Annotated in this window: 105 protein-coding genes, 3 tRNA genes and 2 pseudogenes (1 of these 110 running past the window's edge); 49 read left to right on the top strand and 61 right to left on the bottom strand. The window is 71.6% G+C overall.

Features of this window, described 5'->3' with window-relative positions:
* From ACFHW1_RS21015 to ACFHW1_RS21050, 8 genes and pseudogenes are all read right to left on the bottom strand, one after another.
* Positions 1–543: pseudogene (locus tag ACFHW1_RS21015) on the bottom strand (hypothetical protein); the annotation flags it as partial.
* Positions 544–826: 283 nt separating this feature from the next.
* Entirely contained in the window at positions 827–2,239 is a 1,413-nt protein-coding gene (locus ACFHW1_RS21020; protein WP_416615954.1) for an MFS transporter, read from the bottom strand.
* On the bottom strand, positions 2,236–3,396 hold the full coding sequence (locus ACFHW1_RS21025; RefSeq protein ID WP_282229991.1) for an AMP-binding protein: 1,161 nt from the start codon (positions 3,394–3,396) through the stop codon (positions 2,236–2,238). The genes ACFHW1_RS21020 and ACFHW1_RS21025 overlap by 4 nt, the downstream gene beginning before the upstream one ends.
* Positions 3,393–4,418 carry an ATP-grasp domain-containing protein gene (locus tag ACFHW1_RS21030; protein WP_416615955.1) on the bottom strand — a complete coding sequence of 342 codons (1,026 nt, stop codon included), beginning with the start codon at positions 4,416–4,418 and terminating at the stop codon, positions 3,393–3,395. Before ACFHW1_RS21030 ends, ACFHW1_RS21025 begins: the two co-directional genes overlap by 4 nt.
* Positions 4,419–4,491: 73 nt before the next feature.
* Positions 4,492–5,316: an alpha/beta fold hydrolase gene (locus ACFHW1_RS21035; protein ID WP_416615956.1), complete on the bottom strand. Its 825-nt coding sequence runs from the start codon at positions 5,314–5,316 to the stop codon at positions 4,492–4,494.
* Complete coding sequence (locus tag ACFHW1_RS21040) at positions 5,313–6,803, bottom strand: class I adenylate-forming enzyme family protein (protein WP_416615957.1); 1,491 nt, start codon at positions 6,801–6,803, stop codon at positions 5,313–5,315. The genes ACFHW1_RS21035 and ACFHW1_RS21040 overlap by 4 nt, the downstream gene beginning before the upstream one ends.
* On the bottom strand, positions 6,800–7,468 hold the full coding sequence (locus tag ACFHW1_RS21045) for a class I SAM-dependent methyltransferase (protein ID WP_416615958.1): 669 nt from the start codon (positions 7,466–7,468) through the stop codon (positions 6,800–6,802). The genes ACFHW1_RS21040 and ACFHW1_RS21045 overlap by 4 nt, the downstream gene beginning before the upstream one ends.
* A gap of 267 nt (positions 7,469–7,735) precedes the next feature.
* Positions 7,736–8,836 (bottom strand): TRM11 family SAM-dependent methyltransferase, encoded by a 1,101-nt coding sequence (locus ACFHW1_RS21050; protein ID WP_416590813.1) that lies wholly within the window; start codon positions 8,834–8,836, stop codon positions 7,736–7,738.
* Between the two features lie 79 nt (positions 8,837–8,915).
* Between ACFHW1_RS21050 and ACFHW1_RS21055 the strand changes: the two genes are divergently transcribed.
* Both ACFHW1_RS21055 and ACFHW1_RS21060 read left to right on the top strand, forming a co-directional pair.
* Positions 8,916–9,164: a DUF5522 domain-containing protein gene (locus ACFHW1_RS21055; protein ID WP_416615959.1), complete on the top strand. Its 249-nt coding sequence runs from the start codon at positions 8,916–8,918 to the stop codon at positions 9,162–9,164.
* Between the two features lie 124 nt (positions 9,165–9,288).
* Positions 9,289–9,900, top strand: a complete 612-nt coding sequence (locus tag ACFHW1_RS21060; protein ID WP_416555749.1) for a hypothetical protein — start codon at positions 9,289–9,291, stop codon at positions 9,898–9,900.
* A gap of 76 nt (positions 9,901–9,976) precedes the next feature.
* Here the strand turns inward: ACFHW1_RS21060 and ACFHW1_RS21065 are convergent, their stop codons facing one another.
* Positions 9,977–10,702 (bottom strand): metal-dependent transcriptional regulator, encoded by a 726-nt coding sequence (locus ACFHW1_RS21065; protein WP_416555748.1) that lies wholly within the window; start codon positions 10,700–10,702, stop codon positions 9,977–9,979.
* 107 nt (positions 10,703–10,809) lie between these two features.
* Here ACFHW1_RS21065 and ACFHW1_RS21070 point away from each other — a divergent pair, with 107 nt between their 5' ends.
* The 3 genes from ACFHW1_RS21070 to ACFHW1_RS21080 are packed head-to-tail and all read left to right on the top strand — an operon-like array spanning position 10,810 to position 15,507.
* Positions 10,810–11,664 (top strand): sulfurtransferase, encoded by an 855-nt coding sequence (locus ACFHW1_RS21070; RefSeq protein WP_416555747.1) that lies wholly within the window; start codon positions 10,810–10,812, stop codon positions 11,662–11,664.
* Between the two features lie 55 nt (positions 11,665–11,719).
* A complete protein-coding gene (locus ACFHW1_RS21075; protein WP_416615960.1) occupies positions 11,720–12,958 on the top strand; it encodes an acetoin utilization protein AcuC in 1,239 nt (412 codons plus the stop codon).
* Positions 12,959–12,960: 2 nt separating this feature from the next.
* A complete protein-coding gene (locus tag ACFHW1_RS21080) occupies positions 12,961–15,507 on the top strand; it encodes a GNAT family N-acetyltransferase (RefSeq protein ID WP_416555745.1) in 2,547 nt (848 codons plus the stop codon).
* A gap of 107 nt (positions 15,508–15,614) precedes the next feature.
* Here ACFHW1_RS21080 and sigB read toward each other — a convergent pair whose 3' ends face one another.
* The 3 genes from sigB to ACFHW1_RS21095 form a co-directional block, all read right to left on the bottom strand.
* Entirely contained in the window at positions 15,615–16,592 is a 978-nt protein-coding gene (gene sigB / locus ACFHW1_RS21085) for an RNA polymerase sigma factor SigB (RefSeq protein ID WP_416568411.1), read from the bottom strand.
* 195 nt (positions 16,593–16,787) lie between these two features.
* Positions 16,788–17,234, bottom strand: a complete 447-nt coding sequence (dtd, locus tag ACFHW1_RS21090) for a D-aminoacyl-tRNA deacylase (RefSeq protein WP_416555744.1) — start codon at positions 17,232–17,234, stop codon at positions 16,788–16,790.
* Positions 17,235–17,288: 54 nt separating this feature from the next.
* On the bottom strand, positions 17,289–18,773 hold the full coding sequence (locus tag ACFHW1_RS21095) for a methyltransferase (RefSeq protein ID WP_416555770.1): 1,485 nt from the start codon (positions 18,771–18,773) through the stop codon (positions 17,289–17,291).
* Positions 18,774–18,884: 111 nt separating this feature from the next.
* On the opposite strand from ACFHW1_RS21095, the gene ACFHW1_RS21100 reads away from it, so the two are divergent.
* On the top strand, positions 18,885–19,460 hold the full coding sequence (locus ACFHW1_RS21100) for an HhH-GPD-type base excision DNA repair protein (RefSeq protein ID WP_416615961.1): 576 nt from the start codon (positions 18,885–18,887) through the stop codon (positions 19,458–19,460).
* 156 nt (positions 19,461–19,616) lie between these two features.
* Positions 19,617–19,979, top strand: coding sequence for a DUF3099 domain-containing protein (locus ACFHW1_RS21105; RefSeq protein ID WP_416555742.1), 363 nt, complete (start codon positions 19,617–19,619; stop codon positions 19,977–19,979).
* On the opposite strand, the gene ACFHW1_RS21110 is transcribed toward ACFHW1_RS21105, so the two are convergent.
* Together ACFHW1_RS21110 and ACFHW1_RS21115 are read right to left on the bottom strand one after the other, a co-directional pair.
* Positions 19,947–20,909, bottom strand: a complete 963-nt coding sequence (locus tag ACFHW1_RS21110) for a carbohydrate kinase family protein (protein ID WP_416568399.1) — start codon at positions 20,907–20,909, stop codon at positions 19,947–19,949. The two genes, ACFHW1_RS21105 and ACFHW1_RS21110, sit on opposite strands and share 33 nt — an antisense overlap.
* Positions 20,906–21,907 carry a pseudouridine-5'-phosphate glycosidase gene (locus tag ACFHW1_RS21115; protein WP_416555740.1) on the bottom strand — a complete coding sequence of 334 codons (1,002 nt, stop codon included), beginning with the start codon at positions 21,905–21,907 and terminating at the stop codon, positions 20,906–20,908. Before ACFHW1_RS21115 ends, ACFHW1_RS21110 begins: the two co-directional genes overlap by 4 nt.
* 90 nt (positions 21,908–21,997) lie before the next feature.
* On the opposite strand from ACFHW1_RS21115, the gene ACFHW1_RS21120 reads away from it, so the two are divergent.
* Complete coding sequence (locus ACFHW1_RS21120) at positions 21,998–22,222, top strand: DUF3039 domain-containing protein (RefSeq protein ID WP_416555739.1); 225 nt, start codon at positions 21,998–22,000, stop codon at positions 22,220–22,222.
* Positions 22,223–22,384: 162 nt separating this feature from the next.
* Positions 22,385–24,097: a DEAD/DEAH box helicase gene (locus tag ACFHW1_RS21125; RefSeq protein ID WP_416555769.1), complete on the top strand. Its 1,713-nt coding sequence runs from the start codon at positions 22,385–22,387 to the stop codon at positions 24,095–24,097.
* Between the two features lie 16 nt (positions 24,098–24,113).
* Here the strand turns inward: ACFHW1_RS21125 and ACFHW1_RS21130 are convergent, their stop codons facing one another.
* The 3 genes from ACFHW1_RS21130 to ACFHW1_RS21140 all read right to left on the bottom strand — a co-directional run bounded on the left by ACFHW1_RS21130 (position 24,114) and on the right by ACFHW1_RS21140 (position 26,660).
* Positions 24,114–24,320 (bottom strand): hypothetical protein, encoded by a 207-nt coding sequence (locus ACFHW1_RS21130; protein ID WP_416555738.1) that lies wholly within the window; start codon positions 24,318–24,320, stop codon positions 24,114–24,116.
* A 178-nt stretch (positions 24,321–24,498) separates the two neighbouring features.
* Entirely contained in the window at positions 24,499–24,729 is a 231-nt protein-coding gene (locus ACFHW1_RS21135; RefSeq protein WP_123604458.1) for a DUF7455 domain-containing protein, read from the bottom strand.
* A gap of 242 nt (positions 24,730–24,971) precedes the next feature.
* Entirely contained in the window at positions 24,972–26,660 is a 1,689-nt protein-coding gene (locus ACFHW1_RS21140; protein ID WP_416568398.1) for an RNA polymerase sigma factor, read from the bottom strand.
* Positions 26,661–27,020: 360 nt separating this feature from the next.
* On the opposite strand from ACFHW1_RS21140, the gene ACFHW1_RS21145 reads away from it, so the two are divergent.
* Positions 27,021–27,833, top strand: a complete 813-nt coding sequence (locus tag ACFHW1_RS21145) for an inositol monophosphatase family protein (RefSeq protein ID WP_416555768.1) — start codon at positions 27,021–27,023, stop codon at positions 27,831–27,833.
* Between the two features lie 11 nt (positions 27,834–27,844).
* Here the strand turns inward: ACFHW1_RS21145 and ACFHW1_RS21150 are convergent, their stop codons facing one another.
* Positions 27,845–28,363 (bottom strand): LytR C-terminal domain-containing protein, encoded by a 519-nt coding sequence (locus tag ACFHW1_RS21150; protein ID WP_416555767.1) that lies wholly within the window; start codon positions 28,361–28,363, stop codon positions 27,845–27,847.
* A 435-nt stretch (positions 28,364–28,798) separates the two neighbouring features.
* Here ACFHW1_RS21150 and ACFHW1_RS21155 point away from each other — a divergent pair, with 435 nt between their 5' ends.
* Positions 28,799–29,095, top strand: coding sequence for a DUF4193 domain-containing protein (locus ACFHW1_RS21155; protein ID WP_123600728.1), 297 nt, complete (start codon positions 28,799–28,801; stop codon positions 29,093–29,095).
* A 95-nt stretch (positions 29,096–29,190) separates the two neighbouring features.
* Positions 29,191–30,015, top strand: a complete 825-nt coding sequence (locus ACFHW1_RS21160; protein ID WP_416590810.1) for a hypothetical protein — start codon at positions 29,191–29,193, stop codon at positions 30,013–30,015.
* 10 nt (positions 30,016–30,025) lie between these two features.
* On the opposite strand, the gene ACFHW1_RS21165 is transcribed toward ACFHW1_RS21160, so the two are convergent.
* Positions 30,026–30,583: a DUF3093 domain-containing protein gene (locus tag ACFHW1_RS21165; protein WP_416555735.1), complete on the bottom strand. Its 558-nt coding sequence runs from the start codon at positions 30,581–30,583 to the stop codon at positions 30,026–30,028.
* A 96-nt stretch (positions 30,584–30,679) separates the two neighbouring features.
* On the opposite strand from ACFHW1_RS21165, the gene dut reads away from it, so the two are divergent.
* From dut to ACFHW1_RS21185, 4 genes are all read left to right on the top strand, one after another.
* The gene (dut, locus tag ACFHW1_RS21170) at positions 30,680–31,177 is read left to right on the top strand and encodes a dUTP diphosphatase (protein ID WP_278168153.1); all 498 of its coding nucleotides are present in this window, start codon (positions 30,680–30,682) and stop codon (positions 31,175–31,177) included.
* Positions 31,178–31,208: 31 nt separating this feature from the next.
* Positions 31,209–31,847 carry a DUF3710 domain-containing protein gene (locus ACFHW1_RS21175; protein ID WP_416555734.1) on the top strand — a complete coding sequence of 213 codons (639 nt, stop codon included), beginning with the start codon at positions 31,209–31,211 and terminating at the stop codon, positions 31,845–31,847.
* A 163-nt stretch (positions 31,848–32,010) separates the two neighbouring features.
* Positions 32,011–32,391 carry an OB-fold nucleic acid binding domain-containing protein gene (locus ACFHW1_RS21180; RefSeq protein ID WP_278168155.1) on the top strand — a complete coding sequence of 127 codons (381 nt, stop codon included), beginning with the start codon at positions 32,011–32,013 and terminating at the stop codon, positions 32,389–32,391.
* A gap of 49 nt (positions 32,392–32,440) precedes the next feature.
* Entirely contained in the window at positions 32,441–33,121 is a 681-nt protein-coding gene (locus ACFHW1_RS21185) for a DUF3159 domain-containing protein (protein WP_416568396.1), read from the top strand.
* 29 nt (positions 33,122–33,150) lie between these two features.
* Here the strand turns inward: ACFHW1_RS21185 and ACFHW1_RS21190 are convergent, their stop codons facing one another.
* The gene (locus ACFHW1_RS21190; RefSeq protein ID WP_416555732.1) at positions 33,151–33,885 is read right to left on the bottom strand and encodes a potassium channel family protein; all 735 of its coding nucleotides are present in this window, start codon (positions 33,883–33,885) and stop codon (positions 33,151–33,153) included.
* A complete protein-coding gene (locus ACFHW1_RS21195; RefSeq protein ID WP_278168158.1) occupies positions 33,885–34,550 on the bottom strand; it encodes a potassium channel family protein in 666 nt (221 codons plus the stop codon). Before ACFHW1_RS21195 ends, ACFHW1_RS21190 begins: the two co-directional genes overlap by 1 nt.
* A 175-nt stretch (positions 34,551–34,725) precedes the next feature.
* Here ACFHW1_RS21195 and ACFHW1_RS21200 point away from each other — a divergent pair, with 175 nt between their 5' ends.
* The 3 genes from ACFHW1_RS21200 to dxs all read left to right on the top strand — a co-directional run bounded on the left by ACFHW1_RS21200 (position 34,726) and on the right by dxs (position 40,364).
* Positions 34,726–36,852 carry an APC family permease gene (locus ACFHW1_RS21200; protein ID WP_416555731.1) on the top strand — a complete coding sequence of 709 codons (2,127 nt, stop codon included), beginning with the start codon at positions 34,726–34,728 and terminating at the stop codon, positions 36,850–36,852.
* Positions 36,853–36,856: 4 nt separating this feature from the next.
* A complete protein-coding gene (locus ACFHW1_RS21205) occupies positions 36,857–38,182 on the top strand; it encodes a class I SAM-dependent RNA methyltransferase (protein WP_416555730.1) in 1,326 nt (441 codons plus the stop codon).
* Positions 38,183–38,372: 190 nt separating this feature from the next.
* Positions 38,373–40,364 carry a 1-deoxy-D-xylulose-5-phosphate synthase gene (dxs, locus tag ACFHW1_RS21210; RefSeq protein WP_416615962.1) on the top strand — a complete coding sequence of 664 codons (1,992 nt, stop codon included), beginning with the start codon at positions 38,373–38,375 and terminating at the stop codon, positions 40,362–40,364.
* Between the two features lie 125 nt (positions 40,365–40,489).
* Here the strand turns inward: dxs and ACFHW1_RS21215 are convergent, their stop codons facing one another.
* The gene (locus ACFHW1_RS21215; protein ID WP_416555772.1) at positions 40,490–40,939 is read right to left on the bottom strand and encodes a hypothetical protein; all 450 of its coding nucleotides are present in this window, start codon (positions 40,937–40,939) and stop codon (positions 40,490–40,492) included.
* Between ACFHW1_RS21215 and ACFHW1_RS21220 the strand changes: the two genes are divergently transcribed.
* The 4 genes from ACFHW1_RS21220 to ACFHW1_RS21235 all read left to right on the top strand — a co-directional run bounded on the left by ACFHW1_RS21220 (position 40,890) and on the right by ACFHW1_RS21235 (position 43,833).
* Positions 40,890–41,054 (top strand): substrate-binding domain-containing protein, encoded by a 165-nt coding sequence (locus tag ACFHW1_RS21220; protein WP_416615997.1) that lies wholly within the window; start codon positions 40,890–40,892, stop codon positions 41,052–41,054. The genes ACFHW1_RS21215 and ACFHW1_RS21220 overlap by 50 nt on opposite strands.
* A gap of 135 nt (positions 41,055–41,189) precedes the next feature.
* The gene (locus ACFHW1_RS21225) at positions 41,190–41,876 is read left to right on the top strand and encodes a response regulator transcription factor (RefSeq protein WP_416555728.1); all 687 of its coding nucleotides are present in this window, start codon (positions 41,190–41,192) and stop codon (positions 41,874–41,876) included.
* 68 nt (positions 41,877–41,944) lie between these two features.
* Entirely contained in the window at positions 41,945–43,120 is a 1,176-nt protein-coding gene (locus ACFHW1_RS21230; RefSeq protein ID WP_416555765.1) for a sensor histidine kinase, read from the top strand.
* A gap of 410 nt (positions 43,121–43,530) precedes the next feature.
* Positions 43,531–43,833, top strand: a complete 303-nt coding sequence (locus ACFHW1_RS21235; RefSeq protein WP_416555727.1) for a DUF6342 family protein — start codon at positions 43,531–43,533, stop codon at positions 43,831–43,833.
* A gap of 95 nt (positions 43,834–43,928) precedes the next feature.
* On the opposite strand, the gene ACFHW1_RS21240 is transcribed toward ACFHW1_RS21235, so the two are convergent.
* Entirely contained in the window at positions 43,929–45,995 is a 2,067-nt protein-coding gene (locus ACFHW1_RS21240) for a 3-hydroxyacyl-CoA dehydrogenase NAD-binding domain-containing protein (protein WP_416615964.1), read from the bottom strand.
* Positions 45,995–47,206, bottom strand: coding sequence for a thiolase family protein (locus ACFHW1_RS21245; RefSeq protein ID WP_416568395.1), 1,212 nt, complete (start codon positions 47,204–47,206; stop codon positions 45,995–45,997). The genes ACFHW1_RS21240 and ACFHW1_RS21245 overlap by 1 nt, the downstream gene beginning before the upstream one ends.
* A gap of 263 nt (positions 47,207–47,469) precedes the next feature.
* On the opposite strand from ACFHW1_RS21245, the gene galE reads away from it, so the two are divergent.
* Positions 47,470–48,471, top strand: coding sequence for a UDP-glucose 4-epimerase GalE (gene galE, locus ACFHW1_RS21250; protein WP_416555724.1), 1,002 nt, complete (start codon positions 47,470–47,472; stop codon positions 48,469–48,471).
* Between the two features lie 66 nt (positions 48,472–48,537).
* Here the strand turns inward: galE and ACFHW1_RS21255 are convergent, their stop codons facing one another.
* Positions 48,538–49,860: an HRDC domain-containing protein gene (locus tag ACFHW1_RS21255; RefSeq protein ID WP_416555723.1), complete on the bottom strand. Its 1,323-nt coding sequence runs from the start codon at positions 49,858–49,860 to the stop codon at positions 48,538–48,540.
* A gap of 229 nt (positions 49,861–50,089) precedes the next feature.
* Between ACFHW1_RS21255 and ACFHW1_RS21260 the strand changes: the two genes are divergently transcribed.
* Positions 50,090–51,121 (top strand): S1C family serine protease, encoded by a 1,032-nt coding sequence (locus ACFHW1_RS21260; RefSeq protein ID WP_416615965.1) that lies wholly within the window; start codon positions 50,090–50,092, stop codon positions 51,119–51,121.
* A 5-nt stretch (positions 51,122–51,126) separates the two neighbouring features.
* Here ACFHW1_RS21260 and ACFHW1_RS21265 read toward each other — a convergent pair whose 3' ends face one another.
* Positions 51,127–51,702: a DUF3000 domain-containing protein gene (locus tag ACFHW1_RS21265; protein WP_416555721.1), complete on the bottom strand. Its 576-nt coding sequence runs from the start codon at positions 51,700–51,702 to the stop codon at positions 51,127–51,129.
* Positions 51,703–51,872: 170 nt separating this feature from the next.
* Between ACFHW1_RS21265 and hemE the strand changes: the two genes are divergently transcribed.
* The 4 genes from hemE to ACFHW1_RS21285 all read left to right on the top strand — a co-directional run bounded on the left by hemE (position 51,873) and on the right by ACFHW1_RS21285 (position 55,673).
* Positions 51,873–52,979 (top strand): uroporphyrinogen decarboxylase, encoded by a 1,107-nt coding sequence (gene hemE, locus ACFHW1_RS21270; protein WP_416555720.1) that lies wholly within the window; start codon positions 51,873–51,875, stop codon positions 52,977–52,979.
* A 63-nt stretch (positions 52,980–53,042) separates the two neighbouring features.
* Positions 53,043–54,473, top strand: coding sequence for a protoporphyrinogen oxidase (gene hemG / locus ACFHW1_RS21275; RefSeq protein ID WP_416555719.1), 1,431 nt, complete (start codon positions 53,043–53,045; stop codon positions 54,471–54,473).
* A complete protein-coding gene (hemQ, locus tag ACFHW1_RS21280; RefSeq protein ID WP_416555718.1) occupies positions 54,470–55,177 on the top strand; it encodes a hydrogen peroxide-dependent heme synthase in 708 nt (235 codons plus the stop codon). The genes hemG and hemQ overlap by 4 nt, the downstream gene beginning before the upstream one ends.
* Before the next feature lie 115 nt (positions 55,178–55,292).
* On the top strand, positions 55,293–55,673 hold the full coding sequence (locus tag ACFHW1_RS21285) for a hypothetical protein (protein ID WP_416555717.1): 381 nt from the start codon (positions 55,293–55,295) through the stop codon (positions 55,671–55,673).
* Positions 55,674–55,778: 105 nt separating this feature from the next.
* On the opposite strand, the gene ACFHW1_RS21290 is transcribed toward ACFHW1_RS21285, so the two are convergent.
* The 3 genes from ACFHW1_RS21290 to msrB form a co-directional block, all read right to left on the bottom strand.
* Positions 55,779–56,288 (bottom strand): GNAT family N-acetyltransferase, encoded by a 510-nt coding sequence (locus ACFHW1_RS21290; protein ID WP_416615968.1) that lies wholly within the window; start codon positions 56,286–56,288, stop codon positions 55,779–55,781.
* Positions 56,289–56,308: 20 nt separating this feature from the next.
* A complete protein-coding gene (locus ACFHW1_RS21295; protein ID WP_278168181.1) occupies positions 56,309–56,569 on the bottom strand; it encodes a Prokaryotic metallothionein in 261 nt (86 codons plus the stop codon).
* Positions 56,570–56,691: 122 nt separating this feature from the next.
* Positions 56,692–57,114 (bottom strand): peptide-methionine (R)-S-oxide reductase MsrB, encoded by a 423-nt coding sequence (gene msrB, locus ACFHW1_RS21300; RefSeq protein ID WP_416555715.1) that lies wholly within the window; start codon positions 57,112–57,114, stop codon positions 56,692–56,694.
* A 69-nt stretch (positions 57,115–57,183) separates the two neighbouring features.
* On the opposite strand from msrB, the gene ligD reads away from it, so the two are divergent.
* Positions 57,184–58,221: a non-homologous end-joining DNA ligase gene (ligD, locus tag ACFHW1_RS21305; protein ID WP_416555714.1), complete on the top strand. Its 1,038-nt coding sequence runs from the start codon at positions 57,184–57,186 to the stop codon at positions 58,219–58,221.
* Positions 58,222–58,258: 37 nt separating this feature from the next.
* Here the strand turns inward: ligD and ACFHW1_RS21310 are convergent, their stop codons facing one another.
* From ACFHW1_RS21310 to ACFHW1_RS21320, 3 genes are all read right to left on the bottom strand, one after another.
* Positions 58,259–59,815, bottom strand: a complete 1,557-nt coding sequence (locus ACFHW1_RS21310) for an alpha/beta hydrolase (RefSeq protein ID WP_416615970.1) — start codon at positions 59,813–59,815, stop codon at positions 58,259–58,261.
* Positions 59,812–60,864, bottom strand: coding sequence for an ATP-dependent DNA ligase (locus ACFHW1_RS21315; RefSeq protein ID WP_416590822.1), 1,053 nt, complete (start codon positions 60,862–60,864; stop codon positions 59,812–59,814). Before ACFHW1_RS21315 ends, ACFHW1_RS21310 begins: the two co-directional genes overlap by 4 nt.
* 88 nt (positions 60,865–60,952) lie before the next feature.
* Complete coding sequence (locus tag ACFHW1_RS21320; protein WP_416555712.1) at positions 60,953–61,945, bottom strand: class I SAM-dependent methyltransferase; 993 nt, start codon at positions 61,943–61,945, stop codon at positions 60,953–60,955.
* 142 nt (positions 61,946–62,087) lie between these two features.
* On the opposite strand from ACFHW1_RS21320, the gene ACFHW1_RS21325 reads away from it, so the two are divergent.
* Positions 62,088–62,618 (top strand): DUF1990 family protein, encoded by a 531-nt coding sequence (locus ACFHW1_RS21325; RefSeq protein WP_416555711.1) that lies wholly within the window; start codon positions 62,088–62,090, stop codon positions 62,616–62,618.
* 29 nt (positions 62,619–62,647) lie between these two features.
* Here ACFHW1_RS21325 and ACFHW1_RS21330 read toward each other — a convergent pair whose 3' ends face one another.
* The 11 genes from ACFHW1_RS21330 to ACFHW1_RS21380 all read right to left on the bottom strand — a co-directional run bounded on the left by ACFHW1_RS21330 (position 62,648) and on the right by ACFHW1_RS21380 (position 75,890).
* Complete coding sequence (locus ACFHW1_RS21330) at positions 62,648–63,586, bottom strand: DNA-3-methyladenine glycosylase family protein (RefSeq protein WP_416555710.1); 939 nt, start codon at positions 63,584–63,586, stop codon at positions 62,648–62,650.
* Between the two features lie 128 nt (positions 63,587–63,714).
* Positions 63,715–64,518: a hypothetical protein gene (locus ACFHW1_RS21335; protein WP_416555763.1), complete on the bottom strand. Its 804-nt coding sequence runs from the start codon at positions 64,516–64,518 to the stop codon at positions 63,715–63,717.
* A gap of 374 nt (positions 64,519–64,892) precedes the next feature.
* Positions 64,893–65,588 carry a hypothetical protein gene (locus ACFHW1_RS21340; RefSeq protein WP_416555709.1) on the bottom strand — a complete coding sequence of 232 codons (696 nt, stop codon included), beginning with the start codon at positions 65,586–65,588 and terminating at the stop codon, positions 64,893–64,895.
* Between the two features lie 346 nt (positions 65,589–65,934).
* Positions 65,935–66,804 (bottom strand): anti-sigma factor family protein, encoded by an 870-nt coding sequence (locus ACFHW1_RS21345; protein ID WP_416555708.1) that lies wholly within the window; start codon positions 66,802–66,804, stop codon positions 65,935–65,937.
* A complete protein-coding gene (locus tag ACFHW1_RS21350; RefSeq protein WP_282230040.1) occupies positions 66,801–67,496 on the bottom strand; it encodes a sigma-70 family RNA polymerase sigma factor in 696 nt (231 codons plus the stop codon). Before ACFHW1_RS21350 ends, ACFHW1_RS21345 begins: the two co-directional genes overlap by 4 nt.
* A 78-nt stretch (positions 67,497–67,574) precedes the next feature.
* Positions 67,575–68,432 (bottom strand): spermidine synthase, encoded by an 858-nt coding sequence (locus ACFHW1_RS21355; protein ID WP_416555707.1) that lies wholly within the window; start codon positions 68,430–68,432, stop codon positions 67,575–67,577.
* 16 nt (positions 68,433–68,448) lie between these two features.
* The gene (locus ACFHW1_RS21360) at positions 68,449–69,471 is read right to left on the bottom strand and encodes a hypothetical protein (RefSeq protein ID WP_416555706.1); all 1,023 of its coding nucleotides are present in this window, start codon (positions 69,469–69,471) and stop codon (positions 68,449–68,451) included.
* Positions 69,468–71,957: an AAA family ATPase gene (locus ACFHW1_RS21365; RefSeq protein ID WP_416555705.1), complete on the bottom strand. Its 2,490-nt coding sequence runs from the start codon at positions 71,955–71,957 to the stop codon at positions 69,468–69,470. The genes ACFHW1_RS21360 and ACFHW1_RS21365 overlap by 4 nt, the downstream gene beginning before the upstream one ends.
* Positions 71,954–73,111, bottom strand: coding sequence for an exonuclease SbcCD subunit D (locus ACFHW1_RS21370; RefSeq protein WP_416555704.1), 1,158 nt, complete (start codon positions 73,109–73,111; stop codon positions 71,954–71,956). Before ACFHW1_RS21370 ends, ACFHW1_RS21365 begins: the two co-directional genes overlap by 4 nt.
* 45 nt (positions 73,112–73,156) lie before the next feature.
* Positions 73,157–74,902: an ATP-binding protein gene (locus tag ACFHW1_RS21375; RefSeq protein WP_416555703.1), complete on the bottom strand. Its 1,746-nt coding sequence runs from the start codon at positions 74,900–74,902 to the stop codon at positions 73,157–73,159.
* A gap of 172 nt (positions 74,903–75,074) precedes the next feature.
* On the bottom strand, positions 75,075–75,890 hold the full coding sequence (locus ACFHW1_RS21380) for a pyrimidine reductase family protein (RefSeq protein ID WP_416555762.1): 816 nt from the start codon (positions 75,888–75,890) through the stop codon (positions 75,075–75,077).
* A gap of 148 nt (positions 75,891–76,038) precedes the next feature.
* Between ACFHW1_RS21380 and ACFHW1_RS21385 the strand changes: the two genes are divergently transcribed.
* The 11 genes from ACFHW1_RS21385 (at position 76,039) to ACFHW1_RS21435 (ending at position 89,144) form a co-directional block, all read left to right on the top strand.
* The gene (locus tag ACFHW1_RS21385; RefSeq protein WP_416555702.1) at positions 76,039–76,584 is read left to right on the top strand and encodes a plasmid pRiA4b ORF-3 family protein; all 546 of its coding nucleotides are present in this window, start codon (positions 76,039–76,041) and stop codon (positions 76,582–76,584) included.
* 302 nt (positions 76,585–76,886) lie between these two features.
* On the top strand, positions 76,887–78,188 hold the full coding sequence (locus tag ACFHW1_RS21390; protein ID WP_416555701.1) for an ABC transporter substrate-binding protein: 1,302 nt from the start codon (positions 76,887–76,889) through the stop codon (positions 78,186–78,188).
* 140 nt (positions 78,189–78,328) lie between these two features.
* Positions 78,329–79,315, top strand: a complete 987-nt coding sequence (locus ACFHW1_RS21395; RefSeq protein WP_416555700.1) for a carbohydrate ABC transporter permease — start codon at positions 78,329–78,331, stop codon at positions 79,313–79,315.
* A 6-nt stretch (positions 79,316–79,321) separates the two neighbouring features.
* The gene (locus tag ACFHW1_RS21400) at positions 79,322–80,221 is read left to right on the top strand and encodes a carbohydrate ABC transporter permease (RefSeq protein ID WP_416615971.1); all 900 of its coding nucleotides are present in this window, start codon (positions 79,322–79,324) and stop codon (positions 80,219–80,221) included.
* Entirely contained in the window at positions 80,218–81,639 is a 1,422-nt protein-coding gene (locus ACFHW1_RS21405) for a GH1 family beta-glucosidase (RefSeq protein ID WP_416615972.1), read from the top strand. Before ACFHW1_RS21400 ends, ACFHW1_RS21405 begins: the two co-directional genes overlap by 4 nt.
* Before the next feature lie 86 nt (positions 81,640–81,725).
* Positions 81,726–82,772, top strand: a complete 1,047-nt coding sequence (locus ACFHW1_RS21410; protein WP_416555698.1) for a LacI family DNA-binding transcriptional regulator — start codon at positions 81,726–81,728, stop codon at positions 82,770–82,772.
* Between the two features lie 177 nt (positions 82,773–82,949).
* Positions 82,950–83,804, top strand: coding sequence for an amino acid-binding protein (locus ACFHW1_RS21415; RefSeq protein ID WP_416555697.1), 855 nt, complete (start codon positions 82,950–82,952; stop codon positions 83,802–83,804).
* Positions 83,805–83,939: 135 nt separating this feature from the next.
* Positions 83,940–85,007 (top strand): GNAT family N-acetyltransferase, encoded by a 1,068-nt coding sequence (locus ACFHW1_RS21420; RefSeq protein ID WP_416555695.1) that lies wholly within the window; start codon positions 83,940–83,942, stop codon positions 85,005–85,007.
* 499 nt (positions 85,008–85,506) lie between these two features.
* On the top strand, positions 85,507–87,861 hold the full coding sequence (locus ACFHW1_RS21425) for a glycoside hydrolase family 9 protein (RefSeq protein ID WP_416615998.1): 2,355 nt from the start codon (positions 85,507–85,509) through the stop codon (positions 87,859–87,861).
* A gap of 115 nt (positions 87,862–87,976) precedes the next feature.
* Positions 87,977–88,489 (top strand): low temperature requirement protein A, encoded by a 513-nt coding sequence (locus ACFHW1_RS21430; protein WP_416555693.1) that lies wholly within the window; start codon positions 87,977–87,979, stop codon positions 88,487–88,489.
* Positions 88,490–88,508: 19 nt separating this feature from the next.
* Complete coding sequence (locus tag ACFHW1_RS21435) at positions 88,509–89,144, top strand: class I SAM-dependent methyltransferase family protein (protein WP_416555691.1); 636 nt, start codon at positions 88,509–88,511, stop codon at positions 89,142–89,144.
* A 420-nt stretch (positions 89,145–89,564) separates the two neighbouring features.
* Here ACFHW1_RS21435 and ACFHW1_RS21440 read toward each other — a convergent pair.
* Positions 89,565–89,624: pseudogene (locus ACFHW1_RS21440) on the bottom strand (hypothetical protein); the annotation flags it as partial.
* 239 nt (positions 89,625–89,863) lie between these two features.
* Positions 89,864–91,051, bottom strand: coding sequence for a S8 family peptidase (locus tag ACFHW1_RS21445; protein ID WP_416568391.1), 1,188 nt, complete (start codon positions 91,049–91,051; stop codon positions 89,864–89,866).
* A gap of 249 nt (positions 91,052–91,300) precedes the next feature.
* Between ACFHW1_RS21445 and ACFHW1_RS21450 the strand changes: the two genes are divergently transcribed.
* Entirely contained in the window at positions 91,301–95,491 is a 4,191-nt protein-coding gene (locus tag ACFHW1_RS21450) for an NACHT and WD repeat domain-containing protein (RefSeq protein ID WP_416615974.1), read from the top strand.
* A gap of 55 nt (positions 95,492–95,546) precedes the next feature.
* Here ACFHW1_RS21450 and ACFHW1_RS21455 read toward each other — a convergent pair whose 3' ends face one another.
* Entirely contained in the window at positions 95,547–95,759 is a 213-nt protein-coding gene (locus tag ACFHW1_RS21455; protein ID WP_416555760.1) for a hypothetical protein, read from the bottom strand.
* Complete coding sequence (gene bioB / locus ACFHW1_RS21460; RefSeq protein ID WP_416555685.1) at positions 95,746–96,741, bottom strand: biotin synthase BioB; 996 nt, start codon at positions 96,739–96,741, stop codon at positions 95,746–95,748. The genes ACFHW1_RS21455 and bioB overlap by 14 nt, the downstream gene beginning before the upstream one ends.
* 41 nt (positions 96,742–96,782) lie before the next feature.
* On the opposite strand from bioB, the gene ACFHW1_RS21465 reads away from it, so the two are divergent.
* Positions 96,783–97,922, top strand: a complete 1,140-nt coding sequence (locus ACFHW1_RS21465; protein WP_416555683.1) for an 8-amino-7-oxononanoate synthase — start codon at positions 96,783–96,785, stop codon at positions 97,920–97,922.
* Positions 97,923–97,939: 17 nt separating this feature from the next.
* Complete coding sequence (gene bioD / locus ACFHW1_RS21470; RefSeq protein WP_416615999.1) at positions 97,940–98,644, top strand: dethiobiotin synthase; 705 nt, start codon at positions 97,940–97,942, stop codon at positions 98,642–98,644.
* A gap of 50 nt (positions 98,645–98,694) precedes the next feature.
* Here bioD and ACFHW1_RS21475 read toward each other — a convergent pair whose 3' ends face one another.
* A complete protein-coding gene (locus ACFHW1_RS21475) occupies positions 98,695–99,873 on the bottom strand; it encodes a cytochrome P450 (protein ID WP_416555681.1) in 1,179 nt (392 codons plus the stop codon).
* A 4-nt stretch (positions 99,874–99,877) separates the two neighbouring features.
* Complete coding sequence (locus ACFHW1_RS21480; RefSeq protein ID WP_416555679.1) at positions 99,878–100,570, bottom strand: class I SAM-dependent methyltransferase; 693 nt, start codon at positions 100,568–100,570, stop codon at positions 99,878–99,880.
* Positions 100,571–100,668: 98 nt separating this feature from the next.
* Between ACFHW1_RS21480 and ACFHW1_RS21485 the strand changes: the two genes are divergently transcribed.
* Positions 100,669–101,703 (top strand): hypothetical protein, encoded by a 1,035-nt coding sequence (locus ACFHW1_RS21485; protein WP_416615976.1) that lies wholly within the window; start codon positions 100,669–100,671, stop codon positions 101,701–101,703.
* On the opposite strand, the gene ACFHW1_RS21490 is transcribed toward ACFHW1_RS21485, so the two are convergent.
* The 6 genes from ACFHW1_RS21490 to ACFHW1_RS21515 form a co-directional block, all read right to left on the bottom strand.
* Positions 101,626–103,107 carry a rhamnulokinase gene (locus tag ACFHW1_RS21490; protein ID WP_416615978.1) on the bottom strand — a complete coding sequence of 494 codons (1,482 nt, stop codon included), beginning with the start codon at positions 103,105–103,107 and terminating at the stop codon, positions 101,626–101,628. The two genes, ACFHW1_RS21485 and ACFHW1_RS21490, sit on opposite strands and share 78 nt — an antisense overlap.
* Positions 103,104–105,203: a bifunctional aldolase/short-chain dehydrogenase gene (locus ACFHW1_RS21495; RefSeq protein WP_416615979.1), complete on the bottom strand. Its 2,100-nt coding sequence runs from the start codon at positions 105,201–105,203 to the stop codon at positions 103,104–103,106. Before ACFHW1_RS21495 ends, ACFHW1_RS21490 begins: the two co-directional genes overlap by 4 nt.
* Before the next feature lies 1 nt (position 105,204).
* A complete protein-coding gene (rhaI, locus tag ACFHW1_RS21500; RefSeq protein ID WP_416568387.1) occupies positions 105,205–106,365 on the bottom strand; it encodes an L-rhamnose isomerase in 1,161 nt (386 codons plus the stop codon).
* Positions 106,362–106,835 (bottom strand): L-rhamnose mutarotase, encoded by a 474-nt coding sequence (locus ACFHW1_RS21505; RefSeq protein ID WP_416568386.1) that lies wholly within the window; start codon positions 106,833–106,835, stop codon positions 106,362–106,364. The genes rhaI and ACFHW1_RS21505 overlap by 4 nt, the downstream gene beginning before the upstream one ends.
* A gap of 49 nt (positions 106,836–106,884) precedes the next feature.
* On the bottom strand, positions 106,885–107,928 hold the full coding sequence (locus ACFHW1_RS21510; RefSeq protein WP_416568385.1) for a LacI family DNA-binding transcriptional regulator: 1,044 nt from the start codon (positions 107,926–107,928) through the stop codon (positions 106,885–106,887).
* Positions 107,929–108,130: 202 nt separating this feature from the next.
* Positions 108,131–108,733, bottom strand: a complete 603-nt coding sequence (locus ACFHW1_RS21515) for a TetR/AcrR family transcriptional regulator (RefSeq protein WP_278168229.1) — start codon at positions 108,731–108,733, stop codon at positions 108,131–108,133.
* Between the two features lie 255 nt (positions 108,734–108,988).
* Between ACFHW1_RS21515 and ACFHW1_RS21520 the strand changes: the two genes are divergently transcribed.
* From ACFHW1_RS21520 to ACFHW1_RS21530, 3 genes are all read left to right on the top strand, one after another.
* A tRNA-Gly gene (locus ACFHW1_RS21520) sits at positions 108,989–109,061 on the top strand.
* A 35-nt stretch (positions 109,062–109,096) separates the two neighbouring features.
* Positions 109,097–109,167: transfer RNA gene (locus ACFHW1_RS21525), tRNA-Cys, on the top strand.
* A gap of 11 nt (positions 109,168–109,178) precedes the next feature.
* Positions 109,179–109,253 (top strand) — tRNA-Val (locus ACFHW1_RS21530).
* Positions 109,254–109,295: 42 nt separating this feature from the next.
* Here ACFHW1_RS21530 and ACFHW1_RS21535 read toward each other — a convergent pair.
* The 6 genes from ACFHW1_RS21535 to ACFHW1_RS21560 all read right to left on the bottom strand — a co-directional run.
* The gene (locus ACFHW1_RS21535) at positions 109,296–110,483 is read right to left on the bottom strand and encodes a site-specific integrase (protein ID WP_416615981.1); all 1,188 of its coding nucleotides are present in this window, start codon (positions 110,481–110,483) and stop codon (positions 109,296–109,298) included.
* Positions 110,483–110,677 carry a helix-turn-helix domain-containing protein gene (locus tag ACFHW1_RS21540; protein WP_416615983.1) on the bottom strand — a complete coding sequence of 65 codons (195 nt, stop codon included), beginning with the start codon at positions 110,675–110,677 and terminating at the stop codon, positions 110,483–110,485. Before ACFHW1_RS21540 ends, ACFHW1_RS21535 begins: the two co-directional genes overlap by 1 nt.
* Positions 110,678–110,960: 283 nt before the next feature.
* A complete protein-coding gene (locus ACFHW1_RS21545) occupies positions 110,961–112,919 on the bottom strand; it encodes a DUF3987 domain-containing protein (protein WP_416615984.1) in 1,959 nt (652 codons plus the stop codon).
* A gap of 34 nt (positions 112,920–112,953) precedes the next feature.
* Positions 112,954–113,274: a hypothetical protein gene (locus tag ACFHW1_RS21550; RefSeq protein ID WP_416615985.1), complete on the bottom strand. Its 321-nt coding sequence runs from the start codon at positions 113,272–113,274 to the stop codon at positions 112,954–112,956.
* On the bottom strand, positions 113,271–113,525 hold the full coding sequence (locus ACFHW1_RS21555; RefSeq protein WP_416615986.1) for a hypothetical protein: 255 nt from the start codon (positions 113,523–113,525) through the stop codon (positions 113,271–113,273). Before ACFHW1_RS21555 ends, ACFHW1_RS21550 begins: the two co-directional genes overlap by 4 nt.
* Before the next feature lie 142 nt (positions 113,526–113,667).
* Positions 113,668–114,770 carry the 3' portion of a cell division protein FtsK gene (locus tag ACFHW1_RS21560; RefSeq protein ID WP_416615987.1) on the bottom strand. 1,024 nt of this gene lie beyond the right edge of the window, so only the last 1,103 of its 2,127 coding nucleotides appear in the window; the start codon falls outside the window, past its right edge; it ends in the stop codon at positions 113,668–113,670.

Consider the following 114,770-nt stretch of genomic DNA (forward strand, 5'->3'; position numbering starts at 1 on the left):
TTCGGTCGCAGACGATTCCCGTCGCAACGCGCCTGCGCCTCGACCGCACGGTAATCCCACGCCCATCGTCCACCGGTAACGCCGACGGCTGGCTAGGCCCATCGGGTCGGCGTGGGTGGCGCCGAAGAACGGCTCGGCGGCGGGGGAGCGCCAGTCGAGCAGCAGTTGGCGGCCGGCGTCGTCGGTCAGCCCCTGCCGTCCGACGTACACCGGGTCTGAACGGTCGTCGGTGCCGCCACCGGCGTCGGGGACCATCCGGCCGAGGCACAGGTCGAGGCCGAACCGGCGCAGCGCCCCCAGCCGTACGGTGAGCCGGCGGACCTCCTGGTCGCGGTCCACCGCCCGCCGGCCCCCGCCGGCCGGTGCCTTACGGGCCGCGTCTAGCCGCTCCGAAAGGTCGGTGGCCAGTTGGTCGAGGCGGTGCGCGACGGCCGAGAAATGCCGCTCGTCGTCGGCGATCAGTTTCGGGTCGGCCTTGGCGTGCAGCCGGTCGGGGAGATCGAAAGCGCTGGTGGTCAGCGGGCGCACCTCGATCAGCTCCATTCTCGGGTCGGCGGAAGAAACGCAGCGTCCAGCGGCCGGTAAATGCCGGAGAACTGGCGTAGGAACGCGATTGTGCGCGACGACCCGGGTCTTGCCGCAAGACCCCCTGTGCGCTATATGTTTATAGTGGCGGGAGACGAGGGCACCGGTCACTGTCCTGCCGCCGAGGGAACCCACATGGTTGTCCCAGGGCCGATGTGACGACAGTGACGGTTCCCTCGAGCTGATCCCGTCGCTGGCCGGCAGCGACGGTCGAACGGTTCATGGTCGGGGACGACCGCCGTCACGGTTTCGATGTCGTCCTGGTCAGGTTCGGGCCGGCGACCAGGCAGGAGATACCGCCCAGCACGGCCACCCCGGCCAGCAGCAGCATCGCCGCGCGGGCCGCCCCGACGGTGACGACCTCGCCGATCTGACTGTGCAGCAGGGTGCCGACGGCTGCGGCACCCAGCATCGAACCGATCTGCAACGAGGTGATCAGCACCCCGGACGCGGCGCCGGCCTGCTGCTGTTCGACGTCGGACAACGCGACCACCGCCAGCGGGGTGAACAGGAACGCGTTGCCGACACCGATGACGCACATCGGGGCGACGAACGCCGTCCACGTCGCACCGTCGCGCATCTCGATCGCCGCCCACGCCATGCCGGCGACAGTGGCCGCCGCCCCGACCAGCAGCAGGTAGCGGCCCTGGACCCGGTCGGCGAGTTTGCCGGCCACCGGGTCGAGCAGGGTGGAGAACAGTGACGCCGGCACGATCATCAGCCCGGCGGCCCACGCGTCGAGGCCGAGCACCTGCTGGAAGTACAGCGACAGCACCAGCACCAGGCCGATGACGGTGCCGGAGGTGGTCAGCGAGAAGCCGTTCATCAGCGGGAAGTTGCGCCGCCGGAACAGCGCGAACGGCACCAGCGGCTCCCGGTCCTGGCGGCGGCGCTGCTGGGCGAGGAAGGCCACCACGAACAGCCCGGACACGCCGAGCGTCGTCCAGATGCCGGCGTTCCAGCCGTACCGTTCGCCCTGGCTGATGCCGAACGCCAGGCAGAACAACGCCGCCGAGGCCAGCACCACCCCGGGCACGTCGAGCCGGCGGCGGACGCGTTGCGCGACCTCGGGCAGCACGAGCCGGCCGACCACGAGCATCAGCAACCCGAGCGGCAGATTCAGCCAGAAGATCCACCGCCAGTCGAGGGTGCTGACCAGCACCCCGCCGGCGGCCGGTCCGCTGATCGCGGCGATCCCGCCGACCGCCCCCCGGATGCCGAACGCCGTGCCCCGGCGGTCCGGGGGAAACGCCTCCATCAGCAGGGCGAGGGTCTGCGGGGTGAGTAGCGCCGCGCCGAGGCCCTGCACCGCACGGGCAGCGATCAGCTGGCCGGGCTCCTGGGCCAGGCCCGCCGCGACACTGGCGACGGTGAAGACGGCGACCCCGAGCAGGAAGATCCGCCGCCGACCGTAGAGGTCACCGAGCCGGCCGGCGGTGATCAGGGCCATCGCCAGCAGGAAGATGTAGGCGCTCAGCGACCACACCACCTGGTCGGCCGACGCGTCGAGATCGGCCATGATGCTCGGCACCGCGACGGCGAGCACCGCCACGTCGAGCTGGGTGAGGAAGTACGCCAACGACAGGACGGCCAGCACCGCCCACGGGTTGCCGCGCAGTCTGGCCAGCAGCTTTGGCTCGCTCACGGTCGTCATCCGGTCGGCTCCAGCCAGATCATCGGGGGGATCTTGTTGGTGCGGTCCACCCGGCGCAGCCGCGGCACCTGCTCGACAGCGACCGCTGTGGGATGGTGCCGGGCGACGACGCCCAGATCGTAGAACTGGTGCAGCAGCCGGGTGCGTACCGCCGCCGGGTCGGCGTCTCCGGTGTAGTGCACGGTCACCGCGCTGACCGAGTGGCGCTCGCCGACGGCCCGCCGCAGCAGCAGCTGTGCGTCGCGTACCCCTGGTGCGGCGCGGACGATGTCCAGCACCGTACCGATGCCGACCAGCGCGCCGTGCAGCTTGATGGCGTCGTCGGCGCGGCCCAGCACCCGCAGCGCGTCCGGCCGGCCGCAGCCGCAGGCCGCCGCCGCGACCCGGTCGCCGAGCCGGTACCGCACGGTCGGCACCGTCCAGCCGCCACCCACTCTGGACAGCAGGGCGCCGGCGTCGTCGAGCTCGAGCACCTGGTCGGGCATCAGGTGCAGCACCGAGGGGTCGCAGGCCGGGGTGTTCGTGGCGATGACGTACGTTTCGACCGAGCCGTAGTTGCCCCATAGCTGGACCTGCGGGAACGCCTTCCGCACGATGGTCGCCTTCTCCTCGGTCCACGGCTCGGCCATCCAGATGATTTTTGCGATCGGGGTGGCCGCGCCCGCGTCGAGTACGCCCCGGGCCAGGTCGGCCAGGGCCGTCGGGGTGCCGGCGACCGCGTTGACGCCGAGCCGACGCAGGGTCGGCAGCCAGCCGTCGACCTCCTCGGGGGTGATCGGACCGAACGGTGCCACGTCGGCGCCGCACCGTCCGGCCAGCTCCTGCATGTAGTAGTGCGACGCCCACAGCCGGCCGGGGGTGAACAGGTTGAGCAGGAGGTCACCGCCGACCAGCGGTCGCCACTGCTGCAGCAGCCGGTCGATGGCCTGGTGGTACGCCACGTAGGTGAGCTTGGGCTGCCCGGTGGTGCCGCCGCTGGACAGCAGTAGCGCACCGGTCCGCCGGGTCACCGCGTGCGAGACGGCGAAGATCTCGTCCGGTCCGGTGACCGGTAGGTCGGCGAGTCCGGCGGCGGTGTCCGGCACGGCCGGGGCACCGGCGGCGGCGTTACGTCGGGCCTGGTCGCGCAGCGCGTCCCAGGGCACCGCGCCGATCATCCCGGCCGCCGACGCGGCTGGTCGTCACCAGCGGCGTGCCACCGGGCGAATCCGGCCAGGTACGCCTCGAACCGGGCCCGCACGATCGCCCGGGCGGCGGCGTCCTGCTCGGGAATGCCGTTGAACGCGACCGCGCCGTCGAGTTCGATCTCCGACACCCAGTGCCGCTCGCCGTCGAAGAGGAAGTCCAGAGTGAAGTACGGCGTGGGTAGCCGTCCGGCGACGTAGGCGACGGTGCCGGCGAGCTCCGGCGGCAGAGCCGAGTAGCCGCGTTCGTGCCGGCCGCCGCTGGCCTTGGTGACTGCCAGGCAGTAGCCGTCCTTGTAGCCGTACAGCACGGTGTGTGCCTGCCCGTCGACGACATACACCCGCTGTTCGCGTACCACCTTGAGGTAGGGCTGGGCGACCAACGCGGTGTCCGAGCCACCGGCGAGTCCGATAAGACCTTTCAGGTCGTTCATGTTGTGTACCACCGAGATGCCCAGGCCCATGCCCCAGTAGGCGGGTTTGACGATCAACGGGAACGGCAGCGCGGCGAGCGCGGCGTCGCTGCGGCCGACCATCGCCTCTCGACCACTGCCCACCCGGATCGTCGGCAGCAGCGGGATCGGACTGCCGGCCAGGTGCACCACGCTGGCCAGCTTGTCCTCGCCGATGTAGGACAGTGCTGGTGGGATCGGCAGGTAGAAGCCGAGCCGTTCCAGGATGGTGAACAGGAACACCTGGTTGCACACGTCCTGGGTCTGGTGCGGCAGGGAGTAAAGCGAGGTGACGAAGATGGTGTTGGCCGGGGTGACCGGCTCACCGTTGAGCCAGACTCTGGGCTGGCCCGGGTCGGTCGCGTCGACCGCGACCTCCTCGGGCTTGTTCACCGTGAACTCCAGGCCCAGGTCGGCGGCGATTTCCTGGTACGGCCCCCAGACCGCGTCCTGCTCGGCCTGCCGTAGCCAGGCGGTGCCCCGGTCGGGGTAGATCCAGCTGAGGCGCCGCGCCGTACTGGGCGCGGCCGTGCGATCGGTCAATGCCCTCTCCCTTGCGGTGTGGTGCGGGTCCTCGGCCGGTGGGTCCGCGTCGGCTGGGTCCCGGGCGGATGGCTCAGGTGGCCACCGGGTGGTCGACGAAGGTCGACACGAGTTCCGCGAACCGGTCAGGTTCCTCGACGAACGGCAGATGGCCGCTGCCGGTGAACACCTCCAGCCGGGACGCCGGTATCGCCGAGCGCAGCCACCCGCCGACGTCGCCGGGGTAGACCTGGCTGTGCGCTCCGTGGACGAGCAGCGTCGGTACGCTGATCCGGCGCAGCCGGTCACGCCAGTCCACGGTGAGTGCCTCGGCGAGCAGCGCCCGTACGGCGTCCGGGCCGCACCGGCGGGTCTCGTCGATGAGGCCGGCCAGCGTCGTCGGGTCGGGGTCGGTGCCGGCGGCGAACGAGCCGCGGACCAGCCCGGCTGCGAAGGCGGGGTAGTCGTCGGTCACGCTGGCCAGGACGGCGTCGGCCCCGGCGGCGTCGAGGTTGCCGAAGGCGGCGTACGGCCAGTCATGGTCGCGCAGCAGCCGTGGGGTCTGCTCGACCGACACCAGGGCCCGGATCCGGGCAGCCCCGAACTGCTCCAGGTAGCCGTAGGCCACGGTCGCGCCGAGCGACCAGCCCAGCAGGGTGACCTCGGTCAGGTCAAGCTCTTCGATGGTGGTGTGCAGGTCCTCGGCGGCGCGGGTGAGGCTGGCCGGCCGGTCGGCTGTGGCGTTGTCGCCGTGTCCGGGCAGTTCGACGACCACCACCCGGTGCCGGGTGGCGAGCCGGGCCACCGCGGCGGAGAAGAACTCGGCGGTGGCGGCCAGCCCGGGCACAATGACCAGGGCCGGTCCGTGACCGCGCGTGACCAGGGCCGGTCCGTGACCGCGGTCCAGGTGCCGGGTCATCGGCTGCCCCCGGCCAACCCGAGTCGCGTGCGGAGCAACGGTTTGTCGATCTTGCCGACCGGGGTACGGGGCATCGCGGCGACGAGGTGCACTGAACCGGTCAGCCCGTACCGGGCGAGCAGTTCCTCGACGGCCTTGACGGCCTCGTCGTCGGAGTGCCCGTCTGCCGGGGCGACGGCCACGGCGACCGCGTCGCGGTAGTCGCCGGGGTGCACGGCCAGACTGACGGCCTGTGCCACTGCCTCGGCCGCGCCGAGTTCGGTGTCGAGCACTGGCGCCGGCAGCGGCCCGGCGGGGGTGGCCAGCGTCTCGGACACCCGGCCCAGGATCCGGTAGCCGCCCTGTGGGTTGCGTTCGGCAACGTCCCCGGTCCAGAACTCGGGCCGGCGGAAGGTACGGGCGTTGGCTTGCGGTGCGTCGACGTACCCCTCGCTGGTGCAGTCCGAGTAGAGGACCAGTTCCCCGACGTCGGGGTGGCCGGGCACGAAGGCTTCCAGCCGGGTGCCGACGCCACGGACCGGGACCATGGCGGTGTCGGTCTGCGGTACGTCGTCCATGTTGCCCAGCGCCAGGCCGAACTCGGTCGAGCCGTAGATCTGCCGGATGTGTACGCCGAGCACGTCGGCGGCGTCCCGGACGATCGTCGGGCTGAGATAGGCACCACCGCACAGCGGGCGGCGCAGCGCCGGCAGCGGGAACCGGCCCTGGCGCCGGGCGGCGGCGACCAGGTCGGCGTAGTGCTGCGGCAGGGCGCTGGTCACGGTCGCCTGGTGGGCGGCTAGTTGGGTCAGCAGCGTGCCGGTCGGCGCGTGCGGGTCGGCGAGCACCAGTTGCGCGCCGGACAGCAGTGCCGCGAACACGTGCAGGTCGGTGGCGTGTGCCACGTCGAGGGTGTGACGGCAGAAGAAGACGTCGTCGGGACGGATCCCGGTGTCGGCCAGCCAGCGGCGCCGTTCGGCGACGAAGCGGTCCTGCCGCCAGGCCATCATCTTCGGGAAGCCGGTCGAACCGGAGGTCCACAGTAGCCGAAAGATGGCGGTGGCCGCCGAGGCGGTGGAGTCCGCGGTGGGCTGCGTGGTGGGCTCTGGCCGGGGCGTCGCGGCGGTCAGCGTGTCGAGGTCGACAGTGGCCGGGCCGTCGGCGGGGATCCGGCGGTGCCCGTCGGTGACCAGCAGGGCGGGGCGTGCCCGGTCGAGAGCGGTCCGCACCCCGGCGTCGTCGAAGTTCGCCATCAGCGGTACGTAGCGGGCACCGAGCCGGGCCACCGCCAGGATCAGGCAGACGTACCCGATGCTGTTGCGCAGCACCACGGCGACGGTGTCGCCAGCCGCGACGCCGTGCGCGGGGAGGCCGGCGGCGACCCGGTCGGTCGTCTCGACGAGTTCGCGGTACGTCACAAACGCACCGCCGGTGGTGCGTACCGCCACGGCCTCGGGTCGACGGCTGGCCACCTCGCGGACGGCCTGGTAGAGCCCGGCAGCGGTCACGACGCCAGCCACCCGGCGTAGGTGGCGAATCGCCAGTCCTTGGTCAGACAGTCCACGGTGTCGAAGCCGGCGGCGCGGAGCCAGCCGAGTTGAGTTTCGACGTCGATGCAGATGTCGTGCTTCATCCGTTCGCGGCCGGCCGCCCATTCGTCGGCAGGCGTTCCGGCGGCGTGTACGTGGTCTTCGTGCTGCCGGTCGTACATCTGCTCCAGTCGCGGTGTGGGCGCGAGGACCTGCTCGACGTTGACGAAGATCCCACCCGGCCGCAAAATGCCGGGTAGGCGACCGAACAGCGTTTGTTTTTCGTGATGCTCGAGGTGGTGGATAGCTAGGCCGGAAACAACTGCGTCGTATGGTCCTGTCGGCAGCGGATCCATCAGTCCCTGAACGGAAAAACTGACTTGATGAGCACTGTTGAACCGTTGTTTTGCCTGTGCGAGCATCCGCTCGGAATGGTCTACGAGAGTGATCGTTGCTTCGGGGATGCGGGCGATCAGCGCTGCGCTGAGCAGCCCGGTCCCTGCGCCCAGATCCAGGATCCGTGCGTGGCCCGGCACCGACATCTGTACCGCGCTGGACGCGCTGTCGTACAACAGGTCGAACGACGGGATGAGTTGACGCCGCAGTGCATCGTAGGTAGTGGGATTCCACAGCTCGAAGGTCACGATAATCCCCCCGTGGGTCACCGGTCGACGTTTTTGTGGCACTGGCATCGGATGCTGGATATACGGTGTTCTGCTGAGCCGACACATTGTCGGATGGTGATTCCTGTGGTGCGCGTATCTGCTTGCCGGCATGCGCTATTCAGAAAGTATCAAGGAGTGGCGGAGCAATGAAGAGATCGGTCAATATCAAAGTGTGATGCTGGTCACATTGTCGATCGTGTTGTCCGTTTTTGACGAACTGTCGATCGTGTCAGTAATCTGCGTTTGTCAGGCTCTTTGGGCCACGATCAGGTCCCGGACGATCGCCTGGTCGACCCGATGGGCGAAGCCGCCGTACCCCGGACCGTCGGCCACTTCCAGGCCCGCCTTGACCAGCAGCGCGGCCAGATCGTCGCGGGCGGCGACCAGGGTGTTCCAGGAGATACCGAGCGCCCCGCCGGGGCGCAGCAGGGCCACCCACTCCGGCAACGCCTCAGCCAGCAGACCCAACGGATCGCGGGTCAACCGGCCCGCTTGACCGCGGGTGCCGTGCTGCACCCCGTACGGCGCGTCGGTGACGATCGCGTCGAAGCTGCCGGCCCGGAACACCTGCCGGCTGCGGCGGGTGTCCGCGTGCACCATCGTCAGGTCGACGATTCGCCCGGCCCGGTGGTCGTCCTTGCTGGCCGCCAGGGTGACCGCCAGCCGTCGGCCCAGTACGGCCCGGTTGCGCCGCACCGGGGTGATCTCGGCCGAGTGCTTGAGCCGCTTGTGCTTCAACCAGGTACGGATGAAGTTGGCGTACACCTCGAAGTCCTTGCCGTCGATCTCCACCCCGGCGGCGTGCCAGCCGTACATCATCGCCTGGTTGAGCGTGGTGCCCCGGCCGCACATCGGATCGAGGACCCGCAGCGGCGGCGAGTCCGGGCCGAGCGGCCCGGCCGCCGCTCCGACGGTAACGGCGGTCCCGCTGGTCCCGCCGGTCCCAGCGGCACCGGCCCGGTCGGTCGTGGCCAGCGCGGTCACGTTCAACAGCAGTCTGGTGAACTGCTCATTGGTCTTGCCGGCGTACTTCGGGATGGTGATCAGGTCGCTGTCGAAGCGGTCCCGGCCGGTCACCTCCAGTGGCCGCAGCAGGTCGCCGTCGCGGGCGAAGAACGCGTACCGGGCGGACAGGTTGGCCAGCACGGACAGGTCCCGGTCGGTCAGATCGACACCGGTGAAGGTGACGTACGGCAGCCCGCCGATCGTGGTGATCGTGATGTCGGCGAGCCGGCCGTCGAGAGCTCTGTCGCCGAAGACGGTCAGCTCAGCGGCGGCCAGCCCGACCGCCGACTCGGCGTACACCCGGTTCGCCGACGGGTGGATCAGCAGGGCGTACGCGGTCATCGGCGGTCCATTCGGTCAGGCGGGTGCGGGTGGGACCCACGAGTGTTACCACACCGGCGGCCTGCGTAAGGTCACCGGCATGGCACGGCAGCGGGGGCGGCGTCTGCCGCTGGCGGACCGCCCGCTCACTGAACCGCATTTGGCGCGGCTGCCGGCCGACAACCCGCACCGGGCGGCGGTGCTGGCCGCACACGCGGCAGCGCTCGACGCCGGCGAGGCCGGTTACCTGGATCCGGGCACCGGGCTGTTCGTGCTGACCGCGGCGTTCCTGGCCCACCGGGGCACCTGCTGTGGCCAGGGTTGCCGGCACTGCCCGTATTTGGGGTGATTCCGGGGAATTCCTACGCGGCGCGGTCGGTGCGGGTGGCGGGCTTTCGCGGCGGCGGCGGAACCCGTACGGTGTGCGACGAACAATCCGCCTTTTTCGGCCGGCCTGACCGTGGGAGGTCACTGTGGGCGTTCGGTTGCGCCTGTCCGGCGCCGGGCTGATCCTGCTGCTGTTCGCCGCCGGCTGCTCCGACCGGGCGGTGGCCACCGAGAACCCTGCCCCGGACGATCCGGCCCAGGCCAGTCCGTCGCCGAGCCCGGTCGAGCCGTACCCGGAGGTGCCCCGTCCGCCGGCTGCCGAGTCCGGCGGGGCATGCCGGGTGTTCGACTTCGACGTGGTCGAGCAGACCGTCGGGTTCCGGTTCGAGGTGGCGGCGGCCAACAAGCACGACAAGACGCAGTCGTGCGTGCTGCGGCCGGCCGAGGAGCCACTGCCGGACCTGATGGTCTCCATCTCGGACACCAGGGCGAGCGCGTCGGTCTTCGCCGACGACGTCGCCCCGGTCGGTGCCAAGGAGATCAAGGATCTCGGCAAGGCCGCCTACTGGATCCCGGTCAAGCCGGACCCCGACACTGGGTACGGGGCGGCGCTGGAGGTCAACTGGATCACCGGGGACCCGAAACTGATCAGCCTGCGCTGGACGTTCGCCCCCGGTGACGACGAACTGTCCGCCGTGGAGCTGGCGCCAAAGATGGTCGAGCTGGCCCGGGTGGTGCACGACAACCGCAAGAAGTGACCGGCCGGCCGTGCCGGGGCACCGCCGGCCGGGTCGCGCCCAGGGCGGTCGCGCCGACCGGCGGAGCGCCGGTTGCTCAGGCGGCCGCGCCGGCCAGCGACCGACCGTGGTCGGCGGCCGCGACGAACACCCGGGACGCGACCTCGCGCGGCAGGTGGATCTTGTCGCCGGACCGGTCGATGGTCACCCCGTCGCGTTCCTGCGCGACGGTGACCGTCGCCCCTGGGTCCACCCCGGCGGCGTGCAACTGGCGGAGCACGTCGGCGTTGGTCTGCACGCTCTCGCAGATCCGGCGGACCACGACCGTGCCGGTCAGGCCGGGGAACGCCAGATTGCGCTCGGTGTCCGGGCCGATGTCCGGATTGGTCAGCTTTGTCGGTCCGTCACCCAGCGCGTCCAGGCCGGGGATCGGGTTGCCGTACGGCGACCGGGTCGGCCGGTTGAGCAGGTCGTAGACCTTCTTCTCGACCGCGTCGCTCATCACGTGCTCCCAACGGCAGGCCTCCTCGTGGGCCTCCTCGTAGGGCATGCCGATGACGTTGACCAGCAGCAGCTCGGCGAGCCGGTGCTTACGCATCACCGAGACCGCTTGGGCCCGGCCCAGCTCGGTGAGTCGTAAGTTTCGGTCGTCCTCGATGGTGAGCAGCCCGTCGCGCTCCATCCGGGCGACCGTCTGGCTGACGGTGGGGCCGCTCTGGTGCAGCCGCTCGGCGATCCTGGCACGCAGCGGCGGCACCGACTCTTCCTCGAGCTCAAGTATGGTGCGCAAATACATCTCTGTGGTATCGACAAGATCATTCACGGTCAGCTGCCCTCCAGTGTTCAATCCTACCTTGCAGCACCGATAACCAGCCGGAACGGATGATCGGCAAGGGACAGGAGTAGCCCCGCATGGTGTTGACTGGGATGGTGTTCGATACCGCAGACCCTACCGTCGCCGTCACCGAACTCGCCGCCGCGCTGGCCGGTGGGCGACCGCCGACCCTGCTGGACGTGCGCTGGCGGCTCGTCGGCCCGCCGGGCCGCGACGACTACGTCGCCGCCCACCTGCCCGGCGCGGTCTTCGTCGACCTGGACGCCGACCTGTGCGGCCCACCGGGCGCCGGTGGCCGGCACCCGCTGCCCGACCCGGCACCGCTGCAGCGGACGTTGCGCCGAGCCGGGGTGCGCGCCGGGTGGCCGGTCGTCGTCTACGACGGTGGCGACGGTCTCGCCGCCGCCCGCGCCTGGTGGACGCTGCGCTGGGCCGGGCACCGGCCGACCTGGATGCTTGATGGCGGCTACCCCGCCTGGCTGGCGGCCGGCCGACCGGTCACCGCCGACGTGCCGGCACCGCCGCCCGGCGACGTGACCGTACGCCCGGGAGGTATGCCGGTGCTCGACGCCGCCGCCGCCGGCCGGCTACCCCGGCAGGGTGGGCTGCTGATCGACGTCCGCGTAGACGCCCGGTACCGGGGCGAGCATGAGCCGGTCGACCCGGTGGCCGGGCACATCCCCGGCGCGGTCAACCTGCCGACCACGCTGCACCTCGACGATGCCGGGCTGCTGCGCGACGCCGGGACGCTGCGGGACCGGTTCACCGGTGCCGGGCTGCGCCCGCAGGACCCGGTCGCGGCGTACTGCGGGTCGGGGGTGACCGCCGCGCACACGGTGCTCGCCCTGCACCGCGTTGGCCGCACCGATGCGGCGCTGTATCCCGGATCGTGGAGCGAGTGGATCACCGACCCGGCCCGACCGGTCGCCACCGGCGCGGACCCCGGCTGACCCGGTCTGCTGCCGGCCGGGCACGGGGTCGGCAGGTGCGTGCGACGATGGCCAGATGTCGGACGGGACGAGTCAGCTGCCGGACGGGACGAACCAGACACGGGCGGCGGGCGGTACCGACGCGACGCTGGTGGTCTGGGACGAACGCCTGCTGGCGTACGACCTCGGTGACCATCCGCTGGACCCGGTACGGGTCGAGCTGACGATCGCGTTGGCCCGCGAGTACGGCCTGCTGGACCGCCCCGGGGTGCGGCTGGGCGCCCCGGAGCCGGCCGACGACGTGGCGCTCACCCGGGTGCACCGGGCTGACTACCTCGACGCCGTCCGGGTCGCGCACGACGACCCGTTCTTCTCCGGGTACGGCCTCGGCACCCCCGACAATCCGACGTTTGCCGGGATGCACGACGCCAGCGCGCTGGTCGCCGGTGCCACGATGGCTGCCGCCGAGGCGGTCTGGCGCGGCGACGTACGGCGGGCGGTCAATGTCTCGGGCGGGCTGCACCACGCGATGCCCGGCCGGGCCGCCGGGTTCTGCGTCTACAACGACCCGGCAGTGGCGATCGCCCGGCTGCTGGACCTCGGCGCCGAACGCATCGCGTACGTTGATATCGACGTGCATCACGGCGACGGGGTGCAGGAGATCTTCTACGACGACCCGCGGGTGCTCACCGTCAGCCTGCACGAAACGCCGCTGGCGCTGTTCCCCGGCACCGGATTCCCCGACGAGGTGGGCGGCCCCGGCGCGCAGGGCAGTGCGGTGAACGTCGCGCTGCCGTCCGGCACCGCCGACCGGGGCTGGCTGCGCGCGTTCCACGCCGTGGTGCCGTCGCTGCTGCGGGCCTTCCGGCCGCAGCTGCTCGTCACCCAGTGCGGGGCGGACGCGCACCGGCTCGACCCGCTGGCCGACCTGGGGCTCAGCGTCGACGGTCAGCGGGCCGCGTACCTGGCGCTGCGGGCCCTCGCCGATGAGCACTGCGGCGGCCGCTGGGTCGCCACCGGTGGCGGCGGGTACGCGCTGGTCGAGGTGGTGCCCCGGGCCTGGACCCATCTGCTGGCGATCGCCACCGGCGCGCCGATCGACCTGGCCACGCTGACCCCACCCCGGTGGCGGGAGCTGGCCGCCGCCCGCTGCCCCGGCCGACAGGTCCCGCTGCGGATGACCGACGAGGCCGACCTGAACTTCCAGCCGTGGCAGCCGGCCGGTGACCCGGACCCGATCGACCGGGCGATCATGGCGACCCGCCGGGCCGTCTTCCCCCTGCACGGACTCGATCCGCACGACCCCCGGGACTGACCATGGACCGATCGGCTGACGTGCTGCTGCGCGACGGCACCACCGTCCACCTGCGGCAAATCCGCCCGGACGACGCCGACGCGATCGTCGCGATGCACGCCCGGTTCTCCGACCGCACCCGCTACCTGCGGTACTTCTCCCCGTACCCGCGGATCCCCGACCGCGACCTGGCGCGCTTCGTCAACGTCGACCACCACGACCGGGAGGCGTTCGTGGTGGTCTCCGGTGACCGGATCTTCGCGGTCGGCCGCTACGACCGGATGGGTCCGGGCTCAGCCGAAGCCGAGGTCGCCTTCGTCGTCGAGGACACCCACCAGGGCCGGGGCGTCGGTTCGGTGCTGTTGGAGCATCTCGCCGCCGCCGCCCGATCCGAGGGCGTCACCTCGTTCGTCGCCGAGGTGCTGCCGGTCAACGCGCCGATGCTGCGGGTCTTCGCCGACGCCGGCTTCCAGGTCCGCCGCCGGTACGCCGACGGCGTGGTCCACCTGAGCTTTCCGATCGCCCCGACGGAGGCGTCCCTGCAGGTGCAGTGGAGCCGGGAACACAGCGCCGAGGCCCGGTCGATCGCCCGGCTGCTGACCCCGCGGGGAGTCGCCGTCTACGGCGCCAGCGCCACCGGCCAGGGGGTCGGCGCGGCCGTCCTCGGCCATCTGCGCGACGGCGGGTTCACCGGGGACGTGGTCCCGGTACATCCGGCGGTGGACCGCATCGGCGGGCTGCCCGCTCACCGTCGGGCGGCCGACGCCGGCAACCCGGTCGACCTGGCGGTCGTCGCGGTGGCGCCGGACGCGGTGCCGGCCGTGGTCGCCGACGCCGCCGCCGCCGGCGCCCACGGCGTCGTGGTCATCTCGGCCGGCTTCGCCGAGTCCGGCCCGGCCGGCGCCGCCGCCCAGCGGGAACTGATCCGTACGGCGCACGTGGCCGGGCTGCGGGTGGTCGGACCGAACTGTCTCGGCGTGGCCAACACCGACCCTCGGATCCGGCTCAACGCGACGCTGGCGCCGCAGCTTCCGCCGGCCGGCCGGGTCGGCTTTTTCAGCCAGTCCGGTGCGCTCGGCGTGGCGTTGCTCGCCGAGGCGGACCGGCGTGGGCTCGGGTTGTCGACGTTCGTGTCGGCCGGCAACCGGGCCGACGTCTCCGGCAACGACCTGCTGCAGTACTGGCAGGACGACCCCGGCACCGACGTGATCCTGCTGTACCTGGAGACGTTCGGCAATCCCCGCAAGTTTGCCCGGCTGACCCGCCGGATCGGGCGCACCAAGCCGGTGGTGGCGTTGGCCCCCGGCGCCGGCCCGGTGGCACCCGTCGAGCTGGGCCCGGACGCCGCCGCGGTGACCCGGCTGTTCGCCCGGTCTGGGGTGATCCGGGTCGACACGGTCGCGGAGATGTTCGACGTCGGTACCCTGCTGGCCAATCAGCCGCTGCCGGTGGGCCGGCGGGTGGCCGTGGTCGGCAACTCGTCGGCGTTGACCATGCTGGCTGCGGCGGCCTGCCGGGCGCAGCGGCTCACCGTGGCGGCCGACTACCCACGTACCGTTGCGCCCGAAGCCGGCGCGCACGAGTTCGCCGACGCGCTCGCCGACGCTGCCGTCGATGCCGCCGTGGACGCCCTGGTGGTGGTGTTCGCGCCGCCGTTGCCCAACCAGTTGGCGGACGAGGACGCCGACTTCACCTCGGCGTTGGCCAGCGTCGCACTCGCCGGTGACAAGCCGACGGTCGCGACGCTGCTGGTCGGCCAGCCGCCGGCCGGAGTGCCGACCTACCCGTCGGTGGAGGAGTCGGTCCGGGCGCTGGCCCGGGTCGCCGACTACGCCGACTGGCTGCGCGAGCCGCCCGGTACGGTGCCGGACCTGGCCGGGATCGACCCGGCTGTGGCCGGTGCCGCGCTGACCGTCGACCCGGCCGACCCGGTCGGGCTGCTCGCCGGGTACGGCATCGAGGTGGTCGACTCGATCCCGGCCGCCTCGGTCGACCAGGCGGTGGCCGCCGCGCTGCGGCTGGGCCTGCCGGTCGTGCTCAAGGCCGCCGCGGACGGACTGCGACACCGGTTGGACCTCGGCGCGGTACGGCTCGATCTGGCCAACGTGGACGCGGTGGAACGGGCGTACCGTGACGTCGCGGCCCAGTTCGGCGCGCAGGTGCTGATCCAACGGATGGTGCCACCCGGCGTTGCCTGCGTGGTCGAGTCGACCACCGACCCCACCTTCGGCCCGGTGGTCGGTTTCGGGCTGGGCGGCGTAGCGACCGATCTGCTGGGTGACCGGGCCTGGCGGGCCGCGCCGCTGACCGACCGGGACGCGGCCGGGCTGGTCGACGAACCTCGGGCGGCACCGCTGCTGTCCGGCTATCGGGGAGCCGGCCCAGTGGACCGGGCCGCCCTGGTCGATCTGCTGCTACGGGTGGGGCGGCTCGCCGACGAACAGCCGCAGGTTCACCGGTTACGGCTCAACCCGGTGCTGGCCCGGCCGGACGGGCTGGCGGTGCTGCACGCCAGCGTCGTGGCCGGTCCGCCGGACGCCCGCCCGGACACCGGCCCGCGCCGGCTGTGACCGCACCAGACGGCCGCGCCGGCGGTGACCGTCTTGACGTCGCGCGGCCGGTCGGAGCCCCTGCTCCGACCGGCCGCCGCCCCCGATGCGCCGGCTGTCCCCCCCGGTCAGCCGGCGTACGTCTCCAGCCGCTGCGCCCGCGACGGATGCCGCAACTTGAGCAGCGTGACCTTCTCGATCTGTCGGATCCGCTCCCGGGACAGGCCGAACTCCCGGCCCACCTCGTCGAGGGTGCGCTGCCGGCCGTCGTCCAGCCCGAACCGCAGCCGGATCACCGCCTGCTCCCGCTGGGACAAGGTGGACAGGACGATCTCCACCTCGTTGCGCAGCTTGCCCTCGGACGCGGATTCCCCGCCCTGCTCGCGCGGGTCGACGGCGGCGACGAAGTCGCCGAGGGCGCTCTCGCCGTCCTCGCCGACGGTCTGGTCCAGGCTGACCGGCTCCCGGTCGTAGGAGATGAGCTCGATCACCTGGAATTCGGGCACCGACATGGCGGCGGCGATGTCGCCGATCGTCGGCTCCCGCCCCAGCGTCGCCGACAGGTCACGGCGAGCCCGTACCATCCGGTTGACCTGCTCGACCATGTGTACCGGGATCCGGATGGTGCGGGCCTGGTCGGCCATGGCACGGGTGATGGCCTGGCGGATCCACCAGGTGGCGTAGGTGGAGAACTTGTAGCCCTTGGCGTAGTCGAACTTCTCGACGGCCCGGATCAGGCCGAGGTTGCCCTCCTGGATCAGGTCGAGGAAGGCCATCCCCCGACCGGTGTACCGCTTCGCGATGCTGACCACCAGCCGCAGGTTCGCCTCCAGCAGGTGGTCCTTGGCGGCGCGGCCCTCGGCGGCGACGACGTCCAGGTCGGCGCGCAACTGCGCGGACAGCCGGTCGGGCCCGGCGAGCTTCTCCTCGGCGAACAGCCCGGCCTCGATCCGCTTGGCCAGCAGCACCTCCTGTACGGCGGTGAGCAGCTTGGTGCGTCCGATCCCGTTCAGGTATGCGCGGACCAGATCGGCCGAAGCGCCGCGGTCGTCGGTGGCGTCAAGGTCGTGCTGACCGTCGGTGGTGACCTGGACGGTGGTGTCGATGTCGTCTTCGATGGTACGCGTGACCACTCTCAGTCGCCTCCCCGCGTCGACAAGTGGTGAGCCAGCAGCGGAGTGCCGCTGGTGACAACCAGCTTGCCGGGTAGGGCGTGAAGTCACGGTTAGCCGGGGGCCAGGTGGCATGAATTCGGGACCTGACCGTTGCTGCACACCGCTTGGCGGTTGCTGACAGTGACGTCACAGTTCCAGAAGGATGGTCTGCGGTCCGATGTTGACGCTCTCCACCTGCATGTGCGCCCGGAACCGTCCGGTGCGTACCGTCGCGCCGCGCGCGGCCAGCGCCTCGACCACCGCCGTGACCAGCGGCTCGGCCAGCTCCGCCGGGGCGGCGGCGGACCAGCTCGGCCGTCGTCCCCGGCGCGCGTCGCCGTACAAGGTGAACTGGCTGACCACCAGGACCGGCGCGGCCAGCTGCGCGGCAGAGCGCTCGGCGGAGCCTTCGCCGGCCGGGTCCGGCGGGAAGATCCGCAGCTCGTAGACCTTGCGGGCCATCTCGGCGGCGGTCGAGCCCGTGTCGGTGTGGGTCACCCCGAGCAGCACCAGCAGGCCGGGGCCGATCGCCGCGACCACCTCGCCGTCGACCGTCACCGAGGCCCGACCGACCGTCTGTACCACCGCCCGCATACCGGCCAGCCTGCCAGACCGGTCAGCCGGTCAGCCGGTCACACCCGCCGCCGGTTACTCCGGCAGCAGGATGCCGCGTTCGACCAGCCGGGCCAGGACCGGCACGGCGGCGTCGGCGAGCTCCTGCTCGGGTACGTCGTGCGCGAGCGCCAGCAGCGACAACTGCTCGCGCATCGGCAACCGGCCGTCGCACCCGCCGACCACCGCCAGCACCAGCGGATCGATCTCCTCGGTCCAGCGCAGCCCACCGGTCAACGTGACGGTCTGCCGGTCGACCGCCCAGCCATCGTCGCCGATGCCGGCCTCCTGCTGCAGCCGCAGCCCGTCGGCGGCCCGGTAGCGGGCGTCGAGCAGACCGGAGGCATCACGGGCGCGCAGCCAGTCCTGCCGGGTGAACCACTCGTCGACCCGGTCGCCCAGCGGCGGTGCCACCTGCTGGCGCAGCTCCTCGACCCGGACCACCGGGTCGGCGTGTCCGCTGCGGCGCAGGGTGACCAGGCCGAAGCCGACTGCCTCGACCTTCTGCGCGTCGAACCAGTCGAGCCAGGCGGCCGCCCGGTGCGCGTCCGGGCCCTCGCTGGCGTCGGCCAGCCAGAGATTGACGTAGGAGACCGGGTCGGCCACCTCCCGCTGGATCACCCAGCCGTCCAGCCCGGTACCGGCCAACCAGCCCGCGACCCGTTCGGTCCAGTCCTCCCCGGCGACGTGCATCCAGTTCGCCAGGTAGTGCATCGTGCCGCCGTCGGTGAGCAGGTCCGGGGCGGCGGCCGCGAGCTCGGCACAGATTCCGTCGCCGATCCGGCCCGAGTCGCGGTAGGTGTGGGTGGCGGTGCCCGGCCCGACCACGAACGGCGGGTTGCTGACCACGAGGTCGAACCGGCGACCGGCGACCGGCGCGGTCAGGTCACCGTGCAGCAGCTCCCACCGTTGGCCGTTGAGCGCGGCGGTGGTGGCGGCGAACCGCAGCGCCCGGGCCGACAGGTCGGTCGCGGTGACGCGGTCGGCGTGGCCAGCCAGGTGCAGCGCCTGTACGCCGCAGCCGGTGCCGAGATCCAGCGCCGCGCCGACCGACCGCCGGTGCACCGCACCGGCCAGGGTGGTCGACGAGCCCCCGACGCCGAGGACGTGATCGGCGGCGAGTGGCTGGCCCGCCCGCAGGTGCGACGGCACGTCCGAAATCACCCACCAGGCGTCGCCGTACGGCTCCAGGTCGACGCCCTGCCGCAGTCCGGGTCCGTCCGGTGACTGCTCCACCAGCCCGGCGGCGAGCGCGTCGGCCAGCGGCAGCGGCGCCAGTGCGGCGGCGACCGTGTCGGCCGGCTCGGTCTGGGCGCAGACGAACAGGCGGATCAGGGTGGCGAGCGGATCACCGTCGGCGGTGCGCCGCAGCGCTTCCCGGTGGTCGTTGCGGGCCACTGCGGAGGTGGCCTGCGGCCCCAACCGCTCGGCGATCCCGGTCGAGGTGAACCGGGCCGCGGTCAGCGCGGTCCGCAACTGGTCGATCCCGGCCGCGTCGAGCAGCGCGGGGTAATTGGTCATGTCGTCGGTCACGTTGCCATCCTGCCCGGTCACCTGACTAATCCTGGCCCATCCTGCCCGGCGGGGCGGGTCGTCGCCGGGCGATCTGCTCCGATCCGGCAGGATACGCGGATGAGCCTTTCGCTGCCCATCGAAGCGGACGCCAACGAATTGCTGCGGCGCAGCCCACTGGCGCTGGTCGTCGCGATGGTCCTGGATCAGCAGGTGCCGCTGGAGCGCGCCTTCTCCGCGCCGTACGACCTGGGTCTGCGGCTGGGGCACCAGCCGGACGCCCGCGACATCGCCGAGTACGACCCCGAGGAGCTGATCGCGGTCTTCGCCCAGCGCCCGGCGCTGCACCGGTTCCCGAAGGCGATGGCTGCCCGGGTGCAGCAGGTCTGCCGGATCGTCGTCGACCGGTATGACAACGACCCGGCCCGAATCTGGACCGAGGCTCCGGACGGGGCGACCGCACTGGCCCGGATCAGCGGGCTGCCCGGCTTCGGCAAGCAGAAGGCGCAGATTTTCCTGGCGCTGCTGGGCAAGCGGTACGGCGTTCAGCCGACAGGCTGGCGGGAGGCGGCCGGCGAGTTCGGTCGGGACGGGGTGCACGTCTCGGTGGCCGACATCGTCGACGAGGACTCCCTGGTCCGGGTACGGGAGCACAAGCAGCAGATGAAGGCGGCTGCGAAGGCGGCCAAGGGCTGAGCGGCCAAGGGCTGATCAGCCGCGCCCCGCCGGTCACGTTCGCCGGCCGGTATGCGGGCCATCCACTTGCCGGTAATCGGTCACGTCTGCGGCCGGGCGTTGGGCGACGTACGCCGGCAGGTGCGACGATGGCAGCAGGCGACACGAGGAGGCACGGTGCGACGGACTGCTGGGCAACCGACCGTGATCACCGACGCCGAACCTAGCCCGGGAGACCAACTGCGCGGCCGGCAACGTCGGTATGTGCTGATGATGTCGATCCGGGGCATCTGTCTGATCGTCGGCGCGGTCCTGGTGACCAGCGAGGCGCCGTTGCTCTGGCTGTGGCTGCCGATCTGCGCGGTCGGGATGATCCTGGTGCCGTGGCTGGCCGTGCTGCTCGCCAACGACCGGCCGCCGAAGGACCGGCACCGGATGCGCAACCAGTGGCTTCAGCACACTCCACGGGGCGGCCCACCGCAGGTCGGCGCGGTGCCGACCACACCGTCACCGGTCCGCGTCATCGACGTCGAACCCTGACCCGCCGCGGCGAACCGGCCGGGCACCGATCACCCCGACCGCTGTCGCGCCCGCCCGTCCGGCGGCGGCCAGTGCGGTCACCGGATCATCGCCGGCGAGCCAGGCGGCGAGTAGCCCTGCGGCGAAGGCGTCACCGGCACCGGTGGGGTCGACCACCGGCACGGTCGTCGCCGCCGCCGACACCACCGTTGCCGGTTCGTGCCAGACGGCTCCGCCGGAGCCCCGCTTGACCACGAGCCGCCGGACCGGCGCCGGGGTCGGCAGTCCGTCGGCCAGCCCCAGCGCCGTGGCCTCGTCGAGGTTGGCCAGCAGCAGGTCAGTCCCGCGTACCCAGTCGAGGAACCTCGCCGGTCCGGCGTCCAGCAACGGAGCCGCCGACGCCGCGTCGACGCTGGTCGACATGCCGTGCGACCGGGCGGCGACCAGCGCGTGCCGGCCGGCCTCCCGGCTGTGCGGGTGCAGCAGCGGGTAGCCGGACAGGTGCAGGTGTGTCGCGTCGGGAAACAGCGCCACGGCATCGTCGACGTCACCGGCTCGCAGCGACAGGTTGGCACCTCGGTCGGCGACCATCGACCGCTGCTCACCGTGGGCCAGCACGATCACCGTGCCGGTCGCTGTGCCCGGGCAGCGCCGTACCGCCAGGTCGACCCCGGCCTCGGCCAGCTCGGCCAGCCGGATGTCTCCGAGGTCGTCGTCGCCCGCCGCCGCCACCAACGTCACTGGTACGCCCTGCGAGGCCAGCCAGGCTGCGGTGTTGGCGGCCTGGCCACCGCCGGTGAACCGGATCCCGCCCGCCGTGTCCGTGCCGGCCGCCAGCGGTGTGGTGAGCACAGCCACCACGTCGGTGACCAGGTCGCCGACGACCAGGACCCGGCCCGGGCTCGGCCGACCAGTGGCCGGGCCGACGTCGGTCAGCCTGCGGCCGGTCACCCCGCCGTGCCGGTCGGCTCTGCGGCGCCGACGAACTCCGCCGCGTGGGCGGCCTCCGCCACCGCCGCCGCCACGGCAATCCGCCCGGCGAGGTCGGCGTTGCGCAGGATGATCCGGATGTTCACCGCCAGGCTGGCACCGGCGGTAGCCGAGTGGAAGTGCGCCAGCAGGAACGGGGTGACCTCCTTGCCGGTGACGCCCGCCTCGGCCATCCGGGCCAGCCCGGTGGCCAGCGTGGTGTCGTGCAGACCCGGATCCAGTTGCTCCTGCTGCGGCAGCGGATTCGCCACCACCAGCGCGCCCCCGCCGAAGCCGTGTCGACGCCGGGCCCGGATCACCTCGGCGACGTGTTCCGGCGAGTCGAGCGACCAGTGCAGGTCGTGGCCGCTGTCGGTGACGAAGAAGCCGGGGAACCGCCGGCTGCGGTAGCCGGCGACGGCCACGCCGAGGGTTTCCAGCCGCTCCAGGGTGGCCGCCACGTCCAGGATCGATTTCACCCCGGCGCAGACCACGGTGATCGGCGTACCGGCCAGGGTGACCAGGTCAGCCGACTCGTCGAAGGTCTGCGCCGCCTCCCGGTGCACCCCGCCGAGCCCGCCGGTGGCGAACACGCCGATCCCGGCCGCCGCCGCGACCACACTGGTGGCGGCGACCGTCGTCGCCCCGTCCACGCCGCTCGCCGCGGCCAGCGCCAGGTCCCGGGCGGAGAGCTTGGCGACGGTGTCGGAGCCGGCCAGCCGGGTGAGCTCGGCGTCGTCCAGCCCGACCACCAGCCGCCCGCCGAGCATGCCGATGGTCGCCGGCACCGCGCCGGTTGCCCGTACTGCGGCCTCGATCTCGCGGGCGACCCGCAGATTGTCGGGTCGCGGCAGGCCGTGTGCGATGATGGTGCTTTCCAGGGCGACGATGGCCCGTCCGTCCCGGCGGGCGTCGGCCACCTCGGCGCCGTACTGGATGTCGTAGTGCAACGGCCCGATACGGCCTGCGGTTTCTGCCATGATCACCACGGTACGGGGCGGGGGTCGCGCCGGACGTTGGACCCGTACGCCACAAACTGCCAAACTCTCAGCCTGGAGGTGGGAGACGACGTGACTACCGAGGTTCTTGAGCGTCCCGAGGTCAAGGATGCCGACGCCGACAACGGCCCGGAGATGTTCCACTACGTCCGCAAGGACAAGATCGCCGAGAGCGCCGTCATGGGCACCTTCGTGATCGCACTGTGCGGCGAACGCTTCCCGGTGACCCGTACGCCGAGACCCGGATCACCCGTCTGCCCCCGGTGCAAGGAGATCTACGAGTTGATGACCGGCTGAGTCGGACTCCGATCGGCCTTCGCGTCCACCGGCCGCGAGGGCCTTTTCGTGGCCGTCGACTGCACTCCGGTCACGGCCGCCGGCCGGGCGGGTAGACGGTTCCGTGATCGCCGGCTGGTCTGGACCCGATCACGGGGGAAAGGGGTTCGCGTGCCGACCACCATGCCGACGGTCGACACGTTCCCGGCGCTGCGCGGTTGGCAGCGCCGGGCACTGGTGGAGTATCTGCGCCGGCGCAGCGAGGACTTCCTCGCTGTCGCCACGCCGGGTGCCGGTAAGACCACGTTCGCGCTGCGGATCGCGGCCGAGTTGCTGGCCGACGGCACCGTCGAGGCGGTCACCGTGGTCGCACCGACCGAGCACCTGAAGACCCAGTGGGCGGCGGCGGCCGGCCGGGTCGGCATCCAGCTCGACGCCGCGTTCCGCAACGCCGACCTGCACTCGGCCGCCGACTTTCACGGCGCGGTGGTCACCTATGCCCAGGTCGGGATGGCCCCCCAGGTGCACCGGCGGCGCACGATGACCCGGCGGACGCTGGTCATCCTCGACGAGATCCACCACGCCGGTGACTCCCGGTCCTGGGGCGACGGGATCAAGGCCGCGTTCGAGCCGGCCGTCCGCCGGCTGATGCTCACCGGTACGCCGTTCCGCTCGGACGACAACCCGATCCCGTTCGTGCGTTACGAAGCTGGCGGCGACGGCCTGCCGAGGTCCCGGGCGGACAGCATCTACGGCTACTCCGACGCGCTGCGCGACGGGGTGGTCCGGCCGGTGCTGTTCCTGGCCTACTCGGGGGAGACCCGGTGGCGGACCAGCGCCGGGGACGAACTCGCCGCCCGGCTGGGCGAGCCGATGACCCAGGACCTCATCGCCCAGGCCTGGCGGACCGCGCTGGATCCGGCCGGCGACTGGATGCCGGCGGTGCTGCGCGCGGCCGACGCCCGGCTCACCTTCCTGCGTGACGGCGGCATGTCCGACGCCGGTGGTCTGGTCATCGCCAGCGATCAGGCGGCGGCCCGCTCGTACGCCCGACTGCTGGAGCGACTGACCGGGGAGAAGGCCGCGGTGGTGCTCTCCGACGACGCCGGCGCGTCGGCCCGGATCGCCACGTTCGCCCGGTCCGAGCAGCGCTGGATGGTGGCGGTCCGGATGGTCTCCGAAGGGGTGGACGTCCCCCGGCTGGCCGTCGGCGTGTACGCGACCAGCGCCTCGACGCCGCTGTACTTCGCCCAGGCGATCGGCCGGTTCGTCCGGGCCCGCCGGCCGGGGGAGTCGGCGACGGTGTTCCTGCCGAGCGTCCCGCACCTGCTCGGGCTGGCCAGTGAGATGGAGGCCGAGCGGGACCATGTGATCGGGGCGGCCAAGAAACGGGAGGGCTTCGACGACGACCTGCTGGAGCGTGCCCAGCGCAACGAGCAGGCCAGCGGGGAGCTGGAAAAGCGGTTCGAGGCGTTGTCGGCCACCGCCGAGCTGGACCAGGTGATCTTCGACGGCGCCTCGTTTGGTACCGGGGCCCAGGCCGGCACCGCCGAGGAGGAGGAGTACCTCGGCCTGCCCGGCCTGCTCACCCCCGATCAGGTCACGGTGCTGCTGAACCGTAGGCAGGCCGAGCAGGTCGCGGCGCAGCGGCGGGCCCGGTCGACGGAGCAACCGGTACCCGCCGCCCGGCCGGCGGAACGGCCACCGACCGCCGGGGAGCGTCGGATCACCCTGCGCCGTCAGCTGAACGCCCTGGTCGCCGCGCACCACCACCGCACCGGGCTGCCGCACGGCAAAATTCACGCCGAGTTGCGGCGGCGGTGCGGCGGCCCGCCGAGCGCGCAGGCCACCATCGAGCAGCTGGAGGAGCGGATCGCGATGGTGCAGACGCTGTGACCCGGGTAGGTCCCGGTCAGCCGGTCACCAGCAGGTGGTCGAGCTTCTCGTATCCCTCGCGGACGCCGTGCTCCATCCCGCTGGCCAGCATCTGGTCGCGGGTGACCAGGTTCTCGACCAGCGACAGTACGGTGATCCGGGTGCCGCCGTCCGGCAGGTCCTCGAAGGTGGCGGTGTCCAGGCTGACCCCGTCGGGCACCCCGTCGTAGGTGGAAGTCTGCACCAGCTCCTCCGCGCGTTGGCGGTACCGGTCGAGTCACCGGGACACCAGGTCGAAGACCTCGGCTTCCAGGTGGCAGGGCCGCCGCAGGGCGTCCTGGCTGGCGTGGCCAAAAAGAAGGGCTGGGCCCCACCGTCCGGTGGGGCCCAGCCGTCGTCGCTGTCCAGGTGGTCTCGTCGTGTCAGTTGGCCATCAGATCGGCGCCACGCCAAGTGAACTCAGGGTCGGCCTTGAACTGCACCGCGATCTTGACGAGATCGTCGGCGTACTTGTTGGCGTGGTGTCCGCAGAACACCAACTCGCTGCCGCCCGCCAAGGTCACCCGTAGTTTGCCGGCCGCGTTGCACCGGTCGCACCGTTCATCGGCGCCTAGGGCATCCACCGTCTCCGGAGGCGTGAGAGTCGGGGTCATCGCCTTCCTCCTCTGGTCGTCACCGATGAACACACTCTTCGGTCTGTCACCCATCGTCCAACACCGGCGGGGGTCCCCGCCTTCCCGATGTGCCCCCGGGGGACCGGGCTCACACCTGGTAGGCACAGTGTGCCGTGAACCAAGGGTGCCACGTCAACGATCACCGCCGGGTAACGTTGTGATGACCTGGGCTTGGTAGACACCAAGTGACCAAAGTTACACATTCGGTTGTCCTGAATCGGTCAGTCCAAGTAGTCCCGGAGCACCTGTGAACGTGACGGGTGTCGCAACTTGGACATCGTCTTGGACTCGATCTGGCGGATCCGTTCCCGGGTTACCCCGTAGACCTGTCCGATCTCGTCCAGCGTCCGCGGCTGCCCGTCGGTGAGACCGAACCGCAACCTGACCACCCCGGCTTCGCGTTCCGACAGGGTCTGCAGCACCTGCTGCAGCTGGTCCTGCAGCAACGAGAAGGAGACCGCGTCCACCGCCACCACGGCTTCGGAGTCCTCGATGAAGTCACCGAGTTGGCTGTCGCCCTCGTCGCCGATGGTCTGGTCCAGCGAGATGGGCTCCCGGGCGTACTGCTGAATCTCCAGCACCTTCTCCGGTGTGATGTCCATCTCCTTGGCCAGCTCCTCCGGCGTGGGCTCACGGCCCAGGTCCTGCAGCAGCTCGCGTTGGATACGACCCAGCTTGTTGATCACCTCGACCATGTGCACCGGGATCCGGATGGTGCGGGCCTGGTCGGCCATGGCACGGGTGATGGCCTGGCGGATCCACCAGGTGGCGTAGGTGGAGAACTTGTAGCCCTTGGCGTAGTCGAACTTCTCGACGGCCCGGATCAGGCCGAGGTTGCCCTCCTGGATCAGGTCGAGGAAGGCCATCCCCCGACCGGTGTACCGCTTGGCCAGCGAGACCACCAGTCGCAGGTTTGCCTCCAGCAGGTGGTTCTTGGCCCGCTCCCCGTCTCGGGAGATCCAGCCCAGGTCCCGGGTCAGCTGGGTGGGCATCTTCTGGTCGCTCTCGTCGGCGGCCCGCAGTCGCTCCGCCGCGTACAGCCCGGCCTCGATCCGCTTGGCCAGCTCGACTTCCTGCTCGGCGTTGAGCAGCGGCACCTTGCCGATCTGCTTCAGGTACGCCCGGACCGAGTCGGCCGAGGCGGTCAGCTCGGCGTCCCGGCGGGCCTGCTTGAGCGCCTCGGACTCCTCGTCGTCCCACTCGAAGTCGTTGTCCCGGGTGGCGTCGGCCTCGGCCGCCTGGGCGAGCTCGGCCGGCTCCTCCACCACGACGTCCTCAATCTCTGCCGCCAGTGTCTCCGGATCGATCTCCTCGTCCGGCGCGTCCGGCTTGCTGCCGTCCTTCGCGGTGGCCTTGCCCGCCTTGGCCGGGGCCTTGCCGGCTGGCGTGGCGCCGGCGGCCTTGGCCGGGGCACCACCACCGGCCGCCTTGGCGGCCCGGGTCCGGGTGCTCTTCGGCGCGGGCTTCGCGGCGGGCTTGGCCGCCGGCTCCGGGGCCGGGGTGCCGTTCTGCGCTGCGGCTGGCACCGCCGCCGTGGTGGCCTTGCGGGTGGTGGCCTTCTTCGCCGGCACGGCCACCGCCGGGGCCGGCTCGTCGGGGCCCGGCGCCTGTTTCGGGGCGGTCGGGGCCCGACGGGTGGTCTTGGCCGTGGTGGCTTTGGACGCCGGGGTGGCGGACCGGGCCGCGGCGACCCGGCGTCGGGTACTGGCCGAGCCGTCCACGACGACGGTGACTCCGGCGTCGGCGAGCGCGCGGAGAATCTTCTTGGCTTGGGCCGGAGTCACTTCGGCGGACTCAACCGTCCGTGCGACCTCGGCCGACGTTAGCTGACCGCCGGCCTGTTCGGCATGGGCGATCAGGGTGTCGGTTAGCGAGCGTACGTCGGCGCCGGTGTGGCGGAGTTCTGTCACGAATGACCTTCCGGAGGCGATGAACGAGCACGGCCGGACCGGCCACCGCAGCGCGGAGCGACGTGCCGGTTGTGATTGTGTCCCCCCGCGACCGCTCCACCGGCCGGACCGGCTGACCGTGACACGAGGGCAGGCGTGAATTGTAACGCCGTTTGTGGGGATCATCCCGCCACGCGCGAGCCAGCCGCCGGTCGGGGGCCACCGACATGGAACGAACGTGGACTTTGACAGGATGTTACCCCTGCCGTACGGGTGTTTGTCGCTGACCACCCGGCCGAGGCGGCCACCCGGTCCCCGGCCGCCCCTCGCGGGTCCGTCAGCGGGGTCGGCGACCGGGCGTACGGCGGAGAAGGGGAGACGATGGCGGAGCGGACACCCGAACCGGACCACCTGCTGGAAATCGCGGTCGACGTCGCGCGGGCGGCGGCGCGTACCGCGGCCGAGATGCGCCGGGCCGGGGTATCCGGGCTGGCCACCAAGAGCACCGCGACCGACGTGGTCACCGCCGCGGACCGAGCGGTCGAACGGCAGGCCGTCGCGGCGCTGGGCGAGCGGCGCCCGGCCGACTCCGTGCTGGGTGAGGAGTACGGAGACTCCGTCCCGGCCGGGGGTCGGGTGCGGTGGATCCTCGACCCGATCGACGGCACGGTGAACTACCTGTACGGGCTGCCGAACTACGCCGTGTCGCTCGCCGCTGAGGTGGACGGCGAAGTGGTCGCGGGAGTGGTTCACAACGCCGCCACCGGGGCCGAGTGGACCGCCGTGCGGGGCGGCGGTGCCTACCGCGACGGGCGGCGGCTAACCGGCTCAGATCAGTCGGAGTTGGCGCAGGCGCTGGTCGCCACCGGATTCGGCTACCACTCGGCGCGTCGGGTGCACCAGGCGCAGGTGCTCGTCGGCCTGATCCCGCACGTGCGGGACATCCGCCGGTTCGGCGCGGCGGCGATCGACCTGTGCCTGGCCGCCGAGGGCCAGGTCGACGCGTACTTCGAGAAGGGGCTCAACCCCTGGGACCACGCGGCGGGGGGTCTGGTGGCGGCGGAAGCGGGTCTGCTGGTCGCTGGACTGGCCGGGGCTCCGGCCGGCCCGCAGATGGTGGTGGCCGCCCCACCGGCGCTGTTTCCGGCGCTGCAGGGGCACCTGATCCGGCTGGACGCCGCCGGCGGGCCGTGAGGGCCGGTCGGTCAGTCCTCGGGCGCGGCGCAGGTCTGCGGCGGCAGCACCGGCTTGCCCAGTGCCGCCAGTGACTGGTTCACCTCGGTGGTGGTCGCCAGTTGCCGGAACGCGTTGCCGATGACCACGTCCACGATGTTGTCCTCGCGGGCCGGGTCGTACTCGGTCCTGGCCTGGTCGAGGAAGTACGCGCGCATCAGGTGGGCGGAGCCGACCGCCTCGGGGCCGTACCGTAGTACGGCCACGTCGTCGATCCGCCGCCCCTCCGGGTCGTTGGCCGCCTCCTCGATCTGGAAGTTGCGGTTGCTCAGATCGTCGGCGATGTTGGTGGCGAGCCCGCTGGTGTCGGTCGCATTGTAGACATTGAGTCGGACGTCCTTGGCCTCCCGGAGCTGGACGTCGGCCAGGGCCCAGCCGTCCGGGCAGGTGGTCGCGGTGGCCTCGCCCCCCTGGCTGTCGCGGACCATCGCGACGATGACGAAGACCAGGGCGAACACGACAAGTCCGCCGATGACGACGAGCGCTCGCACGCGCGCAAAGCTCATGGATCTGGCCCCCTGCGAGGTGTGGCGGTGCCGGGTGTCGGCCCGCCGCACTGGCGAGTACCGAGTATGCCCGCCGAGGTTAGCGGTTGTCCGGACGGCACGGTAAACAGCTCGCCGTCCGGCCGGCGTGCCGGCGCCGATCGGCCTGCGGGTACCCCTATTTTCGTGTCGCCTGAGTCACACTGGGAACAACTTCCGGTGTCTGGGCGTACATCAGTCCCACAAGGGCGGTATACATGCGTCGGCCAGAGAGGGGTAAGGTACCGCGCTCGCGGGGGGAGTTTCCTGCGGCAACCGCAAAACGGCGCTAAACGGGACGTTTCGCCGGGACGTGGTCCCACCAAGGCTCGCACGGGAACCGAAATACCGTCGTCCGGCGTTATCACCGGAAGCGACTGAACGATACGGGAGAGTGAACCGATGGCCACCGACTACGACGCTCCGCGTCGCGACGAGGTCGACCTCGGCGAGGACAGCCTGGAGGAGCTCAAGGCACGGCGCGTCGACTCACAGTCGGGCGCCGTCGATGTGGACGAAGCCGAGGTGGCCGAGAGCTTCGAGCTGCCCGGTGCCGACCTGGCGGACGAGGAACTGACGGTGAAGGTGCTGCCGATGCAGTCGGACGAGTTCCGCTGCGCGCGCTGCTTCCTGGTCCACCACCGCAGCCAACTCGCCGTCGAGCGCAACAACGAGCTGATCTGTCGCGAGTGCACCTGACGACAAATGGGGGGAAGAGGGGGACACGCGGCGACCTCGACACGAGGTCGCCGCAGTCGCCGTGACCGCGTCCGGCCGTCGGCTCTGGAGGCAGCATGACCGATCCCGACCGTTCCGCGCTGGACGGCGACTCGGCCGGGACCGACCGGTTCGCCGCCACAGTGGCGGAACTGACCGGGGACGCTACTCCGCCGGTCGACCGGCGACGCCTGCTGGGGCGGCTCGTGGAACAACTGCGTCGGCGCGGCGTGACCGAGCTGTTCAAGCCAGCGGCGGCGGGCCGGTGGCTGGTCCAGGCGGTGGCCGACGTCGCCCCGTACCTCCCGGTCCGTGACCTGGCCACGTTGCGCCGGCACCATCCGGACCTCGACGACGAGGAGCTGGCCGAGCGGTTGATTCGCAACGCCAGCCGGGTCAGCGCCGGGATCGGCGCGGCGGGTGGCGGCGTCTCGGCGGTCCAGTGGACCGTCACCCCGACCCTGCTGTCCGCGCCGGTACTGCTGGCGGCCGAGACGGTCGCCGTCGTGGCCGTGGAGCTCAAACTGGTCGGCGAGCTGCACCAGGTGTACGGCGTACCGGTGCCCGGCGCCGGCACGGAGCGCGCCGTCAACATGATCCACGCCTGGGCCAACCAGCGGGGCGTCAACCCGATGGTGCCCGGTGTCGGAGTGGCCGCGGTGCTCGGCACCGCGGCCCGTCGCGAGCTGGGTGAGCTGCTGCTTCGCCGGTTCGGCCGCAACCTCACCACCCTCGGCCCGTTTCTGACCGGCGCGGCGGTGGCCAGCTACCTCAACCGTCGGGCGACCCGGGCACTCGCCGACCGCGTCCGCGCCGACCTGCGTAGCCAGCGGCGGGCGCTCGGTCTGATGCATCCGCCGGCCCCACCGGCGATCGGAGGCGTGCGCCCACGGCCCGAATGATCCGGGCGTCTCAGCTGGCCGGCGGGTCGGCAGCGGCGCCGCCATCCGTCGCGCGGTCACCGGTCGCGCCGGCTGCCTGGCTCTGCTGGGCGGCGCGGATCTCGCCGGCCAACCGGACCGGATCCCGGGTACTCACCACCCAGTACGGCGTGGGGTCCGCCGGATCATTCAGTACGACCTGTACGGCGCCGGCGATCCACGGCCGTTGGATGACGAACGCCAGTGGGTCGGCGCCTACTCCGAGCAGTTCCCGGCGCCCGTCCCCGTCCAGAGCGACGACCTCGGCCACGTACCGCAGGGGAAGTCGGGCGTCGTCGACCTGGAGCTCGTCCGAGGTGACCCGGATCGGGATTCGCCCCAGCCACCACAGGCCGGCGACGGTCGACGGCAGCAGCACGCTGAACGGCAGCCAGGCCCGGACCCCGGAGGTGCCCATCCAGATCTCGGCCGCCAGGAAGGCGGCGAGCGCCGACCCGCCCACCCAGAGCCACCACGGCAGGCGGAGTCGCTCCCGGTAGTGCACGACGGCCCGGTACGGTGTGTCGGGTTCGGCGGAAGCGGATGCCACGTCATCCGAGGGTACGGACCCGGCAGCGGGGTGTGTTCGGCGGCCTGTGGTCCGCAGGAGTCGTCCCGGTCGGTGGTGGCGGAGAGGGTGGGGTTCATGTCTGACACGGTGCGGGTGGCGGTACGCCGACTCGATCCGGGTCTGCCGGTGCCGGGCTACGCCCATCCCGGCGACGCCGGAGCCGATCTGTACGCCGCCGAGGACGCCGAGTTGGCGCCCGGCGCGCGGGCGCTGGTGCGTACCGGGGTGGCGGTCGCGTTGCCGGCCGGGTACGTCGGGCTGGTCCACCCCCGCTCCGGCCTCGCCGCGCGGCTGGGCGTCACCGTGCTGAACGCCCCCGGTACGGTCGACGCGGGCTACCGCGGTGAGATCCTGGTGAACCTGATCAACCACGATCTGTCCCGGCCGGCACGGATTTGTCGAGGTGACCGGATAGCGCAACTTGTGATACAACGCGTCGAAACAGCAGAGTTCTCTGTCGTTGACGAGTTGCCCGACTCGGCGCGAGGTTCCGCCGGTCACGGCTCGACCGGCGGCCATGCCGGCCTGTCCGTCGTGGCCCAGCCGACCCCGGCCGAACCGGCAGCCCGCTGACCAACGACAGCGCATACGGAAGGTTGGCATCGTGGTCTTCTCCCGCGGCCGCGGGCGCGGCCGGCACGCGCAGGACGGACCCGTCGGTCCCGAGACCGACGACCTGGCGCCCGGCAACCCGACGCAGGGCCCGTACGACGTGACCGAGGCCCCGACCGGCGTCCGCCGGCTCAACCTGGGCAGCCTGCAGGTCCCCGCGATCGAAGGGGTCGAGGTCCGGGTCCAGGCCAACCCGGACGGGGCGATCCAGCAGGTGGTCCTCGCCAACCGGGGCAGCGCGCTGCAGCTCGGGGCCTTCGCCGCACCGCGTACCGAGGGCATCTGGGACGAGGTGCGCGTCGAGATCACCGAATCGCTGCGCCGCGACGGGGCGACCGTCCGGGAGACCACCGGGGAGTACGGCCCTGAGCTGCTGGCCCAGGTGCGTACCCCGGATGGCGGCACCGACCTGCGGTTCGTCGGCATCGACGGACCACGCTGGATGGTACGGGCGCTGTTCCAGGGCCCGGCCGCCGTGGATCCGTCGGCCGCCGCGACGCTCACCGAGGTGCTGCACGGTCTGGTCGTCGACCGCGGTCAGGAAGCCAAGCCGGTACGCGAACCGCTGCCGCTGCGGCTGCCCCGCGAACTCGCCGAGCAGGCGCGGCAGTCGCCGCCGGCCACGCCGTAGCGCGCCGCCGCCCCGCCGTAGCGGCACTGGCGGGCCGGGCGCACCGATGGGCCGGGCGGCACCGGCCAGTTTGCCGGTGCCGGTCGCGGCGTACCCTGGTGGGGCGGTCCGCACCCGACGTGGATCCGCGCCGCACCGGCGACGCCGAGGAGGGCAGACGGTCATGGCGATCGATGAACGCCGTCCGTCGCTGCGCCGGTTCCTGCGCCGGCTCGCCGCCACCGAAGCCGAGCTGGACGCCGAACAGCTGCAGCGGGAGAGCGCCGAGTGCGGAGCTACCCCCGCCGGGCAGTGTCACCGCGGCGAGGTTGTCTCGGTCTCTGGTCGGCTCCGTACCGTGGTCTACTGCCCTCGGACCAACCTGCCGAGCCTGGAGGCCGACCTCTACGACGGTAGCGACGTCGTCACCCTGGTCTGGCTGGGCCGGCGACGGATCGCCGGTATCGAACCGGGCCGCCAGCTCACCGCCCGCGGCCGGGTCGCGGTCCGCGACGACCGTAAGGTGATTTACAACCCGCACTACGAGTTGGAATCCCCCCGGTGAGCCGGCCGGTCACGTCCGGCGCCGCCACCAACAAAGGAAGGCGGTGCCAATGATTTCTCGACAGCACCCCCCGGCAGCCGGCAATGACGAGGAACGCCTGCCGAGCATCACCGAGCAGATGGCCGAGCAGCTCGGCGGCTGGCGCGGGCTCGTCGAGTCGAGCGTGCCGATCGCCGTCTTCGTGGTCTGCAACGTCATCTGGGACCTGTCGGTGGCGCTGATCGCGGCGGTGAGTGTCGCGGTCGGTATCGCGGTGGTCCGGCTGCTGCAGCGCCGTCCGATCCGGCACGCGGTCAACGGGCTGTTCGGCATCGGCATCGGTGCCCTGCTCGCCTGGCGGACCGGCGAGGAACGCGACTTCTACCTGCCCGGCATCCTGTACGGCATCGGCTACGGACTGGCCCTGCTCGGCTCGGTGGTGATCCGCCAACCGCTGGTCGGCTGGATCTGGTCGGTGCTCGCGGCAGGTGGCCGCTCCAAGTGGCGCGCCGACCCGGTGCTGATCCGCACCTTCAACCGGCTGACCGTGCTCTGGGGCGTCGTCTGGCTGCTCAAAGTCGGTGTACAGGCCGGCTTCTACGTCGCGTCGATGGAGACCGCGCTGGGCGTCTCCCGGCTGCTGCTCGGCTATCCGCCGTACGCAGTGCTGCTGGCAATCACCATCTGGGTGGTCCGTCGGGTCAACCGTGATCGCCACGACTCCGGACCGGTGCTGGCCGCGTCGAACTGACGCCCGCCCGCCCGTCCGCTGGCTGGGGTTCAGTCCTGCGGTGGCGGTTGCTCGCCGCGGACCGGCGGTGGCGGTTGCCCGCCGCGCCGGGTGCGGGCCACGCTGTCCGCCCCGAGGACCACCGCCCGGACCTCGTCCTCCACCTCAGCGGTGCAGACGAAGACGAGTTCGTCGCCGGGTTCGAGTGGGTCGTCCGGGCCGGGGGTCAGTACCCGCTTGCCACGGACGATCGCCACCAGGGCGGAGTCGCGGGGCAGCGGCACGGTGCGGACGGCATGTCCGACGTACGGGGCGTCGACCGGCAGGGTGATCTCCACCAGGTTCGCCTCACCCTGCCGGAAGGTCATCAGCCGGACCAGGTCGCCGACCGTCACCGCCTCCTCGACCAGCGCCGCCATCACCCGTGGCTTGCTGACCGCCACGTCGACGCCCCACTGCTCGGTGAACAGCCATTCGTTCTCGGCCCGGTTTACCCGCGCCACTACCCGGGGCACGCTGAACTCCGTCTTGGCCAGCAGCGAGACCACCAGGTTCACCTTGTCGTCACCGGTGGCCGCGACGACCACGTCGTACGTGCTCAGCTCGACGTCCTCCAGACTGGCCACCTCGCATGCGTCGGCCAACACCCAGTCGGCCTCCGGCACCCGGTCCGGCAGGACCAGTGCGGGATTACGTTCGACGAGGGTCACCTGATGGCCGTTGCCGATCAGCTCCTGGGCGATGGACCGGCCGACGTTGCCGGCACCCGCGATGGCCACCCGCATCACCGCGCTCCTTCCGGCAGGCTGCTGGCGGTCAACGTGACGGCGTCGGCGATGTCGTCGGTGACCAGCATGAAGACCTGATCACCCTCCTGCAGCACGGTGGACGGGGTCGGCAGCGTGCCGATTCCGAACCGCATCAGGTACGCCGCCCGGGTGCCGGCCGCCCGCTCCAGCGCCTGCAGCGGCCGCCCGATCCACTCCCGGTGCAGTGGCACCTCGACGATCGAGACCGTGCTGGTCGGGTCTCGGAAGATCTCCACGTGCCCTTCGGGGACCAGGTGACGCAGCATCCGGTCGGCGGTCCACCGTACGGTCGCCACCGTCGGGATGCCGAGCCGTTCGTAGACCTCGGCCCGCCGCTGGTCGTAGATGCGGGCGGCGACCCGGGACACGCCGAACGTCTCGCGGGCCAGCCGGGCCGAGATGATGTTGGAGTTGTCTCCGCTGGAGACCGCGGCGAACGCATCGGCCTGCTCGATTCCGGCGGACTGCAGCACGTCGCGGTCGTAGCCGGAGCCGGTGACCCGGGTGCCGGCGAAGTCGTTGGGTAGCCGACGGAACGCGTTGGCGTCCTTGTCGATCACCGCGACCGAGTGGCCGCGGTCCTCCAGGTTGTGTGCCAGGGTCGAGCCGACCCGGCCGCAACCCATGATCACCACGTGCACCTGAGCCCTCCCGCCGGGCGATCCGTCGGACGAGTGCCGGTTCGGTCGCCACGTTCACCTGCCAGCCTGCCACGCGGCGGCCGGATGACGCGCCGACCGTACCGTGCCGGCGGGCGGGCCGCGTGATCAGCCACCCGGATTCGTCGGGAGCCGGACGGCCGTACCCTTAGCGCTTGTGGCCAGTCCGACCTCCCTGATCAAACGGCTGCTGCTGGGCCGGCCGTTCCGGTCCGACCGGCTCCAGCACACCCTGCTGCCCAAGCGGGTGGCGCTGCCGGTCTTCTCGTCCGACGCGCTCTCCTCGGTGGCGTACGCGCCGGACGAGATCCTGCTGACCCTGTCCATCGCCGGGGCGGCCGCGTTCGTCTACTCGCCGTGGGTCACTCTGGCGGTGGCGGTGGTGATGGTCACCGTGGTCGCCAGCTATCGGCAGAACGTGCACGCCTACCCGTCGGGCGGCGGCGACTACGAGGTGGCCACCGTCAACCTCGGTCCTCGGTTCGGCGTCGCAGTGGCCAGCGCCCTGCTGATCGACTACGTACTCACTGTCGCCGTCTCGGTCGCCTCCGGGGTGGCCAACCTCGGCTCGGTGCTGCCGTTCGTGGCCGAGCACAAGGTGCCGGTGGCGGTGGCCGCCATCGTGGCGCTCACCGCCCTCAACCTGCGCGGGGTGCGGGAGTCCGGGCGGATGTTCGCCGTCCCGACGTACGGCTTCGTCATCGTGATCACCGCGGTGATCGCCACCGGCCTGATCCGGATCTTCATCCTCGGGCACGACCTGCGCGCGGCCAGCGCGGACCTGGTCATCGCCGCCGAGTGGGTCGACCTGACCGGCTTCGCGATGGCGTTCCTGCTGCTGCGGGCCTTCTCGTCGGGCTGCGCGGCGTTGACCGGGGTGGAGGCGATCTCCAACGGCGTGCCGGCGTTTCGCCCACCGAAGAGCCGCAACGCGGCCACCACCCTGGTGCTGCTCGGCGCGCTGTCGGTGACCATGATCGCCGGGATCATCTGGCTGGCCCAGCTCACCGGGCTGCAGTTCGTGGAGAACCCGGCGCTGCAGATCGAGTCCGGCCCGGACGGCTACGTGCAGAAGACGGTGGTGGCCCAGCTGGCCGAGACCGTCTTCGGCTCCGGTGTGCTGCTCTTCGTCGCCGCCGGGGTGACCGCGCTGATCCTGTTCCTTGCCGCGAACACCGCGTTCAGCGGATTCCCGGTGCTCGGCTCGATCCTCGCCCAGGACCGGTACCTGCCCCGCCAGCTGCACACCCGGGGCGACCGGCTGGCGTTCAGCAACGGCATCCTGTTCCTTGCCGGCTTCGCGATCGTGCTGACCGTGGTGCTTCAGGCCGAGGTGACCCGGCTGATCCAGCTCTACATCGTCGGGGTGTTCGTCTCGTTCACCCTGTCCCAGGCCGGCATGCTGCGGCACTGGAACCGGCGACTGCGTACCGAGCGGGACCCGGCGGTACGCCGTCGGATGCACCGGGCGCGGGCGATCAACGGGTTCGGCATGACGCTGACCGGCGCCGTCCTGGTCGTCGTGCTGGTCACCAAGTTCGCCCTCGGCGCGTGGATCGCGATCGCCGCGATGGCCGGCGTGTACGCGCTGATGCTCGGCATCCGCCGGCACTACGACACGGTGGCCCGGGAACTCACCCCGGTCGAGGGCCGGCCGGTGCTGCCCGCCCGCAACCACGCCGTGGTGCTGGTCAGCAAGGTCCACCTGCCGACACTGCGGGCGGTCGCGTACGCCCAGGCCACCCGCCCGGACTCGCTGGCCGCGCTCACCGTACGGGTGGACGACGCGGACACCCGCGCGGTGCAGGCCGAGTGGGACCGCCGTGAGCTGCCGGTGCCGCTGACCGTGGTCGACTCGCCGTACCGGGAGATCACCCGGCCGATCATCGACTACGTCAAGTCGGTGCGTCGCGACGCGCCACGCGACGTGGTCACCGTGTTCATCCCCGAGTACGTGGTCGGCCACTGGTGGGAGAACCTGCTGCACAACCAGAGCGCGCTGCGGCTCAAGGGCCGGCTGCTGTTCGAACCGGGGGTGATGGTGACCAGCGTCCCATGGCAGCTGGCATCGAGCGTCGGCCGGGACCTGAGCCGGTACGACGAGTCGCTCAGTCGCGGCCCGGCGCGCGGTCCGCGCCCGATGCCCACTGATCCGGTCGACCCGGTCGACCCGGACGATCTGGCTGTCGCGTCCGATCCGGCCGGGCCGACGGTGCCGGCGGATCCCGCCGGGCCAAGGGGCCAACGGCCGGCGTCGGAGGGGCAGGTACGCGGTGACAGGTGACGCCGTGAGTTCAGCAGGGGCCGGGAGTCCAGCACGGGCCGACCTGGCGGAAGGCAATCGGACGACGGTACGGGTGGGCGCTGTGGCGCACGGCGGGCACTGCGTCGCCCGGGTCGACGGCCAGGTGGTCTTCGTCCGGCACGCCCTGCCGGGCGAACTGGTCACCATCGAGATCACCGAGACGCACCGGGGCTACCTGCGCGGTGACGCGGTGACCGTGCACGAACCGGCCCCGGACCGGGTCGAGCCGCCCTGCCGGTACGCCGGCGCCGGCCGTTGCGGTGGCTGCGATCTGCAGCACGTCACCGTGGCCGGTCAGCTGGCCTGGAAGGAGGCGGTGGTCCGGGAGCAGTTGCGGCGGCTCGGTGGGCTGACCGAAACCGAGGTCGACGGGTTGGCGCCGCAGGTCCGGCCGCTGCCGGGTGGACCGCTCGGCTGGCGGACCCGGGTGCGCTACACCGTCGACGCCGCGGACCGGGCCGGCCTGCTCAAGCACCGGTCACACGAGGTGGTACCGGTGGACCGCTGCCTGATCGCCCACCCGACCGTGCAGGCGGCACCCGTGGTGCCGGCAAGCGGACGTCGGTGGCCGGGTGTCGACGCGGTCGAGGTGGTCGCCTCGACCGCCGGCGAGGTCGTCGTCACCCCGGTCGGCGGGTCGTCACCCCGGTCGGCGGGGACGTCCGGCGCTGGGTCCGGTGCGCAGTCGGACCTGCCCGACGCGGTGTCCGACGCGCTGCCCGGTCCGGTGACGCAGATCACCGAATCCGCCGCCGGCCGCCGCTGGCAGTTGCCGGCCGGGGCGTTCTGGCAGGTGCACCCGGCGGCCGCCGATACCCTGGTCACCTCGGTGCTGGACCTGCTGCGTCCCCGTCCCGGCGAGTCGGCGTGGGACCTGTACGGTGGTGCCGGTCTGTTCGCCGCCGCGGTGGCCGGCCGGACCGGGCCGCACGGGCGGGTCACGATGGTCGAATCGTCGCCCGCCGGGGTGGCTGCGGCCCGACTCAACCTGGCCGACCTGCCCCGGATCGAGGTGGTCGCGGCCCGGGTGGAGACGGCGCTGACCCGCCGCCGGATCACCGGACCGGTCGACCTGGTGGTGCTCGATCCACCCCGGGCCGGTGCGGGCGCCCGGGTGGTCGCCGGGATCGCAGCGGCCACCCGGCGGGCCATCGCCTACGTTGCCTGCGACCCGGCCGCGCTCGCCCGGGACGTGCGCACCTTCCGCGACCTCGGCTGGTCGCTGACGGCGTTGCACGGCTACGACTGCTTCCCGATGACCCGGCACGTCGAGTGCGTCGCCCTGCTCACCCCGGCCGCCGGTCGATGACCCCGGTCGGCCGGATCCGCCGGCAGGCCGGCAGGTCGCACGTCGACTGGTCGGCGGCGCTGCGCAGCGGCGCGATCCCGATAGACTCTGCGGTCATGGGCGGACGCAGTACGCGGGCCGGAGCGTACGCCGCCGCCGGGTAGCCGCCCAGCGCCGCACATCGGCGCGCGCCGGGCAGTTGGGAGCGAAATTGAGCCAGGCAGAGGCAGGATCCGACGGCCGCTTGCTGGCCACCGTCCGCACACCTCAGGACGTCAAGCGGCTCTCCGCCGACGAGTTGGCGGTGCTGTCCGCCGAGATCCGCGACTTCCTGGTCGCCAAGGTGTCCCGCACCGGCGGGCACCTGGGACCCAACCTCGGTGTGGTGGAGCTGACCATCGCCATGCACCGGGTCTTCGACTCACCTCGGGACCGGTTCCTGTTCGACACCGGTCACCAGGCGTACGTACACAAGATCCTGACCGGCCGGCAGGCCGCCTTCGACCAGCTCCGCCAGCGCGGTGGCCTGTCCGGCTATCCGAGCCAGGCCGAGAGCGAGCACGACCTGATCGAGAACTCGCACGCCTCCACCGCACTGTCCTATGCGGATGGTCTGGCCAAGGCGTACGCGTTGCGCGGCGAGGCGCGCAGCGTGGTCGCCGTCGTCGGCGACGGGGCGCTGACCGGCGGCATGTGCTGGGAAGCGCTGAACAACATCGCCGGTGCCCGCAACCCGCTGGTCATCGTGGTCAACGACAACGGCCGGTCGTACGCGCCGACCATCGGTGGTCTGGCCGACCACCTGGCGGCGCTACGGCTCAACCCCGGCTACGAGAAGGTCCTCGACCTGGTCAAGGACACCCTCGGCGCCACCCCGATGGTCGGCCGGCCGATGTACGAGGTGCTGCACGCGGTCAAGAAGGGCATCAAGGACGCGGTCGCGCCGCAGACCATGTTCGAGGATCTCGGCATCAAGTACGTCGGCCCGATCGACGGCCACGAGCTGGCCGCCGTCGAGTCGGCGTTGCAGCGGGCCAAGGGTTTCGGCGGTCCGGTCATTGTGCACGTGGTGACCCGCAAGGGGTACGGCTACCGGCCGGCCGAGGAGGACGAGGCCGACTGCCTGCATGGTCCGAGCAGCGCTTTCGATGTGGAGACCGGCAAGCTGCTGGCCGCCCCGGCGGTGAAGTGGACCCACGTCTTCGCCGACGAGGTGGTGGCGGTCGCCGACGAGCGGCCCGACGTCGTCGGGATCACCGCGGCGATGGCCGAGCCGACCGGCATCGCGTCGCTGGCCCGCAAGTACCCGCACCGGGTGTACGACGTCGGTATCGCCGAGCAGCACGCCACCACCTCGGCCGCCGGGCTGGCGATGGGCGGACTGCACCCGGTCGTCGCGGTCTACGCGACGTTCCTCAACCGGGCGTTCGACCAGGTCCTGCTGGACGTGGCGATGCACAAGCTGCCGGTGACCTTCGTGCTGGACCGGGCCGGAGTGACCGGCCCGGACGGGCCTAGCCACTACGGCATCTGGGACATGTCGGTCTTCGGCGTGGTGCCAGGGCTGCGGATCGCCGCTCCCCGGGACGCGGCGACCCTGCGTGAGGAGCTACGCGAGGCGGTGGCGGTCGACGACGGCCCGACCCTGGTGCGCTTCCCGACCGGTTCGGTCGCCGCCGACCTGCCGGCGCTACGTCGGGTTGGCGGGGTGGACGTGCTGGTCGAGTCCGACCGGCACGATGTGCTACTGGTCGCCGTCGGCGCGTTCGGACACCTCGGCGTCGACGTGGCGGCCCGGGTCGCCGAGCAGGGCTACGGGGTGACCGTGGTTGACCCGCGCTGGGTCCGTCCGGTCGCCGCCGAGCTGGTCGAGCTCGCCGCCGCGCACCGGCTGGTGGTCACCGTCGAGGACGGGGTACGTACCGGCGGTGTCGGGGACGCCGTTGCCAAGGCGCTGCGCGATGCCGACGTGCCGGTGCCGCTGCGTGATCTCGGTGTACCGGCCGACTGGCATCCGCACGGCAGCCGGACGCAGATCCTCGCCGAGCTGCGGCTGACCGCGCAGGACGTGGCGCGCGACGTGACCGGCTGGATTTCCGGGCTGGACGATCCGGACAACGATCCGCCGGGCGGCACGGGCTTTGTCGGTGACGTTCCCGGCGGACGGTCCACCACCCGACGTGGTGTCGGCCGGCGCAGCTGAGTATCCGGTCTGACCACATCGGAGGCAACGGGAGTCGTACCCGCGTCAGCCGACTGCGGCGGGTCCTTCGGGTCGGGACCGAAGCGGTTCGGGCCGGACGTACCGTCCAGGACGAAGAAGCTGGATCAACGCGATGAGGATCCACTGGCCGGTGTCGTGCGGTCGTCGACGCCGACCGCCAACGTCGGTAGCAGCGGAAGAACCACCGGTAGGGTCAGCACGCCCGGCCGGTAGGGCAGGAGTCCGTAGTCGCCGCCGGAGTTGGGGAGCGGCCTTGGTAGAGGAGTTGGAGGTCCAGGTGGCGCCGCTGGTGGCTTTGCCGGCGAAGGGGTTGAGTCGTAGCTGAGCAGGGCCCACTCGCCGATGACCACCGGGATGTCGCGGGAGATGAAGGTGTCGTACGCCCGATCGAAGGTGTTGAGGAGGTCCTGCTCGACCTTGCTGTCGTACCGGGTGAAAGGCCGGCCTGCGCATCCCGTCGGCCTCAGCGTGGTGGGTTTCGACAATTCGCCATTGGCTGAGCTGGTGGATCCTCCGTTGACCACCATCGACCAACCGTTGGTTGCGATGGCCACCACCGCCACCGAGTTGGCTCTCGCGCTGGCGCGTGGCGAGAAGACCAGGCAAGTCGGGTTGGCGCTGGCGACGACCCCGACGGTACGGCAGAGCACCGCACCGCCGGCGCCCTGAGCTGTCCATGCGTTCGCCACGGGTACCCACCGTCGACGGGCACGATTCGACTGGTTTGTAATTCATCCCAGCTGCTTCACACAGGCTTAACGCCGGCCTGCGCAGGGTGGGACCGGACGGGTACAGGAGGTCGCGGTGCGGGTACTGGTGGTCGAGGACGAGCGGAACCTCGCCGACGCGATCGTCCGTGGGCTGCGTCGGCAGGGCATGGCGGTCGACGTGGCGTACGACGGCTCCGCCGGACATGAGATGGCCTTCGTGACCCGATACGACGTGGTGGTGCTCGACCGCGACCTGCCCGGCGTGCACGGTGACCAGATCTGCGCGGACCTGGTCAGCTCCGGCGCTCTCACCCGGGTGCTGATGCTGACCGCCAGCGGCACCGTCGCCGACCGCGTCGAAGGTCTGCAGTTGGGCGCCGACGACTACCTGCCGAAGCCGTTCGCGTTCACCGAGCTCGTCGCCCGGGTGCAGGCCCTTGGCCGGCGGGCCACCCCGGCGGCCCCGCCGGTGCTGACCATCGCTGACCTGACCGTTGACCCCGCCCGCCGGGTGGCCACCCGGCACGGCCAGCCGGTCGACCTCACCCGCAAGGAGTTCGGCGTGTTGGAGGAGCTGGTCAAGGCGCGCGGCGCGGTGGTGTCCAGCGAGGAGCTGCTGGAGCGGGTCTGGGACGCCAACACTGATCCGTTCACCACCACCGTACGGGTGACGGTGATGACGCTGCGCCGCAAGCTCGGGGAACCTCCGCTGATCGAGACCGTGGTCGGTGCCGGGTACCGGGTCGCCGGACCGGAGCTGCCCGACGAGGCGTACCAGTGATCCGGCTGCCCGGACCCGCCGCCCCGGCGGCGTCAACGACGGGTTCGCCGGGTCGACGCTGGCCGACGCTGCGCACCCCCCGGCCGACCCTGCGGCTGCGGCTCACCTTGTTCAACGCCGTCCTGCTGGTCGGCTCGTTGGCCGTCTTCGTGCTACTCGCCTGGCTGCTGGTCACCGACGCGCTGCGCCCGGCGGACCAGCTCGTGCCCGGGACCACCGTGGTGCTCGCCGACGGTCGCGAACTGGACGCGGCCGCCTGGCAGGACGGGATCGTCGAGCGGGCATCCCGTGAGCTGCTGGCCAAGGCGCTGGTCGCGCTGCTGGCGATCAGCGTGGTCGGGGTGGTCGGTGCGTACGCCGTCGTCGGTCGGGCGCTGCGTCCACTGCAGCAAGTGACGTCGACCGCCCGGCGGCTCGGCGAACAGACCCTGGACCAGCGGATCGGCTACTCCGGCACCGGTGACGAGGTGGCCGAGCTTGCCGCGACCTTCGACGACATGCTGGACCGGCTCAGCGCGTCGTTCGAGGCTCAGAAGCGGTTCGTCGCCAACGCCTCCCACGAGCTGCGTACCCCACTGGCGGTGATGCGCACCGAGATCGACGTGACGATGGCCGACGACACCGCTGACCTGGCCGAGTACAAGCGGATGGCGACGGTGGTCCGGGACGCATCGGAGCGGGCCAACGGGCTGTTCGACGCGTTGCTGGTGCTGGCCAGCAGCGAGGCGCAGTCCGGCCGGCGGCTGGTTCGTAAGGTGCCCCGGGACTTGGCCGAGGGGGTCTGCGCGGCGTTGTCGGCCGTCCAGGCTGAGACCCGCCGGTTGAAGTTGGACGTGCGTACCGCCCTGGACCCGGCAGTGGTGGTGGGTGACCCGAGCCTGCTGGACCGGTTGGCCGGCAACCTGATCGAGAACGCGGTGCGCTACAACCACCTGCACGGCCGGCTGTGGGTGCGAACCGGCAGCCACGGCTCGCACGTCTACCTGCTGGTCGGCAACACCGGCTTCGAGGTGGACCAGGCCGACGTGCCGGGCCTGTTCGAGCCGTTCCGCCGGGGCGGCCGGGAACGGACCGGAGCGCGCGGATCCGGCCTGGGTCTGTCGATCGTGCGGGCAGTGGCCGACGCGCACGGCGGCACGGTGTCCGCGGTGGCCCAGCCCGGGGGCGGCCTTGAAGTCACCCTGATGCTGCCGGCTGCTGACACGCCACTGCCGGTGGCTGCCTCGCCGATACGTCGGAACTGACCTGCCACCGCGCCCTGACCCTGCGGCCCGCTTGCCGAGGACCGGTGTCAGCAATGTTCACTTCACTCCACCGGTTTGACTTTCGGTTCGATGAATATGTTTTGTCGGAACTGGCTATGTGAATCATCTTCTCGAATTAACGGGTGTTGCGGTGGGGGTCAGTCATTTGTGGCGAAATGGTCGGTTGGTCGGGTCGGGCATCGTGGAAATTGCATCGAGGTAGAGATGTTGGTCAGTCTTGCTGGCAAATTTTGTGTCTAGCCAAGGTAGTTGGGGCTGTCCTACCATTGAATTGGCGCCGGATCGGGTGGGAGAAATAGGCCACGTTGGCTGAGGTGTATCGACTCCGATTCGGTCGTCCAGGGAAGTCGACCTTCCGGAGGGATTCCGGGCAAACGAAAGGAGATCCGATGCCCGACGTCGATCTTGGACTCGCAACGGACTGGAACGAGGGTGACACTCACGGGCGCATCCGGCTCCGGCAGAACCAGGTCTACGAGAGCTCGCCCAAGAAGGACGTCCTGATCAGTTCGCCGGTCAGTATCGAGCTCTCGGTCAACACGAACTACTCGACCTCGCAGGAAGCGGACAAGATCTACTTCACGACCCATTACGGGAGTCAAAAGAAGATCATTGCGGTTCTCGACTCGAATGGCGATCTGTACATCGCCGGCCGGGTGATTGAGGGTCAGAGGAACTTGTCCTACCGGTAGGTCTGGAATTTGTCCTGCAGGTAGGCCAGCTCAGACGGCAAACGGGATGTCGAGGCCGAGGCGGCGGCCTCGACATCCCGTTCCGTTTCGTCCGGTCAAACGGCTGGGCTGCTGGCCACCCCGGCGGGTAGGAACCGCCGGCCGGTCACCCGCTGCGCGGTGCCGGTCCGGTCCAGGTACGGGGTGATCCCGCCGAGGTGGAACGGCCACCCCGCGCCGAGGATCATGCACAGGTCGATGTCCTGTGGTTCGGCGACCACACCCTCGTCGAGCATCAGCCGGGCCTCCTGCGCCAACGCGTCGAGGGCCCGTTGCCGGACCTGCTCGGCGGTCAACGGCTGCGACCCGACCTCCAGCAGCTTGCCGATCTCGGGATTCATCTCGTCGTCCACCATCAGCGGCAGCCCGGACTCGGCGATCCGCCGCAGGTTGTCGCTGACCGTGAACCGGTCGGGGTACGCGGCCTGCAATGTACCGCCGACATGGTGGGCCACCGGCGGGCCGACCAGCTGCAGCAGGGCCAGCGGCCGCATCGGCAGGCCGAGCGGGTCCAGCGCGGCGTCGGCGACCTCCGGCGGGGTGCCGGCGTCCACTGCGGCGAAGATCTCGCCGAGGAACCGGGTCAGCAGCCGGTTGACCACGAAGGCCGGGGCGTCCGACACCAGCACGCAGGACTTGCGCAGCTGCTTGCCAATGGCGAACGCGGTGGCCAGGGCCACGTCGTCGGTCCGCTCCCCGCGAACGATTTCCAACAGGGGCAGGACGGCGACCGGGTTGAAGAAGTGGAAGCCGACCACCCGTTCGGGGTGGTCCAGGTCGGCGGCCATGTCGGAGACGGACAGCGACGAGGTGTTGGTGGCCAGGATTGTTTCGGGGCCGACGATCGACTCAACCTCGGCCCACACCTGCTTCTTGACCTTGAGGTCCTCGAAGACGGCCTCGATGACGAAATCGGCGTCGGCGAAGGTGCTCTTGTCGACCGACCCGCTCACCAGCGCCAGCAGCTTCGCCGCCGTTCCGGTGTCGATTCGGCCCTTGCCCACCTGCTTCTCAATCTCGGAGTGCACGTAGCTCAGCCCGGCGTCCACCCGGGCCTGGTCCAGGTCGGTGAGCACCACCGGCACCTGCAGTCGGCGGGCGAACAGCAGCGCCAACTGGGAGGCCATCAACCCGGCCCCGACGACGCCGACCTTGGTGACCGGCCGGGCCAGGTCCGCCGAGGGAGCGCCGGCCGGCCGCTTGGCGCGTCGCTGGACCAGGTCGAACGCGTACAGCCCGCTGCGCAGCTCCTCGGACAGGATCAGGTCGGCGAGGGCCTCGTCCTCGGCAGCTGTGCCCTCGGCGAACGGGGTCTCCTTGGCCAGCGCAAGCAGGTCGAGGGCCCGGTAAGCGGCCGGTACCGCGCCGTGCAACCGCTGGTCGAGCAGCTGGCGGGCGAAGTAGAGCACCCCGTCCCACATGTCCCGGTCGACCTCCGGGCGGTCGACGGTCACCACGCCGGCTACCACGCCGGCCGCCCACTGCAGGGACTGCTCCAGGAAATCGGCCGGTTCGAGCAGGATGTCGGCGATGCCCATTTCCGCAGCCTGCTTCGGCTTGAGCATCTTGTTCTGGGTCAACGGATTCTGGATGATCACCTGCGCGGCGGCCGGGATGCCGATCAGGTTCGGCAGCAACTGGGTGCCTCCCCAGCCCGGCACCAGACCGAGGGACACCTCCGGCAGGGCCAGCGGACCCGCTCCGCCGGACAGCGTCCGGTAGTGGCAGTGCAGGGCGAGTTCCAGCCCGCCACCCATCGCGGCACCGTTGACGAAGGCGAAGGTCGGCACTGCGCTGTCGCGCAGCCGGGCGAAGATCCGGTGGCCCGTCCGGCCGATCTCCAGCGCCTGCTCACGGTCGACGAGCTGCGGCATCGCGGTGAGGTCGGCGCCGACGCAGAAAACGTACGGCTTGCCGGTGACCGCCACGAAGGCCGGCTCGCCGGCCAGCGCCTCGGTGATCGCCGCATCCAGACCGGCCAGCCCGGCCGGCCCGAGGGTGTTGGGTTTGCGGTGGTCCAGACCGTTGTCCAGGGTGATCAGCGCGGCGGGCCGGTCCAGTCCGGGTACGTGCACCTGCCGGACCAGCGCCCGGGTGACCACCTCGTCGGGATTGTGCAGCATCAGTTCTCGTCTCCCTGCTCTGCCGGGCCGGTCCAGGCCGGGTTCTCCCAGATGACCGAGCCGCCCATGCCGATGCCGATGCACATGGCGGTCAGCCCGTAGCGCACCTCGGGATGTTCGGCGAACTGCCGGGCCAGCTGGGTCATCAGCCGTACGCCGGAGGAGGCCAGCGGGTGCCCGATGGCGATGGCGCCACCCCACGGGTTGACCCGTGGGTCGTCGGCGTCGACGCCGAAGTGGTCGAGGAAGGCCAGCACCTGGACGGCGAATGCCTCGTTCAGCTCGAACAGGCCGATGTCGTCGATGCCCAGCCCGGCCAGCCGCAGGGCCTTCTCGGTCGCTGGGATCGGGCCGACGCCCATCACCTCCGGCTCCACGCCGACGAAGCCGTACGAGACCAGCCGCATCGCCACCGGCAGACCCAGCTCACGGGCCACGTCCTCGGCGGCGACCACGCTGGCGGTCGCGCCGTCGTTGAGCCCGGCGGCGTTGCCGGCGGTGACCCGCCCGTGCGGCCGGAACGGGGTCTTGAGAGTGGCCAGCTTCTCCAGGGAGGTCTCCCGGGGTGCCTCGTCGACGGTGGCCAGCCCCCAGCCGGCCTCCGGGTCGCGGACCGCCACCGGGACCAGGTCGGGCTGCAGCTTGCCGTTGGCGTACGCCTTGGCGGTCTTGACCTGGGAGGCGAGGGCGAAGGCGTCGGCGCGTGCCTTGGTGATGCCGGGCAGCCGGTCGTGCAGGTTCTCTGCGGTCGCGCCCATGATCAGCGCGGACGGGTCGACCAGCTTCTCGGCCAGGATGCGCGGGTTGGGGTCGACGCCTTCGCCCATCGGGTGCCGGCCCATGTGTTCGACCCCGCCAGCGATCGCCACGTCGTAGGCGCCCATCGCGATGCCGCCGGCCACCGAGGTGACCGCAGTCATCGCGCCGGCGCACATCCGGTCGATGGCGAAGCCGGGCACCGTCTTGGGTAGCCCGGCCAGGAGCGCGGCGGTGCGACCGATGGTGAGCCCCTGGTCCCCGGTCTGGGTGGTCGCCGCGATGGCTACCTCTTCGACCCGGTCGGGGGGTAGTTGCGGGTTGCGCCGCAGCAGTTCGCGGATGCAGCGGATGACGAGATCGTCGGCGCGGGTGTGGGCGTACATCCCGCCGGCTTTGCCGAACGGGGTACGGACGCCGTCGACGAAGACGACGTCCCGGACTTCACGCGGCACGATGGGGCCTCCTTGCCGGCCTGGATACGCGGGGCAGACCTCCATGCTACTTGTCGGTAACAAATGTCGACCGGTGCCCCTGGTGTGGCCCGGGCCACACCAGGGGCACCGGTCGGGAGTCTCCTCCGGCGGATCGGTCCGATCCGGCTCCGGTACCGTGATTGTCAATCGTGTGCCACCGCCCGCACCGGACATTCGCGACCCGCCGGACGGGCGACGGACGACCAACCCCAGACGGACGACAATCCAACAGAGGAGACACGGTGAAGGTTCTGATCGCCGGAGGCGCGGGCTTCATCGGCAGTACGATCGCCTCCGCGTGCCTTGACGACGGCATCGAGCCGGTGGTGCTGGACAACCTGAGCACCGGGCGAATCGAGTTCACCCGCGACCGGATCTTCTACCAGGGCGACATCGCCGACGGTGCCCTGATCGACCGGATCTTCGCCGAACACCCGGACATCCGTGCGGTGGTGCACGCCGCGGCGCTGATCGTGGTGCCCGAATCGGTCGCCGAACCGCTGCGCTACTACCGGGAGAACGTCGCGAAGTCGATCGACTTCATCGAGCACGTGGCCCGCAACGGAGCCGAGCGGTACCTGTTCAGCTCCTCGGCGTCGATCTACCGGCCGGGTGCGGACTTCTCCGTCGACGAGTCCTCGCCGCTCGAGCCGACCAGCCCGTACGCGCGGACCAAGGCGGTGATGGAGATGCTGCTCGCCGACTGCGCCGCCGCCATGCCGCTGCGGGCGCTGTCGCTGCGCTACTTCAACCCGATCGGCGCTGACCCGCAGCTGCGCACCGGCCTGCAGATCCGCCAGCCCACCCACGTCCTCGGCAAGCTGATCACCGCCGTGCAGACCGGGGCCGAGTTCACCATCACCGGGGTCGACTGGCCCACCCGTGACGGCTCGGGAATCCGCGACTACATCCACGTCTGGGACCTGGCCCGGGCGCACGTGCAGGCGTTGCGCCATTTCGACGAGATTCTGCCGGTCGGCGCCGACCGCCGCTACGAGGTGCTCAACCTCGGCACCGGCGACGGCACCACGGTGCGTGAGTTCGTCGAGGCCTTCCGCTCAGTGGTCGACCAGCCGCTGCGGGTCCGGGAGACCGGGCCCCGCCCCGGGGACGCCGCCGGCTCGTACACCCGCAGCGTACGGGCGCGTCGGCTGCTCGACTGGAAGCCCGAGCTGTCCATCGCCGACGGCATCCGGCACTCGTTGGCCTGGTCGGCGCGGCGGGACCAGGTGCTCGACGACTGAGCACGGCGTCCGGCCGCGTCGACAGCGACCTTAATCGTGACGTTCCTGGCGACCCGCCGCGGCGGCCTACCGCGGCGGGTCCCGCAGCGCGGCGCTCAGCTCCGCCACGATCAGCGACACCTGCCAGGTGCGGGCACCGAACCCCTGCAACGTCGCCGCCACCGACTCGTCGCTGATCTCCTCTGGCGGAGTCCAGGCGAGCCGGCGGACCGAGTCCGGCGCGATCAGGTTCTCCGGCGGTAGCAGGTTCGCCGCGGCCGTGCGGATCACCACCTCCCGGCAACGGGCCAGCCGTGCCGCGGCCGCCGGATCCCGTTCCGCCCAGCGGTGCGGCGGGGGAGGGCCGTCGAGCGGGGGCGTGGTCGGCAGGGCGTCGTCGGGCAGGGCGCGGGCGACGTCCAGCGCGTCCAGCCAGATCCCCGCCAACCGCCGGACCGAGCGGCCGTTGAAGCCAGGCAACGCCAGCAGGGCCCGCTCGTCCCGGGGGTCGAGTTCGGCCGCCGCGATGATCGCCGAATCCGGCAGCACCCGGCCCGGTGCCGAATCGCGGCGGGCGGCGACGTTGTCCCGAGCCTGCCACAACGCGCGTACCCGGGCCTGGGCCCGCGCTCCGCGCACCCGGTGGATGCCGGAGGTCCGCCGCCACGGCTCCGGCCGCACCCGGGTCGGCTGGCTGCCCCAGGCGACCAGGGCGGCGAACTCCTCGGCCGCCCACTGCTGCTTGCCCTGGCGTTCCAACTCCAGGGCGAGTACGTCCCGCAGCTCGACCAGCAGTTCGACGTCGAGCGCCGCGTAGGTCAGCCACGACTCCGGAAGCGGGCGGGTCGACCAGTCGGCGGCGGAGTGGTGCTTCTCCAACGAGAAGCCGAGCAGCGCCTCGGTCAGCGCGGCCAACCCCACCCGCTCGTAGCCGGCCAGCCGGGCGGCCAACTCGGTGTCGAACAACCGGCGTGGGCGCAACCCGACATCGGCCAGGCAGGGCAGATCCTGGCTGGCGGCGTGCAGCACCCATTCGGCATCGGCGATCGCGGCGTCGAGCACGCCCAGCTCAGGCAGCGGCAGCGGGTCGATCAGCGCCGTACCGGCACCCGCCCGGCGTAGCTGCAGCAGATAGGCGCGTTGGGTGTATCGGTATCCGGAGGCGCGCTCGGCGTCGATGGCGACCGGACCGGAGCCGGCAGCGAACCGGGCAACGGCCTCGGCGAGAGCGTCGTCGTCGGCCACCGGTGCAGGGGTGCCGTCGCGGGGAGCGGTCAGCGCAACGGGCCCGCCGGGCGAGGAGTCGGACCCCCCGCCATCGGACGCCGGCGGCTGCGCCAGCGGGTGGTGCGGCTCGCTCCCTGCTGGGCGTTGCGCGGTCCGACGGCGCAGGGGGGATTCGTCGGTCACCTGACAACCCTAGTGCCCGGCCTGCCGCCGGCCGCACGAGGTGTCACCGGCGCGTCGGCTCCGAGCCGGGCCGAGTTGACCGGCGACACCCCGGTGAGGTGTCCAGCGGGTGGCAATCGTGTATCACCGGGCGAGAGGTGACGACAAACACCGTACTGCCCGGTACGGTCGTATCGCCGCTCAGCGGCAGGTGGGCCGGCTGCCGCGGTGAAGGAGAGGCTGCCACGATATGACCAGTGGGTACGACGATCCACGCTCCGTCGCTGTCCCCGACGACGCGGGCCCGCGACATGCCGCGCCGGAGGCGCATACGCCGCCGGCGGCCCGCACCGTCGAGGACGCCTACGTCGCCGAGAAGGCTCCTGCCGCCGGCGAGCCGCCATCCGCTCCCGAGGCGTCGATGTCTTGGTCGCCGCCCGGCGCGACCTCGGACCGCCCGGGCTCGTGGGCGCCGCCGGCCGACCAGCTCCGCCGGGTCACCTCGGCCCGGCGGGGATGGCCAGGGGCGACCGCGCTGCTGCTGGTCCTGCTCCTGGCCGGCCTGGCGGGTTTCCAGACGTACCAGATCCGCCAGTTGACCACCCGACTCGCCGAGGTCGACCAGCGGCTGACCCGGGCGCAGGGAGCCGACGCCGACCGCTTCGATCTGGTCGAGGCGCGCGCCGCCGAGCTGGAACGGCAGGTCGGCGCGGCCTTCGACCCCGAGGCGATCGCCACGGCGGTGCTGCCCAGCGTCTTCCGGGTCAGCGCCGGGCGGTTCACCGGCACGGCCTTCGCAGTGGGCGAGTCAGCCGACGGCGGCACCAATCTGCTGACCAACTATCACGTCGTCGAGCCCAGCTATCTGGCCGGCAACCGGCGGGTCTTCCTGGAGCGCGACGGTGAACGAATTGAGGCCGCGGTCGTCGCGGTGGACGAGGACAGCGACGTGGCGCAGCTGCGGACCGACCGTTCCTTCCCCGGCCTGCCGCCAGCTCCCGACGAGGTCAAGTCCGGTCAGCAGATCGTGGTCGTCGGGGCCCCGCTCGGGCTCGTCGACTCGGTGACCACCGGGGTGGTCAGCGCGTTGCGGGACGCCGACGACAGCACCGGCCCGGTCATCCAGTTCGACGCTCCGATCAACCCCGGCAACTCGGGCGGGCCGGTGATCAACAGCGGCAAGCAGGTGGTGGGCATCGCCACCGCGAAGGCCCGCGACGCAGAGGGGATCGGACTGGCTGTGCCTATCAGTACCGCCTGCGACGTGTTCGAGATCTGCTGACCGGGTCAGGCCGTGCCGGCCGACCGCCGCCGGCCCGGCAGCACCGTCACCCCCGGCGGCGGCAGACCGGCGGTCGACGCCAGTAGGGCACACCAGGCCCTCAGATGGGCATCGAGCCCAGTGGTCGACGGCGTCCACGAGGCGCGGATCTCGATGTCGCCACCCGCAGGCGGGCCGGCCAGCTCGCCGAACCGGGTGGAGCAGGTCTGGGTGACCGTGCCGCCCAGCGCGCCGTAGGCCGCCCCGTGGACCTCCAACGCATCGGTCAACCAGGTCCAGCCGACGGTCGGCAGCAGCGGGTCCGCGACCAGGTCAACCTCCAAGTCCGCGGTGACGTAGGTCACCAGGCGCAGAGTGCCCTGCCAGGCGTCGTGTCCGTCCGGGTCGTGCAGCAGGACCAACCGCCCGGTGGCCACCTCGTCCGAGCCACGTAGCACCGTGGCGCTCAACGCGAACGCGTAGGGGGCCAGCCGCTGGGGGGCGCCGACCTCCTCGATCTGGATTTCCTCCCGGGGGGTCACCGCGCGCAGTCCGGCGACGGCGCGGTGGAACGCCTCGGGCAACGCGGTAAGGGGGGCCATGGCCAAAAGCCTAGGCCGCGCTCCCACCAGATGGGGATCGGCGCGCCGGGGTCCAGTGGCGGTGACCGCGACGACAGCGTTTCGCCGGCCAAGGACCGGATCGGGGCGGCCGGACCGGATCGGGGCGGCGGCTGCAAAACAGCCGTGCAGCCGTGACACCATAGGCGCCGATGACCACGACGACGCCGGGCAACGCCGCCCACGACGCGACACCCGACACACCCGCGCGGGCCCCGAACCCGGCGGGACCGCTGGCCACCTCCGCCTTCGTCCGGGCCTGCCGCCGGGAACCGGTGCCGCACACGCCGGTGTGGTTCATGCGCCAGGCCGGTCGTTCGCTGCCCGAGTACCGCCAGCTGCGCAGCGGCATCGGCATGCTGGAGTCCTGCCGGCGGCCGGACCTGGTCGCCGAGATCACCATGCAGCCAGTACGGCGGCACGGCGTGGACGCCGCGATCCTGTTCAGCGACATCGTCGTCCCGGTGGCGGCGGCCGGCGTAGAGTTGGAGATCGTCGCCGGCACCGGGCCGGTCATCGCCGAACCGGTCCGCAGCGCCGCCGACGTCGGTCGGCTTCGTCGGATCACCCCGGATGACATCGGCTTCGTCGACGAGGCGGTTCGGCTGCTCGTCGCCGCGCTCGGTGAGACTCCGCTGATCGGGTTCGCGGGTGCGCCGTTCACCCTGGCCAGCTACCTGGTCGAAGGCGGACCGTCACGTACCCACGGGCGGACCAAGGCCCTGATGTACGGCGATCCGAAGACCTGGCACGCGCTCTGCGCCCGGCTCGCCGAGATCACCCTGGAGTTTCTCCGGGTGCAGGTCGCGGCGGGCGTCGCCGCGATCCAGCTGTTCGACTCCTGGGCCGGGACGCTCTCCGAGGCCGACTACCGTCGGCACGTCCTGCCGCACTCCGCGGCGGTGCTGCACGGCCTGGCCGACGCCGGAGTGCCCCGGATCCATTTCGGAGTGGGGACCGCCGAACTGCTCAAAGCGATGGGCGAGGCCGGCGCGGACGTGGTCGGGGTGGACTGGCGTACCCCGCTGGACGCTGCGACCGCGCGGATCGGCCCGGACCGTGCCGTGCAGGGCAACCTCGACCCGTGTCTGCTGCTAGCGCCGTGGCCGGTGGTGCGCACCGAGGTCCGGCGGGTACTGGCCGACGGGCTCGCCGCCCCCGGACACGTGTTCAACCTCGGTCACGGGGTGCTGCCGGAGACCGACCCCGACGTGCTGACCAGGGTCGTCGACCTGGTGCACGAGACGTCGCAGCGCTGACCCGCGTCACACCCGGGTAGGCCCGGCCGGCGGGCCCGACCGCCCGGGTGGCAAGGTGACGGTATGCAGCAACCGTGGCGGATCGCCGTGGTGGGTGGCGGGATCGCCGGGCTGGCCGCGGCGTTGCGGCTGCGCGACCGGGCACCCGCCGGGACCCGGATCACGGTCTACGAGCAGTCCGACGAGCTGGGCGGCAAGCTGCGTACCAGGGAATTCGCCGGGCTGCCGGTGGAACGCGGTGCCGAGGCGTTCCTGATGCGGGATCCGGCCGGCGGCGACTCCGCCGCGGTCGTGCTTGCCCGCCGGGTCGGCCTCGGCGACCACCTGCGGCACCCGGCGGTCGGCCAGGCGGCGCTGGCCCGGGACGGACGGTTCGTTCCGCTACCCGCCGGGACGCTGATCGGCGTGCCCGGCGACCTCGCGGCGGTGGCCCGGGTGGCCCGCGCCGAACCGGAGCGCGACGCCGACCAGGGCCGGCCGTTGCTGCAGCCGGACGAGGACGTCGCCGTCGGTGAGCTGGTCCGTCGGCAGCTGGGTGACGAGGTCGTCGAGCAACTGGTCGACCCGATGCTCGGCGGGGTGTACGCGGGTCGGGCCGACACCTTGTCGTTGGCCACCACCATCCCCGGACTGGCGACGGCGGCCCGCACGGAACACACCCTGGTCGCGGCGGTCCGGGCGGCGCTGGCCGCCCGGCCACCGGCGGCCGGCGCGCCGGTGTTCGCCACCGTCGACGGCGGGCTGAGCCGGCTGGTGGCGGCGGTCCGGGCCGCGTTGTCGGCCGCCGACGGGGCAGCCGAGGTCCGGTTGCGGACCTCGGCGGTGGTACGGGAGTTGGCCGCCTCGGCGGCCGGCTGGCGGTTGACGGTCGGGCCGACCCGCGGCGCCGAGCGGGTGGACGTCGATGCGGTGGTGCTGGCGGTGCCGGCCCGGCCGGCGGCCCGGCTGCTCGCCGCGGTGGACGCCGCCGCGGCGGTCCGGGTCGGTGCGCTCGAGTACGCCAGCATCGCCCTGGTCACCCTGGCGGTGCCGCAGCTGCAGCTGCCGGAGATCTCCGGCTTCCTGGTGCCGGCGACCGAGCGGACCATTACCAAGGCCGTCACCCTGTTCAGCACCAAGTGGGCCCAGCTGCGACGGTCGGACGGGCTGGCCGTGGTCCGTGCCTCGGTCGGCCGCCACGGCGACGAGCGGCTACTGCAACGCTCCGACGACGAACTGGTCGACGCCGTGCGTGCGGAGCTGACCCGGCTCACCGGCGTCCGGCAGCCGGCCTCCGTGCAGTCGCACGTGCAGCGGTGGGGTGGCGCGCTGCCGCAGTACCCGCCGGGACACCTGAGCCGGGTGGCTGCGGCCCGTCGGTCGCTGCGGTCCGCCGGGCACCGGCTGGCGTTGGCCGGCGCGGCGTACGACGGTATCGGCATCCCGGTGTGCGTGCGGTCCGGCGAGAACGCCGCCGATGAGATCCTGACTAAATTGGAAGGGGAACGCCGATGAGCGGCGACGAGCAGACCAATGCGGCACGGTTGCGTGAGCTGAACTCGACGATCCGGTACACCATGTGGTCGGTGTTCCGGGTCGCCGAGCGGCTGCCGGCGCTGCGCGGCGACATGATCGGTGAGGTCGAGTCGCTGATCGGCGAGCTGACCGCCAAGGACGTCACGGTCCGGGGCACCTACGACGTCGCCGGGCTGCGGGCCGACGCCGACATCATGATCTGGTGGCACGCGGCGGACAGCGACGAGCTGCAGGACGCGTACGGGCGGTTGCGCCGTACGGCGTTGGGCCGCCACCTCGCTCCGGTCTGGTCCCAGCTGGCGCTGCACCGCCCGGCCGAGTTCAACAAGAGTCATGTGCCGGCGTTCCTGGGGGGCGAGCCGGCCCGGGCGTACATCTGCGTGTACCCGTTCGTTCGCTCGTACGAGTGGTACCTGCTGCCGGAGGCGGAGCGGCGAGCGATGCTGGCCGAGCACGGGCAGATGGCCCGGCCGTATCCGGACGTCCGGGCGAACACTGTCGCATCCTTCGCACTCGGCGACTACGAGTGGATACTCGCCTTCGAAGCCGACGAACTACACCGGATCGTCGATCTGATGCGCGACCTGCGGGCCTCGTCGGCGCGGCGGCACGTCCGCGCGGAGGTGCCGTTCTTCACCGGACGGAACCGTACCGTCGCCGACCTGGTCGCAAATCTGCCCTGACGTTTCCCGGGGGCCGGCCCGGGTACCTATCCACTGCCCCCCGAGGTTGCCCGGTCAGCCGACCGGGTCGACCGGACCGGAGAAGGACCACTCATCTGATCCGGAGGAGGGTGTGATGAGTACGCAAGCTCCGACCCGCAACACCACCGCCGTGAACCGGCCGATGACCGGGCAGCCGATGGCCGACGGCCAGGCACACCAGATGGACATGAACGCCGGGACGCGCCCGGCGATCACCCCGGGCACCGAGACGAAGTCGGCGTTCCGCAGCACCGAGTTCTACGTCTACCTGATCGCGGTCGCCGGCGTACTGCTGGCCTCCCAGGTGATCAACCCGGACATCGATGGCGTGCAGGGTACCGCCGGTGGCGGGGACCCCTTCCCGGCCAGCACCGCATGGCTGTACGTCGCGCTGCTGACCATCGGTTACGTGGTCAGCCGAGGGCTGGCCAAGGCCGGCAGCGCCTGGCGGAACTCGGGTGAGCGACAGCGCTGACCCGTGCAGGGCCGCCGACCCGGTGACGGGTATGGCGGACCGGGCCGGCGGCCGCGGTGGACACGTCCATCCGGTCGCCGGTCTTCGCGTGGACCGCCCGGTCGGTCAGGTCCCGCGTCGGTCAGGTCCCGCCGAGTGCACCGCACCGACCGGATCTGCCGCACGGCGCATCGGTGCGTGCCAGATGCCGTCCTCGAGGTACTCCGGTCCGACGACGACGAACCCGTACCGCGCGTACAGCCCGGTCAGGTGGGCCTGGGCGTCGAGCACGCAGGGCCGTCCGGCGGCGAGCCGCAACGCCGCCTCGACGAGCCGACCGGCGTGACCCCGGCCGCGTTCGGTCGCGGCGACGGCCACCCGGCCGATCCTGGCCGTGGGCTCCGCGCCGCCGCCTGGTTCGTCGAGCAGCCGTAGGCAGGCCACCACCGTGTCACCCCGGGACAGCAACAGTTGGCGGGCGTCCGGCTCGATGTCGCGGCCGTCCAGCTCCGGGTACGCGCACCGCTGCTCCACCACGAACACGTCGACCCGTAGCTTGAGCAGCTGGTACAGCACCAACGGCGGCAGTTCGGCGGTGTGCGCGACGTGCTGCGTCAGGCCAGTTTTGGGGGGCACGCCGACGGATGATACGCGGCTCAGCCCGGCCGGCTGCCGACCGCGTCGCGGACCTCGGCACCCTGCTCCTGGTCAACTGCCCGGGCACAGTGGGCGCAGCAGAAGAACCGTCCGGACACCTCGACCCCGTGCCCGACAATCTTGCACTGGCAGTGCTCGCAGATCGGCGCGAGCAGTTGGATCGCGCACTCGAACGAGTCAAAGGTGTAGGTGTCCCCGCTGACCGTCCGAATGTCGAACGCCAGCCAGTAGTCGTTGCCGCAGACCTCACAGGTCGCCATCGTGCTCCTCCCAACGTCAGCCTCATTCGCAGGGTGCGGCATCGGGGAGGCCCGGAACGGGCGAATCGCCGAAATGCTGTGACCGAAATGCTGGGACATGCGCGAGGGAGCGGGGTGGGCCGTCAACTCCGGGTGGCGTCGGTCGCCGGCTCCAGCCGCAGCGCTACCGAGTTCATGCAGTAGCGGGCGTTGCGGGGGGTGTACCGCTCGCCGTCGAACCGGTGCCCGAGGTGCGAGTCGCAGGTGGCGCAGCGCACCTCGGTGCGGACCATGCCGTGCGAGCGGTCCTCGATGTAGCGCACCGACCCGGGCAGCGCCTCGTCGAAGCTCGGCCAGCCACAGTGCGAGTCGAACTTGGTGTCACTGGTGAACAGCGGCGTGTCGCAGGCCCGGCAGTGGTACGTGCCGACCGTCGTGGTCTCGACGTACTCGCCGGACCAGGGTGCCTCGGTGCCGGCCTGACGCAGCACCCGGAACTCCTCGGGGTTGAGCCGCGCCCGCCACTGCTCGTCGGTACGGGGCAGGGACGTCATCTCGTCTGTCATGGTCACTACGGTACGGCGGTACGGCACCGCCGGCCGCCGATCACCGGCCGGCTGGCCTAAGGTCGAGGGGTGACAGGGCAGAGCCGGAGTTTCCGGGCCGCGACCACCGTCGAAGTGGCCGGCCACCAGGTGCGGCTGAGTAGCCCGGACCGGGTGTGCTTCCCCGGGCCGGGGTACACCAAGCGGGACGTGTTCGACTACTACCTGGCCGTCGGCGACGGCATCCTGCGCGCGCTGCGCGACCGTCCCACCACGCTGCAGCGGTTCCCGGACGGCGTCGACGGCGAGATGTTCTTCCAGAAGCGCGTGCCGGCCCGGGGCGTGCCGCCGTGGCTGCGTACCGCCGAGATCAAGTTTCCCAGTGGCCGTACCGCCGACGAACTCTGCCCGGCGGATCTGGCCCACGTCGCCTGGGCCGCGCAGATGGGCACCGTGGTGTTCCACCCCTGGCCGGTCCGGTCCGGTGACGTGGACCGGCCGGACGAGCTGCGGATCGATCTGGACCCGCAGCCGGGTACCGACTTCGCCGACGCGGTGGCGGCCGCGGGCGAGGTCCGGGCGATCCTCGACGAGCTCGGTGCCACCGGGTACCCGAAGACCTCCGGCGGCCGCGGGGTGCACGTCTACCTGCGGATCCAGCCGCGCTGGCTGTTCACCGAGGTCCGTCGGGCGGTGATCGCGTTCGCCCGCGAGGTGCAGCGCCGTCGGCCCGACCTGGTCACCACGTCCTGGTGGAAGGAGGAGCGAGGGCGAAAGGTCTTCATCGACTACAACCAGATGGCCCGGGACCGGACCATCGCCTGTGCCTACTCACTGCGGGCGAACCCCCGCGCCACCGTCTCCACCCCGGTCACCTGGGACGAGTTGACCCGGGCCGAGCCGGACGACTTCGACCTGCGCACCGTACCGCCGCGGCTGGCCGCCGTCGGTGACCCGCACGCCGGGATCGACGACTCGCCGTGGGACATCACCCCGCTGCTGGAGTGGGCCGACCGGGACGACCGCGACGGCGCCGGTGACCTGCCGTACCCGCCGGACCATCCGAAGATGCCCGGCGAGCCGATGCGGGTGCAGCCGTCCCGGGCCCGCCCGGTGCCCGGCGGCTAACCCGCCCAGGTCCGGCCACGTCCGCCCGGGTCTGAGGTCAGGACGAGCATTTCAGGCCGACGTCGGGCACCGTCAGATCGATCAGGTACGCGTCCACCACGTCGGCCACGCAAGCCACGTGCGGGTACGCCGTGTGCCCGTCGCCCTCGTGGGTCACCAGCACGCCGGTGCCGAGCGACTCGGCCAGCCGTGGTGCCTGCTCGTACGGGGTGGCCGGATCACCGGTGGTGCCGACGACGAGGATCGGCGCGGCACCGACCGCAAGACCGACCGGGTACGGGTCGGCCGCGACCGGCCAGTTGGCGCAGGCCAGCAGGCCGACGGCGAGCGCCGGACCGAACGTCGGATGCTGCCGGCGCCACTGCTGCTGCAGCTGCCGGATCTCGTCGGTGCCCAGCGGCACAGCGGCGTCGGCGCAGTTGACCGCAAGGTTGGCGGTGAACAGGTTGCCGTACCGGCCGTCGTCGCCGCGACCGGTGTAGCCGTCGGCGAGGTCGAACACCGGGCCCGGGTCGCCGTCGCCCAGCTCAGCCAGCGCCCGGCCCAGCCGTGGCCAGCCGCTGCGGTCGTACAGCGAGGCGACCACGGCGTAGAAGATCCAGCCGGCGGTGGCCGCCCGGCCGTCCGCCCCGGTGACCGGGCCCTGCCGGGCCCGGTCCATCGCCGCGGCCAGCGTGCCGGCCGGGTCGGCGCTGATCGGGCAGTCCGCCGGTGCGCCGGAACACCACCGCCCGAAGGCGGCGAACGCCCGTTCGAAGCCGGCGGCCTGGCTCAGTGACCCGGCGACCGGGTCCTGCCCCGGGTCGATCGCGCCGTCGAGCACCAGCGCGCGGACCCGGTGCGGGAACAGGTGCGCGTAGGTGGCTCCCAGCAGGCTCCCGTACGAGTAGCCGAGGAAGGTCAGCTGCTCGTCGCCGACCGCCGCCCGCACCGCGTCCAGATCCCGGGCGGTCTGATGGGTGGAGTACGCGGTGAGCCGCTCGCCGTAGCGCGCCGCGCAGCCGGCCGCGATCCGTTGACCGAGCGCGGCGGCCTCGGCGAAGGCGGCCGGGTCACGGGGATCCGGGTCCGCCCCGAAGGTGGCGTCCCAGTCGCTGTCGTCGACGCAGTCGACGGGGTCGGAGCGGCCGGCTCCGCGCGGGTCGAAGCCGACCAGGTCGAACCGGCGCAGCACCGTCTCCGGTAGGCCGCCGAGCCGTTCGCCGAGCGCCAACCGGGCGGCGGCGTCCACCCCGGAGACACCGGGCCCGCCTGGGTTGACCACCAGTGTGCCGATGCGGTCCTGCTGCCGGGCCGACCGGGCCCGGATCAGCGCGACCGAAAGGGTGCCGGCGGTGGGACCGGCGGCCCAGTCGACCGGTACGTCGATCGTGGCGCAGTCGTAGCGCAGCCCGTCGGGTGGTGGGCCGTACCGCTGCGTGGTCGACTCCGGGCAGGGCTGCCAGTGCGGCGGTGGGTCGGGCCCGCCGGTCGCCCCGGGGTCGGGCCGCGCCGCCGTGCACCCGGTCAGGCCGACCAGCGAACCAACCACGACGGCCGCGACGACAGGCTGCCAGCGGCGCCGGCTCGTGGGCAGCCAGCGGCGCCGGCTCACTGCTGGCTGGTCGGGTCGCCGGCCAGCACCTGGTCCACGTCGAACCGGACCGGTCGGTCCAGCTGGTCGTACCGGCAGGAGGCCGGCTCCCGGTCGGTACGCCAGCGTTGGAACCGTGCGGTGTGCCGGAACCGGTCGCCCTCCATCGCGTCGTAGGCGACCTCGGCGACCAGCTCGGGCCGCAGCGGCTGCCACTCGAGGTTCTTGCCGCCGCTCCACCGGCTCGGGGCGCCCGGAATCCGTTGGCCGGAGCCGTCGTCACCCGACCCCCACGGGTGGTCCGCGGCAGTGGTGCGCAACGGCGCCAGCTCGTCGACGAGCTCCGCGCGCCGGGCGGCGGTGAACGACGCAGACACGCCGACGTGGTGCAGTACCCCGGCGTCGTCGAAGAGCCCGAGCAGCAGTGACCCGACCACCTGGCCGGACTTGTGCCAGCGGAAGCCGGCGACGACCACGTCGGCGGTCCGCCCGTGCTTGACCTTGAACATCGTCCTTTTCCCGGGCTCGTAGCGCAGCTCGGCCGGCTTGGCGATGACGCCGTCGAGGCCGGCGCCTTCGAAGATCTCGAACCAGCGGCGGGCGGTGTCCGGGTCGGTGGTCACCGGGGTCAGATGCACCGGTGCGGTGACCGCCGCCAGCGCGTCGGTCAGCCGGGCCCGGCGGGTGGTGAACGGCTCGTCGAGCAGCACCTCGTCGCCCAGCGCCAGCAGGTCGAAGGCGACGAAGGAAGCCGGGGTCTGCTCGGCGAGCAGCCGCACCCGGGAGGCCGCCGGATGGATCCGTTGGCCGAGCAGGTCGAAGTCGAGCCGGGACCGCCCGGTCTCCGGCCGGATCACCACCAACTCGCCGTCCACCACGCTCCGGGGCGGCAACTGCTGCCGGGCCTGCTCGATGACCTCGGGAAAATACCTGGTCAGCGTCTTTCCGCCGCGACTGGCCAGCTCGACCTGATCACCGTCACGGAAGATGACACAGCGGTAGCCGTCCCACTTGGGCTCGTAGCTCATCCCGGCGGCGACCGGCAGCGTCGCGACCGGTTTCGCCAGCATCGGCTCGATCGGTAGGGCGATCGGGAAAGTCACCCACCCAGTGAACCATCCCGGTCCGACGATCCGCCGGACCGCCGGCCGAGGACGACTAGCGGGACCACCGGACCACGGCACGGACCCGGCGCAACATCGGCCGGACCGGGCGGACCAGCCACGGGAGGCGGCGTGCCGCGCGCCGGTACAACGGCTGGGCCGCCGTCCGCAGCTGCTGACGGGTCGTGTCGAGCTCCGCCCGGGCGGAGCGCAGTTGCTGTTCGAGCTCGGCGAGCCGGGCTGCGGTGATCGTCGCCATCAACTCGTGACCGGTGACCGGTTCGCTGCGGCCGTCCTCGCCGCGTACCAGCCAGGGGCGGTCGCCGTAGACGTCGATCTGATGGCCGGCCAGCGGTACGCCGGCCTTCTCCAGCCCGTCCGGGAACTGCTCGGCGAACATCGCCCGGCAGTGTTTCGCCTGGTCGGCCGAGGTGGCCAGGATCAGCTTGTTGGGCACCAACACGGCGGGCACCAGGCTGCCGCCGTCGCCGAGGTAGCTGAACAGGCCGGTGATCACGCCGAGCCAGTGCCGGTTGAGTACGTCGTCGAGTACCACCAGCCCGTGGTCGACCACGGTCCGTTCGGCGATTCGCAGGTCGCTCACCGTGATCTGGTCGGTGTGGCCACCGTCGATGGAGAAAATCCGGAAGCGGCGCCCGGCGGCGACGAAGCCGGCCTGCTCCAGGTCGAGACTCGACGACTGCACGATGTCGACGTTGTCGCCGGCGCCGTAGGTCGCGAGGTTCTGCTCGAAGATGTCCCGGTCACCGCGTCCGGACTGGTCGAGGTTGGCAGCCTGGTCGTCGAAGACGTCGATGGCGACCGCCCGCTGATCCGCTGGCGCATCCAGGGCGAGGCACAGGAACGATTTGCCGTGGTGAATGCCGATCTCGGCCACGTCGCCGCTCACCCCGGCCCCGCGCTGAGCGGCCTCCACGCCGCTGAGGTACACCGCGGTCGAGACGTTCAGCCAGCCCTTGACCTGGTGCAGACCGGTCCGCAGGTAGCTGGCGGTCCGCTCGGGCAGGACCGGTGTGAACGCTGTCATGGTGGCAGACCATACCGCTGATTACCGCAGCGACAGACGGTCGATCGGAGGACAATCCAGGTGACCGCACCGGCCGTCCTGGTCGGTGTCCTGCTCCGCTCGTCGGCGCCGTCCCGGCGACCGTACGGGAAAGGCGGATCGCGTGCCCAGCTTCACCTATCCGCAGGCCGGCGCCACCGCCGTGCTGCGCGACCAGACCGGATCGGTCCGGCACTCCGTACCGCCGCTGCCGGCGGGCTACCGCCATCTGCGGTCTTGTCGCCGGCTGCGGCCGGGCAGCTTCCCGGCGGCGGCCGAGGCGGTGCTCACCTGGCGGATGCACCGGGCCGCCGGTGCCCGGGTGACGGCGTCGGCTCCCCGCGCCGAGACCGGTGTGCTGGTGACGGTCGGTCTCGGCGTCGGGCCGCTGCGGATCGCCGCGCCGTGCGCGGTGGTGTGGGCGGTCGACGAGCCGGACCTCGCCGGATTCGCGTACGGCACCCTGCCCGGCCATCCGGCCAGTGGCGAGGAGGCGTTCCTGGTGCACCGCGACGGCGACCGGGTGTGGCTGTCGGTGGTGGCGTTCAGCCGGCCGGTGGCGCCGATCATGCGGCTGGCCGGCCCACTGGGTGCGCTGGCACAGCGGGCCTACGCCCACCGGCTGGGCACCGCGCTGCGCCGGCTCACCCGCTGACCGCCGACGGCACGCCGGCCGGCGACGGGTCAGTAGGCGGCGAAGGAACGGACCGGGGCCCGGGGCCCGAACCGGGGCGCCCGCACCCCGGCCAGCTCCAGCAGCAGACAGACCCGACCGCGGTGCCCCCGGAACGGCTCCAGTAGTTCGAGCATCCGGGTGTCGGTCCCGCGGGCCTCGCCGGCCAGCGCCCAGGCCACCGTGTTCGGCAGGTGGTAGTCGCCGACGCTCACCGCGTCGGCCGCGCCGAACGCCACCCGGACCACCTCGGCAGCGGTCCACGGGCCGATCCCGGGCAGCGCGGTCAACCGCCGGGTGGCCGTCTGCGGGTCGCCGCTGTCCGACAACCGGTCGGCGACCGCCGCCGCGCCGCACAGGGCCTGCGCCCGTCGTTGCTCGATACCCAGCGGATGCAGCGACCAGTACGGCGCGGCGGCGAGGGCTGCCGGCTCCGGCGCGACCCAGAGGTCAGCGACCGGGCCGGGAGCTGGTGCGCCGTACCGGCGGACCGTCGCAGCGTACCCGCGGTACGCCTCCGCACCGGTGACCTTCTGCTCCAGCACGGCCCGCAGCAACCGGGGGAACACCTGCCCGGTGGCTGGGAGCCGGACGCCGGCGTAGCGGCGGACCACCGCCGTGACGACCGGATGCCGGCGGGCCATGGGCAGGAAACTGGACACGTCGTCGCGGAGCCCGGCGACCGCATCGGCGATGTCGCAGATCTGGCTGGCGCCGGGTCCGTAGCCGGCGGCGACGAGCTCGCCGCCGTGTCGGCACAGCGCCAGGGTCGCCGGCCCGGCCGGGGTACGGGCGGTCCACCAGAAGGTGTCCGCCAGCCACCGGGCGCACGGATCGTGTCGGCCCATCGCCAGCGTCCGTACCGAGCCGGCTAGCTGGTAGCCGGCCGGCGGCCGCAGCACCCGGACCCGCGCCGGTGCGGCCCCGGACGTCCGTCTTTCCACGACCATGCCGGTCACTGTGCCAGCAGCGGCGGACAGCATCGACGCCGGGACGAGTCTGCTGCTCGTCCCGGCGTCGGTTCGCTGGACCCGGGTTACCTTCGGTCACCGCCGATCACCGTCGGCGACGGCCGACCTCATCGGGTGACGACAACCCGGACCACGTCGAAGGCGGGGATCTGGTTGGCCCGCTGCATCATCGGCACCCGGTGCGAGCCGTCGCCGGCCCACGACGCGCACTGGGCGATGCCGGGGCCGGGCAGGCCGGGCACTTCGACGGTGACCTCGTCGGCGCCGGCGCCACCCCGACCGTCCTCGGTGGCTACGAAGAACGCCGGCACCGGGCCAGGTTCGGGAGCGGTGCGGTTGCTGGTCAGCATCCGGCACGCGGTGTGGAAGTGCCCCCGGGTCAGGCCGTCCTCGGTCAGGAACGAGCTTTCCAGGTAGTAGCCGCCCTGCCCGGCCGGCAGGAACCGGTCGCGTACCAGGTTGCGGGTGCTGATCCGCAGGGTGAACGGTTGGTTCGCGCGTACCCGCCCCGGCGACGAGATGATCATCAGCTGCGGGTTGGTGTCCGCGTCGCCGACCTCGCCGAACGCCGTACTTACACACCGCTCACCGTCCTGGAAACCCTCGTGCGGGTCCAACGAACTGTCGGCGCAGTCGTCGCCGAGGATTTCCAACCCGGCCGGCGTGTCGGTCGGATCGTCGGGGGCGGGGGAGTCCTGGCACTGGTCCGGGCCGCGCTGGCCGTCACCCCAGTGGTGCCGTACGCCGTTGCCGTCCACGGTGGTCCCGGTATCCGCCGGATCGACCGACTCGCTCGGGCTTACACAGACCGCGGCGGCCCGGTCGCGACCACGGTCCCGGTCCCGGTCGCCGCGGGTTCCGGCAGACGAGATCTGGGTCACCGCCACCACGCCGCCGAAGACCGCCAACATCGTTGTCACCGCGATGACGCGGTTGCGGGTGCTACCCGCCGATCTGCCCCGGCGTGTCGGCTGGTCACTGGTACGCCTGCGGCGCTGTGGGCTGTTCACGTGGTGCCACCTCTTTCGTCGAACGCCAATTGGTCGTCCGGGTGCAACGCAGTTGGTGATGGCTGTGGTTCGCCACTGCCGTCGACCGTATGGATGTCACTCCACAACAGTCAACAATCCTTAGAGCAACTACGGAACACTTAGGAGGCACTTAACGCGGGCTTTAAGAACCGGCTCGAGGCGCCGGTGGCGGATCCACCGCAAACGAGGCGACGGCCGGCCGCGCCCTCCCTGGCAACGACCGGCCGCCGCGATTCACGGGCGCCCTGAAAGAGTCAGTAGTCGTAGTCGCCCGAGTCCTCAGAGTCACTGTCGAAGCTGTCCGAGTCCTTGCTGTCGTCGAGGCCCTTGATGTTGTCTCGGCCGTCACCGTCCGGCACCGCAATCGGCTTCGGGGTGCCCTCCGGCAGGCACTCCAGGTTCTTCGTGCCGTCCGGCTGCACGACGTACCAGGTGCCGCCGACACCCTGGCCCTTCCAGTCGCCGGGCTTTTCGTCTCCGGCGTAGTAGTAGATCGGCCAACCGTCGATGGTCAGTTGCCGGGTGCCGTCCGGCCGGTTCACCGTGCCGACCAGCTCCTCGTCCACCCCGGACAGAATGGGGTCGCCGTCGGTCAGCGCCGGCGGCCAGATCTTGGCGCAGTCGCCCTCGCAGTTCGAGGTCGCCGGGTCGTTGGAGTCCTCCTCGAAGCGGTAGAGCAGCCAGCCGTCCTCGTCGGTGACGACGTCACCCATCTTGTCGACGGCCTTGCCGACCAGCTCCTTGGTAAGGTCCTCGTCGGCGACCTCGACCGCGATGTCCTCGGTTTCCACCGGCTCGGGCGCGGCCGACGCCGCGTTCGCCGCGTTGACGACTGGCTGGGCCTGAGCGCCGCCAAAGTCGTCCGGGTTGTAACCTGCCGGGGCGCAACCCGGCAACACGAGTGCCGCCAGCGCGCCTGCGACTATGACGGTCCGCTTTCCCAGTGCCACGTGCCCTCCCTCATTCGTCCACATCGGGCTTCATAAAGGAGTACGCAGCGCATCCCGGTTTGGATCGGTAATGCCGAGTGCACAATTTCACAGCCCGGCGTTGAACCGGGTCGTCGTGTCCTGCGTGCGGCCGGCCGCCGTCATGCCCATCAGGAGCAGAATGCACCGGTTACGGGTCAGCGGCAAACACGTGACGACTGCCAGAGACAGAACAGCCCGCGGGTATCCGTTAATTCGGACACCCACGGGCTGCGCGTACGTCGGATCTGCTGGCGCAGATATCGCGACGCTCGTTCGTGGCGTACGTCAGGAATGGACTTCGACCCTCCGTCCAGGCCGGTACTGTTCAGACCGGTACGGTAACGATCGCGGTGGCGACCCCGGACTGGTCGACCGCCTGGAACTGAATCCGTTCGATGTCGTCCCGGGGCGCCGCCGTCGACGTGCTCAGCAGCAACGGCGCGGGTTGCTCCGCGGTGCCGTACCCGGCCTCGGGCACCGTCCAGGTGGAGAGCACCTCGGCGGTGCCGGAAGCCCGCAGCACCACGATCCGGCACTGCATCGGACCCGGCACCCGGCGTAGCGCGAACGAAACCTGGGTGCCCCACGCGGCTTCCTCCAGCACCACGTCGGCCTCCACCCCGGTGGTGGGGTCGACCGCGTTGAACTTCTCGCCGGTGACCTCCGGACCACCGACCCCGGACTGCGGATCGACCGGTGACGGGCTGGCCGAGACCGACGTCTGCGGCCCGGCCTGCGGCGTCGCCGAACCATCTGACCAGGCCGACCCGGCGTAGAACGAGAAACCGGTGAGCGTCGCCAGCAGCACGAACCCGGCGGCGATCTGTAGCGGGCGGCCCGCGAACAGCCGTCGGGACCTACCGGCGTGGCCGAGCGGACGGACCTGACCGTGGTCGCGACGCTGGTCGGCGTCGGACCGCAGGGCCGGCCGGATCGGCACCGGTGCGCCGCCGTCGCCGTCGTCCGCCCCACCAGCCCGGTTCACACCGGTGGGGCCGGGCTGAGGGAGGACGGGGCTGTCCTCCAACTGGTCGATGTCTACGGCGGACATCAACCCGACGATCGGAATGAGTGACTCCAGCTCTGCCGCGCAGGCCCAGCAGCCGGCGAGATGCTCCTCGAACCGCTCGACGTCGTCGGCATCGAGTGCGCCGAGCGCGTAGGCTCCGACGTCCCAGTGGGCGGACCGTGTCATTCTGTAACCCCCCGCTGTTGCAGCGCCGTCCGCAGCGCTCGTAGCGCGTAGTAGACCCGCGACTTGGCGGTACCCAGTGGCAGCCCCAGCTCCGCGGCCGCCTCCGGGACCGTGCGGCCGCGGAAGTACGTCTCGACCAGGATCTCCCGGTGCGGCTGGCTGAGCGTGCGCAACGCGTCGGCGACGGTCATCTGCCGCAGCACCTGATCGGTGCCGTCGGACTCGGCGAAGCTCTCCAGATCCCGGTCGTACTCCTCGGTCGGGCGAGCCTTCTCGCTGCGGTGGTCGTCGATCGCGATGCGTCGGGCGACGGTCACCAGCCACGGTCGCAGCGACGCCTGGCCCTGCGCGCCGAGCCGGTGGGCGTTGCGCCACGCCCGCAGCAGTGTCTCCTGGACGATGTCCTCGGCCCGTTGCCGGTCCCCCCCGGTGAGCCGTAACACGAATCCCAGTAGCGGCCGGGCGTGCTCTGCGTACAGTGTGCGGACGAGATCGTCCCCGTGGCTGGACTCCGCTGTCCCGGCCTGCTGCCGGCTCCCTGCGGTCCGTGGCGTCACCGGCTCATCATCGCGCTCGGCCGCCCTCCCGTCGATGCTCTGCCAACGTTGTGTGCTGCGGGCCGTGGCCGAACCGTTGCCGGTCACGCCCGGCCGGATCCTCTCCGCCTGCCAGCCGCTGGCGACCGCGTACATCGCAGGACCTCCATCCGACGTCGACATGGCCCGCGGCTGGGGGCCCACCCCGAGGTACGGAGCCGGCCGGCGGACGGATCAACGCCCGCTCGGAAAAATTCCATCCGGTGGCGGCGGCGACGGCTGCGCGGTCGCGTCGGCGATCGGCGACGCCGTCGCGATCAACCGGTCCAGCGCCGCACCGTGCAGCACCCGGCTGGGAAACCAGTCACCGGCGGCCAGCCGGGCCAGCTCCCCGACAGCCGGCACGGCGCGTCCGGCGACCACCACCAGGTTGCCGTACCGGCGCTGGCGCAGCACGGCCGCGTCGGCGACCAGGCAGATGCCGGGCAGCACCTGCCGTACCGACGCCAGATGCCGGCGGGCCCAGCCCAGCGGCGGGCCGTCAGCCACGTTGGACAGCAGTTGCCCGCCGGGTGCGAGTACCCGGGCGACCTCGGTGACGAACTCGACCGAGGTCAGCCGTGCCGGAGTGCGGGCACCGGCGAACACGTCCGCGATCACCAGGTCGTAGCTGTCCGTGCGAGCCTGCTCGACGGCGGACCGTGCGTCACCGACCCGGACCCGCAGATTGCGGTCGGCCGGCCAGGGCAGTTCGCGGCGGACCAGCTCGGTCAACGCGGCGTCGATCTCCACTACCCGCTGGCTCGACCCGGGACGGGTGGCGGCCAGGTAGCGCGGCAGGGTCAGCCCACCGCCGCCCAGGTGCAGCACGCGCAGTGGGGCACCGGCCGGGGCGGCCAGGTCGATCGCCGCGGCGATCCGGCGGACGTACTCGAACTCCAGGTGTGTCGGATCGTCGAGATCGACGTGGGACTGCTGGGTGCCGTCCAACAGCAGGGTGTACGCCCGCCGCCGGTCCGGGTCCGGAACGAGCCGCGCGGTGCCGGTGTCTACCTGGACCGCGGGCGGCGTTGTCCTGCGGGTACGGCCCATCGGCACAGTATGCCGGTCACCGCCACGCCGGACTCTCCCGCCCGGCCGCCGAGAGGCTGAGCGCCCGGTGCAGCAGCCGGGCGTCGCCGAGCATCGCCCGCAGCCGTCGCTCCAGCCCGGCGATCGGCACCAGGTTCTGCGGTGCCCTTGGATCCTTGTACGGAGCCGAGGCGAACCGGGGCAGCGTCGCCAGCGAGAGATCGGCGAGCGCGATCGCCGCCTGCGGCGTCAGGTCTGGCCGGCACTCCACCCGGACGATGCCCGCCCACGGCGCGCCCCGCGGCCCGGGCAGCCGCAGATACCACGAGTAGCTGCGCCACCGGGTGCCGCGCAGGAAGACCGGGCTGCGTTCCGCCGGTTGCAGCGCGGTCACCACCGGGATCAGACTCGCCGGCAGGTACGGCTGGCGCTGGGACTTGACGTAGCCGACCGTGTTCGGCAGCCGGCGCCCGCGCAGTGGACCGTCCACCACCAGCAGGTTCGCCGGGTCGTCCGCGCCGTCGGCGCGGGCCTGCTCGGAGACGGCGATCTCCAGCGCGGCCAGCGCCGGCTGCACCGCCTGCGGCAGTACGGCCGGATCGGCGTCGTCGACCCGCCGCGCCGGATAGCGCACCCGCCCGACGACCAGGTCGGTGGCGGCGGTGCTCGGCGTGAACAGGCCTCGCTCGGTTCGGGCTCCGGCCGCCAACCGGGCTGCCCCGCGCCGCAGGTCACAGCGCACCACACCGGCGGCGTACGAGGCGGCCAGCGCCGGGTACGAGACTCCGTCGGGCTCCTCGCTCCACAACGAGGCGTCGATCCGACGCACCCCGTCGACCAGCAGCACCACATCCGGTGCGCGCACATCGGCCGGCTGGCGTAACGGCCGCCACGCCGCCGGATCGAGCTCCACGGCGAGATCGGTGGCGTCCTGACCGTCGTCGGCGGCGCCGGGGCCACCCGAGTCGGCGGCCTCGAACGACGTGCCGTAGCCGGGTTGCCAGCCCTCGACGAACCAGCGGACCCCGGTGGCCGGCTGGCCCGTCACGGTCGCGGTCACAGCCCGCTCCGCCGGACCCGGGCCGTACAGGCGTCCTTGCTGACCTCGAACCGGACCGGTACCCGCTCGGCCAGCGCCGGAACGTGGGTCACCAGGCCGACCATCCGGTCACCCCGGGCGGCGAGCCCTTCCAGGGTCGCGGCGACGGTGTCCAGGGTGGCCGCGTCCAGTGAGCCGAAGCCCTCGTCGAGCACGATCGATTCCAGACTGGCGGCGCTGGCCGACATCCCGGCCAGTTGCTCCGACAACGACAGGGCGAGTGCCAGCGACGCCTGGAAGGTCTCCCCACCGGACAGGGTGCGTACCCCGCGGCGCAGTCCGGCGTCGTGGTGGTCGACGACAAAGAACTCACCGGCGTCGTGCACCAGCTCGTACTGACCGCAGGAGAGCTCCCGCAGGATCCGCGACGCGCCGTCGACCAGCAGGTCCAGCGCCTCGACCAGCAGCCACCGCTCGAAGTTGTTGGCCCGCAGGTGCCCGGCCAACGTCCGGGCCAGCTGGGCCTGCCGCTCCTGGTCGGCCCGCCGGCCGCGCAGCTCACCTGCCTGGGCGAACCGTTCGGTGATTCGTTCGTGGTCGGTCTGCGCCCGCTGGACCGCCAGCGCGGCCGACTGCCGGTAGCCGGCCGGATCGGCACCGGCCGGCGGTGCCAGCTCGGCGGCGACGAACAGCGCGTCGATGTCGGCGGCGATGCCGCTGGCCGCTGACCGGGCCGAAGCCAGCCGAGCCTCCGCCTCCGCCCGCGCCGTGCGGCGTTCGGCGAGCAATTGGTGCGCCCAGTCGGTCAGAAGCGTCCACGCTGCGGCCAGATCGGTGCGGTCGGCGGCCGGCGGCGCCAGCCGGGCGACGGCGTCCCGGCCGGCGTCGAACTCCCGCCAGCCGGCCTGTAGCCGCTGTTCGCCGGTCACGGCGGCGCGCTGCGCCTGACGGGCCGCCTCCCGGGCCCGGCGGACCTGGCCACCGGCGTCGTCGAGGGCGCGTTGGAACCGGTTGACCGTGGCCAGATCGGTGCGCAACGCGTCGGCGCCGGGCGAGTCGGACAACCGGGCGTCGAGTTGCGCCAGCCGGGCGGTCAGCTGCTCTGCCCGTACCCTGGCCCGGTCGACGGCCCGCTCCACCCCGCGCAGCGACTGCTCGGCCTCGGCGACCGCCTGGCGGGCCTGGTCGGCGGCGGCCCGGGCGGCCTGACCGGCGGACTTCGCCTCGGCGACCCGGGACCCAGCCGGCACCGGCGGCACTGTGCTCACCGGCTGCGCGCAGACCGGACAGTCCGCCCCGGCGACGAGCTCGTGGCGCAACGCGGCGGCCAGGTCGGCGGACTGCGCCTCCTGGTACGTCTGCCGGGCGCGGTCCAACTCGCGGTCCGCCGCCTCGGCGGTGGACCGGGCCGACCGTAGCGCCGCCTGGCTGGCGATCTGTTCGGCCTGCGCGGCGGCGAGCGCCGGAGCCAGCTCGGCCGATTCGGCGGCGACCCGGTCCCGTTCGGCGTGTGTCTGCAGCAGCAGCCGCCGGTCAGCCGGGTCACCGATGGCGGCCAGTTCGGCGCGGACCTTCTCCTCGCGTTCCTCGGCGTCGGCGACGGCCCGGTCCGCGTCGGCGGCGGCGACCCGGGCGGCCGCCGCCTGATCGGCCAGCCGGGCGGCGGCCTCCGGTGCGGCGACGCCGGCCAGCAGCCCGACCTCGTCGTCCAGGGCCGTCACCTGGTCGGCCGCGCTCGCCACCGCCTGCTGGGCCTGCGCCAACCGGGGCAGCGCCGCGTCGACTGCGGTCGCCAACGCCCGCATCGCGTCGACCTGACGCGCCGCAGCCGCCACCGCCGATTCGTCGGCGTCGGCGAGACCGCCGAGCAACTGGTCGACCGCCGCGACTGCCGCTTCGGCGGCCCCCGCCCGGGCGGTGGCCCGCTCCCGGACCCGTTCGTAGACGTGCAGCCCGAGCAGGTTGACCAGGATCTGCTGGCGGGTGGCCGGCTTGGCGTGCAGGAAGTCGGCGAACCGGCCCTGCGGCAGCAGCACGCAGGTGGTGAACTGCTCGTACGGCAGCCCGACCGCGTCCAGCACGGCCTGCTCCATCTCGGCGGGCGTACCGGCCAGCACCTCGCCGAGGTCGTCCGGGCTCATCCCGGTGTCCAGCCGGGTCACGTCGAACCCGGGTGGCATCAACTGCAGGCCGGCGTTGCCGGTCTTGACCGCGCCCCGCGAGTCGCGGCGGATCACCCGGGTGGCGACGTAGCGGCTGCCGGCGCTCTCGAACACCAGCCGCACCCGGGCCTCGGTGGCCGACGGTGCCAGCGCGGCGGCGATGCCCCGGCTGCTGCCCCAGCGCGGTACCACGCCGTACAGGGCGAAACAGATCGCGTCGAGGATGCTGGACTTGCCCGACCCGGTCGGCCCGACGAGGGCGAAGAAGTCGGCGTCGGTGAAGTCGACCGTGGTCTCCTCCCGGAACACGGTGAATCCGGCCAGATCCAGCCGCAGCGGCCTCACGACGAGGTCACCTCCTCGTACAGCGTGTCGAACAGGGTCCGTACGTCGTCGTCGCCGTGCCCGCGCGCGTCCAGGTAGTCGGCGAACAGCTGCCCGGGTGCCCGGCCGGCCCGCTGCGGGGTGCGCGTCGCACCGGTGGCGGACGCGGACCGGGTGAACTCCGGGTCGATGCGCACGTCCAACGCCCGGGGCAGTAGCGCCTGCACCTCTTCGCGCAGCCCGGCCCGGGGCGTCTCCCGAATAAACACCCGCAGCCAGGCGTCGCCGTACTCGCCGGCGGCCAGTTCGTCGAGGGTGCCGCGGACGGTGCGCAGCGGGGTCGCGGCGTCCACCGGTACCTCGCGTACCCGGGCGGCGGTGCCAGCGGTGACGTCGACGATGCTGACCGACCCGACGTTGTCCTCCTCGCCGAAGTCGATGGGCAGCGGACTGCCGCTGTAGCGCACCGGGCAGGGCGCCTCGAGCTGCTGGGCGCGGTGCAGGTGGCCGAGCGCCACGTAGTGCGTCCCGGTCGGGAAGACGGTGGCCGGTACGGCGTACCCGAGGACGGTGTGCACCTCCCGCTCGCCGCCGCCGGACCGCCCACCGACCACGGTCAGGTGGGCGGTGATCAGATCGACCACACCGGGCTCACCGAACCCTCCGGCGAGCCGGGCCAGCACCCGTCCGATGTGGTCGGCGTACGTCTGGTTGGCCTCGGCCGCGGTCAGTTGGTACATCTCGGTGGCCCGGACGGCGTACCGCTGGGACAGGAACGGCAGCGCGACCAGCCGCCACCGTTCGCCGTCGCCGGTGGTGCCGGTGATCACGTGCTCGTCCGGGGTGTCCCGGACGGCGCCGCGCAGGGTGATCCCGGCGGCGTCGGCCCACGGCCGCAGCGCGTCCAGCGCGGCCCCGTTGTCGTGGTTGCCGCCGATCGCCACCACGTCGGCGCCGGTGCCGCGCAACGCGGTCAACGCCCGGGTGACCACCCGGGTGGCGTCCGGTCCGGGAGCGGAGGTGTCATACAGGTCACCGGCGACGATCACCAGGTCCGGGCGTTCGGTACGGGCGATCTCGACCACCCGGGCGAGCACCTGGATCTGCTCGGGCAACCGGGCCTGTCCCTTGAGGACCTTGCCGACGTGCCAGTCGGAGGTGTGCAGGATCCGCATCCGGGGGGACCTCCTCGACCTCAGGGTCAAAACGGGCGGAACGGGTTAGAACGGGATGTCGTCGTCGACGGTGGACCGGCCGCCGACCACCGCGAACGGGTCAGCGGCCTGCACGATCGAGCGCAGTGTGCCCGACGGCGCGTCGCCGGCCTCCGACGAGCGGGTGGCCCAGGCCGGGAACGGGAACTCCAGACACAGCGGGACCGGGATGTCCGGCTGGTTGACGAACATCGTGCCCGGCTTGGCCAGCAGCACCCGCTGCCGCTGCACCGCCGGTAGGAAGCCGTACTCCGGCCGGGACGCCTCGGCCGGGTCGAGCCGGCCGACCACCCGGACCGCCGAGTTGGTGACGATCCGCCGCTCCACCTCACTGGCGGTCTGCTGGGCGCCGATCAGGATCACCCCGAGCGAGCGGCCCCGCTCGGCGATGTCGAGCAGCACCTCCTTGATCGGTGACGACCCGTCCCGGGGGGCGTACTTGTTGAGCTCGTCGAGCACGACGAACAGCAACGGCTTGGCGGTGCCGGCCCGCTCTTTGCGCTCGAACTCGCCCTTGAGGGTCACGCCGACCACGAACCGCTGTGCCCGGTCCGGCAGGTTGTGCAGGTCGACGACGGTGACCTGGGCGCTCTCGGCGGTGTTGATCTGGTGTGGGCGGCGGGCGGTCAGATCGCCGCGAATCAGCCGGGCCAGGTCGCGTTTGCTGCTGATCAGCCGACGGGCGAAGGCGTTCACCGTGCCCATGCCGACCGCCGAGCCGGCCCACGCCGCCCGGGTCTCCTCGTCGCCGAGCTGGTCGACGATGTGGTCGACCAGATCCCCGTACGAGCCGATCCGTCGGCCGTCGATGCTGATGCCGCCGTCGGCCGGCTGCGCGTGCCGGTGCAGGTACGCGGTGACCGCGTGCACCACCATCGTGTACTGCTGGCGTTCGTCGTCGGCGTCGGCGAACACGTACGGCAGCAGTCGCTGGTCGCAGAACTCGGCGACCGTCCAGTAGAAGCTGTCCACGCCGGTGAGCCGGCTGGTCACGTCGGGGGTGCCGGAGGCGTCGCCGGCGCGCGGCGGGGCGTACACCCGTACGTCCGGGAAGGCGCCGGCGGGCAGGCCGAGCTTGGCGTACGCGGCGGTCGTCGCCTCGTCGAGCCGGACGTTGGGGTGGTCGAGGAAGAGCAGGTCCTCGCCCTTGACGTTGAAGATCAGCGCCTTGGCGTTGACCGCGTCGCCGCCGAGAGTGCCGGAGCGGAACACCGAGTAGAGCAGAAACGTCGCGAAGCTGGTCTTGGTCGCGACGCCGGAGATGCCGGAGATGGACACGTGTGCGCCGCGCTGGCCGTCGAGGAAGTCGGCGTTGAGGTAGACCGGCACCCCGTCGCGGCCGGTGCCCATCGGGATCCGGCGCTCCATCCGGTCGAAGTGCAGGGCGCGGGCGCGGGCGTCGCCTTCGGCTCGCCACACCGGGGCGCCCGGCTCCGGCGGTACGTAGATCTCCGGATCGACCCGGGTGGCGGTGATCTCGGCGGCCTCCTGCACCTGGGCGGGCAGGGTGCCGTCGGCGATGGCGAACACGTCGGAGTCGAACTGCGCCCCTTCGTGGCGGGCCCGGACCTGGGTGACCACCCCGGCGATGGTCACCGGCTCGGCGCCCGGCAGCTCGCGGCGGGTCACCACGACGTCGTCCAGTTGCAGATAGCTGCCGGTGCCGACCGCGGTCCAGAACTGCAGTGGGGTGGCGTCGGCGGTACCCAGCACCCGGCCCACCGGCGCACCCTCCGGTGTCGTGTCACTCATGGTGATGGACTGGTCGCTGAAGTCCGGTTGCGTCATGCCCACGGGTTGCATCCTGCCCCACGGGTACGACCAGCGCGGCATCCGACTCGGCGCGGCCGGCTGAATTTGCCGACGGTGGGTTTCGGTCGACCCGATCCGTTGCCCTCAGGTGATCATGCCTGACTCACGGTGACTATCCTGTGGTGGTCGGGTCGGGCCGGGTGTAGCGGAGCAGCAGCGTGCCGTCGTCGGCGGCCAGCACCTGGCCCAGCCGTAGCTGCCGTACCGGGCTTGCCGGACCCGCACTGATCCGGCCGGCACCGGCACCGGCGAGCAGTGGGGAGACCGTCAGGCAGAGTTCGTCGACCAGGTCGGCGGCGGTCAGCGAACCGAGCAGCATCGGACCACCCTCGCAGAGCAGCCGACGGTGACCACGGGCGCGTAGCTGGCTCAGCCCGGCGGTCAGATCGAGGGTGCGCTCGCCGGCCGGGACGATCTCCGCGACCCGGGCCAGTCGACGTCGCCGTTCGGTCGGCGCGTCGGTCGTGGTGAGCACGATCGGCCGCGTCGGTGCGTCGGCCAGGGCCGGTTGGTCCGGGTCGAGATCGAGCGAGGCGGAGACGACGACCAGGGTGGGATGGGTGGGTAGGCCGTGCTGCCGGCGCCAGCGGCGGCGCCGGTCGTCCAGCCGCAACGCCCGGTACTGCTCCTGACGCAGGGTGCCGGCACCGACCAGCAGCGCGTCGCAGAGCATCCGCAGGACGCCGAAGACCCGTTTGTCCGCGCGTCCGGACAACCCGGCGGACCGGCCGGCCACCGCGACCGCCCCGTCCACGCTGGTCACGAAGTTCACCCTGAGCTGGTCGTGAGGAGCGACGGCATACGCCTCGATCAGGGCCGGGTCGTCCAGCGCGGACCCGGCCGGCGGTGGCCCGAATCGGCGGACCGGCGGGTCCGGGGCAGGCCTGTCCGGGGTCGGCGCGTCCGGGGCCGGTGGCTGGTCGGTCATTCGCCGGCCGGACCGGTGACCGGTGGAGTCGGAGCGGGGGTACGGTGCTGACAGTCGCACCAGTTACCACCCCGACACCCATCGTGCTGGCCTCTCCGGCACGCAGTGCAGATCATGGGTTCGAGCCTAGGTCAGAGAAAGGGCGGCCATGCCCCGTCAGATCTTCCACCTGCTGGTCACCCTGTCCGACATCGCGCCGCCGGTGTGGCGCCGCGTCCAGGTTCCGGGCGGGTACACGCTCGACCGGGTGCACCGGGTGATTCAGCACGCGATGGGCTGGCGCGACTGCCACCTGCACTCGTTCGAGATCAACGGAGCGCAGTACGGCGAGCCGGATCCGGCCGGGGAGCTGCTGTTGCGTGACGAACTGGACACCCGGTTGGACGCCGTGGTCACCAAGGGGGCCCGGTTCCGCTACACGTACGACTTCGGCGACTGGTGGGAGCACGACGTCGTCGTCGAGGACGTCACCGCGCCCGAACCGGACATGCGCTATCCGCTCTGTGCCGACGGGGACCAGGCTTGCCCCCCGGAGGACGTCGGTGGCGCCTTCGGGTACACCGAGTTCCGGGCCGCGGTGGCCGACCCGGCCCACCCGCGTCACGCCGAGATGGCCGATTGGGTGGGTGCGACGTTCGACCGGTTCGGGTTCGACCCGGCGCGGGTCACCACCCTGCTGCGCCGGCTGACCTGACCGCTCCGGCCGGCCTGACCGACCCCGAAGCTGACCCGAGAGCACCCGGGAATTGGCAGTAACGAAATGGGAACGCTCCCATCGGCCCCTTGACACCTCCGAAACCTCCCGGCAATCTCATGGGAGCGCTCCCGGCCGGGGTGAGTGAGATCCACGTCACTTGCTTGACCAACCGCGGAGCGTGGTCGTGCAGTGCCCGCTCCCCGGCGACGAACCCCTTTCGTCAACGCAAGTTCCCGTTGTCGCGGCGGACACCACACGGTCACCCCCCACCACAGAAAGCGACCTTGAGAGGGGTCAGGATGAGCGTCACGCTCCGGCGGTACGCCGCGGTCGCACTCGCCTCCGCTGTCATGTTGACGGCCACGGCCTGCGGCTCCGACGACGCCGATTCAGATCCGGACGGCCCGATCACCCTGGTCGTCGACATCTTCGGCGACGCAGGCTTCGGATACGACGAGTTGATCGAGCAGTACGAGGCCGACAACCCGAACGTCACCGTTCAGCAGCGAGGCATCGGCCTCGGCCTCGGCGACTACAACACCCGACTCACCCAGCAGATCACCGCCGGCTCCGGTGCCGGGGACGTGGTGGCGATCGAAGAGGGCACGATTTCGCAGTTCTTCGCCCAGGCCGACAAGTTCGTCGACCTCGGTGAGCACGGCGCCAACGAACTCGAGGGCAACTTCCTGCCGTGGAAGTGGGAAGCCGGCGTGCTGCCCGACGGCAAGGTGCTCGGGCTCGGCACCGACGTCGGCGGGATGGCCCTGTGCTACCGCTCGGACCTGTTCGAGGCGGCGGGTCTGCCGACCGACCGGGATGAGGTCGGCGCGCTCTGGTCGAGCTGGGACGACTTCATCACGGTCGGGCAGGAGTTCAAGGAGGCCACGCCGGACAAGGCGTTCGTCGACTCGGCGACCAGTTTCTACAACCTGGTGCTGAGCCAGATCGCCGGCGAGGGCACCGGGTACACCTACTACGACACTGAGAACCAGTTCGTCATGGAGAGCAACCCGGACGTGAAGGCCGCGTTCGACCTCACCACCGACATGATCGAGGCTGGGCTGTCGAACAACCTGCAGTCGTTCTCCAACGAGTGGAACGCCGGCTTCAAGAACGCCACCTTCGCCACCATCGCCTGCCCGGCCTGGATGACCGGTGTCATCGAGGGTCAGGCCGGCCCGGAGGCCGCCGGCAAGTGGGACATCGCCACGGCGCCGGGCAACGGCGGCAACTGGGGCGGTTCGTTCCTGGCGGTGCCGACCTCCAGCAAGTACCAGGCCGCCGCCGCCGAGTTGGTCAAGTACCTGACCAGCCCGGATGGCCACATCGCCGCCTTCGAGGCGGTCGGCAACCTGCCGTCGTCGCCGCAGGCGCTGGCCGACCCGAAGGTCGCCGAGGCGGTCAACGAGTACTTCTCCGACGCCCCCACCGGCGAGATCTTCGCCGCCGGTGCCAGTGAGCTCAAGCCGGTCTACCTCGGCCCGAAGAACCAGGCGGTCCGTACCGCAGTGGAGAACGCGCTGCGGGCGGTCGAGCAGGGCCAGTCGCCGGAAGAGGGGTGGCAGGACGCCATCACGAACGGCACGGCCGCCGGCCGGTAGCGCGGTGTCACAACCCGGGTGAGAGATGGCGCCGGCAGGACCTGCCGGCGCCATCTCTCCCGCCGCGTCGCGGTGCCAGCGGCGCGTTGACCTCCCTGGCCGACGTCGGCCGGCCGCCGTACAACTGAAGGACTTTCCCGATGAGCCTGGAGCTAGACACCCCCGCGTCGGCGCAGCCACGCGGCCACCGGGCGGGTCCGGCCGGCGGTGGGGCGGCCCGGCGCCGCTCGCTGACCCGACTGGACCTCAAACTCTCCCCCTACCTCTACGTCCTGCCGTTCTTCGTGATCTTCGCGATCTTCGGCGTCTATCCGATCGTCTACACCGTCTGGATCGCGCTGACCGACCGGTCTCCGCTCAACGCCGAAATCAGCTTCGTCGGCCTGGACAACTTCGTCCGGCTGATCACCGACGATCCGCAGTTCTGGAACGCCGTCTACAACACGTTCGGCATGTTCCTGATGTCCACCGTTCCGCAGTTGCTGATCGCGCTGATGCTGGCCAACGCGCTGAACCGGCGGATCAAGGGACAGACGTTTTTCCGGCTGGCCATCGCCATGCCGATCATCACCTCGACCGCGGTCGTCGCCTTGATCTTCTCGATGATCTACGCGCGGGACTTCGGCCTGGTCAACTGGCTGCTGTCGCTGTTCGGCGTCGAGCCGATCGACTTCCGGGCGAGCAAGCTCGGGTCCTGGTTCGCCATCTCCACCATGGTCGACTGGCGGTGGATCGGCTACAACGCGCTGATCTACCTGGCCGCGATGCAGGCGATCTCGAAGGACATGTACGAGGCCGCCGCCCTCGACGGCGCGTCGCGGACCCGCCAGTTCTGGTCGATCACCGTGCCGCAGCTGCGACCCACCATCATCTTTACCCTGATCATCTCGACGATCGGCGGACTGCAGCTGTTCACCGAGCCGCTGCTGTTCACCAGCGGACCCGGCGGCATCTCCGGCGGTTCCCAGGGTCAGTTCCAGACGATCACCATGTACCTGCTCGACGTCATGAACCAGCGGTTCCAGTGGGGCTACGCAGGCGCCGTGTCGCTGCTGCTCTTCCTGCTCATCGCGTTCATGTCGCTGGTCAACTATCTGCTGGCCCGCCGGATCAGCTCGGACAAGTGAGGCGCGATGACCACCGCAACCCTGCAACCCGTGGCCAACAAGCCCAAGCGAGGCAAGGGCCCGTCGTCGACCTCGGAGCGGCTGTTCAGAGCGAGCCCGTTGACCTGGTTCGGCCTGATCCTGGGCGTGCTCCTGTCGTTCTTCCCGTTCTACTGGATGATCGTCATCGCGTCGCGGACCAACGACGCCGCCAACGCCTGGCCGCCGCCGTTCCTGCCCGGCGGCAACCTCGGTGAGAACATCGGCCGGGTGCTGGCCAACCAGGACGCCAACATTCTCAAAGGGCTGATGAACTCGGTCCTGGTATCCGGCACCATCACCGTGGCGACGGTCTTCTTCGGCTCGCTCGCCGGCTTCGCCTTCGCCAAACTGCGTTTCCGGGGCAAGAACGCGCTGCTGCTCATCGTGCTCGCCTCGATGATGATTCCGATCCAGCTCGGCGTGCTCCCGCTCTACATTCTGATGTCCGAACTCGGCTGGCTGAACCGCATGCCGTCGGTGATCGTGCCGTTCCTGATCGGCGGCTTCGGGATCTTCATGATGCGGCAGTACGCCGAACAGGCGGTGCCCAACGAGTTGATTGAGGCGGCCCGGGTGGACGGCTGCTCCACCTGGCGGATCTTCTGGCACGTGGTCGTGCCGGCGCTGCGCCCGGCGGCGGCGGTGCTCGGTCTGCTGACCTTCATGGAGCAGTGGAACCAGTTCTTCTGGCCGTTCGTGGTCCTCGCCGACCCGACCAACCCGACGGTGCAGATCTCCCTGCGTAGCCTGAACTCGGCGTACTTCGCCGACAATTCCCAGATTTTTGCGGGGACGCTGATCGCGACACTCCCGCTGTTCGTTGTTTTCATCCTCTTCGGCCGCCAAATCATCGGCGGCATCATGGAAGGCGCCGTCAAGTCGTGACCAAAGCAGCAAGTCCGCAGACCGCCGAGTTCCGCGAAGGCTCCGGGCAGCTACTCTTTCCACCCGGGTTCCTCTGGGGTGCCGCCACCGCGGCCTACCAGATCGAGGGCGCAGCGAACGTCGACGGCCGTAAGCCGTCCATCTGGGACACCTTCAGTCACACGCCGGGGAAGGTGCTCGGCGGGGACAGCGGCGATGTGGCCTGCGACCACTACCACCGTTACCGCGAGGACGTCGGGCTGATGGCCGAGCTCGGCCTCAAGTCGTACCGGTTCTCGGTGTCCTGGCCACGGGTGCAGCCCGACGGGTCCGGCGCGGCCAACCAGGCCGGGCTGGACTTCTACCGTCGGCTGGTCGACGAGCTGCTAGCCCAGGGCATCGAGCCGTGGCTGACCCTATACCACTGGGATCTGCCGCAGCCGCTGGAGGATGCCGGCGGGTGGCCGGCCCGGGACACCGCGGCCCGGTTCGCCGACTACGCGGAGTTGGTGCATGGGGCGTTGGGTGACCGGGTGCGGTATTGGACCACGCTGAACGAGCCTTGGTGCTCGTCCTTTCTGGGGTACGGCTCGGGCGTGCACGCCCCTGGGATCACCGACGGTGCCGACTCGGTTCGGGCCGCCCACCACCTGATGCTCGGCCACGGTCTGGCGGTGCAGGCGATGCGCGCGGCCCGGCCGGACCACGACTTCGGCGTCACGCTCAACCTGTACGCCGTGTCGCCGGAGACGGACTCGGCGGTTGACGTCGACGCGGCCCGGCGCATCGACGGTCTGGCCAACCGGATCTTCCTCGACCCGATCCTGCTCGGGCGGTACCCGCAGGACGTGGTGGCGGACTTGGAACTGGTGACCGATCTGGCCCATGTCCGCGAGGGTGACCTGGACGTCATCGCCACCCCGCTGAACGTGCTCGGCATCAACTACTACAGCCGGCACGTGGTCAGCGGCGCGCCGGCGCCCGACACGGCCGACGAACCGTCCTGCTGGCCGGGGAGCGAGCGGATCCGATTTGTCACGCGCGGACTCCCAGTGACCGACATGGGGTGGGAGGTCGACGCCCCCGGCCTGGTGGAGGTGCTGCGCCGGGTCAACGGCGAGTACCCTGAGGTGCCGATCTACATCACAGAGAACGGCTCGGCCTACGTTGACGACGTCGTCAACGACAAAGTCGATGATCCGGACAGGTTGGCCTATTTCGACGCTCACCTGCGTGCCTGTCACGAGGCAATCTCCCACGGAGTGCCGGTGCGGGGCTACTTCGCGTGGTCTTTGATGGATAATTTTGAATGGGCTTGGGGCTATTCGAAGCGCTTCGGCATGATCCATGTCGACTACGACACCCAGCTTCGGATCCCCAAGTCGAGCGCCAGGTGGTACGCCGATGTGATCCGACGTAACGGTCTGGCCGCACAATAGGCGTGGTCAGCCAGCAATAACGGGCCGCGAGGCGCCGGTTCCCCGCCGGAACCGGCGCCGACGGCCCAGGGTCGGAGGAACAGACGATGACAACCCAGCGCACCCGGTCACTCGGGCGGCCCACCCTCGACGCGGTCGCCGCGCGTGCCGGGGTCGGTCGGGGCACGGTGTCCCGTGTCGTCAACGGTTCGCCGCAGGTCAGCCCCGAAGCGCGGGCGGCGGTGCAGCAGGCGATCGCCGAGCTGGGGTACGTGCCGAACCGGGCGGCCCGGGCCCTGGTCACCCAACGGACCGACTCCGTCGCGCTGGTGGTCTCCGAATCCGAGGAGCGGGTCTTCGGTGAACCCTTCTTCGCCGGGATCGTCCGGGGTATCAGCTCCGGGCTGCTCGACACCCCGATGCAGCTCTGGCTGGCGATGGCCCAGTCATCCGCCGAACGGGAGCGGGTCGAGCACCATCTGACCAACCAGCATGTCGACGGTGTACTGCTGCTGTCACTGCACGACGCGGATCCACTGCCGACGCTGCTCGAACAGCGCGGTCTGCCGAGCGTGCTGGGCGGCCGGCCGGCTCGGATGCTGCACCCGGACGCGCGTCCGGCCTACTTCGTTGACGTCGACAACGCCGGTGGCGCCCGGTTGGCTGTCGAGTACCTGCTGGCCGGTGGCCGGCGGCGGGTCGCCACCATCGCCGGCCCGCAGGACATGGGGGTCGGCGTCGCCCGGTTGACCGGCTACCACGAGGCGATCCGGCACAGCGGCCCGGACGGTGGCGAGTCCCTGGTGGCCTACGGCGACTTCAGCGAGGGCAGCGGCACCGCGGCGATGCGCCAGCTGCTGGAGCGCCATCCCGATCTGGACGCGGTGTTCGTCGCGTCCGACCTGATGGCCTGCGGCGCCCTGCGGGCGTTGCGCGAGGCAGGCCGCCGGGTGCCCGACGATGTGGCCGTGGTCGGGTTCGAGGACGCCCCGATCGCCCGGCAGTCCGATCCGCCGTTGACCACCGTCTTCCAGCCGGTGGAGGAGATGGGCCGGCAGATGGCCCGACTGCTGCTGTCCCGGATCCGGCACGATGAGCTGCAGGTCCCGTACGTCCTGCTGGAGACCCACATGGTCGCCCGCGACTCGGCCTGACCGCGACTCGGCTGGCCGGTGAAGTTCATTCGAACGGGTGATGGTGCAGCGTGTCCAACCCTGTACTCCAGGGGTTTTCCTGCCGAGTCATGTCATCGCAACAGGGATGAAATGGTCATCGGGCAGGCTGGTTGTCGACCGGGGGAGGGGGCCGGCCTGCGCTACGGGAGGACTGACATGTTGCTGAGGGTTCGCGTGACCCTGCCGGACCGGCCCGGTGCACTCGGCCAGGTGGCCCGCACACTCGGTGTCGCGGGCGCCGACATCGTCCAGGTGACCGTCCTGGAGCGGCTGGGTGGTCGGGCGGTGGACGACTTCACCGTGGTGTGGCCGGGTGCGGCCCGGGTGGACCGGCTGCTCGCTGGCCTGGCCGCGATTCCCGGAGTCCAGGTCGACGGCGTCTGGCGGGCGATCGGCACTCCGGTGACCGGAGGTCAGGACGCCGAACTGCTCGCCCAGGTCGCCGCCAACCCGGTTGACGGCCTGGCCACGCTGGTCGACGCCGTACCGGGGCTGCTGGCAGCCGACTGGGCGGCCGCAGCCGTGGTGCCGGCCGACTGGGCGATCCGCAGCGCGTCCCGGCCGCCGGCCGGTGCCGCCACGGCGCAGTCCGCCGGGCTGGCCGGGCCGGCTCCGACGCCCGGCGCGGAGTCGCGGTTCGACGGTGGTCAACTGCCCGACGACGACTTCATGACCGGCCTGACCGTGCCGGTGGACGAGTCTCCTACGGGCGGCGAACCGGCCGTCGCCTACGCGAGTTGGCGCGCGCCGGTGCCGCTGCGACTGCCTGAGGTCACGCCACTGCGCGCCCGGCCGATGGACGGCCCGGACGGGGTGCGGTACGCATCGGTGCCGTTCGGCCGGGCCGGCCTGGTGCTGATCGTGTCCCGGGTCGACGGGGACGGTCTGCCGGCAGCCGCGTTCCACGTCACCGAGGTGGACCGGACAGCGCAGCTGGTCCGGGCGGCGACGGTGATCCTGGGCGACCGGTTGGATCTGGTGACCGTTGACCCGGTCACCGCCAGACGGTGAGACGCAGGTCGCAGACGGCACCGCGAGAAGTCACCGCCGGGCAACCTGAGGGAAACAGCGCGGCGGCAAGGTAGGAAGCGGGCGCAGTGCGGCGCTGACCAAGCGGGCACCGAGCACCTGGGGAGAGGAGCAGCCATGGCGCTGTGGCGGATCAGAGCGACGGTCGACGACCGGCCGGGCTACCTGGCCGTGCTGACCGCCAGCCTGGCCTTGCGCGCGGTCAACATCCTCGCCGTCCAGGTGCACACCACCGAGGCCGGGGCGGTCGACGATTTTCTCGTTGACGCGCCCGACTCGATGACCGAAAAGGATCTCGTCGCGACGGTGGAGCGTGGCCGGGGCCGCGACGCCTGGGCCATCCGGGCCGAGGCTCGGGGGCTGGCCGACCAGCCCGCCCGGGCGCTCGCCCTGGCCAACCGGCTGGTCCGCGATCCGGAGGCGCTCGGTGACGTGCTGCGTACCCTGCTCGGTGCCGGCTCGGTGACCTGGCGGCCGGCACCAGCTTCGCAGGTGGCTGCCCGGTCGACGGACACGATGCGGCTGCCGGATCCGGCCGGCGGCTGCTACGACGTCGTCCGGCGGGAGCCGAGCTTCACCCCTGCTGAATTCGCCCGAGCGCAGGCTCTGGTCGAGCTGGCGGCGGCGGTCAACCGACGGACCGGCGATCAGGTGACGCTGATGATGCCGGACGGTGCCGAGTTGCTGCTGCGGCCGGCGGTCTCCGACGATCTCAACGCGCTGCACGCGATGGTGGTCCGGTGCTCGCCGGAGAGCCGCACGCCCGGTCTTCTCGGCCGACCGTCCGAGGTCATCACCGCCCGGCTGCGGCGGATGCTGGAACAGCCCCGAGGGGTGCTGCTCGTCGCGGTCGACCCCAACGCGGCGGCGGACCGGATCGTCGGTGCCGGGCAGTTGATCGTCGAGGGCGCCCTCGGCGAGGTCGGACTGCTGGTCGAGGACGGGTGGCGCCGGCGTGGGGTCGGTACAGCGCTGCTGCGCAGGCTGGCCGGTCACGCCGGTCGGATCGGGCAGGCGGCGTTGGTTGCACACATCGCCGCGGATGATCTCGGCATGCTGCGTACCCTGGCCCGGCTGCACCGGCCGGGTCCGGCCGAGCGCGACGGGGAGATGATGAGCGTCACGGTGCCGTTGGTCGATCGGCCGGTCGACATTTCGGCACCGACTCCCGCCACCACGACCTAGGCGGTTGCCCCGACGTCCCGGTCCTGGTGCGGGTCCGGTGCGTTGGACGCGAGGTCCGGGTGGCACGGCGGGGTCTCCTCCTGTAGGACGGCAGGAGGAGACCCCGCACCTTTGTGTGCGCCGGTTGGTCGCGGTTGCGGGCTTCCCAAAGCCGGGCCGGGGCGGTTTAATCATCGGTACGCGTAATGATCGCTCCCTGTCGATGGGAGCGCTCCCATGGTGCCGGTGCTGGCTGGCATCGTGACCCCTGTGAACCATCAGCCGAGAACCATTGACCGCCATCTACCGGCTGGCCCGCACCCCACCGGCGGGCCGGCCGCTGACCGCCGCGACAGCGCGACCGACACGAGGTGAGGGGCGGATGCGCCCACATCCGCCCCTCGGCGTCCTCCACGACGCGCTACCGCGCGCGGCTCCACGGACAGGAGTGAGTGTAGTGCGCGCAGACAATCGGCCGGCCGGCCGGACACGTTGGCGACGCAGGCTGGCGGCCAGCGGCATGGCCATCCTGCTCAGCGCCGCAGCCGCGACAGCCGCGGTTCCCCGACCCGGTGCCGCAGCAGCCCCACCGTTCAACTACGGAGAGGCGCTGCAGAAGTCGCTGCTGTTCTACGAGGCGCAGCAGTCCGGCCCGCTGCCGCAGTGGAACCGGGTCTCCTGGCGGGCGGACTCAGCACTCGACGACGGGGCGGACGTCGGCCTCGACCTCACCGGCGGCTGGTACGACGCCGGGGACCACGTCAAGTTCGGGTTTCCGATGGCCTTCACCACCACCATGCTCGCCTGGGGCGCGGTCGACTACCGGGCCGGCTACGCCAGCTCCGGGCAGCTGTCGCACCTGTTGAACAATCTGCGGTACGTCAACGACTACTTGATCAAGGCGCATCCGTCGCCCAACGTGCTCTACGGCCAGGTCGGCAAGGGCGACGACGACCACAAATGGTGGGGTCCGGCCGAGGTGATGCCGATGGCGCGTCCGGCGTACCGCATCGACGCGACCTGTGGCGGCTCGGACCTGGCGGCCGAGACGGCGGCCGCGATGGCCGCGTCGTCGATGGTCTTCCGGCCGACCGATCCGGCGTACGCAGACACCCTGGTCGGTCACGCCCGGCAGCTCTACACCTTCGCCGACACCGTGCGTAAGGCGTACCACGAGTGCATCACCGACGCGACCAGCTTCTACCGGTCATGGAGTGGATACCAGGACGAACTGGTCTGGGGCGCCATCTGGCTGCACCGGGCCACCGGCGAGGGGTCCTACCTGGCCAAGGCTGAAGCCGAGTACGACAACCTGGGCACCGAACCGCAGACCGACACCCGGGCCTACAAGTGGACCCTCGCCTGGGACAACAAGCAGTTCGGCGCGTACGTGCTGCTGGCCAACCTGACCGGGAAGCAGAAGTACGTCGACGACGCCAACCGGTGGCTGGACTACTGGACCGTCGGCGTCAACGGAGAGAAGGTGCGTACCTCACCGGGCGGGATGGCGGTCCTCGACACCTGGGGGGCGCTGCGTTACGCCGCGAACACCGCCTTCGCCGCGCTGGTCTACAGCGACAACATCACCGACCCGACCCGCCGAACCCGCTACCACGACTTCGCCGTCCGGCAGATCGATTACGCGCTCGGCGACAACCCACGCAACTCCAGCTACGTCATCGGATTCGGGGCGAATCCGCCGCGAAACCCGCACCACCGCACCGCGCACGGCTCCTGGTGGGACAGCATGCAGGTGCCCGAGGAGACCCGGCACGTGCTGTACGGGGCGTTGGTCGGCGGCCCGTCCGCGCCGGACGACGCCTACACCGACCGCCGCGACGACTACGTGATGAACGAGGTGGCCACCGACTATAATGCCGGCTTCACCTCCGCGCTGGTCCGGCTGCACCAGGAGTACGGCGGCACTCCGCTGTCGGACTTCCCGAAGCCGGAGACGCCGGACATCGACGAGATCTCCATCGAGACGACCGTTATGCAGAACGAGACCCGGTCGACCGGGGTCAAGGTGATGATCTACAACAAGTCGGCCTTCCCCGCCCGGGCGTTGACCGGCGCGACGTTCCGGTACTACTTCGTCCGCGATGGTGCGGGTGCGCTGGAGGTGAGCAGCCCGTACAGCCAAGGGTGTCCGAAACCCACCGAGGCCCGGCAGCACTCGGGTGACCTGTGGTATGTCGAGGTCGACTGCTCCGGCCACACCATCGCGCCGGCCGGTCAGTCGGCGCACCGGATGGAGGTGCAGTTGAAGATCGGGGTGGCCGAGGGCGGCACCTGGGATCCCGCGAACGACCCGTCCTACCAGGCGGCCACCGGGCCGAACCGGGCGGTCCCGCTGTACGAGTCCGGCACGCTGATCTGGGGACAGGTGCCGGACGCACCGTCACCGACCCCGACCCCGTCGGTCTCGCCGACCCCGACCCCGACCCCGACCCCGTCGGTCCCGCCGACCCCGACCCCGACTCCCACCCCGACCCCGACCCCGACTCCCACCCCGACCGGGTCACCGTCGCCCACTCCGACCGGCGGCCCGCCGGTGCTTGGCTGCCGGGTCGACTACACCACCAACGACTGGTCCACCGGATTCACCGGATCGGTGATGATCACCAACACTGGTGCGTCGACGATCGACGGGTGGACACTGCGGTTCGCGTTCCCGGGCAGCCAGCAGGTGACGCAGGGCTGGTCGGCCAGCTGGTCGCAGAGCGGCAACCAGGTCAGTGCCGGCAACGCGGCTTGGAACGGCAGGCTGGCACCCGGCGCGAGCACCAGCATCGGCTTCAACGGCACCCACTCCGGCAGCAACCCCCGGCCGACCTCGTTCACGGTGAACGGCCTGGCCTGCACGGCCGGATAATTTCGGCTGATTGACCTGCGGTGACCGGCCTCGGCCGTGGCCGGGCCGGTCACCGCGATCGGGCCGGTGACAGCCGATAGAGGCCGTACGATAAGACCGATATGCCGTCCAGTTCGTGTCCCGGAACCGACCGGTCGGCCCGTTCCCCGGTGCGATCGTGACGGCGGCCGGCGACCCGCGCGGCCTGCTCCGTGGCGAGCAGGCACCGCGGCGCGCCACCTTCCTGGAGCTGTATTTCGACCTAGCCTTCGTGGTCGCACTCGCCCTGCTGCTGATGACGGCGGCGCTACCGGCAGCGTTCGAGAACTGTGCGACCATCTTCGTCGGCGCGTACCTGACCATCCACCTGGGCCGCGGCCTGTTCTTCTTCTTCGCACTGCACGACCAGATGGCCCGGCAGCGCGCGGTGCGGATCTGGGGCTGGTTCGCCGTCTCGGCGGTACCCTGGCTGGCCGGTGTCCTGGTCGACGAGACCGCCCGGGTGGCGCTCTGGAGCGTCGGGCTGGCTACGCCACCTTTCAACCGGCCCCTCGGCTGCCTGCACCACTGCCTGGCCACAGGCCAGCCCTACGACCTTGAGAAGCCCTTCCCCACGATCGGCATGCCGGCGCTCGCCGCTACGGGTTGACGCAGACACGCTAACCCTTATGGACACCGCCAACGATTGGTATGCCTGGCACAGCCCTTACACCGACCCCGGCTCACCCCTGGCACGCCGGCTGAAGCTGGTCCAGCAGCACATCGCCGCATGGCTCGATGAACGACCTGGCGAAGCGGTGTCCGTGGTCAGCATGTGCGCCGGCCAAGGTCACGACATTCTCACCGTGCTGGCGTCGCGCCAGGACGCCAGAAGAGTCAGCGCCACGCTCATCGAGTACGATCCGCGCAACGTCGCCGCGGCCCGGACCCGAGCAATCGCCGAGAGCCTCGACACGGTGGCCGTCGCGCAGGCCGACGCCGGTGACCTCGCCTCATACCGGCAGGCGGTGCCCGCCGACCTGGTCATCATGGCGGGCGTCCTGGGCAACGTCAGCGACGCCGACGCCCACGCCACCGTTCACGCGCTGCCGCAGCTCTGCGCTGCCGATGCCACGGTGATCTGGACCAGGACACGACGTGCCCCCGACCTGACACCGGCGGTCCGAAGGTGGCTGGCCGACGCAGGGTTCTGCGAACGGGCGTTCACTGCTCCCGACGACGTGCTGTTCTCCGTCGGCGTTCATCGCTTCACCGGCACCCCGCAGCCGCTGGAGACCGGCAAGATCTTCCAGTTCATCACCTGACGGCGAACCGACGACTTGACGCTTTCGGAGATCAAAGGTCTTTTGATCGTCCCCACCCGGGGACGGCTCGGTCGCCCGGCTCGGTATGACTGAATGCCCCTGTCGTGCGCATGATCCGGGGGGTGTTGTCGCCGGGCCGGGTGGCGTCGGCGGACCGCTGATAGGGACCCGGCACCCCGTCGTGGGGTAGGTCTCTCCGTGACGTGGATGCCGGCAGTCCGGCGCTGGGACCAGCGGCTGAGCCAGGTCATCGCGGTGAGGAGGCGAGCTGTGCACGACGGGTTCGGCGTCTTTATCAACGGCCATACCAGCCCCAACCGGCGGACGAATCCCGCCTCGCTGCTTGACACAACCCATAGGGACCCCTCGGATCAGCCCGGCGTTGTACGCGGCGACGTAGTTGGTGTCGAACCGGGGATCTTTGTAGCTGGTGCCCTCGGTGGCCTTGATGTAGGCGAACTCGATGCCGCTGTTGCGCACGCTGGTCCAGTCAATCGAGCCCTGTCAGTGCGAGACGTTCGATGCCCGGGGTGGTCGCCGCCTGCGCCGGTGCCGTGGTGCCGGCGACCAGCGCGGCGGTGGTCAGGACCAGCGTCAGGCCGGTGGCCAGCAGCCGGCGGGGGTGCCGCGGCGGCCAGTGGCGTTGCCGGTACGGGTGGGCGGGTGCGCGCTGACGGTCGTTGCCATCGTCTGTTCCTCCTCGCGGGTCGATCCGGCGGTCAGCCGGCGCAGTAGACGAGCCGGTTCGGGCTGCCGGCCCCGGGGCCGGTGACGACACCGGTGGTGGCGTTGCGGATCAGGTAGTCGCCGACCTGCGCGGCACTCCACGAGGGGTTCCTGGCGGCGACCAGTGCCGCGCAGCCGGTGACGTGCGCGGTCGCCATCGAGCTGCCGCTGAGCACCCGGATCGCGGAGTTGTCGGTGTGCCATACCGAAGTGATGCTCGCACCGGGGGCGAACAGGTCCAGGCAGGAGCCGTAGCTGGCCGAGCTCATTCTGGCGTCGGTGATCGTCGTGCCGGCGACGGTCAGTGCCTCTGGCACCCGGGCCGGGGAGGTGTTGCACGCGCTGGTGTTGGAGCCACCGGCCGCCACCGCGTACGTGACGCCGGATCGGATCGAGTTGACGACTGCGGCGTCCAGCGTGGTGCTGGCGCCGCCGCCGATCGACATGTTGGCGACGGCTGGTTTGATCGCGTTGGCGGTCACCCAGTCGATTCCGGCGATGACCCCGGAGATCGACCCCGAGCCGCTGCAGCTGAGTACCCGTACCGGCACCAGCTGGACTGCCTTCGCGACGCCGTACGCCCTGCCGCCGATCGTTCCCGCGACGTGGGTGCCGTGGCCGTTGCAGTCGTCGGCCGGACCACCGTCGATCACGTCGAAGCCGGTGCTGACCCGGCCGGAGAAGTCGCTGTGGGTCCGGTGAATTCCGGTGTCGATGACGTAGGCGTGCACGTTGGGTGCGGTGGTGCGGTAGGCGTAGCGGTTGTCCAGCGGCAGGTTGCGCTGGTCGATCCGGTCCAGCCCCCAGGACGGCGGATTCAGCTGGACGCCGGCGGTCAACGGCGCGACGGTGTGATCCTGCTCGACGTGGGCGACGGCCGGGTGGGCGGCCAGCCGACGGGCGGCGGTGGCGCTCATCCGGGCCGTGAAGCCCTCGATGGCGGTGTCGAACACGTGCTGCACGGTGGCGCCGTACCGGTCGGCGAGCCGCCAGGCCGTTGACGCGGTCGCCGCGTCGTCGTCCAGCACCACGATGTAGCTGTCCGGGATGGCGGTGGCGCCACCGGCCCGGCGGATCTCGCCGAGTGGTCCGGCGGCCTGGGCCGCTGCCGGCCAGCTGACCAGTGCCAGCAGCGTGGTCAGCCCGGCGGTGAGAGTCTTCCGGGTTGCGGAAATGGTCACAGGACTTCCCCTTCGACAGGTCTGACCCGCCCCGTCAACGACGGCAGGGCGAGCTTCACTCCACTCTCTTGCTGGAAGTAGTTTTCCAGATACCCATCATCATGGATATCTAGTTGACGTTATGGTGCCGTTCGGGTGCGTGGCGCGGCGGGCCGGGGTCGGCGGCTGCCGCGCTGCGGCGCGTCTTCGCCGCCCGCCGGTCCGGCTGCTGTTCACTGTGTAGCGACGCATCGGGCGAGGAGGACGGGCATGGCCGATCAGGACGGTGCCGCTGCGGCCGACGCCGACGCGGGCTCCGCCGATGTCGGACGGGACGGCGACACCACCGCGCGGGCCCGGCGAGGGGTCCGCGACTGGGTCCGCGCCGCCGCACGGCGTTCCGGGGCACGACTGAGCGACGCCACCCCGTACGGCATCCTCGCCTTCCTCGCCGCCTCGGCGCTGGCGCCGATCGCCGCCGGGATCGGCTCCGGCGGGCTGCTCGCCGCCGTCGTCGGGCAGCTCGGCCAGATCGGTGGCGGCTACCTGACCGACGTGCTGGTCGACACCGCCGAACGGATGCGCGGCCGGCGGGCCACCGAGGCACAGTGGCGTGACGCGCTGGCCGAGGAACTGCTGGCCCGACTCGCCGACGAAGGGGAACAGTCCCAGGCGATCCGCGCCGAACTCGGTGAGCTGCTGCGGGGCATCGACGCGGTCGAGGTGGCGCTGGCCGCCGCGGCCGAGACCGACGCGCAGCTGCGCGACGACCTCGCCGCCACGTTCCAGGCCCTCGGCCACGACGTCGGCGCGCTGCGGTGGATGCTGACCGACGTCCACCGCGTGCTCGGGGAGGTCCGCCGCGAACTGGCGAAACGCAGCCATGAGCAGCGCGTCGAGATGGACCGGGTACGCCGGCAACTGCTCACCATCACCCAGCTGAGCAGCCGGGTGCAGGCACCCGCCGAACCGCAGGCCGACTCGGACCGGCCAGAGCCCGGCTCGGCCGCGACCGACGACCCGGTGTGCCCGTTTCCCGGCCTGGCCGCCTTCGAACCGGAGGACGCGCCCTGGTTCCACGGCCGGCAGGAGCAGACCGAGCAGGTACTCAGCCGCCTCGCCGAGCAGGCGGTGGGTGGTCCGCCGCTGATCGTCACCGGGGTCTCCGGGGCCGGCAAGTCGTCGGTACTGCGCGCCGGGGTGCTGCCGGCGATCGCCGCCGGTTCGCTCGGCCCGGCGGACCGGTGGCCGTGGCTGCTGATGACCCCGGGCGCCCGGCCGTTGGACGAGCTGGTCGACCGTACGCTCGTCGCCGCCGGAGCGGACGCCGCGGACCTGCCGGCAGCGCGGGTGCACGCGGCCCCGGAGCTGTTCGGTGCGCTCGCCGCCCGGGCCGCGCCCGCTGACGGCCGGCTGGTGATCGTGGTGGACCAGTTCGAGGAGCTGTTCACCGAGTGCGCCGACCCGGCCCACCGGCTGGCCTTCGTGACCGCGCTGGCCGCCGCCGCGCCGGCCGTCGTGGTGATCGCGGTCCGCGCCGACTTCTACGCCGACTGCGCTGAACTGCCGCCGCTGGCCCACGCGTTGGCCGCCGGGCATCTGGTCCTCGGTCGGATGGACGCCGACCAACTGCGCCGCGCGGTGACCGAGCCGGCGGCGCGGGCCGGCCTGGAGATCGAAACCGGGCTGGTCGAGCTGTTGCTCGCCGACCTGAACGCGACAGCACGGGCCGGCTACGACCCAGGGGCGCTGCCCCTGCTCGGTCACGCCCTGCGGGCGACCTGGCAGCGGCGCGACGGGCGGCGGCTGACCGTGGCCGGCTACCGGGGCACCGGCGGAATCCGCCGCGCCGTCGCCGAGTCGGCCGAGCGGATCCACCTCGACCTGGATCCCGCCGGCCGCGCCGCGCTGCGGACCGCGATGCTGCGCCTGGTCACCGTCACCGACACCGGGGCGGTGGCCCGCCGTCGCGACGCCAGCCGGCTGTTCGACGCCGACCTGCTGTCCCGGCTGGTCCGGGCCCGGCTGGTCACCGTCGCCGCCGACACCGTCGAAATCAGTCACGAGGCGCTGCTGACCAACTGGCCGCGCCTGGACAGCTGGCTCGCGGAGGCGAGGGACGAACTGATCCGGCGGCAGCGACTGGCCGTCGCAGCCGAAGACTGGCAGACCGCCGGCCGCGACCCCGACCTGCTGTTGCGCGGCACCCGGCTGGCGCTGGTGCGTGACCAGGTGGACCGCAACGACCTGTCCGCGACGGAGGTCGACTTCCTGTCCGCGAGCGTGGCTGCCGCCGAGGCCGCCGAACTGGCCCGGCTGCGCGGCGTACGGCGGCTGCGCCGGCTGGCCGTGGGCCTCGCGGCGGCGTTGCTGCTCGCCGTGGCCGGCGGGCTGGTCGCGGTGAACCGGCAGGCCGCCGCCGAGGACCAACGCCGGCAGGCGATCTCCCGACAACTAGCCGCCGAGTCGCAGATCGCCGCGGCCGCCGACAACGACCTGCTCGCCGTCGGCAGGGCGCTGGACGCCTGGGACCAGGCACCCACCGTCGAGGCGTACGGTGCGCTGCTGTCGGCGCAGGCGGCGGGGACGATCGGGCCGCTGGGCAGCGAGCCCGGCGGGCTGTCCACCGCAGTCAACCCGGACGGCACGGTGGTGGCGGTGGGACATCAGGACGGTCTGGTCCGGCTCTGGGACGTCGCCACCCTGCGCCAGCGCGATGTCGATCTCCGGCACGCCGCCGACGCCGGCGTGGTGTCACTGGCCTTCTCACCGGACGGCCGGTTCCTCGCCTCCGGTTCGTTCAGTAGGGACGGTGTCCGGATCTGGGAGGTGTCGACCGGTCAGTTGCGGTACACCCTGCCGGCGGTCGGCGCGCTCGGCTGGCTGCCCACCGGTGCCACGGTCGTTGCCGGACGACTCGGCACCGACCTGTCACCCGAGTTGCAGGTCGGCGGCTGGTCGGCGAACACCGGCGAACTGCAGTGGTCGCTGCCGACCGGGATGCTCGGCTACGACCTGACCATCAACGCCGACGGTACGCTGCTGGCCGTCGCGAACCCCACCGACGGTGACGTCCAGGTCTGGCAGTTGCCCGACCGGGCCCTGATCCGCAGCCTGCCCGCCGCCCAACAGGTGGCCTTCGGCCCGGACGACGTGCTGGTGACCAGCGGACCCGACGGGACGTTGAGCAGCTGGTCGGTGTCGTCCGGCGAACGTACCGCCCTGCAGACGGGGCCGTTTCGCGCCGCGGTGCCGCTCGCCGTCACCCCGGACGGCTCGCTGCTTACCACCGGCGGGTGGCGTACCAGCCGGATCGACAGTTGGGCGTTGACCACCGGGGTGGTCTCCTCGGGCTTCACCGGCTACGCCGGCCGGGTCGTCGCCGACGTGGCGGTGGCCGCCGACGGCCGGACCATCGCCGTCACCGGGCCGGACGCCCCGACGGTGCTGTTCCGGCGCAGCGGGGTGCTGCTGCGGCATCCGGAATCGGTCCAGTTCGTCGCGGTCGACCCGGCAGCGGACCGGGTCGTCACCGCCGCCGGCGACGACGTGGTACGGATCTGGGATCTGGGCACCCGTGCTGTGCGGGCCAGCGTCCGCGCGTCGGACACCGTCACCGGGGTCGCGGTCGCCGGTGACGGCACGTTCGCGGTCAGCACCACCGGCAGTGGCGTGCTGCGCTACACCGTCGCCGGTGAACTGGTCGGGCACGACACCGCCGCCGGGCGGGACGGCTGGACAACCAGGCACCCGGCGTACTCCCCGGACGGCCAGCTGCTCGCCGTCGCCGTGCTCGACCCGGCCGGCGAGGACAGCGGGGTGCTGGTCTGGCGGCTCGACCGGGACGTCGAACCGACTTTCCTGCCGACCGGTGGTGCGGTGAACGCCCTGGGCTTCGGCGCCGACGGGACCACGCTGTTGGCGACCGCCAACCACGGTGTGGTGAGCGGCGACGAGACGGTGGTGCGGGCCGAGCTGAGATCCTGGCACACCGCCGACCTGTCCGGCAGGGACCGGGCAGTCATCGCGGACCTTCAACTGACCGACCTCGCGGTCAGCCCGGACGGACACCTGGTCGCGGTGGCCCGCAGCAACGGTCAGGTCGAGCTGCGCACCGTCGCCGGACTGGACCTGGTCGGCACAGTGGACACACCCACCACCAGGCTGTCTGCGGTGGCCTTCAGCCCGGACGGCGAGCAGCTGGTCACCACCGCCGTAAGCGACGACCTGGTCCGGGCGTGGCAAACCGACAGCGGCGAGTTGACGGCGGTGCTCGTCGGACACGTCGACAACGTCAACGCGATCGCGTTCACCCGCGACGGGCTGCTGGTCAGCGGTTCGACCGACACCTCGGCCCAGGTGTGGGACCTCGACCCGGGCCGGGTCGTGGCCCGGCTCTGCGACGTGGCGACCCCAGCTGCCCGCGCGGTCGGCGGCGAGCCGCCGCGTCGGTGCCGCTGACGGGTGCGGCCAGGCCGCCGCCGGTCAGGCCGGCCGGGTGGCACAGCAGGGCGGGTCAGCTCGGCCGGACCTCGCCGTGTTCGACGCACCGCGCCGACCAACCGGCCGGTAGCACCTGTACCTTCATCCGTCGCCGGCACCTGGTACAGAAGCGGGGTGGCTCCCAGGCCCGCGCCGCGGCGCAGTCATCGTGGTTGCCGGTGCTGGTCCCGGTACCACACCGGTCGCACCAGATCGCCTGCACGCCCGGCCGCTCAGATCGTCGCAGACAGCGCCTTGACCGGCATCTTAAGGTCGTCCAGCAGCGCCAGATCCTCTGTCGCCGGGCGGCCCAGAGTAGTCAGGTAGTTGCCGACGATCACCGCGTTGATGCCGCCGAGCAGCCCGTCCCGGGTGCCTAGATCACCGAGCGTGATTTCCCGGCCGCCGGCGTACCGCAGAATTGTTCGTGGCATCGCCAGCCGGAAGCCGGCGATGGCGCGTAACGCGTCGCGGGCCTCGACCACCGGTCGGTCACCCAGCGGAGTGCCGGGCCGTGGGTTGAGGAAGTTCAGCGGCACCTCGTGCGGGTCCAGCGCGGCCAGCTGCGCGGCGAACTCGGCCCGCTGCTCGATCGTCTCGCCCAGCCCGAGGATGCCGCCGCAGCACACCTCCATGCCGGAGTCTCGCACCATCCGCAGCGTCTCCCACCGCTCCTCGAAGCTGTGCGTGGTCACCACATTCGGAAAGTAGGAGCGGCAGGTCTCCAGGTTGTGGTTGTACCGGTGCACCCCCATGTCGACCAGTTCGTCGACCTGCTCCTGGGTCAGCATCCCGAGCGACGCCGCGACCTGGATGTCCACCTCGGCCCGGATCGCGGCGACACCCTCGCGCATCTGCCGCATCAGCCGTGCGTCCGGCCCCCGCACCGCCGCCACGATGCAGAACTCGGTGGCCCCGGTCGCCGCCGTCTGCTTCGCCGCCTCGACCAGTGACGGGATGTCCAGCCACACCGCCCGTACCGGTGAGGCGAACAGGCCGGACTGGGAGCAGAAGTGGCAGTCCTCTGGACAGCCGCCGGTCTTGAGCGAAACGATTCCCTCCACCTCGACCTCCGGCCCGCACCAGCGCGTCCGCACCTCGTGGGCGAGTTGCAGCGCGGCCGGGACCCGGTCGTCGGGCAGCCCTAGCACAGCGAGGACCCCGGCCTCGTCGAGGCCGACGCCACGCTCCAGGACTTGGGCGCGGGCTAGGTCGAGGATGTCGGACATGTGCGTACCCTACAAGGCGGCGCGAACGACGAGGGGGACCCGTGGCGGACTGGTTGGACGGCCTGCGGCGGCGGGCCGAGCTGCGGGTCAAGGCCGGGCTGGCCCGCGAGCTGCGCAACCGTACCGCCGACGACCCGCTGACCGACCTGGCCGGCAACGACTACCTCGGGCTGGCCACCCGCGCCGAGGTGGTCGCCGCGGCGGCAGACGCCCTGCACCGGTACGGCCTCGGCGCGACCGGCTCGCGGCTGGTCCGTGGCTCCACCGCCGCGCACGCCGCGCTCGAGACCGATCTGGCCGACTGGCTCGGCACCGACCGCGCGCTGGTCTTCTCCTCCGGCTACCTGGCCAACCTCGGTGCGGTCCGGGCGCTGGTCCGGCCCCGTACCCTGCTGGTCTGCGACGCGCACAATCACGCCTCGCTGATCGACGGCGGCCGGCTCGCCGGCGCGCAGACCGAGGTCGTCGCGCACGCCGACCCGGCTGCCGTGGACGCGGTGCTGACCGCCCACCCCGGGCGGCCCGCGGTGGTCGTCACCGAGTCGGTCTTCTCCGTCGACGGCGACCCGGCGCCGCTGGCCGCGCTGCACGCGGTCGTCCGCCGGCACGGTGCGCTGCTGCTGGTCGACGACGCACACGCGCTCGGTGTCATCGGGCCGGCCGGTGCCGGCGGCGTTGCCGCCGCCGGGCTCGCCGGCCAACCCGACGTGGTGGTCACCGCGACCCTGTCCAAGGCGCTCGGCGGTGCCGGGGGAGTGCTGGCCGGGCCGCAGCCGCTGATTCGGCACGTGGTCGACACCGGGCGTACGTTCATTTTCGACACCGCGCTCGCCCCGGCGGTCGCCGCCGGGGTACACGCAGCACTGACGCTGGCCCGCGACGGGGCGCGGCTGCGGGTCGAACTGACCGACCGGGTCGCCGCCGCCGTGGGCCGGTTCACCGGTGCCGGTCTGGACCTCGGCGGGCCTCCGGCCGGCGGGGTGGTGTCGCTCGGCGCGCCCGGGCCGGAGACCGCGCTCGCCTGGGCGCGGGACTGCCGCGACCGGGGGGTCGCGGTCGGCTGCTTCCGGCCACCGTCCACCCCGGACCAGCGGGCCCGGCTGCGGATCACGGTCAACGTCGGGATCCCCCGGGCCGACTTCGACCGGGCGCTCGACGTGATCGTGGAGTGTGCGCCGTGACCGGCTGGCACGGTGCGGTGGTCGTCACCGGCACCGACACCGGCGTCGGCAAGACCGTGGTGACCGCGGCGGTCGCCGCCGCCGCCCAGGCCGCCGGCCTGCGGGTGGCGATGGTCAAACCAGGTCAGACCGGCACGGTGACCGGCGAGCCGTCGGACGCCGACGTGGTGACCCGGCTGGCCGACCCGGCCACCGTGCGCACCATCGCCAGCTACCCGGAGCCGCTGGCCCCGTTGGCCGCCGCCCGGGTCGCCGCGGCCGAGCCGCTGGAGCTGTACGCGGCCGTCGACGCGGTACGCGAGGAGGCCGACAAGCACGACCTGGTGCTCGTCGAAGGGGCCGGCGGGCTGCTGGTGCCGATGGGCCTGCGACCGTCCGGCGAGCCGTGGACCATCGCCGACCTGGCGGTGTCGCTCGGCGCGCCGGCGGTGGTGGTGTCCCGGGCCGGGCTGGGCACCCTCAACCACACCGCGTTGACCCTGGAGGCGCTGGACCGCCGGGCGGTCCCCGCCGGCGTGGTGCTCGGCGCCTGGCCGGCCGAGCCCGAACTGGTGCACTGGGCGAACCTGAGTGAACTGGTCCCGACCATGGTCGGCGCGGTGCCCGATGGCGCCGGCACCCTCGAACCCGGGGTGTTCCGCCGCTCCGCGCCCGGCTGGCTGACCCCGGCGCTGTACGGCGTACTGGACGACTGGCGGGCGTGGGCGGACGAGACCAGCTGACCGCCCGACCTCTGTGCAGGGTCAACCTGCGGCAGCCGGGCCGGCGCTGGTCAGTCGGCCACGGCGGAGCCCGGCCGTCGGATCACCAGCGCGTCCGGCATCCGGAATGACAGGTTGTCCGGTGACCACGGCGCCCGGACCACCTCGGCACCGGTGAGCAGCGGCACCGCCTGCTCGACCACCACCGCCGTCTCCATCCTGGCCAGCTGTGCCCCCACGCAGCGGTGCGCCCCCGCGCCGAAGGCCAGGTGCCGGCGGGAACCCGGCTGACCGGGGACGAACTGGTCGGTCCGCGCCACCACGGCCGAATCCCGGCCGGCCGCCGCCAGCCAGAGCACGACGCTCGACCCAGCGGGCGCCGGCACGCCCGCCACCGTCGTGTCGAGCGCCGTCCGCCGCCGCCAGGTGACGATCGGCGGCACCAGTCGCAGTCCCTCCTCGACCACATCGTCGACGTTGATCGATCCGTCGGTGAGCCCGGCGAGTACTGCCGGCTCGCCGGCCAGCCGGTGCAGCAGCAGCGTCAGGAACTGCGAGGTGGTCTCCTGTCCGGCGACCAGCAGGAAGAACAGCGCGCCGACCACCGAATCGGTCGGCTGACCGGCCTCGCGCAGCGACTTCGCCAGCCCGCCGCCGGTCACCGCGAAGTCGCGCAGCACGGTGTGGAACCGGCCCACCGTGTGGGCCAGCTCGTGCTGTCGGTCAGCGTCCACCGGGGCCCAGAACAGCTCCAGCGCTGCGCGGGCGAACCGCTTCACCGTGTCGGTCGCGGCCGGCGGCAACTCGACCAGCCGGGCCAGCACCAGCAGCGGCAGGTCGGCGGCCAGCCCGGCGTACAGGTCGACCCGGCCGCCGGCGGCCAGCTTCGCGGCCAGCCCGGCCACCCGCTCGCTGACCAGCCCGGCCAGCCAGTCCCGCTGACCGGCGACCCGGGTCGGGTGCAGCGCCTCGGCGACCACCGCCCGGATCGCCGGATGGCTCGCGGTGCCGTTGTTCGCCAGCGTCGGCGGTAGCCGGAAGCCGTACGAGGCCAGCACCCGCAGCGCGGCCACCGGCACCGGGGTGACCGCGTCCAGGGCGTTGTCCGGCCGGAAGGTCGCCGGATCGGCGAGCACCTGACGGACCAGGGCGTGTCGGGTCACCAGCAGATGCGGGGCACCGGTGTGGTCGGCGACGCGGACCACCGGCGGCCACCGGTCGTCAAGCCTCTCCCAGTTGCGGAACAGCACCCGGTCACGCTAGCGCCCGCCCCGGCCGGCGTACCGGCGGGCGCAGCTGCCAGACCCGGGCACGCCGTACCCGGACGCTCTCCAGCGCCGGCGGCACCGGCACCTGGTAGTCGGCCAGCTCGGTGAACCGCTCCCGGGGCAGGTACGCCCGGTCCGGGTCACCGACCAGCACCCGGGCCCCGTCGGCGGCGGCACCCAGCAGGAAGCGCAGCATCCGCGCGGCCATCGCCTCGCTGTAGAACACGTCACCGGCCAGCACCACCTGCGCGTCGCCGTGATCGCCGTCGAGCAGGTCGGCGACGGTGACGTCCAGCCGTACCTGGTTCGCGGCGGCGTTGAGCCCGGCGGCGGCACCGGCAACCGGGTCCACGTCGACCGCGCGTACCGTCGCCGCTCCGGCCCTGGCCGCCGCGATAGCGACCAGCCCGGAGCCGCTGGCCAGGTCGAGCACCCGCAGGCCGGCGACGGTCTGCGGATGATCCAGCAGGAACCGGGCCAACGCCTGACCGCCGGCCCAGGGGAACGCCCAGAATGGCGGTGGTTGTTCGCTGCGGAACTCACCCTCGGCCAGCTCCCACAGGCCGATCGGCTCGGCCGCCTGGTAGAGCCGCAGTTCCGGCACGTAGGTAACCGGGGCGAGCCGGGCGTGGGCACGGACGAAGGTCGACAGCTCGGCGCTTGACAGATCAGTGGTCACCATCCGGATTGTGCCGGCCGGTCCGGCGAGCGCTGGTCGCGGCCAGCGGTTACCGGTTCACCACAGGTGGTGAATTAACCCGTTTCAGTTCGCACTGGGTGAGAAGAACGGACCCTGTCCGGTCCAGCGGTACGGCCGTACTGTGGCCAGTGGACACGGTACGGATGCCGGGTGGCAACCCGGAGAAGGTGGTGAGCTGGGTGGGGCGAATCGCGGTCCGGGTCGGGGTCGGGCTGGCCGCAGTGGCCGGACTGATGCTGACCGCGGCGACACCGGCGTTCGCCCAGGCCGGCTACCGGGCGCAGGTCACCGAGCTGCCGGACGAGGCGGTCGCGGGTGCCGGGACAGTCGAGATGACCGTGGTGGTCAGCCGGAACCTCGGCGGCGAGTGCGAGAAGGTCCGCTGGTCGTTGGTGCTGCGCTCGGACGGTGTCGGCCTCGACGAGATCCGGGCTGCCCGGGTCGAGCAGGGCACGGCGTTCGCGGTCGACGTGCAGACCGACGGTGACGACGCGCGGCTGACCGACGTGCAGCTCGATCCCGGCATCCTCTGCGCCGACCGCACGGTCACCGCGCAGTACCAGTTCAGCTTCGCCGACGACGCCGAGGGCAAGGTGACCTTCACCGTCGAGGCGTACGACGAGAACACACAGCTGCTGGCCGACACCGCGGCGACCCTGCCGGTGGTCGGCGAGCCGGGTGGCTCGGATCCCGAGCCGTCCGAACCGGCCGAGGAGCCGGTGGACAGCCAACCCGGGGCCGAAGTGCCGGGCGGCGACGCACCGGCCGGTGTCGGCGGTGGCGGACCGCAGCCGGTGGACGCGATCCCGGCCGGCGATGCCTCCGGTATCCCGGTCGCCTGGTTCATCGCCGGTGGCGCGATGGTCTTCGTCGGCTTCGGTTTGCTGCTGCGGGTCCGGGCCCGGCTGATGCGCGGCCTCGCCGACCCCGACGACGCGGTGCCGGCCGTCGCCGGTGCCGGTGTGGGTGCCAAGGCACCCCCGTTCGGCGGCTGGAGCCCGTCGAGTCGGGCCGGCCGGAGAGGTCGCTTCGGCTTAGGCCGGCAGACCGACCCGGGCGGCCGCCGCCGACCAGGCTTCGGCGCCGGCCGCCGTGGGCAGGTACGTTCGTAACCGGCGACCGCGTCGGATCAACGCCCGCAGCTCGGCGAGCCCGCCCCGGACGGTGCCGGCGGCTCGGGCCTGCACCACGACGTTGCCGAGCGCGGTCGCCTCGACCGGGCCGGCGACCACCGGTAGCCGGCAGGCGTCCGCGGTGAGCTGGCAGAGCAGTTCGTTGCGGGCCCCGCCGCCGACCAGATGCACCACGGTCACCTCGTGGTCGGCGAGTTCGGCCGCCTGACGTACCGCCGACCGGTGGGCGAGGGCGAGGCTGTCGACGACGCAGCGGACCACGGCGGCGGGCGAGTCCGGCACCGGCTGACCGGTGTCCGCGCACGCCCGGGCCAGCCGGGCCGGCATGTCACCGGGTGGCAGGAACACCGGGTCGTCCGGGTTGACCACCGCGGCGAGCGGCGGCTGGCGGGCGGCCTGCGTGAGTACCGCCGCCAGCTCCACCGGCCGGCCCCGCTCCCGCCAGTGCCGTAGGCATTCCTGCAGCAGCCAGAGACCCATCACGTTACGCAGATACCGTACGGTGCCGTCGATGCCGGCCTCGTTGCTGAAATTCGCCGCCCGGCTGGCCGTCGACAGCACCGGTGCGGTCAGTTCGAGCCCGACCAGCGACCAGGTGCCGCACGAGATGAACGCGAACGATCCGTCCACCGCCGGTACGGCGACCACCGCCGACGCGGTGTCGTGCGAGCCGACCGTGGTCACCGGCACCGGCCGGTCGGCGCCGATCGCGGACCGTACCTGACGACGCAGTTCGCCGGCCGGCTCACCCGGCCGGCGCAGCGGGCCGAAGAGCCGCTGCGGGATGCCGGCGTCGGCGATCACGTCTGTCGCCCAGCGGCGGGTGTGCACGTCGAGCAGCTGGGTGGTGGAGGCGTTGGTGACCTCGGTGCCGGCCTGCCCGGTCAGCCAGTAGGCGAGCAGGTCGGGGATCATCAGCAGCCGGTCGGCGGCCGCCAGCGTCGGCGTGTCGGCGGCCGCGACCAGCTGGAACAGTGTGTTGAACGGTAGTTGCTGCACGCCGGTGGTCCGGTAAAGCCGGTCGGCACCGAGCCGGGCGACCACCCGGTCGGCGACCCCGTCGGTGCGCCGGTCGCGGTAGTGCACCGGGTTGGCGAGCAGATCACCCCCGCTGTCCAACAGCCCGTAGTCGACCGCCCACGAATCGACGCCGATGCTCATCAGATCGGCCCGGCCGGCCACCGCTGCCCGCAACCCGGTCACGGTCTGCGAGTACAGCCGCAGTACGTCCCAGTACAGGGTGCCGGCCACCTGCACCGCGTCGTTGTCGAACCGGTGCACCTCGGTCAGCGTGACACCGTCCGGGTCGACCTCGCCGAGCATCACCCGGCCGCTGGCCGCGCCGAGATCGACGGCGGCCACCGCCGCCCGGTCGGTGGTCACCGGAGGAAGGCAGCGGGTACGCCGGCGTCGACCGGCAGGTGGGTGCCGGTGGTGTGGGAGAGGTCGTCGGTGGCCAGCACGAAGACGGCGTTCGCCACGTGCTCCGGCAGCACCTCACGCTTCAACAGCGTGCGGCGGGCGTAGAACGCGCCCAGCTCCGCCTCGGGTACGCCGTACATGGCGGCCCGCTGGGCACCCCAGCCGGCGGCGAAGATCCCCGAGCCACGGACCACGCCATCCGGGTTGACGCCGTTCACCCGGATGCCGTGTGCGCCCAGTTCGGCGGCGAGCAGCCGCACCTGGTGCGCCTGATCCGCCTTTGCCGCGCCGTACGCGACGTTCTCCGGCCCGGCGAACACCGAGTTCTTGCTGACCACGTAGATGATATCGCCGCCGATACCCTGGTCGACCATGATCCGGGCGGCGGCCCGGGACACCAGGAACGACCCGCGTGCCATCACCCGGTGCTGCCGGTCCCAGTCGTCGTCGGTGGTTTCCAGCAGCGGCCGGGACAGCGACAACCCGGCGTTGTTGACGACCAGGTCGACCCCACCGAAGACCAGCGCGGCACGGGCCAGTGCCGCCTCGACCGCATTGGCGTCGGTGACATCCACGGTGACCGCGACCGCCCGGTCCGGCCCGCCGATCCTGCCGGCCACCTCGGCGGCGGCCGCGCCGTCGCGGTCGGCGACGACCACGCTGGCGCCCTCGCCGGCCAACCGGCGGGCGGTGGCCGCGCCGATGCCCGACCCGCCGCCGGTGACCAGCGCGACCCGTCCAGCCAACGGCCGGGACGCCGGCAGCCGGCGCAGCTTCGCCTCTTCCAGCGCCCAGTATTCGATGCGGAACTTTTCCGCCTCGTCGATTGGCGTGTACATCGATACCGCCTCGGCACCGCGCATCGCCTCGATCGCGTTGCGGTAGTACTCGCCGGCGATCCGGGCCGTCGCGGCGTCCCGCCCGTAGCTGAACATGCCGAACCCCGGCACCAGCACGATCGTCGGATCGGCACCGCGCATCGGCGGCGAGTCCGGTCCGGCGTGCCGTTGGTAGTAGGCCCGGTAGGCGTCCCGGTACCGCTGGTGCAGCTCACCGAGCCGGTCGCGGACCTCGGCCAGCGGGGTGTCCGCCGGCAGGTCCAGCAGCAGAGGCCGGACCCGGGTCCGGAGGAAGTGGTCCGGGCAGGAGGTACCGAGCTCGGCCAGCCGGGGGAGCGCCCTACGGGACAGGAAGTCCAGCACCACCGAGTCGTCGCTGAACTGGCCGACCTGCCGGCCGTCGGTGCTGACCAGGCCACGGATCAGCGGGGCGAGCGCGGCGGCGCGGGCGGCCCGTTGGTCGGCGGCGAGCGCCGCGTACCCGTCCCGGACCGGCCCGAACGGCTCCGGCCGGCCGTGTTCGGCCAGGAACCGGTCGATGCTGGAGATGATCTCCATTGACCGGGCTTCGCACTCGTCGCTGGTCGCCCCCCACGCGGTGATCCCGTGCCCGCCGAGGATCACGCCGATCGCCTGCGGATTGTCCCGGGCAAGTGCGGCGATGTCGACGCCCAACTGGAAGCCGGGCCGCCGCCACGGCACCCACAGCACCCGGTCGCCGAAGCAGCGCCGGGTCAGCTCGGGCCCGTCGGCCGCCGTGGCGAAGGCCAGCCCGGCCTCCGGGTGCAGGTGGTCGACGTGGGCGGCGTCGATCAGGCCGTGCATCGCGGTGTCGATCGACGGGGCCCCGCCGCCCCGACCGTGCAGGCAGTAGTCGAGCGCCGGCACCATCTCGTCCTCACGTCGCGGCCCGACCGGCTTGCCGTGTCGCCGGCCCAGGTAGCGTCCGGCCAGCTCGTGCAGGCGGTCGACCCGCAGCACCGCCAGCCCGGCGTCGGTCAACGTGCCGATGTCGCCGCCGGAACCCTTGACCCACATCAGCTCGACCGGGTCGCCGGTAACCGGGTCGTCGGCGGTGGCCTTGACGGAGATGTTGCCGCCACCGTAGTTCGTGGTCCGCCGGTCAGCGCCCAGCCGGTGGCCGCGGGCCAGCAGCGCGGCGACCTCGGGATGCCCGGCGGTCTGTGGCTGTCGGTCGGTCTGTGGCTGTCCGGCCATGTCAGGCCCCCCAACCGGCCGGCTGGCCGTCGGCCCGTTCGGCGACGATCCGTTCGGCGTACCCGCTGCGGGCGTAGGCGGCCATCGGATCCGGGTCCAGCCCCTGCTCGGCGCGTAGCTCGCGGAGCAACGGCCGTACGTCGGTGTGATAGGCGTCCATCAGCACGGCGTTGGCGCCCAGCACGTCCCCGGTGGACTGCGCGACGGCCAGTGCCGCCGTGTCGACCAGCAGCGCCTTGGCGGTGGCCTCCTGGACGTTGAGGACGGACCGGATCTGGCCGGGGATCTTCGGCTCGATGTTGTGGCACTGGTCGAGCATGAAGTTGATGCCGCTGGCCGGCCGCAGCGCGTCCGCCGAGACGATCTCGAACATGATCCGGAAGAGCTGGAACGGGTCGGCGGCGCCGACCATTAGATCGTCGTCGGCGTAGAACCGGGAGTTGAAGTCGAAGGCGCCGAGCCGCCCGGCCCGCAGCAGGAATGCCACGATGAACTCGATGTTGGTGCCCGGGGCGTGGTGGCCGGTGTCGATCACCACCTGGGCCCGCTCGCCGAGTCGCAGGCAGTGCGCGTACGCGGTGCCCCAGTCCGGCACGTCGGTGGTGTAGAAGGCCGGCTCGAACAGCTTGTACTCCAGCAGCAGCCGCTGATGCTCGCCGAGCCGGGCGTAGGTGACGTCGAGCGCCTCGGCGAGCCGGTCCTGCCGGACACGAATGCTGTCCTGGCCCGGGTAGTTGGTGCCGTCGGCGAACCACAGCTTCAGGTCGGTCGACCCGGTGGCGTCCATTACGTCGACACAGTCGAGCAGGTGAGCGACGGCCTTGCGCCGGATCCGGGGGTCGGGATTGGTGACGCTGCCGAGGCGGTAGTCGTCGTCGGAGAAGACGTTGGCGTTGATGGTGCCGATCCGTACCCCCAGGTCGGCGGCGTGCCGGGCGAGCTGGGCGTAGTCGTCGACCCGGTCCCACGGGATGTGCAGTGAGACCGTGGGGGCGATGCCGGTGACCGCGTGCACCTGGGCCGCGTCGGCGATCTTCTCCTCGGGGGTACGGGGCACCCCGGGCTGGCCGAACACCTTGAACCGGGTGCCCGAGTTGCCGTACGCCCAGGACGGCACCTCAATTCGCTGTTCCCGGAGCGCGTCCTTGATCCGGCGGATCATATCACTCGTTTCTGGTACGAAGTCGGGTCTTCTGCCGGTCGTGGCGGCTGGGCTGGCAGCGGCCGGCCCAGCCGCGGCGATCGGGCATCGCCAGGGCGCGGGCCGTCGAGCGCGGCGAGTTGCTCGTCGAGGTCGAAGATCTCCTCGAGCAGGACGAAACCCTCGTCGGGGCGCCGGCCGCCCAGTTCGGTGAAGAACGGTGCCATCTCGGCCTGCCACCGGGCGTTGACCTCGGTGCGGGCCATCGCCGCCTGCGCGGCGGCCAGATCGTCAGCCCGGACATGGCCGACCAGCAGGCCGTCGGGGTGCAGGAAGAGTGCGTAGTCATGCCAGCCGGCGGCGCGCAGTGCATGCAGCATCTCCGGCCAGACGGCCGCGTGCCGGGCCCGGTACTCAGCCAGTCGATCCGGTCGGACCCGCAGCACGAAGCAGTACCGCCGCACCGGCACCTCCCGGATGAACCGTTTCAACAGCCGACCCAAACATACGAGCGACCAAACGGGCTGTCAAGGTCGTGGATCAGCCGCCCAATCGGGTGCCGCGAGTATCCTGACTGGACTCGCGGACCACCAGCTCCGGCTCGAAGACCACCTGGCGGTGGCGGTGCGAGTCCGGGCTGGCCGCCTCCTCCAGCAGCAGAGCCGCCGCGGTCTGCCCGAGCCGCTGCCGGGGCTGGCGTACCGAGGACAGCGGCACCGCCGCCGCCGCGGCGAACTCGATGTCGTCGTAGCCGACCAGCGCGATGTCCTCGGGTACCCGTACCTGCTGACGAGTCAGCCCCTGCAGGACCCCGAGGGCCAGCAGGTCGTTGGCGCAGAACACGGCGGTCACCCGGGAGGTGCGGGGCACACCGAGCATTCGTGCGGCGGCGTCCCGCCCGGCGGCCACCGTCAGGCTCGGCGTATCGAACCGGCGCAGCTGCCGTTCGTCGAGTCCGGCCTCGGTCAGCGCCCGGAGCGCCCCGGCGTACCGGTCCCGGACCTGTTCCAGATGCCCGGGCCCGCCGACGTACGCGATCCGTCGGTGCCCGGCGTCGATCAGATGACGCAGGGCCAGCTCGCCGCCGAGCCGGTCGTCGACCGAGACCGAGCAGAGGTCCGGCCGGCGGGACCGCCGGTCCAGCAGAATCACCAGTACGCCGCGATCGCGCAGCCGCAGCAGCCGGTCGCTGGCGTCGTCGACCGGGGTGATCAGCACCCCCTGCACCCGCTGCTCCTCCAGCAGGTCCAGGTAGGCGCTCTCCTTGCCGGCGTCGCCGTCGCTGTTGCAGAAGATCACCGGCATGCCGGCACCGCTGGTGGCGTCCTCGACGCCCCGGGCCACGTCGGTGAAGAACGGGTTGGCCACGTCCAGCACCACCAGGCCCAACGTGCGGCCCCGGCCCCGGCGTAGTTGTCGGGCCGCGTCGTTGGGGACGAAGCCGAGTTCGTTGATCGCGGCGAGCACCCGGGACCGGGTGCCGACCGCGACGATGTCCGGCCGGTTGAGCACGTTCGACACCGTGCCGACGGAGACGCCGGCCCGCGAGGCGACGTCCCGGATGCTGATCCCTGCTCCCGGCACCCAGGCCTCCTTCTCCGTGGGCGGCGCGCGGTCACCGGTGGTAGGTCCGGGCCGCTCCCGGGGCGATTATCCGCCTACCGGTCGTCGCCGGACAGTGGCAGGTCGGCCGGACGCCGGTTGCCGTAACCACCGGTCCCGAGCAGGCCGAGTCGCCCGCCCAGCGGGCCAAGCGGCGGTTTGAACCGTTTCGACGCGGCGACGATCAGGCCAGCTCCTCCGGCTTGCGGCCGATCTCGCGCGCCACGGCCAACCGGATCCACTCGGTGAGCTGCCGGCGGGAAACCACCCGGTCGTGCATCGCGGCCTGCACCGCCAGACCGTCGATCAGCGCGTTGATCCGCCAAGCCGCGCCCTTCGGGTCCGGACACTGGAAGGTGCCGTCGGCACACCCGGTGGCGATTACCTTGATCAGGGCCTCTTTCCAACGCAGGTCGAGGTTGCGGCACACCCGGTTCAAGGCGGGGGTACGCAGCGACTCCGACCAACCGTCGATCCATAGCGTCCACGCCTTGGACTTGCCGGTCGGGGCGTACAGCCGAATGATCTTCTTCAGTTTCTCCAGCGGCTCGGCGGACGACCGGACGACCGTGTCGAGTCGGGCCAGGTCCTGCTCGGCGGCGTACGCGAACGCCTCGGCGAGCAGCCGGTCCTTGGTGGAGAAATGGTAGAAGACCAGCGCCTGACTCACCCCGGCGGCTTCCGCCACGTCTGCGGTGCGGGTGTTGGCCAGGCCACGCTCCACGATCACCTCACAGGCGGTGCGCAGCAGCGAGTCAAGGCGTACTTCGGCCGAACGTCTTGTCACGGCGAACACGGTAACGCACTATCATCGATACGATGAGTTACCAGTCAATTTCCTGACTCAGGAAGTGGTCGGGATCGGGTAAGGCGAATCGATTTCACGGAGCCAGGTGGCTCACGGGGTGATATAAGAACTTTGTCGGGTATCGTGCCGTGGGCGCGCCCGGGCACCCCCCGAGTTGGCACTCTCGCGACGGCTGGGCTAAAGTTCTCATCCGTTGGCAGGAACGCCCGAGGGCGGGGAGGCCAGCGGAGACAAGCGGACGTAGCGCAGTTGGTAGCGCATCACCTTGCCAAGGTGAGGGTCGCGGGTTCGAGTCCCGTCGTCCGCTCGGAGATGCCACCACAGCACGTCGGGGGCAACCTCGGTGGAGTGGCCGAGAGGCGAGGCAACGGCCTGCAAAGCCGTGTACACGGGTTCAAATCCCGTCTCCACCTCGTCACAACGAGGGCGATTGGCGCAGTGGGAGCGCGCTTCCTTGACACGGAAGAGGTCACTGGTTCAAACCCAGTATCGCCCACCAGGTCAGAGGCCGTGCCGATCACCCGGCACGGCCTCTGAGTGTCTAACTGAGTGTCTGAGCTTCCCCGGCTGGTTCGTCGTCGGGTCCGAAGATCTCATCCATGGCCCGTGCTCCACTGAGCAGGACCGGCCGTAGCTGGTGCCGGTAAACCTTCTCCGTGACCGACGTGCCCGCGTGGCCGACCAGGTCGGCGATCTGCTCAAGACTCATGCCGCTGTCCGACAGCAGCGACACGAAGCTGTGTCGCAATTCGCGGGGCGTCCATTCCTTTTCGTTCAGTCCGGCCAGCCGGGCGATCCGGCGGAAGGCTCGGCGGACGTTCGCAGCGTCCAGTTCCTGCCCGGTCGACGACGAGAACACCACGCCGGTTTCCGTCCATCGACTTCCGGCACGCTGCCGCGCGCGTCGCTGGTCGGCCTGGTGCTGTTTGAGGGCAGCGACGCACCGGGCCGGTAGTGCGAGGGTGCGACGTGACTTCCTTGTCTTGGTGTCGCCACCGACCCGCACCGACCGCCACACGTTGATCGTCGGGGGAGTAGGCGGATCGGCGTCCGGGTTGCCGTCCAGGTCGACGCGGTCCCACCGCAGCGCGCGTAGTTCCTCGGTACGGGCACCGGTGAGCAGCGACACCACGACGTACGCGTAGAGGCTGCTCTGTTCAGCGGCTTTCAGGATCGCCTTGGCCTGGTCGAGGTTGAGTGACTTCGATGGGCGACCGGCTTGCCCGGACGGGATGCTGCACAGGTCGACCACGTTGCGCTTGACCAGGTCGCGCGCCATCGCGCGAGTAACCGCCCGGTTCAGACAGGAATGGATCACCCCCATGGTTCCGGTGCTGAGTTCCTTCGCCTTGTCAGCTAGCCACCGGTCGACGTCGCTGGCGCTCAGCTCCCGGAGCTTGCGCGCGCCCAGGGCGGGGATGACATGCGTGTTGCACAAGATCGTGTACTTGGTGACCGTGCTCGCGGCCCGGCCGTTCAACCCGTACGTAAGCCAGTCCGTCACCGCGTCGGAGACGGTGACGCCGGTCGGGCCGGCGGCGATCCCGTCCTCATGGTCTCGCATGACCTCCTTGAGCTTGGCCTTCGCTTCGGTCTTGGTCTTGCCGCTACCGCGCCGGTAGAGCCGCTTACCGGCCGGTGTGAAGCCGATGGTGATCTCAGCGATCCATCGTTGCCGCGCTTCGCTCCAGTACAGGCCACCGTCGCCCCTGCTGCGTCGCTTCGTCATCAGGCGGCCCGCCCGATGCTCTCGCGTTCGAGCAGGGCGACGTAATCGGCGATCGCCCCGGCGGGGATCAGCCGGGCACGGCCTTCCCGTACGGACCGGAGCCGGCCGGAGCGGATCAGCTCATAGATGATCGTGCGGCTGAGGCTGAGGATGACCATGGCTTCCGAGACCTTGTAGAGCGCCTTGGGTGGCACAGCGAGGGGTACTCCTGTCAGTCCTGGGGCGGTGGGGGTGGTGGCGGTGGGCCGTGGACACAACTGACAGAACTGACAGAACCTCGGTCAGCGGGGGGTTGTGTCAGTTGTGTCAGTTCTGTCCGAGGGGTTCGGCGGTCCGGCGGACGTGGTGGCCCTCGGCTGCTGCCGTCCGCCGCCGGGGGCGTCGGGCACCCCGTTTGGCCGTGGACAGAACTGACAGAACTGACAGAACCTCGGTCGGCAGGGGGTTGTGTCAGTTGTGTCAGTTCTGTCCGGGGCATCAGGCGGTCCGCCGGACGGCGTCCGGCAGGGCGTGGACGGTGGCGGCGGGTTGCCCGTGTAGGTCGGGGTGGACCAGGTAGGACGGCGAGGGGGGTCGGCCACCACCGGCCCGCGCACGGGGTGCGTCGACGTGGCGGATGTAGCCGTGCATTTCGAGTAGGGACAGGGCGGGGTCGAGGTCGGCGACGGTGGGCAGTTGGCTGCTGCGGACGGCCCGGAACAGCTCCCGTTTCGTGAAGGCGGTGGTGGTGGTGCGTTCGATCCAGGTGAGGACGTGGCGGGCGTGTCGGCTGGTCCGGTCGGTTCCCATGTCGTCGAATGCGGCCAGGGCGTGTGCGGCGTAGTAGTCGCCGATGAGTGCGGCCCGGTCGATGGTGTCGGCGTGGATGGGTTTTCCCCATCCGTCGCGGAGGTGTTCGGCGAGGTGGATCAGTCCGGCGATGCGGACGACCGCGCCGGTGTATTTGCTGCCCCAGTCGATGACGTGTGACCACGCGCCACCGGGAGCCAGTCGGGGTTCCACCGCGCGTTCGATGTCGAGTACCCGCGTGTTGGCGTCGGGGGTGAGTGGCAAGACGGCGGGGTCGGTCCACTCGGCGAGGGACATGACCATCGTGGCGAGGTTGGCGGCGTAGGTGGTGGCGACTGGTTCGGGTACGGGGTCGGCTCCGATGCGGCGTCGTCCGACGGTGTTCTCCGGCAGGCTGAACAGGATGCGCGCGAGCAACCCTTTGCCGCGGAATCCGGGCATGTCGGCGATGTCCCGTAGGACATCGGGTTGCACCGCCAGGCCGAGTGTCAGCGCCGGATGCTCGACATGTTCCGGCGCACGGGACCGGCGGTTGACGCGCAGCATGTCCCCGGCATGCCCCTTGAGGAACACCTCAAGGTTGGGGGTTCCGGAGTAGCGGCCGGCGATGGTGGCGAAGATGCCGCCTTCGGGGGACAGGACGGCCAGGCGTCCGCCCTGTTCGGCGAGCAGGGATGCGGCTTCCTCGCTGGTGACGTCGTCGGCGACCAACTGTGGCAGGGCGGGGACGGTGATGGTGTCGGCGTTCATCGCGGCGGCGGTCGCCTCAGCCAGGAGGGTGTCACGGCCGGACGCATCCGCGTTCGCGGCGGCGATAGCCGTTCTCTCTGCCGTCTTCCCGGCCACCCGTGCCGCGAGTTCGGCTTCGACGATGGCCGGTCGGGTCCGCTCCACCAACGCCTTCTCAGCGGCCAGCAACGGCCCGGTGATCGCGGAGAACACCGCTGACTTCCGCGAACCGGGCGGCAGGACGACGACGGTGAACAGGTTGACCGGTTCCCGCCACGACCCCCGTACTTCGACCTCGGCCCGGCCACCGGCAGCGGTGGACAGTGCGGCGAGGGCGATGCAGCCGGGCAGGTCGACGGGGGTCTGTGTGAACTCGGCGACGCCGTAGACCATGTCGGCGACCCAGGCGGGCAGCATTTCGGCGGGGAAGGCGGGTAGGTGGCGGCGGTCGCCGAGCGGGATCAGCGGTGCCCAACCGCTGGTGTCGGCCTGGTCGAGCAGCACGCGACCGGTCGCCATGACGTCGGCGACGTCCGCGCCGGATTCGGCGAGGCTGGTCAGTCGCTCGCCGAGGTCGACGACCCGGCGGCGGGCGGCGTGGTCGGCGACGATCCGCGCGTAGTGCCCCGCGTTGCCGGCGGCGGGGACGTCGCGCATGAGTGTGTGCAGGTAGGGGGCACCGCCGACCTTGCCCAACTCGCCCGTCTCCGCAAGGTAGGCGGTCAGGGTGATGGGGTCGGTGGCCTGGCCGGTGGCGTGGACAGCGGTCAGGGCCTGCCAGATGATGCCGTGGGCGGGGCGGTGGAAGTCGTCGGCGGTGAGCAGGGCGGTGAGGTCGGCCAGGGCGTGCGGGGCGATGAGTGCCGCGCCGATGACGGCCCGTTCCGCGTTGTGGTCGTGGGTGGACTGTCGACTCATTAGGCGTTCCTCCTTCGATGTCGTCGGTTGGTGGTCAGGCGGCGGGTCGGTGCCCGTGCTGGTTCGGCCGGGGGTGGGGTCGGCCGGCGGCGGCGGTCCGGGTGATCAGGTCGTCCAGGTCGGCGAGCAGGACCGCGAGTTGTCGGCGGGCGGCGGGGTCGGCGTCGGCCAGGGCGACCCGGATACGGATTTCGGCCTGGTCGTGTCCGCCTGCGGTGCGGATGCGGGTGAGGACGGCGCGGGCGTGGCCGGGCAGGTCGACGATCATCGACGGGGAGCGGTGTCCGTCGTGTCCGCAGCGGTGGTCACGGGCGCACCAGTCGGTGTGTTCCCCGTGCGGATGCCGGCGGCTCATCGGTTGGTGCCGTTGCGGTGTTCGCGGCGGATCTCGTTCCACACGTGCCGGCCGATGCGGATACGGCGTCCGGTGCCGTCGCACCGGTAGCAGAGCCGGAACGCCTTGCCGAACGGGGCGCGGCGTTTGCCGGTGCCGTGGCAGCGTCGGCAGGGTCCGAACGGCCAGATCGCGCAGGTGATCAGGTAACCGAACGTGACGATGATGGCGAGGGGGCAGAGCAGGCTAGCGAGGGTGGCGTACGGGTCCATCAGGTGCCTCCACAGGCGGTTTTCGGGCGTGCGGGGGTAGGGGCGCTAGGCGGCTAGCGTCCTGGCAGGGGTTTGTTTCGGCGGCTAGCGGTGCCGCTAGGTCTAGCGGGTGTCGCCGATAGACCTAGCGGCCCGCGAGCGGCTATCCAGCCTTGCGGCGTTGGTCACGCTTGGTTACGGCGGTGGTGATGTCGTCGCGGTGGATGCCTTTGCGGTTGGCACCCTTGCCGGTGGCCGGGTCGGTGCCCCACACCTGCCGGCCGACGGTGATGCCGTGTGGCTTGAGTGCCGCCGCGAGTTGGGCTGGTTCCCACCGGCCGTAGACGTCGGGGCGTAGCTCGGCGAGTCGGGCGACGACGGTCTCTGACCACACCTTCGCCTCGGTCGGCGGGACGACGGTGAGGATGTCGTCCAACAGGGTGTCCCCGGCACGGGCGATGGTTTCGGGTGCCTGGCCGATGGCGTGGCCGGTCAACGTGCCGGCCCGCTCCCGCGACTCCCGGGCACGGCTGATGACCTTCTCGACGTCGGCCATTTCGGCGAGGTTGGTCCGCACGGTCACGGCTTCGTCGACCGATCCGGAGTCGTCCGCGCCGAGCAGGATGCCGACGCCCTTGTGTCCGCGTTGGAACCGCGACGAGTCGTAGCCGGCGGTGTACGACCCGGCACCAAGGACGGCTTCGGAGGACTGCCACGTCATGGTTTTCAGGGCGAAGCGGGTGCCGATGTTGTCCCGCAGGTCGGTCGGCACGGCTTTGCCGTCCGGCTTCTGCGTGGCCAGCAGGATCATGATCCCGACCGACGGGCCGACCTTGCACAGCTCGGTCAGCAGCGACACGATCTCATCCCCGTGGACAGGGTGGGCGGAGTAGCGCTGAAACTCGTCGACCGCCACCAGCACGGGCCACAGCTTGAGCGACCGTTTCTCGGCGATCTGCCGGGTGACCTTCGATTCCGGGCACAGGTCGGCGGGCAGGGTGGCGATGGTGTCGTAGCGGCGGTTCATGTCGGCGACCAGGCCGCGTAGGTCGTCCACCAACGCTTCTACGACCTCGTCGCGGACGCCGTAGCCGGTGCGGTGGGCGATCCGTTCGAACGGTCGCCAGTCCTGACCGCCCTTGCCGTCGTAGATGTGCAGCTCAACGATCGGATCCAACGCCGCCGCGAGCACGGGCAGGCGTGCGGCGAACGTCTTCCCCATGCGCGGGATGGCTCCGACCAATAGGGACGTGAACATCATCAGCA

It is taken from the genome of Micromonospora sp. LOL_014 (assembly GCF_048060245.1).
In the GTDB taxonomy this organism is placed as follows: domain Bacteria; phylum Actinomycetota; class Actinomycetes; order Mycobacteriales; family Micromonosporaceae; genus Micromonospora_E.

Coding starts and splice junctions, on each gene's coding strand:
- ACFHW1_RS21180 (WP_278168155.1), top strand. CDS start 32,011: ATGGCGATCGATGAACGCCGTCCGTCGCTGCGCCGGTTCCTGCGCCGG.
- ACFHW1_RS21375 (WP_416555703.1), bottom strand. CDS start 74,902: ATGAGTGACACGACACCGGAGGGTGCGCCGGTGGGCCGGGTGCTGGGT.
- ACFHW1_RS21145 (WP_416555768.1), top strand. CDS start 27,021: ATGGCGGAGCGGACACCCGAACCGGACCACCTGCTGGAAATCGCGGTC.
- ACFHW1_RS21435 (WP_416555691.1), top strand. CDS start 88,509: ATGGACACCGCCAACGATTGGTATGCCTGGCACAGCCCTTACACCGAC.
- dtd (WP_416555744.1), bottom strand. CDS start 17,234: ATGCGGGCGGTGGTACAGACGGTCGGTCGGGCCTCGGTGACGGTCGAC.
- ACFHW1_RS21320 (WP_416555712.1), bottom strand. CDS start 61,945: ATGACAGCGTTCACACCGGTCCTGCCCGAGCGGACCGCCAGCTACCTG.
- hemG (WP_416555719.1), top strand. CDS start 53,043: ATGCAGCAACCGTGGCGGATCGCCGTGGTGGGTGGCGGGATCGCCGGG.
- ACFHW1_RS21295 (WP_278168181.1), bottom strand. CDS start 56,569: ATGGCGACCTGTGAGGTCTGCGGCAACGACTACTGGCTGGCGTTCGAC.
- ACFHW1_RS21335 (WP_416555763.1), bottom strand. CDS start 64,518: ATGTTGGCGGTCTTCGGCGGCGTGGTGGCGGTGACCCAGATCTCGTCT.
- ACFHW1_RS21355 (WP_416555707.1), bottom strand. CDS start 68,432: ATGGGCCGTACCCGCAGGACAACGCCGCCCGCGGTCCAGGTAGACACC.
- ACFHW1_RS21265 (WP_416555721.1), bottom strand. CDS start 51,702: ATGGCCCCCCTTACCGCGTTGCCCGAGGCGTTCCACCGCGCCGTCGCC.
- ACFHW1_RS21185 (WP_416568396.1), top strand. CDS start 32,441: ATGATTTCTCGACAGCACCCCCCGGCAGCCGGCAATGACGAGGAACGC.
- ACFHW1_RS21400 (WP_416615971.1), top strand. CDS start 79,322: ATGACCACCGCAACCCTGCAACCCGTGGCCAACAAGCCCAAGCGAGGC.
- ACFHW1_RS21235 (WP_416555727.1), top strand. CDS start 43,531: ATGCCCGACGTCGATCTTGGACTCGCAACGGACTGGAACGAGGGTGAC.
- ACFHW1_RS21555 (WP_416615986.1), bottom strand. CDS start 113,525: ATGGACCCGTACGCCACCCTCGCTAGCCTGCTCTGCCCCCTCGCCATC.
- ACFHW1_RS21050 (WP_416590813.1), bottom strand. CDS start 8,836: ATGACCGCGTACGCCCTGCTGATCCACCCGTCGGCGAACCGGGTGTAC.
- ACFHW1_RS21535 (WP_416615981.1), bottom strand. CDS start 110,483: ATGACGAAGCGACGCAGCAGGGGCGACGGTGGCCTGTACTGGAGCGAA.
- ACFHW1_RS21100 (WP_416615961.1), top strand. CDS start 18,885: ATGAGCCTTTCGCTGCCCATCGAAGCGGACGCCAACGAATTGCTGCGG.
- ACFHW1_RS21330 (WP_416555710.1), bottom strand. CDS start 63,586: ATGGTCGTGGAAAGACGGACGTCCGGGGCCGCACCGGCGCGGGTCCGG.
- ACFHW1_RS21450 (WP_416615974.1), top strand. CDS start 91,301: ATGGCCGATCAGGACGGTGCCGCTGCGGCCGACGCCGACGCGGGCTCC.
- hemE (WP_416555720.1), top strand. CDS start 51,873: ATGACCACGACGACGCCGGGCAACGCCGCCCACGACGCGACACCCGAC.
- ACFHW1_RS21550 (WP_416615985.1), bottom strand. CDS start 113,274: ATGAGCCGCCGGCATCCGCACGGGGAACACACCGACTGGTGCGCCCGT.
- ACFHW1_RS21080 (WP_416555745.1), top strand. CDS start 12,961: ATGGACCGATCGGCTGACGTGCTGCTGCGCGACGGCACCACCGTCCAC.
- ACFHW1_RS21345 (WP_416555708.1), bottom strand. CDS start 66,804: ATGACACGGTCCGCCCACTGGGACGTCGGAGCCTACGCGCTCGGCGCA.
- ACFHW1_RS21095 (WP_416555770.1), bottom strand. CDS start 18,773: ATGACCAATTACCCCGCGCTGCTCGACGCGGCCGGGATCGACCAGTTG.
- ACFHW1_RS21370 (WP_416555704.1), bottom strand. CDS start 73,111: ATGCGGATCCTGCACACCTCCGACTGGCACGTCGGCAAGGTCCTCAAG.
- ACFHW1_RS21395 (WP_416555700.1), top strand. CDS start 78,329: ATGAGCCTGGAGCTAGACACCCCCGCGTCGGCGCAGCCACGCGGCCAC.
- bioB (WP_416555685.1), bottom strand. CDS start 96,741: ATGTCCGACATCCTCGACCTAGCCCGCGCCCAAGTCCTGGAGCGTGGC.
- ACFHW1_RS21385 (WP_416555702.1), top strand. CDS start 76,039: ATGCCCCGTCAGATCTTCCACCTGCTGGTCACCCTGTCCGACATCGCG.
- ACFHW1_RS21155 (WP_123600728.1), top strand. CDS start 28,799: ATGGCCACCGACTACGACGCTCCGCGTCGCGACGAGGTCGACCTCGGC.
- ACFHW1_RS21545 (WP_416615984.1), bottom strand. CDS start 112,919: ATGAGTCGACAGTCCACCCACGACCACAACGCGGAACGGGCCGTCATC.
- ACFHW1_RS21035 (WP_416615956.1), bottom strand. CDS start 5,316: ATGACCCGGCACCTGGACCGCGGTCACGGACCGGCCCTGGTCACGCGC.
- hemQ (WP_416555718.1), top strand. CDS start 54,470: ATGAGCGGCGACGAGCAGACCAATGCGGCACGGTTGCGTGAGCTGAAC.
- ACFHW1_RS21495 (WP_416615979.1), bottom strand. CDS start 105,203: ATGGCCGGACAGCCACAGACCGACCGACAGCCACAGACCGCCGGGCAT.
- ACFHW1_RS21190 (WP_416555732.1), bottom strand. CDS start 33,885: ATGCGGGTGGCCATCGCGGGTGCCGGCAACGTCGGCCGGTCCATCGCC.
- ACFHW1_RS21020 (WP_416615954.1), bottom strand. CDS start 2,239: ATGACGACCGTGAGCGAGCCAAAGCTGCTGGCCAGACTGCGCGGCAAC.
- ACFHW1_RS21240 (WP_416615964.1), bottom strand. CDS start 45,995: ATGCTGCACAATCCCGACGAGGTGGTCACCCGGGCGCTGGTCCGGCAG.
- ACFHW1_RS21285 (WP_416555717.1), top strand. CDS start 55,293: ATGAGTACGCAAGCTCCGACCCGCAACACCACCGCCGTGAACCGGCCG.
- ACFHW1_RS21390 (WP_416555701.1), top strand. CDS start 76,887: ATGAGCGTCACGCTCCGGCGGTACGCCGCGGTCGCACTCGCCTCCGCT.
- ACFHW1_RS21125 (WP_416555769.1), top strand. CDS start 22,385: ATGCCGACGGTCGACACGTTCCCGGCGCTGCGCGGTTGGCAGCGCCGG.
- ACFHW1_RS21350 (WP_282230040.1), bottom strand. CDS start 67,496: ATGTACGCGGTCGCCAGCGGCTGGCAGGCGGAGAGGATCCGGCCGGGC.
- ACFHW1_RS21160 (WP_416590810.1), top strand. CDS start 29,191: ATGACCGATCCCGACCGTTCCGCGCTGGACGGCGACTCGGCCGGGACC.
- ACFHW1_RS21420 (WP_416555695.1), top strand. CDS start 83,940: ATGGCGCTGTGGCGGATCAGAGCGACGGTCGACGACCGGCCGGGCTAC.
- ACFHW1_RS21425 (WP_416615998.1), top strand. CDS start 85,507: ATGGCCATCCTGCTCAGCGCCGCAGCCGCGACAGCCGCGGTTCCCCGA.
- ACFHW1_RS21055 (WP_416615959.1), top strand. CDS start 8,916: ATGGCACGGCAGCGGGGGCGGCGTCTGCCGCTGGCGGACCGCCCGCTC.
- ACFHW1_RS21315 (WP_416590822.1), bottom strand. CDS start 60,864: ATGCTGGCGAAACCGGTCGCGACGCTGCCGGTCGCCGCCGGGATGAGC.
- ACFHW1_RS21115 (WP_416555740.1), bottom strand. CDS start 21,907: ATGGCAGAAACCGCAGGCCGTATCGGGCCGTTGCACTACGACATCCAG.
- ACFHW1_RS21380 (WP_416555762.1), bottom strand. CDS start 75,890: ATGACCGACCAGCCACCGGCCCCGGACGCGCCGACCCCGGACAGGCCT.
- rhaI (WP_416568387.1), bottom strand. CDS start 106,365: ATGATCCGCCGGATCAAGGACGCGCTCCGGGAACAGCGAATTGAGGTG.
- ACFHW1_RS21025 (WP_282229991.1), bottom strand. CDS start 3,396: ATGATCGGCGCGGTGCCCTGGGACGCGCTGCGCGACCAGGCCCGACGT.
- ACFHW1_RS21410 (WP_416555698.1), top strand. CDS start 81,726: ATGACAACCCAGCGCACCCGGTCACTCGGGCGGCCCACCCTCGACGCG.
- ACFHW1_RS21135 (WP_123604458.1), bottom strand. CDS start 24,729: ATGACCCCGACTCTCACGCCTCCGGAGACGGTGGATGCCCTAGGCGCC.
- msrB (WP_416555715.1), bottom strand. CDS start 57,114: ATGACAGACGAGATGACGTCCCTGCCCCGTACCGACGAGCAGTGGCGG.
- dut (WP_278168153.1), top strand. CDS start 30,680: ATGTCTGACACGGTGCGGGTGGCGGTACGCCGACTCGATCCGGGTCTG.
- ACFHW1_RS21075 (WP_416615960.1), top strand. CDS start 11,720: ATGTCGGACGGGACGAGTCAGCTGCCGGACGGGACGAACCAGACACGG.
- ACFHW1_RS21415 (WP_416555697.1), top strand. CDS start 82,950: ATGTTGCTGAGGGTTCGCGTGACCCTGCCGGACCGGCCCGGTGCACTC.
- ACFHW1_RS21260 (WP_416615965.1), top strand. CDS start 50,090: ATGACCAGTGGGTACGACGATCCACGCTCCGTCGCTGTCCCCGACGAC.